This window comes from Streptomyces kanasensis (assembly GCF_043077165.1).
Lineage (GTDB): Bacteria > Actinomycetota > Actinomycetes > Streptomycetales > Streptomycetaceae > Streptomyces > Streptomyces changanensis.
This window is the reverse complement of record NZ_JBIBSF010000001.1, coordinates 877,062-990,141: the sequence shown is the minus strand read 5'-3', so window position 1 is coordinate 990,141 and position 113,080 is coordinate 877,062. Positions and strand designations below refer to the sequence as shown.

Genomic DNA, 113,080 nt, shown 5'->3' with positions numbered 1-113,080 from the left:
GAGATCACCCACGGCGAGGGCCGCCACGTCTGGGACGCCGAGGGCAACCGCTACCTCGACTTCTTCGGCGGGATCCTCACCACCATGACCGCCCACGCCCTCCCCGAGGTCACCAAGGCCGTCGCCGAGCAGGCCGGGCGGATCATCCACTCGTCCACGCTCTACCTCAACCGCCCGATGGTGGAGCTCGCCGAGCGCGTCGCCGCCCTCTCCGGCATCCCCGACGCCCGCGTCTTCTTCACGACCTCCGGCACCGAGGCGAACGACACCGCGCTCCTCCTCGCCACCGCGTACCGCCGCACCAACCAGATCCTGGCGATGCGCAACAGCTACCACGGCCGCTCCTTCTCCACCGTCTCCGTCACCGGCAACCGTGCCTGGGCCACCACCGGCCTCTCCCCGCTGCGCACGCTGTACGTGCACGGCGCCGTCCGCGGCCGCGGCCCCTTCGCCCACCTGTCCGACGCGGACTTCACCGCCGCCTGCGTCGCCGACCTGGAGGACCTGATCGGGCACACCGGCGACGTCGCCGCGCTCATCGCCGAACCCATCCAGGGCGTCGGCGGCTTCACCTCGCCCCCGGACGGGCTGTACGCCGCGTTCCGCCAGGTGCTGCGGCGCCACGGCATCCTCTGGATCAGCGACGAGGTGCAGACCGGGTGGGGCCGCACCGGCGAGCACTTCTGGGGCTGGCAGGCCCACGCCGCCGCCGGCCCGCCGGACGTCCTCACCTTCGCCAAGGGCATCGGCAACGGCATGTCCGTCGGCGGGGTCGTGGCCCGGGCCGAGGTGATGAACTGCCTGAGCGCCAACTCGATCTCCACCTTCGGCGGCTCGCCGGTCACCATGGCCGCGGGCCTCGCCAACCTCACCTACCTCCTCGAACACGACCTCCAGGGCAACGCCCGGCGCGTCGGCGGCCTCCTCGCCGAGCGGCTGCGCGCCATCGCCGCGGGAGTCGACCGGGTACGGGAGGTGCGCGGCCGGGGGCTGATGATCGGCGTCGAACTGGCCGACCCGCACACCGGCGCCGCCGACCCGGGGGCCGCCGCGGCCGTCCTGGAGGCCGCCCGGGAGCGCGGGCTGCTCATCGGCAAGGGCGGCGGCCACGACACCAGCGTCCTGCGCGTCGCGCCGCCGCTGTCGCTCACCGTCGCCGAGGCCGAGGAGGGCGCCGCCCTGCTCGAGCAGGCCCTCCACACCATCCGGTAAGCCACCCACCCGCACGCAAGGGGGCCGCCAGGCCATGAGCACCCGCACCCTCGTCCGGGGCGGCCTCGTCATCACCGCCGCCGAGGAGACCCACGCCGACGTCCTCGTCGAGGACGGCCGCGTCGCCGCGCTCGCCGCCCACGGCAGCGGCGTCGCCGACTCCTGGACCGCCGACCGCACCATCGACGCCACCGGCCGGTACGTCATCCCCGGAGGGGTCGACGCCCACACCCACATGGAGCTGCCCTTCGGCGGCACCTTCGCCTCCGACGACTTCGAGACCGGCACGCGCGCCGCCGCCTGGGGCGGCACCACCACCATCGTCGACTTCGCCGTGCAGTCCGTCGGCCACACCCTGCGCGAGGGGCTCGACGCCTGGCACGCCAAGGCCGACGGCAAGTGCGCCGTCGACTACGCCTTCCACATGATCCTCTCCGACGTCGACGAGCACGCGCTCAAGGAGATGGACCTGCTGGTCGAGGAGGGCGTCACCTCCTTCAAGCTCTTCATGGCCTACCCCGGGGTCTTCTACAGCGACGACGGCCGCATCCTGCGCGCCATGCAGCGCTCCGCCCTCAACGGCGGACTGATCATGATGCACGCGGAGAACGGCATCGCCATCGACGTCCTCGTCGAGCAGGCCCTCGCCCGCGGCGAGACCGACCCGCGCCACCACGGGGAGGTCCGCAAGGCCCTCCTGGAGGCCGAGGCCACCCACCGCGCCATCCAGCTCGCCCGCGTCGCCGGCGCGCCCCTGTACGTCGTGCACGTCTCGGCGGAGGAGGCCGTCGCCGAACTGGCCGCCGCGCGCGACCGGGGCCTGCCCGTCTTCGGCGAGACGTGCCCCCAGTACCTGTTCCTCTCCACGGACAATCTCGCCGAGCCCGACTTCGAGGGCGCCAAGTACGTGTGCAGCACCCCGCTCAGGCCCCGCGAGCACCAGGCGGCCCTCTGGCGCGGACTGCGCACCGACGACCTCCAGGTCGTCTCCACCGACCACTGCCCGTTCTGCTTCAAGGGCCAGAAGGAGCTCGGCCGCGGCGACTTCTCCCGCATCCCCAACGGCCTGCCCGGCGTCGAGAACCGCATGGACCTCCTGCACCAGGCCGTCGTCGACGGGCACATCAGCCGCCGCCGCTGGATCGAGATCGCCTGCGCCGCCCCGGCCCGCATGTTCGGCCTGTACCCGAAGAAGGGCACCATCGCCCCGGGCGCCGACGCCGACATCGTCGTCTACGACCCCGCGACGACCCAGACGATCTCCGCCCGGACCCACCACATGAACGTCGACTACTCCGCGTACGAGGGCCGCACCGTCACCGGCCGGGTGGAGACCGTCCTGTCGCGCGGCGCGGTCGTCATCGACCGCCGCACCTACACCGGCCGCGCCGGGCACGGCGTCTACACCCCGCGCGCCACCTGCCAGTACCTGACCTGAGGAGGCCCCGTATGGACTTCGGACTCGTCCTGCAGACCGACCCGCCCGCCTCCGAGGTCGTCGGGCTCATGCGGCGCGCCGAGCGCAACGGCTTCCGCTACGGCTGGACCTTCGACTCCGCCGTGCTCTGGCAGGAGCCCTTCGTCATCCACAGCCGCATCCTCGAACACACCACCAAGCTGCGCGTCGGCCCCATGGTCACCAACCCCGGGACGCGGGCCTGGGAGGTCACCGCCTCGACGTTCGCCACGCTCAACGACATGTACGGCAACCGCACCGTCTGCGGCATCGGGCGCGGGGACTCCGCGATGCGGGTCGCCGGGCGGCAGCCGAACACCCTCGCCCGGCTCGGCGAGGCCATCGACGTCATCCGGGACCTCGCCGAGGGCCGCGAGGCGCTCGTCGACGGCAAGCCCGTCCGCATCCCCTGGATCAGGGACGGCCGGCTGCCGGTGTGGATGGCGGCGTACGGGCCCAAGGCCCTCGCGCTCGCCGGACGGAAGGCGGACGGGTTCATCCTCCAGCTCGCCGACCCGTTCCTCACGGAGTGGATGGTCAGGGCGGTGCGGAAGTCCGCGGAGGACGCCGGCCGCGACCCCGCCGCCATCAGCGTCTGCGTCGCCGCGCCCGCGTACGTGGGGGACGACCTGGCGCACGCGCGCGAGCAGTGCCGCTGGTTCGGCGGCATGGTCGGCAACCACGTCGCCGACCTGGTCGGCCGGTACGGCGAGCACTCGGACCTGGTGCCGGAGGCGCTCACCGCGTACATCAAGGGACGGCAGGGGTACGACTACAGCCACCACGGCCGGGCGGGCAACCCCTCCACCTCCTTCGTCCCCGACGGGATCGTCGACCGCTTCTGCCTCCTCGGCCCCGTCTCCGCCCACGTCGAGAAGCTGCGGGCCCTGCGCGCTCTGGGCGTCGACCAGTTCGCGCTGTACGCCATGCACGACGCGAAGGAGGCCACGATCGACGCGTACGGCGCCGAGGTCATCCCGGCACTGGCCGACTGACGGCCGACGGCGGGAGAGGTCCGGCGGCGGTGTGGCGGCGGCCGGACTTTGTGCGTGTTTCGCGCGGAGCTGCGCGGCTACCCGTGTGATCGACACCCACCGTGGACAACACACCTGGGAAGGAGCAGCGGCGATGCCGAATCCGCAACAGCCCGAACTGCGGCGCAACGACAAGGGAGCCGGCACCCCGGAGGACAGCCAGGCCCGCAAGGCCGCCGAGCCCACAGGAGGCGGTGGCCGCGCCCACGGCACGGACCGCGGGAAGAAGGGCGGCGGGAAGGGTGGCGGCACGCCTCCCGAGCAGCAGCCCGACCACCCGGCCTGAACCCGCCCGCACCCGGCTCACCCGGACGGCGGACGACGTACGCGACGCCACCCTGATCCCCGGGGCCCGCGCCCCCGGCGCTCGTCGGGGAGCCGTCTCCCGCCCGTCCATCGGCCGCGCGGTGAACGCCCGCGCGGCAGCGAGGTCCGCGGGGCCGATTCGGTCACCGAATCGCCGGGAGCCGCGCCCGGGACCCTGACACGGAGGTTACGCGTCAGTAGGCTCCGGCGGTATGACCCCTCACGCGGCGGTGACGGACCTCGGGCTCGTGGAGCAGGCACGGCTGGTGCGGGAGGGCGGGGCCACCTCCGCCGCCCTCGTGCGGGCCGCGCTCGACCGGATCGAGGCGACCCGCGACACCCTCAACGCCTTCCGCTGCGTCCGCGCCGACGCGGCCCTCGCCGAGGCGGCGGACGCCGACCGGCGCCTGGCGGCGGGGGAGCGGCTGCCGCTCCTCGGCGTGCCCGTGGCCGTCAAGGACGACACCGACGTGGCCGGGCTGCCGACCCGCTTCGGCTGCGCGGGAGACGTCCCGCCGGCCGCCTCCGACGGCGAGGCCGTGCGCCGACTGCGCGCCGCGGGCGCGATCGTCGTCGGCAAGACCAACTCCTGCGAACTGGGCCAGTGGCCTTTCACCGAGGGCCCCGCCTTCGGCGCCACCCGCAACCCCTGGAACGCCGGGCACACGCCCGGTGGCTCGTCCGGGGGGGCCGCGGCGGCCGTCGCCGCCGGGCTGGTGCCGGCCGCCCTCGGCTCGGACGGCGCAGGGTCGATCCGCATCCCCGCCGCCTGGACCCACCTCGTCGGCATCAAACCGCAGCGCGGCCGGGTCTCCGTCCACCCGTACGACGACTGCTTCGAGGGCCTCACCGTCAACGGCCCCCTCGCCCGCACCGTCGCCGACGCCGCCCTCCTGCTCGACGCCGTCGCCGGGGCGCACCCCCGGGAGGGCTTCCGGCTGCCGGCCGTCGACGCGTCGGCCGCCGCCCGCCGCGACCCGGGCCGCCTGCGCGTCGCCCTCGCCTGGCGGCCGCCCTTCACCGGCACCCGCGCCCCCCTGCACCCGGGCGTGCGCCGCGCGGTGACCGCGCTCGCCGAGACCCTCGCCCGGCTCGGCCACACCGTGGAGGAGGCCCGCCCCGACTACGGCCTCGTCGGGCTCGGCTTCCTGCCCCGCGCCACCGCCGGGATAGCGGCCTACGCCGACCGCCACCCCGATCCCGCGCTCCTCGACCCGCGCACCCGCGGTGCCACCCGCACGGGCCACCGGCTCGGCGGCCGGCTCCTGCGCGCCGCACGCGCCCGCGAAGCGCGCCAGCACCGCAGGATCGGCGCGCTGTTCACCGCGTACGACGTGGTCCTCACGCCCACCACGGCCGTCCCGCCCCCACGGATCGGTGCCTTCGACGGTCTGCCGGGGTGGCGCACCGACCTCGCCATCGCGGCGGCCTGCCCCTACGCCTGGCCGTGGAACGTCCTCGGCTGGCCCGCCGTCAACGTCCCCGCCGGCTTCACCGCCGACGGCCTGCCCGTCGGTGCCCAACTGCTCGGCCCCGGCGGCGCCGAGGAACGGCTCGTCTCCCTCGCCGCCCAACTGGAGGACGACCTGCGCTGGTACGAGCTCCGCCCGCCGGGCGCACCGGCCCCCGCTGCCTGATCCGACGACAGCGGGGGTAGGGGTGCCCCTCCCGTGCCCGGAGGGCAGGGGAGGGTACTGGCGGGCGGGACTCTCCGGACGGGCCCTACGAGCGCGCCGCCCACGCCCGGGCGAACAGCTCGTGCGGGGGCGCCACGGGCAGCAGCCGCAGCCACGGCACCGACAGCCGCGGGGAGACCGAGGCCCCGTACGAGACGAGCTTCGCGGTCTCCAACGGCAGTTCGGGGGCCCTCAGCTCGGTCCACGGCCCCGGGAGGAACGCGGTGCGCCCCGCCCGCGCCCGCCGGCCGGTCTCCACCGCGCCCGCGGCCGCCAGCTCCTCCTGGGCCGCCCGGTGCCGGGCGGGCGTCCAGTCGTTCCAGCGGCGGACGTTGCGGTCGGTGGGCCGCGCCAGCGTCAGGAGCTGGAGGTACAGCGCCGCCGCGTCCGCTCCGACACCGAGGTCCGCGGCGGCGGTCGCCACCAGCCCGGGCACGCTCAGCGCGGGGTTCAGCTCGTACCCGCCGGGCGGAACCGGCGTCGCGGCCGCCCGCGCCACCATGCGGGCGACGCCGCCGTCGCGGACCTCCCGCATCCATCCGACCCGCTCCACCACCCACGTCAGGCCCAGCCCGTCGCAGCGCCGCAGCGCGTGCTCCACCCGCTCGGGGTCGCCCAGCGCGGCCGTCCGCAGGAACGCGTCGCCACCGGGGGCGGCGACCACGAACACCCCGTCGTCGTACACGCCGGTCGTCGCGACGGCGTCGTCGAGCAGCGGCTGCGCGCAGGGCAGGACGGCGCCCGCGTAGGCGGGGACGGCCGGGTCGGCGGCCATCGCCTCCGCGAACCGGCGCCACCCGTGGAGGGGAACCAGCGTGCGCGGGTCGTCCAGCAGCCGCCGCAGCCGCCCGTGGAGCGCTCTCGCCCCCGCCACGGCCGGATCGCCCACCGGCCGCTCGCACAGCGCCCACACCACCAGCGCGACGAGCCGTTCGTCCGGCAACCGCGAGGTGGTCAGCCACGTCCCCGGCGTGCCGTCGGCGGTCGCCTCGTGCACCTGGAGGCCGCCCCTCCGGCCGGACGCGAGGACGCACCCGGCACCGGAGAAGCCGGCCACCCCCTCCGGCAGCTCGCCCGTCGCCAGGCCACGCGACCACTCCGCGCCGAGGCCCAGGCCCTCCTCCAGCGCCTCCGAGAGCTCCTCGTCGACGTACTCCGTCGTCCCCAGCAGTCGGCCCCACACCTCCGCCATGCGCCCGGCGGCGGCCGCCATGCCGCCGTCGGCCCACAGCTCGGCCGGGTCCTCGGGGACGCCCGCCGCGAGCACCGCGAGACGCCCGCGCTGCCCGAGCCGGTGCCACAGCGACACGTACGCGTCGATGACGGCCTTCGTGGCCCGGTACGGCTTCCCCCGCAGCACGCGGAGGTCGTCGTCGTGCCGCTCGCGGCGCGGCAGCCCCCCGAGCACGAGCGCCGCCACCGTGCGCCGCACCCCGGTCCGCCACGCGAAGACGTCGACGGCCCCCGGCGGCACGGCCGGCGGGCCGTACCGGTCAAGCAGCTCCAGCAGTCTCGGCAGGCGCCCGGCGTCGTCCCCCTCGACGGTGAACGTCACGGTCTCCGCGGCCCCCGACGGCGCGGGCTCGTCCTCCCGCTGGAGGAACCGCGCGGTACCGCCGCGCTCCGCGCCCGAGGCCGGCACCCCGCCCGCGGCGCGGCACGCGGCCACCGCCTCCGTCGGCGCCCGACCGGTACGCCACCGGCCGCCGCGCTCCGCGAACGGCTGCCCGCTCCACACCCGCAGCAGCGCCGCGAGCGCCCGCCGCTCCGCCTCCGGCGTGGTGCCGGCCACCGCCCGCCAGGCCACGGCGTCGATCCGGCCCGCCAGCGCGGCCCACTCCACGGGCTCCGCCGGCAGGGCCAGGCGCCGCGTCTCGTCGTCGATCTCCCCGCGCAGGTGGCGGCCGTCGGCCGCCACCGCCGTCAGCGTCGCGGGCTGCGGGCGGGCCACGTGCGCCTCGAACGGCCGCAGCGCGGGCAGCAGCCCGTACAGCGCGGGCGCCAGCACCGTGTCCGGTACCGCCTCCGGCAGCTCCACCACCGGTCCGGACCGCATGACGCCCACCCGCCGCGACAGCTCCTCCCGCCGCCGCAGCACGTCGGCGGCGAGCAGCGCGGCGCGCACCGCGCCCGCCACGACGCGGGGCTCCGTCACCTCGGGCAGCACCCGCGCCACTTCCGCCCGTACGTCCTCCGCGGCACCCTCACCGGAACGGCCGCGGGCCGCGTGGAGGAGGGCGCGCACGGCCTCGTCACCGACCGCGCGCAGCGCCTTGGAGGACGTCTCGTCCCGGGGCGTGAGGAAGTGCCAGAAGGCCGGCGGGGGCAGCGGGCCGACGGCGTGCCCGGACGGCTTGCGCCAGCGGTTCCGCGCGCCGGCGGGGAAGCCGTGCGCCTCCCACAGCAGCGAGCCGTCCTCCACGGCGTACACCCGCACGTCGTCCGGCTGCACCAGGACCGCGTCCTCGCCGCCCGCCGGCATCCGCAGGACGCCCCACGGGTGGCGGCCCGGCTGCCGGGCGCGGAACCGGGCGCGGCGCCCGTCGACGCCCTCCAGCAGGAAGTCGGTCGGCGACGGTCCCGCGTACGCCGTGCGGTGCAGCACCCGGCAGCCCACCAGCCGCCCGTCCTGCCCCAGCGGCGAGGCGGGCGCACCCTCCGGCAGGGCCGCCAGGGTGAGCGCGTCCGTGTGGAGCGCGTGGTCCGGCGGGACGTCGCCGGTGCGGTGGAACGCGGGCAGGTCCCGCTTCCCGCCGCGCTCCCCGGTGACCGGGTCGACGCGCTCCCAGTCGTCCCCGTACACCCGGGCACTCCAGAACCGGGTGCCGTCGCTCATCTGCAGCTCACGGCAGTCGACGCCCTCCCGGCCGCCCGGCCGCAGCACCCGGCTGCCGTCGTGCCGGCCGCCGCCGTCCGGGGTGGCGAACTGGAAGCCGAACGCCCCGTCGATGATCCCGTCGAACGGCCGCAGACCACCGCGGCGCTCCGGCGTGAACACGTCCTGCGGCCGGTCGGCCCAGAAGGCCCGCGTGCCGTACGAGCCGCGCTCCTCGTCCGTCCAGCTGACCAGGAAGGATCCGCCCACGAAGTGCACGACGTGCAGCGTCGCCCCCTCCGGGACCCGGAACGCGCACGCGCCGCGCCGCCCCCCGTGGTCCACCGCGACGGCCCGGTCCGAGCCGTACACGGTGAGCACCGGCCACGTGCTCGTCACGCCGCGCACCCCGCCGGGCCCGAACTCCGCCACGGCCTCCTCCAGCGCGGGCCACCCCAGCTCCTCGGGGAGCCCCGCGCGCAGCGCCCGCCCCAGCGGCCCCACCAGGTCCACGGCCGCGAGCGCCTCCTCGACGCCCTCCAGCGCCGTGGCCGTGGGCCGGTCCAGCAGCGCGGCCAGTTCGTCCACCGCCTCGTCGGCGGCGGCGACGCCTCCGCCGCGCGCCTCCGCCAGCAGCGCCTCGACGCGCGCGTGCACCTCGGCGGCGATGCCCGCGTTCTCCGGCAGGCGCGTGATCGCCGTGCCGCCACCGCGCAGCCCGGCGTGGACCGTCCCCTCCAGGCGCGGCCCGAAGACCGGGTCCGCGGCGAGCGCCCGCAGGTCGCGCCGCGACCGGTCGCCCCAGAACTCCAGCCGGACCGCGTCGCCCGGGTCCTCCACGGCGATCCCCTCGGCCAGGCAGGCGTCCAGCAGGTCGGCGTCCAGCCCCGGGTACCGGTAGCGGTCCTCGTGGATCCGTACCGGCGTCCCGGCCGCGCGCAGCAGCGGCGCGAACCGCGCCACCAGCGCGAACAGCTCCTGCGGCATGGGATGCCGGAACACGCCGCCGCCCCGCCGCCCGTGCCCGTACATGCGCGTGTACCGGCCCAGCCAGGCCGCGACGCCACCCTCCGGCACCACCCGCCCGGCCGCCACGGCGTCGGCGGCGCCGGACCGCAGGAGCAACCGCAGCCAGGCCGACGCGTCGCCCCGCGACTCGGGGAACAGGTCGACCAGCGGCGCGTACGCCGCGTCCTCCAGGGGGTGCGCGGCCAGCAACCCCGCGACCGCGTCCAGCAGCACGTCCGGCACGGCCCGGCCGCGCGCCGCGCCCACGATCCGCGCCAGGACACGGGCGTCCTCCGCCGTGTCGAGGCCGGCCGCGCGCGCTGACGCGCGCACGCGCCGCGCCAGGTCGGCCGGGAGCTCGCCGGGGGAGGCCGCCCACGCCGTGAGGACCCGCAGGTACTCCTCGTGCGCGCCGGCCGGGTTCAGCGTCCGCGCCAGCCACCGCTGGTGCTCGCTCAGCTCCTTGGCGGGCAGCGCGCCCCGGGCCGCGAGCAGCAGGACGTTCCCCGTCCGCCACGCGGGGTCCACCGGCAGGGTGTGCTCCTGTTCCGCCTTGCGCGCCAGGGCGTACGCCCGGCCCGCGTAGCGGTCGCTGGTGCCGCACAGCCGGTGCGCCACCGTGTCCCAGAACCAGGGGAGGTGCGCCGGTGGCAGCCGCCGCGCCCGGGCCTCCATCGCCTCCAGGAACCGCCCGGGCTTCTCCCGCGCCCGGTTGAGACCGGCCCACACGTCCTCCAGCAGGGCGACCGCCGCCGGCTCCGCGGCCGGATCGTGCGCGCGCACCCAGTCGGTGTAGGCGTGGGACCTGTGCAGTTCCGTGGGGAGCGGGAGGGCGACGTTCGTGACCATGGCGGTGATCCTGGCAGCCACCACCGACAACCCCGGTACCCGGGCCGGGGATCCGCGTCCCCGGCCCCCGCGTCCCGGTCCCTGTCTCCGTCCCCGGTCCTTTGTGTCCCGGCCTGCTGTCCGGCCCGACCCGGCCCGGCTCGCTGTCCGGCAGGAACCCTTGCCGCCGCGCGGCCGCGCGGCGGCAAGGGATCGGCGGCCGTGCCGATGGCCGTCCTCCCACGGGGGAGTCCCCGCCGGGCTCCCGGGCCGCCGCGCCGGCCGCGACGAGGACGGGATCCGCTGTCCGTCACCGGGCGGCCCGTCCGGCCGGTGTCTCGGGGGACGGTCGGTCCCGAAGGTCCTGAAGGTCCGGTGACTCCCGTGCCTCCCCTGGGTGCGGTGGGTCCTGGGTGCGGTGGAACCCGGGTTCGCCGGGACCGGTGGGTCCCGCGGGACCGGTGGGTCCGGGCCGGGGCCCGGTGGGCCGTGGGCGAACCCCGGGGGAACGCGGGGTGACGCCGGGAGCCGTCCCCGCCCCCGCGCGTCACGTCGCCGAGGCCGGCGTGTCGGCGGGCCGTGGTGTGATGGACGCATGATCGACGACGACCTGCTGGACGACACCGCGTTCCTGTCCGCCGCCGGTGAAGCGGTCCTCGCGGCCGCGGCCGAGGAAGTGACGCCCCGTTGGCGGCGGCTCGCCGCGCACGAGGTGGACGAGAAGGCCGGCCCGCACGACCTCGTGACGGTCGCGGACCGGGCCGCCGAGGCGCGGCTGACCGAGACCCTCACGGCCTTGCTGCCCGGTTCCGTCGTGGTCGGCGAGGAAGGCGTGCACGCCGATCCGCGCCGGTACGACGCGGTGCGCGGCGACGCCCCGGTGTGGATCGTCGACCCGGTCGACGGCACCCGCCAGTTCGTCCAGGGCGATCCCGGCTTCTGCACGCTCGTCGCCCTCGCCCGGCACGGACGGCTGCTGGCGTCCTGGACGCACGCGCCGGCGCTCGGCGAGACGGCCGTGGCCGTACGCGGTCGCGGCGCCCGGCTGAACGGCGCGGAGCTGCGGGCCGGTTCGCCCACGCCCGGGGCGGCCCTGCGCGTCGCCACGGCCCACCCCGACTACGCCACGCCCGCGCAGGAACGGGCCCTCGCCGGCCTCCGGGTGGAGGGCGTCGATCCCCGCCCGTGCGGCTCGGCGGGCCTCGCGTACCTGTCGGTGGCGCGCGGCGACCGCGACGCCGTCGCGTTCACGTGGGAGTACGCCTGGGACCACGCGGCGGGGCTGCTGCTCGTCGAGGAGGCGGGCGGGGCCCACGTCACCGTCGACGGAGTCCCCTTCCGCGTCACCGGCGGCAACACCCTGCCGTTCACGGCCGCCCGCGACGAGGCGACGGCGACACGGATCAGGTCCCTCCTGCGCCCGCAGTGAAGCACGGCCGGCGGTGCGCGGTCGTCCACGGTGACGGGCCGGTCGCGCCCCGGCCGGCCGCGCCCCGCCGGCCGCGCCCCGCCGGCCGCGCCCCGGCCGGCGGGGCGACGCCCGAGGCACCGCGTTTCCGGACCCCTGGCACCGCGTCCCTCGTACCCGAGGCACCGCCGACCGCCCTCGCCGAGCGCGGGCCCCGACCGCGCCCGCAGCGGCCTCGACCGCCGGCCCCCCGGGCCGGCTTGTGCGGCCCGCGGCCTATCCTGGCGGTTCTGGCCGTCGGCAGACGAAGGAGTGCGAACGTGCCGTCGATGCTCGATGCCGTCGTCGTGGGGGCGGGCCCCAACGGGCTGACCGCCGCCGCCGAACTCGCCCGTCGCGGCTTCTCCGTAGCCGTGTTCGAGGCGAAGGACACCATCGGCGGGGGAGCGCGCACCCAGGAGCTGACCCTGCCCGGGTTCCGCCACGACCCCTGCTCGGCGGTCCACCCGCTGGGCATCGGCTCGCCCGCCTTCCGCGCCATGCCGCTGGACCGCTACGGCCTGGAGTGGCTCCACGCGCCGCTCCCCATGGCGCACCCCTTCGACGACGGCACGGCCGCCGTGCTGTCGCGGTCCGTCGCGGAGACCGCCGCGTCGTTCGGGCCGCGCGACGCCGGTGCCTACCGGCGCCTGGTCGCGCCGTTCGCCGGCCGGTGGGACACGCTCGCCCGGGACTTCATGTCCCTGCCGCTGACCGCCCTGCCCCGCGACCCGGTCACCCTCGCCCGGTTCGGCCTCGCCGGCCTGCCCCCCTCGACGTGGCTGATGCGCCGCTTCCGCGACGACCGGGCCCGCGCCCTCTTCGCCGGCCTCGTCGCGCACGTCATCGCGCCCCTCGACGGCCTGGCCACCGGGGCGATCGGCCTCGTCTTCGCCCTCGCCGCGCACGCCAACGGCTGGCCGCTGCCGCGCGGCGGCTCCCAGGCCGTCTCCGACGCCCTCGCCGGCCTCCTCCGGGACCACGGCGGCGCCATCCACACGGAGTACGAGGTCAAGCGGCTCGACGACCTGCCGCCGGCCCGCGCCTACGTCTTCGACACGTCCCCCACGGCCCTCGCCCGCATCGCCGGACTGGGCGGCTACTACGACGGCTACCGCTACGGCGCCTCCGTCTTCAAGATCGACTACGCGCTGGACGGACCCGTCCCCTGGACCGCCGAGGAGCCCCGCCGCGCCGGTACCGTCCAGATCGGACCCGGCAGCCGCGACATCGCGACCGCCCTGCGGGGGGTCTCGCGCGGCACGCCCCCCGAGGTGCCCTTCCTGATCACCGCCCAGCCGAGTGTGGCCGACCCGGGCCGCGCCCCCGCCGGCAAGCACGTGTTCTGGGCGTACGGCCACGTCCCCAACGGCTGGCGGGGCGACCTCACGGACGCGATCGAGCGGCAGATCGAACGCTTCGCACCGGGCTTCCGTGACCTCGTCCTCGCCCGCGCCGCCGCCGGCCCGCCGCAACTGGCCGCGCACAACGCCAACTACGTCGGCGGTGACATCGCCTGCGGCGCCGCCAGCGGCCTGCAACTGCTGCTGCGCCCGCGCCTGACGCCGTTCCCCTACAGCACCCCGCACCCCGCGGTGTTCCTGTGCTCCTCCGCCACCCCGCCGGGCCCCGGCGTCCACGGCATGTCCGGCCACAACGCGGCCAAGGCGGTCTGGCGACACCTGCGGCGCACCGCCCGCTGAGGGACAGGACAGGACAGGACAGGTACAGGACAGGACAGGACAGGACAGGTACAGGTACAGGTACGGGGACGGGGACGGGCGGGGGCACGGGTGACAGGATGCGGCCATGACCGAACCGTCCCTCGTCCTCGGTGACATCACCCGTCAGCGGGTCGACGCCGTCGTCAACGCCGCCAACTCCTCGCTGCTGGGCGGCGGAGGCGTCGACGGCGCGATCCACCGGGAGGGAGGCCCGGAGATCCTCGCCGAGTGCCGCCGGCTGCGTGCCTCCCACTACGGCCGGGGCCTCGCCACCGGCCAGGCGGTCGCCACCACGGCCGGGCGGCTCCCCGCCCGCTGGGTGATCCACACCGTGGGGCCCGTGTTCTCCGCCGAGGAGGACCGTTCCCCCCTTCTGGCCTCCTGCTACCGGGAGTCGCTGCGCGTCGCGGACGAACTGGGCGCCCGCACGGTGGCGTTCCCCGCCATCTCGACGGGCGTCTACCGCTGGCCGATGGACGACGCGGCCCGCATCGCCGTGGCGGCGGTGCGGGCCGCGAGGACCGCCGTCGAGGAGGTCGTCCTCGTCCTCCACGACGAAGCGGCGTACGAGGCGTTCGCCGCGCGGATGCGCTGACCTCGCCTCCCGTCTCGGCCGCGCCTCCGGCCACCCGGCGTGCCCGGTGGGCGGCGTGGCCGGCGTGCGGGAGTGGACCCGCACGGCCGGCGCCCCTCAGGGGTCAGAGCGAGGTGTGGGTGGCCCACAGGGCCTTGCCGTCCGGGCCGTAGAGGACCAGGTTGGCGTCGTCCTGGAGCAGCAGGTGGGAGCCGGCCGAGAAGGTGCCGGTGTTCCACAGCGCCCCGCCCTGGGTCGGGCCGCCGTCCTTCGCGTACAGCACGAAGTTGCCGTCGGTCTGCATGAGGGCGTAGGCGCCGGGGTGGTGGCCGCCGACCGTCCACAGCTCCTTGCCGGTGGTGCGGTCACGCAGGGAGAGCCGCCCCAGCGCGTCCATGAGCAGGACGGCGCGCGCGCTCTGCGCCCACGCGCCGGGCATCAGCCGCTTGCCGGCCACGACCTTGCTGTCGCGCATCCAGGTGTCCGAGTGCCACAGGGCCGAGCCGGCGCCGCCGGTGGTGGGACGCGCGTACACGACGAGGTTGCCGTCGCTCTGCAGGGCGGCGAAGGCGCCCTCGTTGCCGTGGGTGCGGGTGCTCCACAGGCCGCCGCCGGTGCTGGGGCTGCCGTCCTTGCCGTAGACGACGAGGTTGCCGTCGTGCTGCATCACCGCGTACGCGCCGGGGTTGCCGTACGTGCCGCTGGCCCACAGGGCGCCGCCGCCGGCGTTGTGGTACGCCACCAGGTTGCCGTCGGTCTGCATGACGAACTTGACGTGGTTGGAGGCGAGCATCTGGCCGGGAAGCAGCCTCTGACCGGGCGCCAGGTGCACGGCGCGGTTGGTCGTGGCGGTCACCCAGGCGGCCAGGCCGTCCGTACGGGACTCGAAGGCGCCGGTGCGCGTGGCGGTGCTGCCGAAGCAACCGCCCTGCCAGGAGCGGCTCGTGACGGCGGCGAGGGTGGGCACGCCGTTCTCGGTGCGCAGCGCGGGGCCGCCGGTGTCGCCCTGGCAGACGGACGCGTCGGCGGGGGACTTCGCGGCGATCTCGAACTCGGTCGCGGTGGTGGCGCCGACGGTGAAGACGGCGGAGTGGAGGCGGTCCGGGACCCAGGCGGTCTTCGTGCGGCCGAAGCCGGCGACCGTCAGCTCCTCGCCCGCGGTGGGCGCCTGCCCGCTGGGCTTGACCGGGGTGATCCCGGTGGCGGGCCGGTCCAGCCGGGCCATGACGAGGTCGCGGTCGGCGCGCGGCACCAGCTCGACGATGTTCGCGGTGTGTCCGCCCGCGGCGTTCAGGTCGGTCTTGCCCACGGTGACCGTGGTCCTGGCGGCGGGTGCGCCGGTGGGGATGTCGATGCTCTGGGCGGGGTTCGCCGCGAAGCAGCTCTTCGCGGTGAGCACCCAGCGCGGGTCGACGAGGACGCCGGAGCAGGCCCGGGTGCTCGGTTCGTCACCGATGACGAGGCGGGCGGTGAACCCGTACTGGCCGGTCGGGACCGGTTGGCCCACGGCGCCCTGCGCCGCGCCGGGCGCGAGGAGGGTGGCGCCGAGGGCGGCACAGGCGGTCAGGGCGCCGCCGAGCCGGCGGGCGCGGGGACGGGTACGGGGCATGGTCTTCCTCGGGGAACAGGGGCCGGCGTGGCCGGCGTCGGCGGCTGGGACGGAGCGGCCCGGTCCGTACGGGACCGGTGCGGGTGCCGGCGCGCGGCCGCGGCCGTGCGCGCAGGGCGAAGGAGCCCCTCGATGCGGTGGGCACCCGTGGACCGGGCGGGGGGAGGGATCAGGGGTCCGAGGGCCACGCGGTGCGCCGCGAAGAGCGTGCGGAGCCGCAGGAGAACGGCGCGGGACGGTGCGGATGCCGCGCGGGGCGGCTCGGATGCCGCGCAGGACGGACCATGCGATGCGTCAACTCCCCCCGGATCACGACGCGCCGGTCCCCCCCGGGCCGGCTGTCGATCATTCTTGTCCTCCGGGTTCCAGTCGCGCAAGCGTTCGGAGGGCGTGTCGTTCGAACGTGTGAGGGCGGTTCGTCGTCGGCGGCTGGGCGGGCCACGGTCCGACCGGTGACGGCCGCGGGTGTCGACGCTCCCGGCGGCCCGATGCAGGGGGGACGCGGGGTTCGGGCCGCCGGGACCCCGGGGGAGGGGGGATACGGGAGGCCCGGCCCCCCGGCGGTCAGTCGTCTGCCGGGGGCGGCAGCAGCCGTGACACCAGGTCGTGCCAGCCGGCCTCCAGGCGCTCCAGCGGCATGCCGCGCCGGGTGAGGAGGTGGTGCACGAGGCTCGTGTCGAGGCTGCCGAGGAGGGTGTGCGCGGCCAGCTCCACGTCGGCGCCCGTGCCGGACTGCCGCAGCAGCAGCGTGAGGTGCGTGAGGCGTACGACGCGGGCGGGTACGAGGTGGCGGCGCTCGGCGGTGGGCTGGGCGGCCAGGTACAGGTCGAGGTGATCCTGCTCGTGGCGCAGGACGGCGGGGCCGAAGGCGTGCAGCCGGTCGCGGGGCGGGGAACCCGGGCCGAGCGGTGCGGGGCCCGACATGAACGCGGCCTGGAACCGTTCCTCCTGGTGGTCGAGGAGTGCCAGCAGCAGTCCGGCCCGGTCGCCGAAGCGGCGGAAGACGGTCCCCTTGCCGACGTCGGCGGCGCAGGCGATGGCGTCCATGGTCACGTTGGCCGCGCCGTGCTCGGCGGCCAGGCGGGCGGCTGCCTCCAGCAGGCGTGCGCGGTTGCGGGCGGCGTCCGCGCGCAGCGGCGGCGGCGCGTCGGAGGGAGTGAGGGACAGCTCCGTACGTCCGTGCGGGGGCGGAGTGGTCATGGCAGCAGCCTAACGCCGTCGGAAGAAAGTGGACCGTGGTCCGGTTAACTGGTACAACTGTAAACGGACCCCGGTCCGGTTAACTTGGAAGCCTCCCCTCGTCCCCTCCAGGAGTCACCATGTCCGCTCGCATCGTCGCCCTCGTCGGCAGCCTCCGCGCCGGCTCGCACAACCGCCAGCTCGCCGAGGCGGCCGTCGGCCTCGCCCCGGAGGGCGTCACCGTCGAGGTGTACGAGGGTCTCGCCGACGTCCCCTTCTACAACGAGGACATCGACACCGGGGCGGACCTCCCGCAGGCCGCCGCCCGGCTGCGTGCCGCCGTCGCCGACGCAGACGCCCTGCTGCTCTTCACCCCGGAGTACAACGGCACCATGCCGGCCGTCCTCAAGAACGCGATCGACTGGCTGTCCCGCCCCTACGGCGCCGGCGCGCTCCAGGGCAAGCCGGTCGCCGTGATCGGCACCGCCTTCGGCCAGTACGGCGGCGTGTGGGCGCAGACCGAGGCCCGCAAGGCCGTGGGCGTGGCCGGCGGCACCGTGGTGGAGGGCGTCGAGCTCGCCATCCCGGGCTCCGTGACGCGGTTCGCCGAGACCCACCCGTCGGAGGACGCCGAGGTCATCACCGGCCTCTCCGCGGTGCTGACCGGGCTGGTCACCGCGACGGCCGCCCCCGCCGAGGCCACCGCCTGACCCGTCCCCACCACGGGCAGCCCCTCGCCCGGCCGCCCGCCCGTCGCCCGGCCGTCCGGCATCTCCCGGACGGCCCCCGGCACGTACGCCCCGACGGCGGCCGCCCGCGCTCCCCGGCGCCGGGCGGCCGCCGTCACCGCATCCCGCACTTCCGCGCCCGCAGGGTGCTGCCCGCCCGCCACGGGGTGGCGCCCCGGGCGACGCCCCAGGTATCCGTCCAGGGGTCCGGGCCCGTCAGGACGATCCCCTCGACCGTCCTCCGGGCCCTGCGTACGGCGAGGCGCCGACGGGCGACGCCCCGGGAAGCCGGCCCCACAGGCCGCCGGGGCCAGCTCCACGTCGCTCCGGCTCCGCCCCCACCCGCGCTCCCCCCCCACCCGCGCTCCGCCCCCTCCACCGCGCCCCGCCCGCACCGGGGCGCCCGGGCCGCGCCCGCACCTCGGCCCAGCCCGGGCGCGCCGCGCACCGGGGCCGGCCGCTGCCGCCCGCCGGCCGCCCCTCGGCCGCCCGCACACATACGCGCCCCCGCCCGCGCTCCGCGCCCCGCCCGCGCAGGTCCGCGCCCCCGCCGAGGCCACCGCCCCCGCCCCTCCGCGCAGGCCACCGCCCCGCGCCCCGCCCCGGCCGCCCAGGTCCACGCCCCAGCCCCACGCGCAGGTCAGCGCCCCGCCCCCGCCCGCCCAGATCCGCGCACCGCACCGCACCCGCCGCCCGCGCTCCCGGCCCGGCCCTGCCACGCCCCCCAGCGGCCTGCCCCGCCACGCAGGCGGGTAACGCCCCACCCTCCCACAGCCGGTCGACCCCGCCCCACAGGCCCGCCCGCCGGGGCAACCGGCCCCACCCCAGGCCGGCGGACGCTCATGTCGGAAAACCGCCAGCGACCCGCCGTCCGGCTGCCCGATGCTGGAACCATGCACACCGACACCGAGCGCTGCGTACGGGCGGTCCGGTCGAAGGACGCCCGCTTCGACGGCTGGTTCTTCACCGCCGTCCTCACCACCCGCATCTACTGCCGCCCCAGCTGCCCGGTGGTGCCCCCCAAGCCGCGGAACATGGTGTTCTACCCGAGCGCCGCCGCCTGCCAGCAGGCCGGGTTCCGCGCCTGCAAGCGCTGCCGGCCCGACACCAGCCCCGGCTCCCCGGAGTGGGACGTACGGGCCGACGCCGTCGCCCGCGCCATGCGCCTCATCCGCGACGGCGTCGTCGACCGCGAGGGCGTCCCCGGTCTCGCCGCCCGCCTCGGGTACTCCACCCGCCAGATCGAGCGGCAGCTCCGCGCCGAACTGGGCGCCGGGCCGCTCGCCCTCGCCCGCGCCCAGCGCGCGCAGACCGCCCGCGTCCTCATCGAGACCACCGCCATGCCCATGGCGGACATCGCCTTCGCCGCCGGGTTCTCCTCCGTCCGCACCTTCAACGAGACGGTCCGCGAGGTGTTCGCCCTCGCCCCCGGCGAGCTGCGCGCCCGCGCCACCGGCCCCCGCGCCGCCCCCTCACCCACCCCCGGCGTCATCGCCCTGCGGCTGCCCTACCGCACGCCCCTCGACCCGTCCAACCTCTTCGGGCACCTCGCCGCCACCGCCGTCCCCGGCGTCGAGGAGTGGCGCGACGGCGCCTACCGGCGCACGCTCGCCCTCCCGAACGGACCCGGCATCGTCTCCCTCGCCCCGGCCGCCGGCCACATCGCCTGCCGGCTGCTCCTCACCGACCCGCGCGACCTCTCCCACGCCATCAGCCGGTGCCGCTGGCTCCTCGACCTCGACGCCGACCCCGTCGCCGTCGACGAGCAGCTGCGCGCCGACCCGCTGCTCGCGCCGCTCGTCGACGCGGCGCCCGGCCGCCGTGTCCCCCGTACCGTCGACGCCGCCGAGTTCGCCGTCCGCGCCGTCCTCGGCCAGCAGATCTCCACCGCCGCGGCCCGCACCCACGCCGGGCGCCTGGTCACCGCGCACGGCACCCCCGTCGAGGACCCCGAGGGGGGACTCACCCACCTGTTCCCCGCACCCGGGGCGCTCGCCGCGCTGGACCCCGAGGCCCTCGCCCTGCCGCGCACCCGCCGTACGACGCTCACCACCCTCGTCGGTGCCCTCGCCGACGGCACCCTCCGCCTCGGTCTGGACACCGACTGGGAGGAGGCCCGCGCCCACCTCCTCGCCCTGCCCGGCCTGGGCCCCTGGACCGTCGAGGCCATCGCCATGCGGGCCCTCGGCGACCCCGACGCCTTCCTCCCCACCGACCTCGGCGTCCGCCGGGCCGCCGCCGGGCTCGGCCTGCCGTCCACCCCCGCCGCCCTCACGGCCCGCGCCGCCGCCTGGCGCCCCTGGCGCGCCTACGCCGTCCAGTACCTCTGGGCGACCGACAGCCACCCGATCAACCACCTCCCCTCCTGAGGAAGCCCGCATGAACCGGCAGCACACCGTCGTCGACAGCCCCTACGGCCCGCTCACGCTCGTCGCCACCGACGGCGTCCTCAGCGGGTTGTACATGACCGACCAGCGCCACCGCCCCGCCGAGGAGACCTTCGGCGAGCCCGACCCGCGGCCCTTCACCGAGGCCGTCCGCCAGCTGGACGCCTACCACGCCGGCGAGCTGACCGCGTTCGACCTGCCCCTGCACCTGGCCGGCACACCGTTCCAGCGCCGCGTCTGGGACGAGCTGCGCAGGATCCCCTACGGCGAGACCCGTACGTACGGCGACCTCGCCCGGGCCCTCGGCGCGCCCCAGGCGTCCCGCGCGGTCGGCCTCGCCAACGGCCGCAACCCCGTCGGCATCATCGTCCCCTGCCACCGGGTGATCGGCGCGAGCGGCGGCCTGACCGGCTACGGCGGCGGCCTCGACCGCAAGCGCCGACTGCTCGCCTTCGAGAGCGGCAACCGGGCCGGCGCCCTGTTCTAAGGGGACCGCCCCGGCGGGCGGGCCCGTGCCACGGGCGGTCAGAGCCGCCCGAGCAGCGCCGGCAGCGCCGTACCGATCGGCTCGCGGACCACCTCGTCGGCCAGCGCGTCGTACGGGGTCGGCTCGGCGTTCACGACGACCAGCCGCGCCCCGTGCTCGGCGGCGACCCGCACCAACGACGCGGCCGGCTGGACCCGGAGCGACGAACCGACCGCGAGGAACACGTCGCACGCCGCGGCGACCGCCACCGCCTCGTCCAGCACCACCGGGTCCAGCCGCTCGCCGAACATCACGGTCGCCGACTTCAGGATCCCCCCGCACGCCCCGCACCCCGGATCGTCCTCGCCCGCCGCCACCCGCTCCAGCGCGGCGGCCATCGGCGACCGGGCACCGCAGCCGGTGCACACCACGGCGCGCGCCGAACCGTGCAGCTCCACCACCTTGCGTCCCGGTACGCCGGCCAGCTGGTGCAGCCCGTCGACGTTCTGCGTGAGCACCCGCACCGCGAAGCCCGGCGTGCGGTCCAACGCGGCCACGGCCAGGTGCGCGGCGTTCGGCCGCGCCCGCAGCACGGGACCGTCCAGGCGCATCCGCCAGGCGCGGCGCCGGATCTCCGGATCGGCCATGTAGTACGCGTACGTGACCAGCTTCCGGGCGCCCGGGTCGCGCCGCCACAGCCCGTCGGGACCCCGGTAGTCGGCGATCCCCGAGTCGGTGGAGATCCCGGCGCCGGTGAGCAACGCGACCCTCGTCATACGCCGAGCGTACGCAGCGGATCCGCCGTCCGGCGAACGGATGACCGGACCGGCCGGTAGGGTCCCGCCCATGGCCAAGGTGACAGTCAGTCTGGATGCCGAACTCGTCGTGGAAGTCATGGTCCTTGCGGGCGTCGGCAGCCCGCAGGACGCCGTGGAGCTCGTCGTCCGCGACTACATCCAGCGCGGGCACCGCACGGAGGAGCGGGTGGCGAGCGAGGACGCCCCCCGCGCCCCGGAGCCCGGCCCGCAGGACCACCACGGCTGACCGGCCGGCCCCCGCCCGCGGTCAGCGCGCGGGGCGGCCGTTCTCCAGCTCGACCGGCCCCCGGCCCGCCTCCAGGGCGTCCAGCGCCGCCGCGACCCGCGAGGCGAGCGGGCCGAGCAGGTGGGTCCCGATCTCCTCGCGCGGCACCAGCCGCCAGGAGAGCAACTCGGCCTCCTGGAGGCGGATGCGCCCGAACGCCTCCGCGTCGAGGACGCCGCCGTCGTACACGTACCCCACGACCGGCGGGCGGCCCGGTCCCAGCACCCAGTCGACGGCCAGGAGGGGGCCGGGCGGCACGTCCAGCCCGATCTCCTCCAGGGTCTCGCGGCGGGCCGCCTGGCGGGGTGTCTCGTCCGCGTCGGACTCGATCGTCCCGCCGGGCAGCGCCCACCCCTCGCGGTAGTTGGGCTCGACGAGCAGGACGCGTCCCTCCGGGTCGCGCAGCAGCGTGGCGGCGCCCGCGAGCACCTTGGGCAGCCCGGCGATGTACGTGGCGTAATCGGTCGTGGTCATGCGGCCAGCCTAGGGGGGTGTCCTGCCGCCCGGGGCGGGCTCGCCCCGATCGACGGGGCGCCCCGGAGCGCCTCTCGACCGGCCCCGTCCCGCGGACCGGCCGAGCCGCTCACCTCCTACGGCGTCCCCGAGCCGCCGCCCGTGTCCCCGGTGTCCGCGTCCGTGTCCGTGTCCGTGCGCGAGCGCGCCGCCCGCCGCAGCCGGTGGTGGCGGGTCGCGCCCTGCTCCGTGACCGCGTCGCCGACCATCGCCCGCACGACGTCCCGCAGCCCGTGCAGGGCCTGGTGGCGGACGGACCCGGCGCCCGGATCCTCGCGCAGCTCCCGCACCAGCGCCCAGCACAGGCACAGCATCACCACGACGAACGGCAGCGCCACCAGGATCGTCGCCGTCTGCAGCGAGTTCAGCCCCCCGACCACCAGCAGGACCGCCGCGACGGACGCCATCAGCACCCCCCACCCGACCACCAGCCAGGTCGGCGGGTGCAGCGCGCCCCGGCTGCTGAGCGAACCCATCACCAGGGACGCGGAGTCGGCGCTCGTCACGAAGTACGTCATGACCAGCACCATCGCCACGACCGCCGTGATCGCGCCGCCCGGCAGCGCGTCGAGCGTCGCGAAGAGCGACGCCTCGGCGCCGTCCTTGACCGCGTCCGCCAGGTCGGCCGCGCCGGTCGACTGCAGCCGCAGCGCCGAGCCGCCCATCACGCAGAACCAGAACACCGTGGCGCCGCTCGGCACGAGCAGCACCCCGACGAGGAACTCGCGGATCGTCCGGCCGTGCGAGATGCGGGCGATGAAGGTGCCCACGAACGGCGCCCACGACAGCCACCAGGCCCAGTAGAAGATCGTCCAGGAGCCGAGCCACGTGTGGTCCGAGAACGCGCCCGTACGGCTCGCCATCGGCAGCAGGTTGTCGAGGAAGCCGCCGACCGAGGCCGGGATCGTGTCCAGGATGTAGACCGTGGGCCCGACGAGGAAGACGAACGCCATCAGCGCGGCCGCCAGCACGATGTTGAGCGTGGACAGCCACTTGATGCCCCGGTGCAGCCCGGAGAAGGCCGACAGGACGAACGCCGTCGACAGCACCAGGATCACGAGGAGCTGCGTCGAGCGGTCCGCCGTGACGCCCGCCGTCAGGTCAAGCCCCTCCGCGACCTGCAGCGCGCCCAGGCCCAGGCTGGTCGCGGTGCCGAACACCGTCGCGAACACGGCGAGCAGGTCGATCAGCCGGCCCGGCCACCCGTTCGCGCGGCGCGTCCCGATCAGCGGGACGAAGGCCGCGCTCAGCCGGGTGCCGCGGGCCTTGCGGAAGCCCGCGTACGCCAGGGCGAGGCCGGCGATGCCGTAGATCGCCCACGGGGTCAGCGTCCAGTGGAAGAACGAGTACTCCATCGCCGTGCGGGCCGCTTCGGCCGACTCGGCGCGCACCCCGCTCGCCGGCGGCGGGGTCAGGTAGTGCGTGAGCGGCTCCCCGACGCCGTAGAACATCAGCCCGATGCCCATGCCGGCGCTGAACATCATCGCGATCCACGCGAGGTTGCCGAACTCCGGCTCCGAGTCGTCCGCGCCCAGCCGGATCCGGCCGAACCTGCTGAACGCGATCACGAGGCAGAGGACCAGGAAGACGTCGGCGGCGACCACGAACAGCCACCCGAAGTCGTCCAGCACCCAGGACAGGGCGGCGGCGGACGCGCTGTCGAAGGAGTCCCCCCACAACCAGGCCCACACCACCACGCACAGGACCACGGTGAAGCCGATGCCCACGAGCGTGACGTCCGGCGCGCTCTTCACCGGGCTGCCCGGGGGAGCGCCGGACGGGGAACGATCGATCGGTTCCGTGCTCATGATCCCAGACTATGGGCCCCCGACCCCGGCCACGGAGGGGTGGCACGCCGTCCGGAGCTCCGGATAGGGTCGGCACCGGCGCGACTGCCTGTTCGATAGCAAGGGATGCAAGGTGACGGACGGAGCAGTTACTGAGGTCGCACACGTGCTCGTGGCGGCCGACAAGTTCAAGGGGTCGCTCACGGCCGTACAGGTCGCCGAGCGCGTGACCGCGGGGATCCGGCGCGTCGTGCCGGACGTCCGGGTCGAAGCGCTGCCCGTCGCGGACGGCGGCGACGGCACGGTCGCGGCGGCGGTGGCCGCCGGGTTCGAGCGGCGCGAGCTGCGCGTGACCGGCCCACTCGGCGAGCCCGTGACCGCGGCCTTCGCGCTGCGCGGCACCACCGCGGTCGTGGAGATGGCGGAGGCGTCGGGCCTCCAGCTGCTGCCCGAGGGCGTCTTCGCCCCGCTCACGGCCACCACCCACGGCTCCGGCGAGCTGCTGCGCGCGGCGCTCGACGCGGGTGCCCGCACCATCGTCTTCGGCGTGGGCGGCAGCGCCACCACCGACGGCGGCGCCGGCATGCTCGCCGCGCTCGGCGCGCGCTTCCTCGACGGCGACGGCGAGCCCGTCGGTCCGGGCGGCGGCGGCCTGCGCGACCTGGTGACCGCCGACCTGTCCGGGCTGGACCCGCGCTTCGCGGACGTGGACCTGGTGCTCGCGAGCGACGTGGACAACCCGCTCACCGGCCCGAAGGGCGCGCCCGCGGTCTTCGGCCCGCAGAAGGGGGCCACCGAACGGGACGTGGAGGTCCTCGACGCCGCCCTCACGCACTTCGTGACGGTCCTGGAGGAGGCGATCGGCCCGCGCGCCGCGGAGGCGGCCGCCTCGCCGGGCGCGGGTGGCGCGGGCGGCATCGGCTACGGGGCCCTCGTCGGCCTCGGGGCGAGCTTCCGCCCCGGCATCGAGCTGATGCTGGACATCCTCGGTTTCACCGAGGCCCTGGGCCGCGCCACGCTCGTCATCACCGGTGAGGGGTCCCTCGACGAGCAGACCCTGCACGGCAAGGCCCCTGCGGGCGTCGCCGCGGCGGCCCGCGCGGCCGACGTCGACGTCGTCGCCGTCTGCGGCCGGCTGGCCCTCCCGCCCGAGGCTCTCGGCCGGGCCGGCATCCGCCGGGCCTACGCGCTGACCGACCTGGAGCCGGACACGGCCCGGTGCATCGCCGAAGCGGGCCCCCTCCTGGAACGCCTGGCGTCCCGCCTCGCCGAGGACTTCCTCCGCTGACCGCCCGGCCCTGACCACCCGGCCCCGACCGCCGGCCCGCCCGCCCCGCCGGCCGCGCACCCCCGCGCGGCTCACCGCCGTGCGGCGGCCCCGGGGAACACCACGTCACCCGGACGCAACACCGGCATGCCACGATCCGATCATGGACACGCGCGGGGACACGGGCACGGGTGGGGGCGCCGGTGCGGGCACGGCTGCCGGTGGGAACGCCGGTGCGGGCGGCCCGGACGGGGTCCGCATCGCGCTCTTCCCCGGCGACCGCGTGCGCGCGGAGGCCGGTGGCGCGCTGGCCGCCCTGCTGCGGGACGCCGTGCACGACGGGGCGTCCGTCGGCTTCCTCGCGCCGCTGGACACCGCCGAGGCGGCCGCCTGGTGGCACGGTGCGGCGGCGGAGGTGGAAAGCGGCGCCAGGACGGTCTGGGCGGCCCTCGGCTCCGGCGGGGAGCTGCTGGGGGTGGTGTCCCTGGTGCGGCCCGCCCTCCCGAACCAGCGGCACCGCGGGGACGTCTCGAAGCTGCTCGTGCACACCTCGGCGCGCGGCCGGGGCCTCGGGCGGCGGCTGCTGGCGGCCGCCGAGGCCGGGGCGGCCGACGCGGGGCTCACGCTGCTCGTCCTGGACACCGAGACGGGAAGCCCCGCGGAGGGGCTCTACCGCTCCGCGGGCTGGACCCGCGTGGGAACCGTCCCCGGGTACGCGGCCGATCCGGCGGGGGTACCGCGCGGCACCACGTACTACTTCAAGGCACTCGGCTGAGCCGGCACGGCCGGGGCCGGGAACGGCCGCCGAGGCCGGGGCAGCGGCGGAGAAGCCCGCCACACGGCGTGAAGGCGGGGAGGCGGCAGGAGGCCCCGCCCGGTACGGCGAGGGGCGCAGGAGGCCCGCCCGGTACGCCGGGGCCGGTAAGGCGAGGGCTCAGAAGGCCCGCCCGGTACGGCGAGGGGCCCGGGTGCGTTTACCGCACCCGGGCCCCTCGGCCGATCTCGTCCGCTACGGCAGCTGCGCCGTCCGCGCCTCCCGGCTCTCGCGCCGGTTGTCGCGGAAGGTGTTCACCCGCCGCGCCGTCGCGAAGAGCGGGATCACCGCGCCCAGAACGACCTGGAGGGCGCAGCCGGTCTGGAGCAGCAGCTGCCCGCCCGGGGCCTCGAAGGCCCACGCGGCCAGCAGGCCCATCGCGCCGACGATCCAGCTGAGCATCGCCACCGCGAGGATGCCCCGCGGCTTCGGGTACTCGACCCGGCTGACCATGAGCCACGCCGTACCGATGATCGCCAGCAGCGTCGGGATGAACGGCAGCTCCAGCAGCACGATCGACACGACCGTCAGCGCCCCGAAGGGGCTCGGCATGCCCTGGAACATGCCGTCCTTCATGGTCACGCAGGAGAATCTGGCGAGCCGCAGCACCACCGCGAGCAGGACCACGATCGCCGCCACCGCGGAGACCCGCTGGTGGGCGTCGTCCGCCACCATCCCGTAGACGAGCACGAAGTACGCCGGGGCCAGACCGAAGCTGATCAGGTCCGACAGGTTGTCGAGCTCGGCGCCCATCGGGGACGAGCGGAGCTTGCGCGCCACGAGCCCGTCGAAGAGGTCGAAGACGGCCGCGCAGAGCATGAGGATCACGGCGGTCGCGGCGGAGTGCCGCGCCATGCCGGTCTCCTCGCTGCCCACGAGGTGCGGGATGAGGATCCCGGTGGTGGTGAAGTACACCGCCATGAAACCGCAGGTGGCGTTACCCAGCGTGAGCGTGTCCGCTATCGACAGGCGGAGCGACAGCGGCATCTCCTCCTGGTCCTCGGCGGAGGTCTGCACCTCGCCGTCGGAGACCCAGCCGGCCGGCCTTTCGGGGTCAATCACGGTCAATGCGAGTCACCCCCGCAGTCGTGGTCTGTCCGACCTCGACGGCGACGTCCACACCTTCCGGGAGGTAGATGTCGACCCGCGAGCCGAAGCGGATCAGACCGATCCGGTCGCCCTGCTCCACCTTGGCGCCCTGCGACAGGTAGGGGACGATGCGCCGCGCCACGGCGCCGGCGATCTGCACCATCTCGATGTCGCCGAGCTCGGTGTCGAAGTGCCAGACGACGCGCTCGTTGTTCTCGCTCTCCTTGTTGAACGCCGGCACGAACCCGCCCGGGATGTGCTCCACGGAGGTGACCGTGCCCGCGAGGGGGGCGCGGTTGACGTGCACGTTCAGGGGGCTCATGAAGATGGCGACCCGGGTGCGCCCGTCCTTCCACGGCATGATGCTCTGCACCACCCCGTCGGCGGGCGAGATGACCCTGCCCTGAGCGATCTCGCGCTCGGGGTCGCGGAAGAACCACAGCATGCCCGCCGCGAGCGCGGTGGTGGGCACAGCGATGGCCGCGGCGCGCTTGGAACGGCGCGAGCGGGCAAGACTGAGTGCAGCGGTGGCGACGGTCGGCAGGAGCCACGGCGATGCTCCGCGCGCGAGGCGTACGCCGGTGCGGCTGTCGCGAGGTGCAGAGGTTTGGCTGTGGGGCATGGATGACCTTCGTAGCGGATGAGGCCGCGCTCGGGAACGGGGGGACGGCGGCTTTCTGGCGATGCTATCGGTTGCGGGCCGCAACTGGGCAAGCCAGAAGCCGAGTCGACGACCGGAAGAAGATGACTGGGTGTGATCTTCTTCGCGGTCCATTACCGTCGAAAAGCCCCTGAAGCCCGACAATCAGCCCTGGACCCGGTACTCCTCCAGCAGCCGGCGACCGATGATCATCTTCTGGATCTCGGCCGTGCCTTCACCGATGAGGAGCATCGGCGCCTCGCGGTAGAGGCGCTCGATCTCGTACTCCTTGGAGAACCCGTATCCACCGTGGATACGGAAGGCGTCCTCCACGACCTCCTTGCAGTACTCGGAGGCCAGGTACTTGGCCATGCCCGCTTCGAGGTCGTTTCGCTCCCCGGAGTCCTTTTTGCGAGCTGCGTTCACCATCATGGCATGAGCGGCCTCGACCTTGGTAGCCATTTCGGCCAGCTTGAACTGAATGGCCTGGTGCTGGGCGATCGGCTTGCCGAAGGTGTGGCGCTGCTGGGCGTACCCGACACCCAGCTCGAAGGCGCGTTGTGCCACGCCACAGCCGCGCGCGGCCACGTTCACGCGACCGACCTCGACGCCGTCCATCATGTGATAGAACCCTCGGCCGGTGACCCCGCCCAGGACCCGATTGGCCGGAATGCGCAGTCCGTCCATGATCAACTCGGTGGTGTCGACCCCCTTGTACCCCATCTTGTCGATCTTCCCGGGGATGGTGAGGCCGGGTCGGACCTCGCCGAAGCCGGGCTCCTTCTCGACGAGGAAGGTCGTCATCGACTTGTGGGGGGCGGTGCCCTCGGGGTGTCCTTCGTCACTTCGGACCAGAACGGCGACCAGCGTGGACGTTCCGCCGTTCGTCAGCCACATCTTCTGACCGTTCAGGACGTACTCGTCGCCGTCCTTGACCGCCTTCGACGTGATGGCCGACACGTCCGAGCCGAGCGCCGGCTCCGACATCGAGAACGCGCCGCGCACCTCGCCGGCCGCCATCCGGGGCAGGAAGGTGTCCTTCTGCTCCTGCGTACCGTGTTGCTTGAGCATGTACGCGACGATGAAGTGCGTGTTGATGATGCCGGACACCGACATCCAGCCGCGCGCGATCTCCTCCACGCACAGCGCGTACGTGAGCAGGGACTCGCCCAGACCCCCGTACTCCTCCGGGATCATCAGGCCGAAGACACCCAGCTCCTTGAGCCCGTCGACGATGTCCTGCGGGTACTCGTCGCGGTGCTCCAGCTCCGTCGCGACCGGGATGATCTCCTTGTCGACGAAGTCCCGGACCGTGGACAGGATCTCCTGCTGGACGTCCGTCAGACCGTGGGTCTGCGCGAGTCGGGCCATGGCTACTTCTCCTGCGCCTTCAGTTCCGGGCGGCCGGGCTGCTCGCCGCCGCGCTCCTTGGTGTACGTCTCGGTCGGCACCATCACCTTGCGGCGGAACACGCACACGAGCGTGCCGTCCTGCTTGTAGCCCTTGGTCTCGACGTACACGATCCCGCGGTCGTTCTTCGACTTCGACGGGGTCTTGTCGAGGACGGTGGTCTCGCCGTAGATGGTGTCGCCGTGGAACGTCGGCGCCACGTGGCGCAGCGACTCGATCTCCAGGTTGGCGATCGCCTTGCCGGAGACGTCCGGCACGGACATCCCCAGCAGCAGGGAGTAGATGTAGTTACCCACGACGACGTTCCTGCCGAAGTCCGTCGTCTTCTCCGCATAGTTGGTGTCCATGTGGAGGGGGTGGTGGTTCATGGTGAGCAGACAGAAGAGGTGGTCGTCGTACTCCGTGACCGTCTTCCCGGGCCAGTGCTTGTAGACCGCGCCGACCTCGAACTCCTCGTAGGTGCGTCCGAACTGCATGGTGCTACGCCTCCGGGGCTTCGAACGTGCTGGTGCGCCGCATGCCGGCGGCCCGTCCCTTGCCGGCGATGACCAGTGCCATCTTCCGGCTGGCCTCGTCGATCATCTCGTCGCCGAGCATCGCCGAGCCCTTCTTGCCGCCCGCCTCGGACGTGTAGTAGTCGTACGCGTCGAGGATCAGCTCGGCGTGGTCGTAGTCCTCCTGCGACGGGGAGAACACCTCGTTGGCGGCCTCGACCTGGCCCGGGTGCAGCACCCACTTGCCGTCGAAGCCCAGCGCGGCGGCGCGGCCGGCGACGGCGCGGAAGCCGTCCACGTTCTTGATCTGCAGGTAGGGGCCGTCGATCGCCTGGAGGTCGTTGGCGCGGGCCGCCATCAGGATCTTCATCAGGATGTAGTGGTAGGCGTCCGCCGGGTAGCCGGGCGGCTGCTCGCCGACCACCAGCGACTTCATGTTGATCGACGCCATGAAGTCGGCCGGGCCGAAGATGATCGTCTCGATGCGCGGGGACGCCTGCGCGATCTCGTTGACGTTGTTCAGGCCCCGGGCGTTCTCGATCTGCGCCTCGATGCCGATCCGGCCGACCTCGAAGCCCATCGTCTTCTCGATCTGCGTCAGCAGCAGGTCCAGCGCGACGACCTGGGAGGCGTCCTGCACCTTCGGCAGCATGATGCAGTCCAGGTTGGGACCCGCGCCCTCGACGACCGTGACGACGTCCCGGTACGTCCACTGGGTCGTCCAGTCGTTCACCCGTACGACCCTGGTCTTGCCCGTCCAGTCGCCCTCGTTGAGGAACTTCACGATCGTGTGCCGGGCGTCGGGCTTGGCGAGCGGCGCGCAGGCGTCCTCCAGGTCCAGGAACACCTGGTCGGCCGGGAGGCCCTGGGCCTTCTCCAGGAACCGCGGGTTCGAGCCGGGCACCGCCAGGCAGGAGCGGCGGGGGCGCAGCCGGTTCACGGAGCCGGCGGGGGTGGTCGCGGTCATGCGGAGACCTCCGTGCTTGCAGGGATTGCGGGGTTGTCGAGTGGGTCGAGCTTGTTGGCCTTGCGGATCTCGTCGACGATACGGCCGATGATCTCCGTGATGCCGAAGTCCTTCGGCGTGAAGACGGCGGCCACGCCCGCACGCCGCAGCTCGGCGGCGTCGGCGCCCGGGATGATCCCGCCGACGACGACGGGGATGTCGGCGGCGCCGGCCTCCCGGAGCCTCACCAGCACGTCGGGCACCAGCTCGGCGTGCGAGCCGGACAGGATGGAGAGTCCCACGCAGTGCACGTCCTCCGCGAGCGCGGCGTCGACGATCTGCTCGGGAGTGAGCCGGATGCCCTGGTAGACCACCTCGAACCCGGCGTCGCGGGCCCGTACGGCGATCTGCTCGGCACCGTTCGAGTGCCCGTCCAGGCCGGGCTTGCCGACCAACAGCCGCAGCCGTCCCGAGCCCAGCTCGGCGGCCGTCCGGGCGACCTTCTCCCGGACGGCCGCGAGCGGGGTGCCCTCCTCGGCCGCCACCGCGAGCGGGGCGGACGAGACGCCGGTCGGCGCGCGGAACTCGCCGAACACGTCGCGCAGCGCCCAGGCCCACTCCCCGGTCGTGACCCCCGCACGGGCGCACTCCAGGGTGGCGGCGAAGAGGTTCCCGTCCCCGGCGGCCGTCGCCTTGAGGGTGGCGAGGGCCTCCTGCGCGCGGGCCTCGTCGCGGTTGTCGCGCCACTCGTGCAGCGCCGCGACGACCCGCGCCTCGTTCGCCGGGTCCACGGTCTGGATGGCGGTGTCCAGGTCCGCGGTGAGCGGGTTCGGCTCGGTCGACTCGAAGCAGTTCACGCCGACGATCTTCTCCTCGCCGGCCTCGATCCGGGCCCGCCGCTCGGCGTGCGAGGAGACGAGCTGCGACTTGAGGTAGCCGGACTCGACGGCGGCCATGGCGCCGCCCATCCCCTGGATCCGGTCGATCTCCGCCAGGCACTCGTCGACCAGGGAGCTCACCTTCGCCTCGACGACGTGCGAGCCCTCGAAGATGTCCTCGTACTCCAGCAGGTCGCTCTCGTGCGCCAGGACCTGCTGGATGCGCAGCGACCACTGCTGGTCCCAGGGGCGGGGCAGGCCCAGCGCCTCGTTCCACGCCGGCAGCTGGACGGCCCGCGCGCGGGCGTCCTTCGAGAGCGTCACGGCGAGCATCTCCAGGACGATCCGCTGGACGTTGTTCTCCGGCTGCGCCTCGGTCAGGCCGAGCGAGTTGACCTGCACCCCGTAGCGGAAGCGCCGCTGCTTGGGGTCCTCGATGCCGTACCGCTCGCGCGTGACCTTGTCCCAGATGCGACCGAAGGCGCGCATCTTGCACATCTCCTCGACGAAGCGGACGCCCGCGTTCACGAAGAAGGAGATGCGCGCCACCACGTCGCCCCGCCGCTCCTCGGGGACCTGCCCGGAGGCGAACACCGCGTCGAGGACGGCGATCGCCGTCGACATCGCGTACGAGATCTCCTGGACCGGTGTGGCGCCCGCCTCCTGCAGGTGGTAGCTGCAGATGTTGATCGGGTTCCACTTGGGGATGTGGTTCACCGTGTAGGTGATCATGTCGGTGGTCAGTCGCAGTGACGGACCGGGCGGGAAGACGTGCGTCCCGCGCGACAGGTACTCCTTCACGATGTCGTTCTGCGTCGTCCCCTGGAGCCGGGAGATGTCGGCGCCCTGCTCCTCGGCCACCACCTGGTAGAGCGCCAGCAGCCACATGGCCGTGGCGTTGATGGTCATGGACGTGTTCATCTGCTCCAGGGGGATGTCCTGGAACAGCCGCCGCATGTCCCCGAGGTGGGAGACCGGGACCCCGACCCGGCCGACCTCGCCGCGGGCGAGGACGTGGTCGGGGTCGTAACCGGTCTGCGTGGGCAGGTCGAACGCGACCGAGAGACCGGTCTGCCCCTTGGCGAGGTTGCGCCGGTACAGCTCGTTGGACGCCTCGGCGGTCGAGTGACCGGCGTACGTCCGCATGAGCCAGGGCCGGTCTTTCTGACGCTCTGTCATGACGGTGGTGTCGCCTCTCGGACGTTCCGGTCAGATGTTCCGGAAGCGGTTGATGGCGTCGAGGTGCTCGGCGCGCATCTCCGGATCGCGCACGCCCATGCCCTCCTCGGGGGCCAGGCAGAGCACGCCGACCTTGCCCTGGTGGAGGTTGCGGTGGACGTCGTACGCGGCCTGGCCGGTGTCCTCCAGCGAGTACACCTTCGACAGGGTGGGGTGGATCTTGCCCTTGGCGATCAGGCGGTTGGCCTCCCACGCCTCGCGGTAGTTCGCGAAGTGCGAGCCGATGATCCGCTTCAGGGACATCCACAGGTAGCGGTTGTCGTACTCGTGCATGTAGCCCGAGGTCGAGGCGCAGGTGGTGATCGTGCCGCCCTTGCGGGTGACGTACACGGACGCGCCGAAGGTCTCGCGGCCGGGGTGCTCGAAGACGATGTCGATGTCCTCGCCGCCGGTGAGCTCGCGGATGCGCTTGCCGAAGCGCTTCCACTCCTTGGGGTCCTGGGTGTGCTCGTCCTTCCAGAACCTGTAGCCCTCGGCGTTGCGGTCGATGATCGCCTCGGCGCCCATCGAGCGGCAGATGTCCGCCTTCTGGTCGCTGGAGACGACGCAGATCGGGTTGGCGCCGCCGGCCAGTGCGAACTGGGTGGCGTAGGAGCCGAGGCCGCCGCTGGCGCCCCAGATCAGGACGTTGTCGCCCTGCTTCATGCCGGCGCCGTTGCGGGAGACCAGCTGGCGGTACGCGGTGGAGTTGACCAGGCCGGGGGCCGCGGCCTCCTCCCAGCTGAGGTGGCCCGGCTTGGGCATCAGCTGGTTCGACTTGACCAGGGCGATCTCGGCGAGGCCGCCGAAGTTCGTCTCGAAGCCCCAGATGCGCTGCTCGGGGTCGAGCATCGTGTCGTTGTGGCCGTCCGAGGACTCCAGCTCGACCGACAGGCAGTGCGCGACGACCTGGTCGCCGGGCTGCCAGGCGTTGACGCCCGGGCCGGTGCGCAGCACGACGCCGGCCAGGTCGGAGCCGATGACGTGGTACGGCAGGTCGTGGCGCTTGGTGAGCTCGGAGAGCCGCCCGTAGCGCTCCAGGAAGCTGAAGGTGGACACCGGCTCGAAGATCGAGGTCCAGACCGAGTTGTAGTTGACCGAGCTGGCCATGACGGCGACGAGCGCCTCGCCCGGGCCCAGCTCCGGCAGCGGCACCCGGTCCAGGTGGAGGGACTTGCGGGGGTCCTTCTCCCGGGTGGTGAGGCCCTCGAACATCTCGGTCTCGTCCTTGTGGACCGTGATGGCGCGGTACGACTCGGGCAGGGGGAGGGCGGCGAAGTCGGCGGACGTGGTGTCCGGCGACTGGATCGCGTCCAGGATTTCCTTCACGGTGGTGCCTCCGGCGATGCATGCGTCTCGGGGACGCTTCAGGGGTACGTCGGGGTGCTGCTGTGGAGGTGTGCCGTCGGTTCGGCCGGTGGTGCTCGGCGGCGCGGGGTGGTGCGCGGAAGTGCCTGTGACGCAGGCGTCCGGGCGCGCGGCCCCGGGAAGGGCCGCGGGGACAGCCGGCGTACGAGAAGGTCTCTGCACGCCGGCCGCCCGGACGACATCAACGTATGGCACCGCGTGCCAGCTGACAAGACACTGCGTGCCAACAATTTCTCTCACTTGTCATCCGCCCGACACGGATGAGCGGCAACGGCCGCCCCTTGAGGAGCGGCCGTCACAGCGTGTGTTCGATTATGTGCGGATGTGTCAGCGAGGGTCGCGGGCCTCCGGAGCGGCGGCGCGGCGCCGGACGACCAGCAGCACGCCCGCGGCCGTCAGCGCGGCGGCGACGCCGAGCAGGACCGGGGCGTTCCCCGTGCCGGTGGTGGCGAGCGCACCCGAGGACGGCACGGCCGGGGCCGTGGTGGGCGCCGCGGTGGGCGTCGCGACGGGGGAGGGGGCCGCGGTCGGGCTCGACGAGGGGGTCGCGCTCGGAGGCGGGCTCGCGGTCGCGGCCGCCGTGGCGGTCACCGAGAGGAAGGCCACCTTCGCGCGCTGGGAGCTGTCGTACGGGCTGGGCGTCGGGTGGAACACGATGCCCTTCGCCCCGTCGAGGACCTGGGTCGGCCGCAGCACGAACGAGAACAGCCGCCGTCCGCCCGGGGCCAGGCCGGCCGGATCCGTGCAGCGGTGGACCGACCCCGTCGGCACCGGGGCGGCGTCGCCGGGACCGTCGCCGAACGTGGGCCGGACGTCCGTGGTGGGCCAGGGCAGCGCCTCCTCCGGACGGCACCGGGCATCGGGCCGGACGACCTCCACGCCGCGCGGCACCTCGACCAGCACGGACGGAGCGGCGAGCGGCGCCCGCCCGCGGTTCTTCACGCCGACCCGCGCCGTGACCTCCCGGCCGACCTCCGTACGGACGGAGGCCCCCACCGCCGCGCCGTCCGCGGCGGGCCCGCTGCGCACCGAGATCACCGGCGGCACGTCCGCGGTGTACGCGTCGACCGGCACCGGGACGCGCGGCGGCAGGGGCGAGGTGACGGGGGCGAGGGCGAGGGGGGCGGAACGGCCGGCCACGCCGCTCCCCGCGGGCGTGCCCACCGACGCGGTCAACCGGACGCGGCCGTGCTCGGCGAGCCCCGCCATGGCCACCGAGAGGCCGGGCGCGGTGCGGTACGTGGCGCCGGGCTCGACGGCTGTGGCGAACTGGCAGCTCATGCCGGTCCGCGCGGACGCCGGGTCCTTGGGGTCCTTCGTGGTGTAGCGGCAGTTGCGGTGGTCACCGGGGAAGGCGACCGTCTCGTCGCCGTCGAAGCCGTCGGCGGTGAGCGTGACCCGGTCCAGCGGCCGGGCGCCGGTGTTGGTGAGGACGAAGGGAAGCGCGGCCCGGCCGCCCGGCGGGACGGTGAGCGACGGCGGGTCGGGGAAGCCGCCGAGGACCAGCCGGTCGCGGTCGGCGACGGTGACGGGCAGCTCGGTGGGGGTCGTGAGCGCCGGGCGGGCGTTGTCCGCGCGGACGGTCGCCCGGACGACGCCGCGGGCACCAGCCGCGGTCCCGAGCTTCGGCCGGACGAGGAACGGGACGTACGCCTCGGGGTCGCCGGAGCCGTCCGGCATCGTGACGGGGCAGGTCGCGAGCGTGCCGGCGACCCGGCACTCCGGACGGAACCGGAACTCCGCCACGTCCGCCGCGCCGCCGAAGTCGACGGTGATCTCGGCGCCCGTGACGCGCGCGCCGTCCGGCCGCTGGCCCGACAGCGAGAACTGGTGGGTCAGGAAGTGCGCCTCGGTGAGCGCCCCGGCGGGCCGCGGCAACGTGCCGGGGGAGAGGAAGCCGACCTCGATGACGGCCGGAGGCGCCTCCTCGGCCAGGGCGGGCGCGGCGGTGGCGCTCGCGCCGGCCGCGAGGAGCACGGCCAGCGCCGCGCCGCCACCGGCGGCGCGGCGTAGGGGGAGGGGCGGGAGAGGGGTCATCCGGGCACGGGTCCTTTCGGGAACTGACGGCCGGCGGGGGTCGCTCGTCACCCTCCGGCCCCCGACGTACCGGTCGTTGGACCTCCGCCCGGCCCGAAGGGTTGTACGGACCGGGCCCGCGGCCCGCCACCACGAGAACGAACCCGGTCCCGACCTCGGCCACGACCACGACCGCGACACCGGCCGGGCCGTCGGCCTTCGGACTTCAGCCGCCCGGCCGCCGGCCGTCGACCGCTCGGACCGCCGGACCGCCGACCACCGGCCGTCCACCGCCGGCCCCCGCCCGCCGAGCCGCCGACCGCCCGGCCGGCCCCCGTGTCCGGTGGCCGGGCCCCGTGCCCGGTGCCGGCCCGTCGCGGCCTGCCCGGGGGCCCGGGTACGAGGACGCCGCGGTCGACGCCTTCGGGACCGGCGGGATCAACGCGCGCGTCATCCCCCGGCAGGCGCCGCGCGGGGCGGGCACCGTACCGGTCGGATCACCGGCGCCGCCCGCCGCCTCGGCGGGACCGGGACGGCGGGGCGGGCGGCCGGTGCCGGGTCAGGACCCCTCGTGGCCGAGCGCCCGGGCGATCGTCCGCATGACCTGCTCCAGCGGAGCGTCGGTGCGCGCCACCGCCACCAGGACGTCACCCTCTCGCGACGCGGTGACCGGGGCCGGCTCCGTGCCGGTCCTCGCCGCCGTGGACCGGCCGGCGCCGATCCCGCTGCCGAACGTCCTGCGGACGATCGCGAACGCGTGGTCCAGCTGGGTCTCCACGTCGCCCTTGCCACCCGCCCGCAGCCAGCGGCGCAGCACGTGGTTGTGCGCGGTGACGACGGCGGAGGCGGCCACCTCGGCCAGCAGCGGGTCGTCGTTGCCGTCGTGGTGGTCGCGCTCGTCGAAGTGGCCCAGGAGGTAGCGGGTGAAGAGCCGCTCGTACCGCGCGACCGAGGCGATCTCCCGCTCCCGCAGGGTGGGCACCTCACGGGTCAGCCGGTAGCGCGCGACGGAGACCGCGGGGGAGGCCGCGTACATCTTCATGACCTCCTTGATGCCGCGGCACACCGTGTCCAGCGGGTGCTCGTGCGCCGGCGCCGCGTTGAGGACAGCCTCCGCCCGGACCAGGGTGTCGTCGTGGTCCGGGAAGATCGCCTCCTCCTTGGAGCGGAAGTGGCGGAAGAAGGTCCGGCGGGCGACCCCGGCGGCCGCGGCGATCTCGTCGACCGTCGTGGCCTCGTACCCCTTCGTCGCGAAGAGCTCCATGGCGGCGGCGGCCAGCTCCCGGCGCATCTTGAGCCGCTGGGCGGCGGCGCGGCCGCCGGCGGGGCTCTCCGGGGTCTCCGGCGCGGTGCCGGCACGGGGTGTCTTCGCGGGCTGGGACATGCCCCGAACGTACTGCATCGGTGCAGGAGAGCGCGCCCGAGGGGGAGAGCCGCCCGAGGGTCCGAGCAGCCCGCCCCACTCGTCGCACGACCCGTGTGGCCCCGGACCGTACGTCTCCTCGGGCTCAGCGCCGCGCATACTCGCGGAAGCCGCGCCCCGTCTTGCGGCCCAGGCAGCCGGCGGCGACCAGGTGCTCCAGCAGCGGCGCCGGCGCGAGGCCCGGCTCGCGGAACTCGCGGTGCAGGACCCGCTCGATCGCGAGGGAGACGTCGAGGCCGACGACGTCGAGCAGTTCGAACGGCCCCATCGGGTAGCCGCCGCCCAGCTTCATCGCGGCGTCGATGTCGTCGAGCGACGCGTAGTGGTCCTGCACCATCTTGATCGCGTTGTTGAGGTAGGGGAAGAGCAGCGCGTTCACGATGAACCCGGCGCGGTCGCCGCAGTCCACCGGGTGCTTGCGGATCCGCGCGGTGACCGCCCGGACCGTGGCGTGGACGTCGTCGGCGGTGAGGACCGTGCGGACGACCTCCACCAGCTTCATCGCCGGGGCCGGGTTGAAGAAGTGCATCCCGACGACGTCCTGCGGGCGCGAGGTGGCGCGGGCGCAGGCGACGACCGGCAGCGAGGAGGTGGTGGTGGCCAGGACCGCGCCCGGCTTGCAGACCTTGTCGAGCGCCGCGAACAGCTGCCGCTTGACGTCGAGGTCCTCGGCGACCGCCTCCACCGCGAGGTCCACGTCGGCGAAGGCGTCGAGCGAGCCGGCGGGGGTGATGCGGGCGAGCGTCTCGTCGCGGGCTTCGGCGGTCATGCGGCCCTTGTCGACCGAGCGGGCCAGGGACTTGGCGACAAGGGCCCGGGCGGTGTCCGCCTTCTCCTGCGAGCGGGCGGCGAGGACCACGTCGTACCCGGCCTTCGCGAAGACCTCGGCGATGCCGGAGGCCATCGTGCCGGACCCGGCGACACCGACGGAGCGGACCGTGCGCGGCGCGGCGCCGCCGGCGGCCTCCTCCCGCGGGGTGAGCGCGTCGGGCACGACGGTGGCGCTGTCGGGCCCGTCGTACGTGTAGAAGCCGCGCCCGGCCTTCCGCCCGGTCAGGCCCGCCTCGCTCAGCTGCTTCAGGATCGGCGCGGGGGCGTGCAGCCGGTCGTGCGACTCGGCGTACATGGCCTCCAGGACCGTGCGGGCGGTGTCGACGCCGATGAGGTCCAGCAGCGCCAGCGGGCCCATCGGCAGGCCGCAGCCGAGCCGCATCGCCGCGTCGATGTCCTCGCGGGAGGCGTACTTCGACTCGTACATGGCGGCGGCCTGGTTGAGGTAGCCGAAGAGCAGCCCGTCCGCGACGAAACCCGGCCGGTCGCCGACGGAGACGGGCTCCTTGCCGAGGGCGTGCGCGAGGTCGGTGACGGCCGCGACGGCCTGCGGCGCGGTCAGCACCGACGACACGACCTCCACCAGCTTCATCGCCGGGGCCGGGTTGAAGAAGTGCAGGCCGAGGACCCGCTCGGGGTGGGCGGAGTCGGCGGCGAGCCGGGTCACGGAGAGCGCGTTGGTACCGGTCGCGACGATCGCGTCGGGCCGGACGACGGAGTCCAGGGCGCGCAGCACCCGCTGCTTCACCTCGTAGGACTCCGGGACCACCTCGATGACGAGGTCGGCGTCGGCCGCGGCCTGGAGGTCGGAGAACGTGCGGAAGCGGGAGAGGATGTCGCGCCGCTCCTCCTCGGTGATCCGCTCGCGGGCCACGGACCGGGCGGTGGCGGTCTCCAGCGCGGCGACCGCGCGCCGGGCGGCGGCCTGGTCGGTGTCGATGCCGACGACCTCGCGGCCCGCGCGGGCCAGGACCTCGGCGATACCGGCGCCCATGGTGCCGAGACCGACGACGGCGATGGTGGAGAGAGGGGTGTCCATCACGGGACTCCAGGGATGAGTGACGACTGGTGAGGGTGCCGGGGCGCGGCGGCCGGGCGCACGCGGGGCGTGGCGTCAGGGGCGTACCGCGCGCTGGGCGCGCCGGGCGGGCGCGTCCTGCGCGCCGCGCGGTGGGAGCCGACGGACCCTGTCCCGGAGTCACGTCGTGAAAGGTGCTGAACCGACGGGCACTCGGGCGGCTGCGTCACCAGGCCGCCCGGAGGAGTGCGGGGGGTTGACCCCGCTCACATGAGGTTAACCGGTGGGTAATGAGCGCGCCAGCCCCTGGGGGTGAGCCGGGCGGTGTGATCTGGATCGCAGCCCGCCCCCGTCGCTACCCTGACCGCCATGGACCCCGAGTTCGGCTCGCTCACCGACCGGCTGGAGGACGAGGCCGGGGACACCGCCGCCTTCCGACGGCTGGCGTCCACCCCCGACCACGAGGAGCTCGTCGCGGTCCTCACCGCGCCCGGCCAGGAGCTGTGGGCGCGCGAACTCGCCGCGTTCCGGCTGGGGCTCGCCGGCGACCGGCGGGCCTTCGAGGCGCTGGTCCTCCTCCTCAACCACCGCGACCCCGAGCGCTGCGTCTCCGCCGCGCACGCGCTGCGCCGCCTCGGCGACCCGCGCACCGCGCGCGCCGCCGCCGCGCTCGCCACCAACGAGCTGCGCGTCGCCTACGCGCTGGTACCGGTACGGCTGCTGGCGGCGCTGCGCGCCCCCGACTCCGTACCGGCCCTGGTCACCGTCCTCGGCCGGCGGCTAGCCCCGGACGACCCGCACTGGCGCGTGGGGCTCGCCTGCGCCGAGGGGCTGGGCGCCCTCGCCGACCCCCGCGCGCGCCCCGTCCTGGAGGCCGCCCGCCACCACCCGCGCCTCGGCGCGGCGGCGGCCGCCGCGCTGGCCCGGCTACCGGCCGACGGCTGACCCGGACGCACCGCGCGGGACCCCCGGCCGACCGCCGGCGGGTCACGCCGCCGTCCGCCGTTGGCCGTCCGCCTCCCGTCGCGCGCCCGTCCGCCGCCCGTCGTGCGGTCAGGTGGATGCCGGCGCCAGTGGGCGGGTGTACCGCAGCTCCATCAGGGTGGTGCCGCCGACCTCCCACGGCTCGCGCGTGCCGTCCGGTGTGAACCCCGCCTTCGCGTAGAAGCGCCGCCCCAGCGCGTTGTCCTCCAGCACCCACAGGGACAGCGACGTGTACCCGCGGGCCGGGGCCCGCGCGGTCACCTCCTCCATCAGGGCCCGCCCCACCCCGGTCCCGACGACCGCGGGGAGCGCGTACAGGGCGTACAGCTCGGCGTCGGCGGGCCCGGCCTCCGGTCGGCGGTCGGGGCCGAAGGCCGCCCAGCCGACCACGTCCCCGTCGCGCTCCGCCACCAGGTGCACCACCCGCCCCCCGGCGCGTGCCAGGTGCTCGCGGCGGACCGCCGCGTCGTCCTCGACGTCCAGCGCGGCGAGGTACGCCACCGGCAGCAGCCCCCGGTAGGCCGAGCGCCAGCCAGCCACGCGCACCCGGGCCACCGCCGCGCAGTCGGCCTCCACCATCTCCCGCACGCGGGCGCTCACGACCGCCGCCCCTCGGGGAGGACCGCCAGCGCCTCGACCTCCAGGAGCAGTTCGGGACGGAAGAGCGCGACCACCTGGACGGCCGTGCTCGCCGGCGGGCTCGCCGTGTCGATCACCGCGTCCCGGGCCTCCCGCACCGCGGGCAGGTGCCCCACGTCCGTCACGTAGTACGTCAGCTTCACCACGTCGGCGAAGGTCGCGCCCGCGGCGGCGAGGCAGCGGCCCAGGTTCGCGAAGACCTGCCGCGCCTGGGCGGCCGGGTCGCCCTCGCCGACGACCCGGCCCGCCGCGTCCAGGGCGCACTGCCCCGACACGGCCACGAACCGGCCCGTCCCCCACACGACATGGCTGTATCCGGAACCGGGCGCGACCCCGTCGGGGGCCGCCACGTGCGTCAGATGTGTCGTCATGCGGCCATGGTGATGGACGCCCCGGCTCCGGCGCGCGTCAGTTTCCGCGGGGGAACGCCCACCGCACCCCGTGCACCGGGGCGGGCGCGGGCGCCCTGCGGGCGGTGGCCGTCGGCTCCGGTTCGGGCCGGGTCGGGCACCACACGTCCACCCCGACGCCCCCGTCCCCGCGCGGGACCTCGCCGGTCGCCAGGTACCGGGCGAGGATCCGGTCCGCGCAGGCGTTGCCGCGCAGGGTCACCCCGTGGTTGCCGCCGCCCCGCTCGACCACCAGCCGGGAGTCGCGCAGCAGCCGGTGGGTGGCGACGGCGCCCTCGTACGGCGTGGCGGCGTCCTGGTCGGCCTGGAAGAGCAGGACCGGCGGGACCGCGTCGTTCGCCACGTCGAGCGGGGTCAGGGGCGGCACGGGCCAGAAGGCGCACGGGGCGTTGTACCAGGCGTTGTTCCAGGTGGAGAACGGCGCCTTGGCGTGGGCGGCCCAGTGGTCGCGGTGCCACACGCCCCAGGACGTGGGCCAGCGGGCGTCGCGGCACTCCACGGCCGTGTACACCGAGTAGCCGTTGTCGCTCGCGGCGTCCGGCCGGGCGATCGACTCGTACGCGTCGACCAGCGGGCGGGTGTCCCCGTCGACCGCGTACGCGGCGAACGCCGAGGCCAGCACCGGCCAGTGGCCGTCGTGGTAGGCGCCCGGCAGGTAGGTGTCCTCCAGCTCGGCCGGCCCCACCGTGCCGCCGGCCGGCTCCGCGCGCAGCGCCGAGCGCATCGCGTACCAGCGTGCCTCGACCCGCGCCGGGTCGGTGCCCAGCCGGTACACGGCGTCGTGCCGGGCCACCCAGGCGAGGAACGCCTTGTGGCGGGCGTCGAAAGCGTAATCCTGCGCCAGGTTCGCGTCGTACCAGACCCCGCCCGGGTGCACCACCGAATCCAGGACCGCCCGCCGCACGCGGTGCGGGTAGAGCTTGGCGTAGACCGCGCCGAGGTAGGTGCCGTACGAGTAGCCGAGGTAGCTGATGCGGGGCGCGCCGAGCGCCGCGCGGACCGCGTCCACGTCCCGCGCGGCGCTCACGGTGTCCATGAACGGCAGCAACCGGCCGTGCTTCTCGCCGCACGCCCGGGCGAACGACGCCGCCCGTGCCAGCCCGGCCCGCTCCTCGCGCTGGTCGCGCGGGACGGAGTCGGGGCGCACGGGCGCGAAGTGGCCGGGCCGGCAGTCCAGGGCGGGCCGGCTGGCGCCCACGCCCCGCGGGTCGAGCCCGATCACGTCGTACTGCGCGGCGACGGAGGCCGGGAGCGACGACGCCACGAATCCGGCCAGCGTGCGGCCGCTCCCGCCGGGTCCTCCGGGGTTGACCAGCAGCGGGCCCTGCGAGGTCCGGGCGGTGTGCCGGACCCGGGAGAGCGCGAGCGTGATCTGCTCGCCCCGCGGCGCGGAGTGGTCGAGCGGCACCCGGAGGGTCGCGCACTCCAGCTTCGGGTACTGCCGCGTGGCGCACGCCGACCACTGCAACGGCGTACCGGGCTTCGGCGCGGACGGTTCGGCGGCCGACGGCGCGGCGGTGACGGCCCCCGCGACCAGCGCGCCGGCGGCGATGAGTACTCCTGCGCGTTTCTGCATCCGGTCAGTCTCGGGGGCGTCGCCCCCCGATCCGGGGCGGACCGCCCCGATCCACCCGGACGTGACCCGTTCGGGGGGCGCGGCCCGGGCACCGGGCGCGCGGAGCGGGTCCGTGGGGCGCGGGGTGGGCGCCGTCGGCTGCGCGGGACGGGCCGCCTGTGCCGGTGGGCGGGTGCCGGTGGGTGGCCCGGGGCGGCCGGTGTCGGTGGTCTGAGGTGCGGGCGGACCCCACGGGATGGACCCCGATTCGGTGGGTCGGAGTCGCCCGTCGGCGCGGCGCGGGTCAGAGGAGGGTGAGCTGCGTGGGCTCCGTCGCCGGCGCCTCCCGCGCCTCCCCGGTCCGCGCCCGCGCCGGGGCGCCGGGCCGCTCGGTGGCGCGCCCCGGCAGGGTGATCCGGCGCGCCTCGCCGCGCCCCGCCGGTCCGATGCCGAACTCCGCGGCGAACTCGTGCACCTGACGCGTGATCCGGCGCTGGTACCACGTCGGCGCGTAGGCGCCCCCGGCGTACATCCGCTCGTAGCGCGGTACGAGGTGCGGGTGGTGGCGCTGCAGCCACTCCGTGTACCACTCGCGGGCACCCGGGCGCAGGTGCAGCGCGAGCGGTGTGACCGAGGTGGCGCCCGCCTCGGCGATGGCCCGGACGGTGGCGCGCAGCTGCTCGGGGCGGTCGCCGAGGAAGGGGATGACGGGCGCCATCAGTACCCCGCAGCCGATGCCGGCGTCGGTGAGCGTCCGCACCACGTCGAGGCGGCGCTCGGGGGCGGGTGTGCCCGGCTCGACCGTCCGCCACAGCTCCTGGTCGGTGAAGCCGACCGACACCGACACCCCGACGTCGGTCACCTCGGCGGCCTGGCGCAGGAGGTCCAGGTCGCGCAGGACCAGGGTGCCCTTGGTGAGGATCGAGAAGGGGTTGGCGCGGTCGCGCAGCGCCTCGATGATCCCGGGCATGAGCCGGTAGCGGCCCTCCGCCCGCTGGTAGCAGTCGACGTTCGTGCCCATCGCGACGTGCGCGCCCTGCCAGCGGGGCGAGGCGAGCTGGCGGCGCAGCAGCTCGGCGGCGTTGACCTTCACCACGATCTGGGTGTCGAACCCGACGCCCGTGTCCAGGTCGAGGTAGGCGTGCGTGCGGCGGGCGAAGCAGTACACGCAGGCGTGGGTGCAACCGCGGTAGGGGTTGACGGTCCACTCGAACGGCATGCGGGAGGCGCCGGGCACCCGGTTGAGGATCGAGCGGGCCCTGACCTCGTGGAAGGTGATGCCGCGGAACTCCGGCGTGTCGAACGTCCGCGTGGTCACCGCGTCCGTCCCGAAGAGTGCCGCCTCGCCCGTCACGGCCGCCCCGGCCGCGCCTTCGGGGCGGTCCCCCAGGTTGTCCCAGCGCATGGCGGCCTCCTCGGTCGGGCGTGACGTACGCGCCCAGAATAGAACATGTGTTCCCGTGATCGCTGGGTGGCCGGATTTGGGTCCCCCGGCCGCAGGTGGTTGGGTGGAGCCCCCGAAGAACGATTGCTGGAGGTCAAAGCGATGGCGCAGGTCGAGGCCACGACGGAGCGGGTCATCGCGGCGGACGCGGAGACCGTGTTCGACGCGCTGGCCGACTACCGGGACACCCGTGCGAAGCTCCTCCCCGAGCACTTCAGCGAGTACGAGGTGCGCGAGGGCGGCGACGGCGAGGGCACCCTCGTCCACTGGAGGCTCCAGGCCACCAGCAAGCGCGTCCGCGACTGCCTGCTGGAGGTCACCGAGCCCACGGACGGGCAGCTCGTGGAGAAGGACCGCAACTCCTCCATGGTCACCACCTGGACGGTCACCCCCGCCGGTGAGGGCCGTGCCCGGGCCGTGGTCACCACGGTGTGGGACGGCGCCGGCGGCGTCGGCGGCTTCTTCGAGCGCACCTTCGCCCCCAAGGGCCTCGGCCGGATCCACGACGCCGTCCTGGCCAACCTCGCCGCCGAGGTCGAGAAGTAGCCACCGTGGCGTGACCGGCGCTGGCCGCCGTCTCCGGGGCCCGTCCGGACGGCCCCGCCCGGCCGGCCGCGCGGCGCCTGGCGCGGTACGCCCGGCCCGCGGCACGGCGCCCGGTACGGCCCGGCCCCGTCCCCCGTCCGTCACCGGTTCGAGTGGACTTCCCCCGCCCTTCCCCGGCGCCCGGCGCGCGCCGGGGAAGGGTCCACCGGGGCCCGGTACGCGCGAAACCGCAGGACCGACGGGGCGCCGCCCGCGCGCCACCCGGCCGCGGCCGGGCCCGTACCCACCCTCCCGCCTGCAATGCCCCGCTTGATCACCCTCCGCGTCTGATGCGAACAATGGCGCCCCGGACGCGAGCGGCGAGACGAGGGGAGCGGTTTCGTGGGTGGGATCACGCTGGCGCAGGACGAGCAGACCGTACGGACCGCGGCACCCGGCGCCACCGCGCCGCCGCCGTCCCCCGACGGTCCACCGCACCACCCCGACCCGGCGCTCCCGCCCGTGCCCGGACCCCGCCGCGCGGGGCTCGCCCTGACCGGGCTCGCCCTCGCGGTCCTCCTCGCCGCGCTCCAGCAGCTCGCCCTCGCCGCCGTCCTCCCGGCGGTCACCGCGGACCTGCCCGGCCGCCCCGACCGCGCGACGTGGGCCGTCACCGCCTTCCTCCTCACCGCCACCGCCTCCCTGTCGCTCCACGGGAAGCTCGGCGACCTCTACGGTCGCAAGGCCGTCTTCCAGGGGGCCCTCACGCTCTTCGTCGCCGCCTCCGCCCTGGCCGGCTGGGCCCGCACCCCGGACGAACTGGTCGCCCTGCGCGCCGTGCAGGGCCTCGGCGCCGGGGGAGTCCTCACCGGCGCGCAGGCCCTCGCCGCCGACCTCGCGCCCGCCCGCCGGCGCGGCCGCCACCTCGGCGTCCTGGCCGCCGTGTTCACCGTCGCCACCGTCACCGGTCCCCTCCTCGGCGGGTACGTCACCGAGACGGCCTCCTGGCGCTGGACGTTCCACCTCGCCGTACCCGGCGGCCTCGCCGCACTCGCCGTCGTCGGCGCCGCCCTGCGCCCCTCCACCCCCGCCGGCCGGGGCCGCGGCTCGGCCGCCGCGCACCGCCGGGCGCGCCCCGACGTGCTCGGCGCCCTGCTCCTCACCGCCGCCACCGCCTGCCTGGTCCTGCTGCTCACCTGGGGCGGCACCGCGCACGCCTGGACCTCCCGGACCATCCTCGGTCTGGCGTGCGCCGCCGCCGGCAGCGCCCTGCTCCACCTCGTCGTCGCCCACCGCGCGCCCGAACCCGTCATCCCGCTGCGGCTGCTGCGCGACCCCGTCTTCCTCGTGTGCGCGGTCGTCGGCGCGGTCGTCGGCGTCGCCCTCCTGGGGGTGGCCGTGTGCCTCCCCGCGCTGCTCCGGCAGGACGGTGCCCGCGGCGCCCTCGACACCTGGCTGCTGATCCTCCCGCTCCTCGGGGCGCTGGCCGCCGCGTCCCTCGTCTCCGGACACCTCGTCAGCCGGACCGGCCACTACGCCGTCCACGCGGTCATCGGCACGGCGGTCGCCGCCGTCGGCATGTGGCTGCTCTCCCAGCTCGACGCCGACACCCCCCGGCTCGACCACAGCGTCTGGCAGGCCGTCCTCGGCACCGGCATCGGCCTCGTCCTGCCCGTCCTGGTGCTGGCCGTGCAGAACGCCGCGCGCCCCGGCGACGTCGGCGCCGCGACCGGCGCCCTCACCCTCTGCCAGCAGATCGGGGCCAGCGCGGGCGTCACCCTCCTCGGCACGCTCTTCGCCGGGCCGCGCCCCCTGCCGCCCGTCCTGCGCCACGGCTACGCCCACGTGTACGCCGACGCCGCGCCGCGGATCCTGCTCCACTTGGTGCCGGTGCTCGCCGTCGGCCTCTTCGTCGCCTTCTTCCTCAAGGAGAGACCGCTGGTGTCCGACCCCCGCCCCGCCGCGGGCGCCGTCCCCGCGGCGCGCGGCCCCCGACCCGTACCGCCCCCGGGCCCCACGCCCGCGTACGCCGGCCCGGAGCCGACCGGCGCCACCCCGGCCGACGCCGTCCCCACCGGCGTTGCCACCCCGGCCGACGCCGTCCCGCCCCACGCCATGCCCGTCGCCGCCGCGCCCGTCGACGCCGGGCCCGCCGCGTCACGGGCCGCCGTGCCGCTCGCCGGGGCGGCGGCCCCGCCGCCGCCCGAGGCGGCGTACGGCCCGGCGTCCCTCCCCGCGCCCGGCGCCCCCGTCTGCGGTACGGTGCGCCACCACGACGGCTCGCCCGTGCCCGGCGCCGCCCTCACCCTGATCGACGTCCGCGGCCGCCAGACCGGCCGCGGCGCGAGCGGCGCCGACGGGCGGTACGCGCTCAGCACCCCCGCCCCCGGCGCGTACGTGCTGATCGCCTCGGCCGCCGGCCACCAGCCCCGGGCCGTCACCCTCACCGCCTGCGACCGCCCCGACGGCGCCGTCGAACTGGACGTCGTCCTCGGCGGCGCCGGCCGCCTCTCCGGGGTCGTCACCACCCCCGACGGCTCACCCGTCCAGGACGCCGGGGTCACCCTCACCGACGTCCGCGGCGACGTCGTCGCCACCGCCCGCACCGCGTCCGACGGCGGCTACCTGCTGACGGAGCTGATCGCCGGCGAGTACACCCTCGCCTCGGGCGCGCCCGGCCTGCGGCCCACCGCCGTCCCGGTCACCGTCCAGGCGGCCCGCGAGACCCGCCAGGACGTGGAGCTGGCGGGCGGCGCCGTCCTGTGCGGCACCGTCCGCGCCCCCGGCGGCCGTCCCGTGGAGGACGCGCGCGTGACGCTGCTCGACGCCGCGGGCAACGTCGTCGACACCCTCACCACCGGACCGGACGGCATCTTCCGCTTCGTCGACGTGCCCTCGGGCGCCCACACGGTCATCGCCACCGGCTACCCGCCCGTCGCCACCGCCCTCAGCGTGACGGGGGGCGGGCGGACCGAACGGGACGTGCTCCTCGGCCACGACGCCTGACGTCTCCTCCGACCGCGGCCCGCACGGCGATCGGCCCGCACGGCGATCGGCCCGCACGGCGATCGGTCCGCACGGCGATCGGGGCGCACGACGATCGGGGCGGGCGACGGATCCGTGGTCCGTCGCCCGCCCCGAGTCCATGTCGCCCCCGCGCCGCCGCGCGGGGGCGGGAGCGGCCCGTCAGCCGTGCTTGCCGCGCCCCGTGACCGCGTCGCGCAGCCGGTCGACGATGCCCGCGCCCGGGTCGAGGAGCTTGTTGGCCGGCGGCTTGTCCGGCGCGGCCGGGTGCGGCCGGGTCGGCGCCACCTTCTTCGCCTTGCGGACCTTGTCGCCCAGCTCCTCCAGCGCCTCCGGCGGGCAGGACGCGCGCAGACGCGGGAAGAGGTTCGCCTCCTCGTCGTCCACGTGCCCGCGGATCTCCGCCATCAGCTGCGTGACGAGCGCGTCGAACCGGACGTCGCCCGCCTCGCACGCCTCCAGCTCCTTCATCGTGCGCTCGGCGGACGCGTGGTCCGCCAGTTCCCGGTCGGCGATGGCGTCCCCGCCCGGCACGTGCTCGCGCACCGCCGGGTACAGGTACTCCTCCTCGGCGACCGCGTGCCGTACCAGCTCGATCGTGACCTGGTCGGCCAGCTCCTTGCGCTCCGCGGCACCCGAGGGCAGCCGCTCGATGCGCTTGAACAGCTCCTCCACCTCGCGGTGGTCGGTGACCAGCTCGTTGATCACGTCGCCGCCGTGTCCCATGGCCTCTCCTCCGGTTCGGATGATCGTGCACGGTGCGGATACCACCGGACGCGGGTGATATGCGTCATTACGCCGGAAGGGCGCATCGGGGTACCGTGCTGGCCACCATCCCGACGGCCCCCCGGACCGGCAGTGCACACCGAACTCCCCTCGATCGTCGCGGCCACCGCGCAGTGGCTGACCCGCGCCTACCCCTCCGGGGGCGGCGCCGTCGACCGCGCCCTCGCCGAGACGCAGGCACGGCAGGCCGCGGGCGTGGCCGCCGCCCTGCGCTACCCGACGGAACTGGACGCGGCGCTCGTCTCGATGACCGGCGCGGGCGGCGCGGACCGGCTCGACTGGCTCACCGGTGCCGACGGCGGAGACGAGCCGTGGCGCACGTGGGTGGACGAGGTCGTCGCCAGCTGGGCGGCCTGCCTCCTCGGCGAGCCGGAGCTGGCGGCCGCGGCGGTCGCCGCCCTCCGCGGCCCGGCGCCGGCGGGCAGCCGCCGCCTGCTGTCGCCCGGCGACGCCGACCGGCGCGCGGCGGCGCTGTTGCGCCACCCCGATCTGCTGGCGCCGGTCGCCGACCTCCACCGCGCCGAACTGTCCCGCCTGCTGGCCGTTCCGGGCCCCAGGAGCCCGGTCCTGCCGGCCTGACGGGCGGCTTCCGCCCGGGCGGCCGGGGCGCACACCGCGCCGGCCGGGCGCGGGGCGGGGGGTGGCCCGGACTCGGACGCTCGGTCCCGGGGCGGGGGCGACCGGGACCCGCAGTCCGGGCTCGGACGGCGACGGCCGGCCCGCGTGCGGCGGGGCTCAGACCGGGACGGCCTGGCTCGGCACCGACGGGCCGGGGCCCGGCCCGGACGCGAAGGCCGGGACGCCGCTGACGACCGCGGCGAGGGCACCGGCCAGCTGGTCCACCCGGTCGGCCGGCAGCCCCGCGATGTTGAGGCGCCCCGACGTCGTGCCGTAGACGGCGTGGTCCCGGCGCAGCGCCCGCATCCCGTCCGGCGACAGCGGCAGCCCCGCGAACATGCCCTTCTGCCGGGCCAGCGGCTCCGCCCAGGCGCCGCAGCCCAGCTCCGCCAGCCGGGCGACGAGCGCGGCGCGGTTCGCGGCGACCCGGCGCCGCATGACGTTCAGTTCGGCGTGCCAGCAGCTCCGCAGCGCGTCGTCCTCCAGGACCGTCGCGACGATCGCCGCCCCGTGCTCCGGCGGCATCGAGTACAGCGTGCGGGCGGCGTTCTGCAGGGCCGTCTCGGCGTGGGCCAGCGCCCGCGGCGACGAGCCGACGACGATCGCGCAGCCGGTGCGGTCCGCGTACAGGCCGAAGTTCTTCGAGCAGCTCACCGCGACCAGGACCTCCGGCAGCCGCTCCGCCAGCATGCGCGTCGCCCACAGGTCGGCCTCCAGGCCGTCGCCGAGACCGTGGTACGCGAGGTCGACGAACGGCACCCAGCCGGCGCGGTCCGCCATCGCCGCCAGGGCCCCCCACGTCGCGCGGTCGGGGTCGACGCCCGTCGGGTTGTGGCAGCAGCCCTGCACCAGGACGACGTCGTCGCGGCCGGCGCCGCGCAGGTCCTCCAGCAACCCCTGCGGGTCGGTCCAGCGGTACGCGCGCACCGCGAGGCCCGCCGCCTCCAGGATGGGCCGGTGGTTGACGTAGGCGGGGTCGCTGATCCAGACCGTCGTGCCGGGCCGGGTCCGCCGGACCAGGTCCGCCAGGAGGCGCAGGGCGCCGGTGCCAGCGACGGTCTGCACGGCGGTGGCCCGCGCGGCCGCCGCGCCGTCGCCGAGGACCTGCGCCACCATGGCGCGGTTGAAGGCGGTGTTGCCGGACAGCCCCCGGTACTCCTTCGACGCCGAGCGCTCGGCGAGGCGCAGTTCGGCGTCCCGCACCGCCCGCATCACCGGCGTCACGCCGGTGTGGTCGCGGTAGACGCCCAGCACGAGGTTCAGCCGCTCGGGGCGCGGGTCGGCGCCGAACTCGGCGGCCAGGTCCCACAGCGGGTCGGCCGGCGGGGGAGGGAGCAGCTCAAGCATCGGGGGAGACCTCCGGGTCGCGGTCGGTACGGGCGGGACGGGGCCGGCGGTTGGCCAGGACCACGCCCGCGGTGATGAGGGGGACGCCGACGAGCACGGCCGCCGTCGGCCGCTCGTCGAGGAGGGGGACCGCCAGCAGCACCACGGCCACCGGGCTCAGACTGCCGACGACGGAGCTGCGCTCGGCGCCGAGCCGCCGTATCGCGAACGCGTACAGCAGCCCCGCGCACAGGCCCACCCCGAGGCCCTGGACGACGAGGAAGAGGACGACGTCGCCGGCGGCCGCGCGCGCCAGCCCGCTCGGCAGCACGCCCAGCGCCACCAGCGCCGCGACGACGGCGAAGGACGGCACGCACAGCAGTCCGATGGAGCCGACCGGGTCGAGGTTCACCTCCCGCAGGCCCACCGTGTACAGGGCCCACAGCCCGCTCGCCACGAGCAGCGTCCCGGAACCGACCATCACGTCGGAGTCGAACGGCACCGCGTACCGCCAGACGAGGGCGACGACGCCCAGCGCGATCAGTGCCAGCCCGGCGGCCTGCGCGCCGCGCGGGAGGCGCCCGCCGCGCGCGACGACCAGCGCGGAGACGAACAGCGGGACCATGCCCGGCACGATCGCCCCGACGAAGGAGGCCGAGGTGAGCGAGCCCCCGTACATGGCGGCCAGGAAGAACGGCACCCCCGCCCCGCACACGATCTTCACCGCGGGTCCGGGCCGCACCGCGGCCAGCGCCCGCCGGCGCCGCCACAGCGCCACCGCCAGGAGCGCCGGCGGGACGCCGAACCGCAGCAGCGCCGCGTCGGCGGGCAGCAGCGTCGAGGCGCCCAGCGCCCGGGCGCTCAGGGCGAACGCCGCCCAGATCGACACCGTCAGCAGGAGCGCGGTCATGCCCACCGCCCCCGGGGACAGGACGGGAAGCCGCCGTCCCCGGCCGACCGCGGGCGCGCCCACGGTGCTCGTCGCGACCACCCGACCTCCACCCGTACGAAAACCATCCCTGTGCGCCGCAACAGTAGGACCAACGCCGGGGCAGCCGATTGCCAGTTCTGCCGCTCGGACCTATGTTTGGGGCAGGATCTGCCAAGAACGGCCGTCGTGGCCGGTCAACGGGCCGCGCGGGCGGCCGGGAGGGGGTGGGTGGAGGCGTGGACGCCACCGATCTGCGGATCATCCGCGAGCTGCAGGCGGACGGGCGCCTGTCCAACCAGGACCTGGCCGACCGGGTCCGGCTCTCCCCGTCCCCCTGTCTACGGCGGGTCCGCCGCCTGGAGGAGTCCGGGCTCATCCGCGGTTACACCGCGATGGTCGACCAGGTCGCCTACGGGCTGCCGATCACCGTCTTCGTCCGCATCCGCCTCGAACGCCACACGGCGGAGGCCGTCGCCGTCTTCGAGGAGCGGATCGGCCGCATCGAGCACGTGCAGGACTGCTACCTGATGGCCGGCAGCAGCGACTACCTGCTGCGCGTCGTCATCGAGAGCCTGGAGGCGTACGAACTCCTCGTCCGCAACCGGATCCACGCCATCCCCGGCATCGCCTCCATCGAGTCGAGCTTCGCCTTCGGCAGCGTCAAGCAGTCCCGCACCTACCCCCGCCCCGCACCGCCCCGGTGACGGACGCGCACCCGGGACCGGCCCGCGCGCACCCGGGACTGGCCCGCGCGCACCCGGGACCGGCCCGCGCGCACCCGGGACCGGCCCGCGCGCACCTGGTACCGGTCCGCACCGCCGCGTAACGTGTGGGCATGAAGATCCTCATCAGCGCCGACATGGAGGGCGCCACCGGGGTCACCTGGCCCGCCGACGTCCTGCCCGGCACCCCCCAGTGGGAGCGCTGCCGGGCGATGTTCACCTCCGACGTCGACGCGGCCGTCCTCGGCTTCCTCGACGGCGGCGCGGACGAGGTCCTCGTCAACGAGGCGCACTGGACCATGCGCAACCTCCTCCTCGAACGGCTCGACCCCCGCGCCCAGATGCTGACGGGCCGGCACAAGTCGCTCTCCATGGTCGAGGGCGTCCAGCACGGCGACGTCGACGGCATCGCCTTCGTCGGCTACCACACCGGGGCCGGCACGGAGGGCGTCCTCGCCCACACCTACCTCGCCAACTCCATCACCGGCGTCTGGCTCAACGGCGTCCGCGCCTCCGAGGGGTACCTCAACGCCCACGTCGTCGCCGAGTACGGTGTCCCCGTCGTCCTCGTCACCGGCGACGACCGCACCTGCGAGGACGCCCTCGCCTACGCCCCCGAGGCGCGCAAGGTCGCCGTCAAGGACCACGTGTCGCGGTACGCGGCGGTCTGCCGCACGCCCGCGCGGACGGCCGCCGAGATCCGCGCCGCGGCGAAGGACGCGGCCTCCCTGGCCGTACGGTGTGAACCGGTGCGCGGCGGACCGTTCACCGTGGAGCTGGAGTTCGACGCGGAGCACCTGGCCGCGGCCGCCACCGTCGTCCCGGGCGTGGTGGTCTGCGGCGAGCGCCGCGTCGCCCACACCGGCGCCACGATGTACGAGACGATCCGGACCTTCAAGGCGGTCACCACGATCGTCTCGGCCGCAGTGGAGGAGCAGTATGGCTGACCCGACCCGCCCGGACCGGGGGCACGAGCAGGACCCGTCCGACGGACCGGCTTTCGACGAGGTGGTGACGTTCACGTCCGACCTCATCCGCATGGACACCACCAACCGCGGCGGCGGCGACTGCCGGGAGCGCCCCGCCGCCGAGTACGTCGCCGAACGGCTCGCCGACGCGGGCCTGGCACCGCTCCTGCTGGAGCGGACCCCGGGACGCACCAACGTCGTCGCCCGCATCGAGGGCACCGACCCGTCGGCCGACGCGCTCCTCGTCCACGGCCACCTCGACGTGGTCCCCGCCGAGCCCGCCGACTGGACCGTCCACCCCTTCTCCGGCGAGGTCCGCGACGGCGTCGTGTGGGGCCGCGGCGCCGTCGACATGAAGAACATGGACGCGATGGTGCTCGCCGTCGTCCGTGACTGGGCCCGCCGCGGCGTCCGGCCGCGCCGCGACATCGTCCTCGCCTACACCGCCGACGAGGAGGCGAGCGCCGAGGACGGCGCGGGCTTCCTCGCCGACCGGCACGCCGACCTGTTCGAGGGGTGCACCGAGGCCGTCGGCGAGTCCGGCGGGTACACCTTCCACGCCGGCCCCGGCATGACGCTCTACCCGGTCGCCGCGGGCGAGCGCGGCACCGCCTGGCTCAAGCTCACCGCGCGGGGCAGGGCCGGGCACGGCTCCAAGGTGAACCGGGAGAACGCGGTCAGCCGGCTCGCCGCCGCCGTGGCCCGCATCGGCGAGCACCAGTGGCCCGTCCGGCTCACGCCCACGGTCCGCGCCGCCCTCACCGAACTCGCCGTCCTGCACGGCTTGGACGCCCCCGACCTGGACCGTCCGGACTTCGACGTGGACGGCCTCCTCGGCAAGCTCGGACCGGCCGCCACGCTCGTCGAGGCGACCCTCCGCAACAGCGCCAACCCCACGATGCTCGACGCCGGCTACAAGGTGAACGTCATCCCCGGCACCGCCACCGCCCACGTCGACGGGCGGACCGTGCCCGGCGGCGACGAGGAGTTCGCCGCGACCCTGGACGAGCTGACCGGCCCCGGTGTCGACTGGGAGTTCGTGCACCGGGAGGTCGCCCTGCAGGCGCCGGTCGACTCCCCGACGTACGCCGCCCTGCGCGCCTCCGTCGAGCGCTTCGACCCGGACGCGCGGGTCGTGCCGTTCTGCATGTCGGGCGGCACCGACGCCAAGCAGTTCTCCCGGCTCGGCATCGTCGGCTACGGTTTCGCCCCGATGCGGCTGCCCGTCGGCTACGACTACCAGGCCATGTTCCACGGCGTCGACGAGCGCGTCCCGGTCGACGCGCTGCACTTCGGCGTCCGCGTCCTCGACCACTGTCTGCGTACCGCATAGCCCACAGGGGGGAGTCGTCCATGGTGCCCACGGGCCCCTACGGAACCTGGCCGTCACCGATCGACGCGCGGCTGGCCGCCGCGCACGACGGACACCCCGAGTACGTCGGGACGGTGGGCGAAGAGGTGTGGTGGACCGAGCCGCGGCCGGCCGAGGACGGCCGCCGCGCCCTGGTCCGCCGCACCGCCGACGGCGCCGAGGAGACGGTGCTGCCGGCCCCCTGGAACGTCCGCAGCCGCGTCGTCGAGTACGGCGGCCGGCCGTGGGCGGGCACGGCGCGGCCCGACGGCACCGGGTCCCTCGTCGTCTTCTGCCACTTCCCCGACCAACGGCTGTACGCCCACGAGCCCGGGGGCACGGCCGCGCCGCGCCCCCTCACCCCCGTGTCGGGGACCGGGGCCGGCCTGCGCTGGGCCGACCCGGTGCTCCACCCGGACGGCCGCGAGGTGTGGTGCGTCCTGGAGGAGTTCACCGGCGAGGGCCCCGGTGACGTGCGGCGGGTCATCGCCGCCGTACCGCTCGACGGGTCGGCCGCCGACGACCGCTCCGCGATCCGCGAACTCACCCACGACCGGCACCGGTTCGTCACCGGACCCCGGCTCTCCCCGGACGGGCGGCGTGCGGCCTGGCTCGCCTGGGACCACCCCCTCATGCCGTGGGACGGCACGCTCGTCATGACCGGCGACGTCGTGGACGGCGGCCCCTTCGCGTCGGTCGCGCCCGTCGCCGGAGCCGTCGACGAGTCGGTGTGCCAGGTCGAATGGGCCCCCGACGGCTCCCTCCTGTACGCCTCCGACCGGGGCGGCTGGTGGGAGCTGTACCGGTCCAAGCCCGGCGGGGCGGCCGCGACACCTCTGTGCCCGGGCCGCGAGGAGGAGTTCGGCGGGCCCCTGTGGAAGATCGGGCTCAGCTGGTTCCGGCCGCTGGACAGCGGGCTCGTGGCGGTCGTCCACGGCCGCGGCGCCACCGCGCTCGGCATACTCGACCCCGAGACGGGCGAACTGGTCGACGCCGCCGGGCCCTGGACGGAGTGGGAGCCGACGCTCGCCACCCACGGCACCCGCGTCTTCGGCGTCGCCGCCAGCCCGCGCAGCGGTCACGAGGTCGTGGAGCTCGACACCGGCACGGGCCGCGCCCGCGTCGTCGGCGCCGCCCACCGCGACCCCGTCGACCCGGCCTACTACCCGGAGCCGCAGCTGCGGACCTTCACGGGCCCCGACAACCGCGAGGTCCACGCCCACGTCTACCCGCCGCACAACCCCGACCGGGTCGCCCCCGACGACGAGCTGCCGCCCTACGTGGTGTGGGCGCACGGCGGCCCCACCGGCCGCGCCCCCCTCGTCCTCGACCTGGAGATCGCCTACTTCACGTCGCGCGGCATCGGCGTCGCCGAGGTGAACTACGGCGGCTCGACCGGCTACGGGCGGGCCTACCGCGAGCAGCTGCGGGAGCAGTGGGGCGTCGTCGACGTCGAGGACTGCGCCGCCGTCGCCGAGGCCCTCGCCGCCGAGGGCACCGCCGACCCGGCACGGCTCGCCATCCGCGGCGGCAGCGCCGGCGGCTGGACCGCCGCCGTCTCGCTCGCCGCCACGGACGCCTACGCCTGCGCCACCATCCGCTACCCGGTGCTCGACCTGGAGGGCTGGGCGACCGGCGGCACCCACGACTTCGAGTCCCACTACCTGGAGTCCCTCGTCGGGTCGCGCGCCGAGGTCCCGGGCCGGTACCGCGAGCGCTCGCCGCTCGGCCACGTCGACCGCATCCGCACGCCGTTCCTGCTCCTCCAGGGGCTGGACGACGTGATCTGCCCGCCCGCGCAGTGCGAACGGTTCCTCGCGCGGATGGCGGGACGCGGCGTCCCCCACACGTACCTCGCCTTCGAGGGCGAGGAGCACGGCTTCCGCCGCGCCGACACCCTCGTCCGCGCCCTGGAGGCGGAACTGTCCCTGTACGCGCGGACCTTCGGCATCGCCCGCCCGGACGTGCCGGCCCTGGAGCCGCGGACGTGACGACCCGCACCGCCCTGACCCCGCTCATCCGCCCGCCGCGCCTGCGGCCGGGCGCGCGGGTCGCCGTCGTCGCGCCGAGCGGGCCGGTCGCCGAGGAGCGGCTGCAGGTGGGCCTCGACGTGCTGCGCGGCTGGGACCTCGACGCCGAGGCGCTGCCGCACGCCGTGGACCGCCACCCCACCGCCCGCTACCTCGCAGGCACCGACGCCGACCGCGCCCGCGACCTCCAGGCCGCCTGGTGCGACCCGGGAGTCGACGCGGTCGTCTGCGCCCGCGGCGGGTACGGCGCCCAGCGGGTCGTGGACCTGCTGGACTGGGACGCCATGCGGGCGGCCGGGCCGAAGGTGTTCGTCGGGTTCAGCGACGCGACGGCGCTGCACGAGGCGTTCGCGCTGCGGCTCGGCCTGGTGACGCTGCACGGCCCGATGGCCGGGGCCGCCGCCTTCCTGAAGGACACCGCCACGCAGGACGCCCTGCGGACGGCGCTGTTCGCGCCGGAGTCGGCGCGCGTGCTGGGAGCGGGCACCGCCCGCCCGCTGGTCGCGGGCCGGGCCCGCGGCGTCACCGTGGGCGGCTGTCTGAGCCTGCTCACCGCCGGGCTCGGCACGCCGGACGGGCGGACGTCGCTGCGCGGCGGGCTGCTGCTCCTGGAGGACGTGGGGGAGGAGCCGTACCGCATCGACCGCATGCTGACCCAGCTGCTGCGGGCCGGGCTGTTCGACGGCGTGGCGGGCGTGGCGCTCGGCTCCTGGGAGGAGTGCGGCCCCTACGACGCGGTGCGCGCGGTGCTGCGGGACCGGCTCGGCGGGCTGGGCGTGCCCGTCGTGGAGGAGCTGGGCTTCGGCCACGGCACGCCCGCGCTGACCGTGCCGCTCGGCGTACCGGCCGAACTCGACGCCGACGCCGGGGTGCTGCGGCTGGCGGAGCCGGCGCTGCGCTGAGCCGCGGTCACCGTGGCGCCCGCCGGCCGCGCGTGCCGGCGGCGAGGCCGGGGCGACGGGGGCGGGGGCGGCCGCGACCCGTGGGCCGCCGCGCCCCCGCCCCCCGTCGTCAGCGGGAGGACGCGGCCAGGGCGGCGTAGCCCGGCCGGATCACCTCGTCGATGAGGCGGCGGCGCTCCGGCAGCGGCAGGAAGGCGGCCTCGACGGCGGCGACGGTGAACTCCTCGAAGACCTCCGGGCCGTAGCCGAAGGCGTCCACCATGTGCTGGAACTCCTCGCTCATGGTGGTGCCGGACACCAGGCGGTTGTCGGTGTTCAGCGTGACGCGGAAGCCGAGGCGGCGCAGCCGGTCGACGGGGTGCGTCGCGTAGTCCTTCGCCGCGCCCGTCTGGAGGTTGGAGGTGGGGCAGACCTCCAGCGTGATCCGGTTGTCGCGGACGTACGCGGCGAGGTGGCCCAGCGTGCCGTCCTCGGCGATGTCGTCGGTGATGCGCACGCCGTGGCCGATCCGCTCGGCACCGCACACCTGGACGGCCTCGTGGATCGACTCGGCGCCCACGGCCTCGCCGGCGTGGATCGTGAAGTGGCAGTTGTGCCGCTTCAGGTGCTGGAAGGCGGGCAGGTGGCGGGCCGGCGGGTTGCCGATCTCGCCGCCCGCGATGTCGAACCCGGCCACGCCGCGCTCGCGGTGGGCGACGGTCAGCTCGGCTATCTCCAGGGAACGGTCCGTGTGGCGCATCCCGGTGAGCAGGGTGCCCACGGCGATGCGGCCGCCGGCGCGGCGCTCGCCCTCGCGGAAGCCCTCGTTGACGGCTTCGACGACCTCGTCCAGGGTCAGCCCGGCCGCGAGGTGCTGCTCGGGCGCGTACCGCACCTCCGCGTAGACGACGCCGTCGGCCGCCAGGTCCTCGGCGCACTCGGCGGCCACCCGGAAGAGCGCCTCGCGGGTCTGCATCACCGCGCAGGTGTGGGCGAACGTCTCCAGGTAGCGCTCCAGGGACCCGGAGTCCGCCGCGTCCCGGAACCAGACGGCCAGCTCGGCCGGGTCCTCGGTCGGCAGTCCGGTGTAGCCGCAGGCGCGGGCCAGCTCGATGATCGTGGCGGGGCGCAGGCCGCCGTCCAGGTGGTCGTGGAGGACCGCCTTCGGGGCCTGGCGGATCCAGTCGGCGACGGCACGGGACGAGGCGAGGTTGTCAGACAAGTGCATGACCGGAGTGTAGGGCACCCCGGCGGCGGCCGCCGTGACCCGCGCGACACCTCCGCGCGGGGGAGCGGCGGGGGCTCAGTTCGACTGGAGCAGCGGCAGGGCGGGGGCGCCGGTCGGCAGCATGTGCTTGGCCGCCAGCACCGGTGTCTCGCCTACCCGCACGACCTGCGTCACCAGCACCGCCGGGGTGTCCGCCGGCCGGTCCAGCTGCTCCCCGCGCCGCTGGCCCACCAGGGTCGCCGTCACGGCGCTGTGCCCGGCGAGTCCCACCCCCCGCGACGCCCCGACCAGCACCGACAGCATCGAGGTGCGCTCGGGGGCCGCCGCCTCCCGCAGGGCCGCGGCGAAGGCGGGGTGGACGCGCTCCAGCGTCTCGTCGGGCGCCGCCCACTCCTGGCTGAGCGCGGCGGCCGTGCCCTCCGCGGCGAGCAGGGACTCCCAGAACCGCAGCGCGGCCCGGACCGGCGCCAGCAGGTGCTGGGTGGTGAAGTCGGTCGGCTCCTCCACGGTCCGCAGCAGCGCCCGCACCCGGACGGGCGCCCCGGCGCCGAGCAGCTCCTCCAGGGGCCGGACGTACTCGAAGCCGCGCCGTGGCGGCCGGTCGTTGACCGTGCGCCCCACGCCCCGGCGCACCGACAGCAGCCCGTCCTCCTGGAGCAGCAGCAGCGCCTCGCGCAGCGCCGGCCGGCTCACGCCCAGCTCCCCGGCGAGGCGCGGCTCGGACGGCAGGGTGGACCCCGGCGGGTAGGTGCCCGCGTGGATGGCGTCGACGATCCGCTCGTACAGCACCACGACCGGGCGCCGCCGCTCCGCACTGACCACCGCTGTACCTCCCGGGCTCACCTGTCAGCAGGTCATGGCGCACGGTATGCCGCGCCGCCGTCACCCGGCAATCCCGTGCCGCACCGGCGTGGCCGTGCGGCGGCGGGTCGCCGGGGGCCGGTACGGCACACATCACACTCCGGTGACCCTTGACGTTTTACGCGCGTAGACCACAGGGTGTCACCTGGCACTTGTCTGACAACTGACGGGCGGGTGGCCATGACCCTGCACGAGATGACATCCCAGGCAAAGGGGCCGACATGTCAACCACGCCCGGCCGGACGCGTTCCGGAGCCGAATCCGACCTCGCGGGCCGCGGCCCCATGCTGCTGGCGATGGTCCTGGCCGTCCTCGGCTACCAGATCAACGCCACCATGCTCAGCCCCGCGCTCCCGGACGTCATCGAGCGGCTCGGCACCACCACGGCCGCCGCCGGCCTCTCCCAGACGCTGTTCTTCCTCATGGCGGCCATCGGCCAGGTCACCCTCGCCCGCCTGAGCGACCAGCGCGGCCGCAAGCCCATGATGCTCGTGTGCGCCGCCGTCCTGATCGTCGGCAACGTGCTCTGCGTGATCGCGCCGAACATCGAGGTCTTCATCGCGGGCCGCATCCTCCAGGGTGTCTCGGCCGCGATGTTCACCCTCGCCTTCCTCACGCTGAACCAGCTGCTCACCCCGGCCGGCTTCGGCAAGGCGGCCGGCATCATCACCGCCGTCAACGGCGGCCTCGCCGGCGTCGACGCCATCGCCGGCGGCCAGATCGCCGACACCATCGGCTTCCGCGGGATCTTCGTCTGCTCCACCCTCATCGCCGTCGCCGGCCTGATCGGCGTGCGCCGCTACGTGCCCGACGTACCGCCCACCACGGAGCCCGGCGCCCGGTTCGACGCGCGCGGCATCACCGCCCTCGCCCTCGGCCTCACCGGCATCCTCGTCGGCCTCGCCCAGGGTGCCGCCTGGGGCTGGACCTCGGCGCTCACCCTCGCCTTCCTCGTCGGCGGCCTCGCCTCCCTCGCCTTCTTCGTCCTCTCGCAGAAGACCGCCCCCAACCCGGTCATCGACCTGGACGTCCTCGCCTCCCGGCGCGCCTGGCCGCTGCTCCTCACCACGATCTGCACCCTCGGCGGCGCGTTCGGCGCCATCGCCCTGACCATCCCGCTGTTCTCCCAGGACGGGCGGGTCGGCCTCGGCCTCACGGCCGTCACCTCGGCGATCCTCTTCCTCACGCCGATCCAGCTCATCGGGGTGGTCTCCGCCCCGCTCACCGGGCGGCTCGGCCCGCGGATCGGCTGGCGCAAGATCGTCGTCACGGGCGCCGTCGCCAACTTCGCGATCTTCCTCGTGGCCACGCTCTTCCTGCACAACGAGTGGATCCTCGTCGCCGCGCTGGCCGCGCTCGGCGTCACCTACGGCGGCTTCATGCTCACCGGCCTCAACGGGCTCGCCGTGACCACCGCCCCGGCGGACAAGCCCGGCTCCCTCTCCGGCCTCAACGGCGCCTGCTTCGGCATCGGCGCCTCCCTCGGCATCGCCCTGGCCTCCGCCATGATCACCGCGGGCAGCGACGCCGGCGGCGTCACCGAGGCCGGGTACCAGAACGCCATGTACACCGCGCTCGCCCTGCTCGCCGTCGGCGTGGTGACCTCGCTGCTCATCCAGCGCCCGCCGGCCGAGGAGGCCGCGGGGGCCTCGGACGAACGCCCCGTGGTCGTCGCCCACCACTGAGCGGGACACCGCCTAGGCTGGCCGGATGCCCGACGACAAGAGCATCCGGCCGGCCGCGTACCTGGCCGTGGGACCCCGCGTGGGGCTGCGGCCCTTCCGGTACGAGGACGCCGACGAGTTCACCGCACGGGCGCGGGAGAGCCGGGACCTGCACCGGCCCTGGCTCTTCCCGCCCGACGACGCCGACGCCTACGCCGCCTACGCGCGGCGCCTGATCGAGGCTCCCGACCGCCTCGGCCACCTGGTCTGCGAGCGCGACGGCGGCGCCATCGCCGGCTTCGTCAACGTCAACAACATCGTCCTGGGCGCCTTCCGCAACGGCGCCCTCGGCTACGGGGCCTTCGCGCACGCCGCCGGGCGCGGACTGATGGGGGAGGCGCTCGGCCTCGTCGTGCGCCACGCGTTCGGCCCCCTCGGGCTGCACCGCCTGGAGGCCAACATCCAGCCCGGCAACGCCGCCTCGATCGCCCTCGTCCGCCGCGCCGGGTTCCGCAAGGAGGGCTTCTCCCCGGCGATGCTCCTCGTCGACGGGGAGTGGCGGGACCACGAGCGGTGGGCGCTCACCGCGGACGAGCCGGCCGCGCGGGGCGCCGGCCCCGGTCGTTGACCTTCATGGTGTCCATGTCCGTGGCCGTGGAGGTCAGCGCCCGGTGGCCGAGACCCAGCGCGGCGAGCGCCGCCTCCGCCCGCTCCTCGGCGAGCAGCGCGGCCATCTCCTCCCCGTCGTCCGCGTCGGACACCACCGTGAAGCGGTAGCTGAAGCGCTTCAGCGCGGCGTCGTAGGTGAGCGAGCCCTCCTCCGTGAACCGCATCGAGGACAGGCCGTGCCGGTCCGCGTCGGCGAGGAGGCGCTCCCGGTCCTGCTCCGTCAGACCGTCCCATACGCCCCGCACGATCACCCGGTAGGTGTGACGCGCCCCCATGCCGTACCGCCTTCCGCCCCGCTCCGACCGAACCCGCGCCGGGGGGCGCAGGCGCCCTCCACCCTAGGGAGGCCGGGCGGGGACGCCCAGCGAATATCCGGCGCGCACCCGGCGCCCGATGGACGGAGCCCGGGGCCGGGTGTCCGCGCCCGGTCGCGGGGGCGGCGGACGCCGGACGGGCCGGCCGCGACCGGCGGCTAGCCGGCCCGGCGGTCCGCGTATTCGAAGACGGAGCCGTCCGGGTGGACCGCGATGAGGTTGCGGCCCACCGGCGTCGGGACCGGGCCGGCCAGCACCTTCGCGCCGACCGCCGTCAGCGCCGCGTGCGCCGCGTCCACGTCGGCGACCGCGATCGTCGCCGACACCTTGCGCAGCACCTCCAGCTCCGGCTCCGGGCCGCTCATCAACAGGAAGCAGCCGACGGCGGCGACGCGGACGCCGCCGCGCTCGAACCGCAGCGCCGGACCGCCGGTGAGCCGCTCGTAGAACGCCACCGAGGCGTCCAAGTCGTCGACGCAGATGCGCAGTGTGGTGCCGAGGATCTCCATACCGGACCAGGGTAGTTGGGACGCCTCACACCCGGCAGAGGATCTCCCCGTGCGGCACGGTGAACCACGCGTCAGCGCTCGCGCCCCACTCCCGCCACGCCCCCGCGGCGGCCGCCAGCCCCTCCGGCGTCGTATGGCCTCCCTCCACCGCCAGCCGTGCGTATCCGGACTCCGTCGTGCGGTCCGCCCACAGGGCGCTCCACCACGCGCGCTCCTCCGGTGTGGCGAAGCACCACACGGCGGCGCTGGGGGTGATGTCGGTGAACCCCGCCTGCCGCGCCCACGACAGCAGCCTGCGGCCGGCGTCCGGCTCACCGCCGTTGGCCCGCGCCACCCGCCGGTACAGGCCCCGCCACTCCTCCAGTGCCGGCGGTTCGGGGTACCAGGCGAACGCCGCGTAGTCGCTGTCCCGCGCGGCGACGACCCCGCCCGGACGGCACACCCGCCGCATCTCGCGCAGCGCGGCCACCGGATCGCCGACGTGCTGGAGCACCTGGTGGGCGTGGACGACGTCGAAGGAGTCGTCGGGGAAGTCCAACGCGTGGACGTCGGCGACCGCGCACACCACGTTGTCGAGGCCGCGCTCCGCGGCGACCGCGCGCGCCTGCGCCAGGACGCCGTCGGCGGCGTCGACCGCCGTCACGCGTCCCGGCGCGACCAGCGCGGCCAGGTCCGCCGTGATGGTGCCGGGACCGCACCCGACGTCCAGCACGTCGAGCCCCGGCCGCAGGGAAGCCAGCAGGTACGCCGCCGAGTTGTCGGCTGTGCGCCACCGGTGCGACCGCAGCACCGACTCGTGGTGGCCATGGGTGTAGACGGCATCCGCCATCGCCCTACTCCGTCTCTCTCGGGACCGGGACAGGACCGCCACGCTACGCCGGCCAACCGCATCCCGAGACGGGTTTCCCACCATGCGGACAAGGGTGGTGGGGGCGTTATCCAGGGGGAGGCCCGGGTACCCGCCGCGCATGACGACCAAGACCCCGCGGTCCCGGAAGCCGGTACGGGCGACCACCGCGGCGCTGGGCGCTGCCCTGCTGGCCGCGGTGGTCGTGAAGGCGCGCCGCCGCGACGCCCGCACGGCCGAGGACCGCCCGTACCGCACCGAGGACCCCACCACCACGCCCGTGGACGACTCCGCACCCGACTCCCCGGCCGCCCGCGAACCGGACGGCGTACGCGTCGTCGCCCCCGGCACCCCGCCCTCACCGGTGGTCCCCCCGCCGGTAGCGGCGCCGCCGCACCCTCCTTCGACGCCTGAGCCGCCGGAGCCGCCCGGCGCCCGGGGCGCCCAGGAGCCGCCGGAGCCGCTGGGGCCGCTCGGCGCCGAGGAGCCGCCCGCAGACCCCGGCCCCGCACCGCCGGAGCCTCCCGCCGCCCCGGAACCGCCGGGGCCGCCCGCTGACCCCGAGGCGCCCCACCACCGCGCCTGACCGCACGCCATCCACGGGAGGCCCAGTGACCACCGCGACGAGGCGCCGTCCGCGCGTCCTGATCGTCGGGGCCGGCTTCGCCGGCTACCGGACCGCACGCGAACTGTCCCGCACGCTGCGCGGCCGCGCCGAGATCGTCCTGCTCAACCCGACCGACTACTTCCTCTACCTGCCGCTGCTGCCCCAGGTCGCCGCCGGCATCCTCGAACCCCGCCGCGTCACCGTGTCCCTGCCGGGCACCCTGCGGGGCGTCCGGCTCGTCCTCGGCACGGCGGAGCGCATCGACCTCGACGCGCGCACCGTGCACTGCACCGACCCCGAGGGCACGCCGGGCCGGATCGACTACGACCGGCTCGTCCTCGCCGTCGGCAGCGTCAGCAAGCTCCTCCCCATCCCGGGCATCGCCGAGCACGCCACCGGCTTCCGCGGCCTGCCCGAGGCGCTCTACCTGCGCGACCACGTCACCCGGCAGATCGAGCTCATGGCCGCGGGCGCCGACGACCCCGCGACCGCCGAGGCCCGCCGCACCTTCGTGGTGGTCGGCGCCGGCTACACCGGCACCGAGGTCGCCGCCCACGGCAAGATGTTCACCGACGCCCTCGTGCGCAAGCAGCCCCACTGGCCGCGCGACCGCGCGCCCCGCTGGCTGCTCGTCGACGTCGCGGACCGCGTCCTGCCCGGTCTCGACGAGCGCCTCGCCGCCACCGCCGACCGGGTCCTGCGCGACCGGGGCGTCGAGGTGCGCACCCGCACCTCCGTCAAGGAGTCCACCGCCGACGGCGTCCTGCTCGACGACGGCGAGTTCGTCCCGACGCGCTCGCTGATCTGGTGCGTCGGCGTCCGGCCCGACCCGTTCGTCTCCCAGGTCGGCGTCCCCCTCCAGCAGGGCCGGATCGTCGTCACCCCGGAACTCGCCGTCCCCGGCCACCCGGAGGTCTTCGCGTGCGGCGACGCCGCCGCCGTGCCCGACCTCGCCCGCCCGGGTGAGATCACCCCCATGACGGCGCAGCACGCCTCGCGCCAGGGGAAGACCGCCGCCCGGAACGTCGCCGCGTCCCTCGGCCTCGGCACCGCCGTCCCGTACCGGCACGACGCGCTCGGCTTCGCCGTGGACCTCGGCGGGGTCAAGGCCGCGGCCAACCCGTTCGGCGTCCCGCTCTCCGGTCCGGTCGCCGGCGCCGTCACCCGCGGCTACCACCTGGCCGCCATGCCCGGCAACCGCGTCCGGGTGGCCGCCGACTGGCTGCTCGACGCCGCCCTGCCCCGGCAGGCCGTCCAGCTGGGCCTCGTCCGTTCCTGGCAGGTCCCCCTCGACACCGACGCACCCGAGCTCGCCCACACCCGCGGCGCGCCCGGGAAGGAGTGAACGACGCATGCAGTACGAGGAACTCGCCGAACTGGCCCAGCAGTTGCGCGTGGACGCGGTCCGTGCCGCCGACGCGGCCGGCTCCGGCCACCCCACCTCCTCCATGTCCGCCGCCGACCTCGCGGCCGTCCTCCTCGCCCACCACCTGCGCTTCGACTTCGACCACCCCGAACACCCCGGCAACGACCGGCTCGTCCTCTCCAAGGGCCACGCCTCGCCCCTGCTGTACGCCCTGTACCGCGCGGCCGGCGCCGTCGACGAGGAGGAGCTGCTCGGCTACCGCACGCTCGGCAGCCGCCTCGAAGGGCACCCCACACCGCGGCTGCCCTGGGTGGACACCGCCACGGGCTCCCTCGGCCAGGGGCTGCCCGTGGCCGTCGGCATGGCGCTCGCCGGGCAGCGCCTGGACCGGCTCCCGTACCGGGTGTACGTCCTGTCCGGGGACAGCGAGATGGCGGAGGGATCCGTCTGGGAGGCCGTCGAGCACGCCGCGTACAACCACCTCGACAACCTCACCCTCGTCGTCGACGTCAACCGGCTCGGCCAGCGCGGCCCCACCCGCCACGAGCACGACCTCGACGCGTACGCGCGGCGCCTGCACGCCTTCGGCTGGCACACCGTCGAGGTCGACGGCCACGACGTCCAGGCGGTCGACGCCGCCTTCGCCGAGGCCCGCTCCACCACCCGGAAGCCCACCGCCATCCTCGCCCGCACCCGCAAGGGCCGCGGAGTCGAGGCCGTGGAGGACCGCGAGGGCCTGCACGGCAAGCCGCTGCCCGACGCCGACGAGGCGATCGCCGAACTCGGCGGCGTACGCCACACCCGCGTCACCGTCCAGGCACCGCCCGACGGCAAGGTGACGACCGCCGTCGGCGACACCACGCCCGCGCCGCCGCGCTGGGACCCGGGCGACAAGGTCGCCACCCGCGACGCCTTCGGGCAGGCCCTCGCGGCGGTCGGCGCCGCGCGCGGCCGGGTCGTCGTCCTCGACGCGGAGGTCGGTGACTCGACCCGCGCCGAGGTCTTCGCCAAGGAGCACCCGGAGCGGTACTTCGAGTGCTACATCGCCGAGCAGCAACTCGTCGCCGGAGCCGTCGGCCTCGCGGCGCGGGGGTACGTCCCGTACGCCGCGACGTTCGCCGCGTTCCTCACCCGCGCGCACGACTTCGTCCGCATGGCCGCGGTCAGCCGCGCCGGCATCAACCTCGTCGGCTCCCACGCGGGCGTCGCCATCGGCCCCGACGGCCCGTCCCAGATGGGCCTGGAGGACATCGCGATGCTCCGGTCCGTCCACGGCAGCACCGTCCTCTACCCGTGCGACGCCAACCAGACGGCCCGGCTCACCACCGCCATGGCCGACCTGGACGGCATCCGCTACCTGCGGACCAGCCGCGGCGGGACGCCCGTCATCTACGGCCCCGACGAGGAGTTCCCCGTCGGGGGCAGCAAGGTGCTGCGCCGCCACGACGACGACAAGGTGACCATCGTCGCCGCGGGCGTCACCGTCCACGAGGCCCTCCGAGCGGCCGACCGGCTCGCGGAGAGCGGCATCCGGGCGCGCGTGATCGACCTGTACTCGGTCAAACCGGTGGACGCCGAAACGCTGAACGAGGCCGCCGGGCAGACCGGCTGCCTCCTCACCGTGGAGGACCACCACCCGGAGGGGGGCATCGGCGACGCGGTGGCCGAGGTGTTCGCCGACGGCCGGCCCGCCCCCCGCATGGCCCGCCTCGCCGTGCGGAACATGCCCGGCTCGGCGACGCCGGAGGAGCAGCTGCACGCGGCGGGCATCGACGCCGACTCCATCGCCGCGGCCGTGACGCTGCTGGTGGAGCGGGTCGTGACCTGACCACCCGCCCGGCCCGGCGCCGGGTCGCGAGCCCTCCCCGCCCGGCCCGGCGGGGAGGGCTCGCGGGCGCCGGCGGCCGGCGACCGGGAAGGCCGCCGGCGCGGCGCGGGCCCACCGACACCCCCGCCGGTCCCCCCGCGGTCGACGTCTCCCTCGTCCGCGTTCCGGCGTGACCACCCCGGCGCGGCGCGGGTCCGCCGACACCCCCGCCGGTCCGCCCGCCGACGCGCCCCGGTGGACATCTCCACCGTCGAAGCCCGCCGTCAAAACCCACCGGCACCGCCCGGCGCGGCGCGCGTCCGCCGACAGCCCCCGGCCGCCCACCCGCCGACACCTCCGCCGTCACCGCCCGGCGCGACCGCCCCGGACACGAGCCCCGGGCCGCCCGGTATGACGGCGTCCACGGACCGGGCGGGCACACCCGCACTCGCCGCCGCCACCGTCGAAGCCCTCGCCGTCGACGGGGGTAGGTGCGAAGGCGCCCGCCGGTCCCGTGCGGGCCGGCGGGCGCGGGGCGTTCCCGTCGCGGTCACCTGGTCGACGCCTCGGTCTCCTTCTCGTCGTACGGCCACCGCAGCAGCGCTCCGAGACCGCCGACCGGCAGCTGGTCGTCGACCTCCGGCCGGACGCGCAGGACCTCCGCCCCCGTCGCCAGCGCCGATCGCAGCAACGCGTCGTCCGCGCGGGCCGGCAGCGGCTCGGTCTCGCCCAGGTACTGGGTCTCCGTGCGCCGCACGGCCACCTGGTCCGGCGCGGCCCCCACCCACACCTGGCGGTGCGCGTCGGGCCCCTCCGGACGGATCAGCAGCTCGGCGATGCGGTGCTCGCGGGCGGCCTCGACCAGCGCGGACACCCCCTCACAGGCGGCCGCCCCCGCGGGGCTCCCGCCCTCCGGTGCCCGGGCCGCCCGGAACCGGTCGAGCTCCTGCTCCGCGGTACGCCGCAGGAACGCCTCCTTCGCGGCCCGCACGTCCTCGTCGAGCCGCTCCCGGGAGGGTCCGGCGGCCCGGCCCCCGTGCTCGCTCTCCACCACGTCCGCCTTCAGGCCGACGGGCAGTCGCTCGTGCACGGAGCGCCGCTCGCGCGGATCACCGGCGAGCACCACGAGGTCCGCGCCCAGGTCCTCGGCCGTGTCGGCGACGGCGTCGGCGATCTCGGCCGCGTTCTCCTCCCAGGTGTTCTCCACGCCCAGCTGGAAGTGCCGCTGGGACCAGGCGCCGCCCGAGGTGCGGTGCACCGGCCAGTCCCGGCCCTCCACCTGCCCGGCGGGCAGCGCCCCGACCGGGCTGCGCAGCTCCAGGTCGGCGCCGACGTGGTCGATGTACGCGACGAGGCACACGGGGTCCCCCGCGGCCAGGTCCAGCAGCGGCCCCAGACGCGGCAGCGCCGACCAGGAGACCCGGGTGGGCGCGAGCGGGCGGGCGGCCAGCGGCAGGTCGAGGGCGACCTCGCCGTGCGCGGCGAACACCGCGCGTCCGGCCTCGCCCGGTGGTCGGGGCCACCGGTTCAGCGCTTCGTGCACGGCGCGCTCGGTCGCCTCGTCGCACCCCTGCGCGGCGAGCTCCTCGCAGGCGTTGCGCGCCGTGAGCTCCTGCCGCCACTCGGCGGACTCGTCCCGCCGCGACGTGTCGAGGTACACGCTCGCCCACGGTCCGGGGTGGTCGTAGAGGCCGGTCAGAAAGGCGAGTCGCATGGCTCCCTCCCGGAGGCCGGTTCGTCGGTCCGCGACGGGTACCCGTGAGGTCGGCCGGCACACGGCCGCCCTCCTGTCGCGCGGAGCCCTGCCCGCGGCCAGAGTGGAACCCCACACACGCGGAGGTGATCCATGTCCGGCAGCCCGCTTCTCGACCGGCACGCGGAGGCGCTCGCCCTCTTCTCGTCGCGCGTCCACGCGGTCCGGGACGACCAGTGGGACGCGCCCACACCCTGCTCCGAGTGGTCCGTGCGGGACCTGGTCGGCCACCTGGCCGGCGAGCAGCTGTGGGTCGTGGACCTGGTGCGCGACGGCCGGACCGTCGCCGAGGTCGGCGGGAAGTACGACGGGGACGTGCTCGGCGACGACCCGGTCGCCACCTGGGACCGCGCCGCGGCGGGCGCACGCGACGCCTTCCGCGAGGACGGCGCGCTGGACCGGACGGTCAGCCTGTCGTCCGGCGACACCCCGGCCACCGCCTACTGCTCGCAGATGACGGCGGACGCGGTGGTCCACGCGTGGGACCTGTCGCGGGCGATCGGCGCGGACGAGCGCCTGCCGCGGCGGCTCGTCGACTTCGCACTCGGGGAGTTCACGCCCTACGCGGACTCGCTGCCGTCCACCGGTCTCTTCGACCGGCCGCTGGACGTACCCGCGGACGCCGACGCCCAGACGAGGCTCCTCGCCCTGCTGGGCCGCCGCGCGTAGGCGAGGCCGCCGCGTGCGGGGCGAGGAGCCTCGGTGACCGGTGCCGGTCACACGGCACCGGTCACCCGGAGTCAACGGTCACCCGGAGTCAGGCCCGCGCGCACGCGCCCGCCCGGGTCGGTGGACCGGGGCGGGCGCGCGCGTACGGAGCCGGGGGAGGGGCCGTGGGCCGTCAGGCGGCCCGGCTGCCCTGTCCGGCCTTGCGGAACTCGGCGGTGAACGTCTCGCAGAACGCCTTCAGGTCGTCCGGCTTGCGGCTCGTGACGAGCGTCGTGCCGGAGCCGTCGCCCGAGACGACGACCTCCTCGTCCACCCAGTCGCCGCCCGCGTTGCGGATGTCGGTCCGCAGGCTGGGCCAGGAGGTCAGCCTCCGGCCGCGCACGACGTCGGCCTCCACCAGCGTCCACGGGGCGTGGCAGATCGCCGCGACCGGCTTGCCCGCGTCGAAGAAGCTCCGCACGAGCGCGACGGCCCCCTCGTCCATCCGCAGGGCGTCCGGGTTGGCCACGCCGCCGGGCAGGACCAGCGCGTCGTAGTCGTCCACCGACACCTCCTCCACGGTCCGGTCGACCGGGAAGGTGTCGGCCTTGTCCAGGTGGTTGAACGCCTGGACGTGCCCGGACGACGTCGAAACCAGCTCCGGGGTGTCGCCGGCGTCGGCGACCGCCTGCCACGGCTCGGTCAGTTCCACCTGTTCGACGCCCTCGGGCGCCACCAGAAACGCGATGCGCACGGTCTCAGATCCTTTCGTCCATCGCTGTGTCGTTCTCGGGTGCGGCCCTGCTGATGTCGGCCAGGACCGAGCGGGGCTCCTCGGCGACCGCGAGGTCGCCCAGGCTGACCACGCCCACGGGGCGCCCGGCCTCCACGACCGGCAGCCGCCGCACGGCGTGCCGCCGCATCAGGCCCACGGCCGTCGCGACGTCGTCGTCGGGCCCGACGACGACCGGGTCGGGGGTGCACACGGTCTCGGCGCTCACGGTCGACGGGTCGGCGCCCTCGGCGACCGCCCGGACGGTGATGTCCCGGTCCGTCAGCACCCCCACGATCAGGTCCCCGTCGGCGACGAGCACGTCACCGACGTCCTGGGCCCGCATCAGCTGGGCGGCCTCGACGAGTGAGGCGTCGGGGCGGACGGCGGCCACTCCCGCGGTCATGACCTCGCGGACGAGCCGCGCCGTACCGCCCGCCGCCTCCGCCGCCGTCCCCGTCATCGCCCGTGCAGGGCGACTGCGACGTCCTGCACGCTGCGGTAGGTCCGGTCGCCGGGCAGTTCCTCCACCCGTTCCGTCAGCGGGTCGGGGGCGTGCCGTTCCCGCATGACGCGCAGCAGGTCAATCCGGTGGGCCGGGAACGGCGTCCGGGCGAGGTGCCGGGCCAGTTCGAGGCGCAGTGCCTCGAAGGCGTCGGACGGGCCGCGACCGGTGGCCAGCGCCGGGTCGTCGTCGGCCACCGGCTCGGGGTCGTGCCACTCCTCCGTACGGGTGGGGTGGCCGGACCGGAGCAGCCCTTGGAGCTCGTGTTTCATCGCGTCGTCCTGCCGCCGGCTGAGCCGATCGCTGCCTCGCTGCATGAAGTCCTCCACGGTGCCGCGTGTGTCGGTCGCCGGGCGGGTACCCGGCCGCGCCGCCGCAAACCACCACTTCACGGGCGCTTCGCCGGACCGCCGGTGGACCCGCGGGCCGGCCGTCGCGCGGCCCGCCGGTCGGCCCGCCGGTCGGCCCGCCGGTTTGGCGGGGGGCGTCGCGGGGACTCGCCGAGGCGGCCGGGTGGCTGAGCGGCCGGACGGCCGAGGGGTGAAGGGCGGGGAGCGGACCGGGACGCGCGGACGGCGGTCCGCCCCGGGCCGCTCCCCGCGTCCGTGGACGGAAGGGACGAGGCGATGGACGTCACGACCGCACTGCTCGCCCTGCTGCTGCCGCCCGCCCTGCTGGGCGTCGTCCTCGCCATGGCCCACTACGAGGACCGGATGCTGCCCGCGCCCCCCGAGGAGGCCGACGGCGCGGCCGGGGCGGCGGTCCCGGTCGAGCCGCTCGTCGCGCCGGTCGTCGACCCGACCGCCGTCGTGGCGCCCCTCGCCGAACAGCCCGACGCCGCCTGACAGCCCCACACCTCCGTACCGGCGCACGGCGCCCCGCGCCCATCCGTCCCGGGTACCGGGCCGGAGCGTCCCCGCCCGGCCCGATACCGCCACCGCACAGCGGGTTTGCCGGCGGCCGGCTTCCCGGTCACCGGCTCCCGACCGCCCTCCGGCCCGTGCCGGCCGGGGGCGCCGGGCGCGCTCCGGCGACGGAGCGGAGCCGCTCCCGGCCCCGCTCCGCCCCGTGCGCCGCTCCCGTCCCCCGCGCCGCCCCGGGCGGTGTGCCGCGCCGGCGCCCGCGACGCCCCAGGCCCCGTGCGCGGTCACCCGGACAGCCGAACTCCCGGGAGGCGCCGCACGGCCCCCGAAACGCCCCGCCCGGGCCCGCCACACCCGCTCCCGCCTGGGCGGACACCCCCGCGCGCGATCCGTGGCGGTGCGCCGCCACCGCCCCGGACGGACCGGCCGGGGGGCCCTCGGGAAGCCGAACGGCGCAATCAGGCGGACAGTGGGATCAAGGCGTTTGCCATCAAGGCCCCCGGGCAGGCGCATCTCGTGCTTCGGACCGGAGGCACGTCCGTGGGAGCGGCTCGCCGCTCCGGGCGTGTCCGCGCCCGGTTCCGGCGTCGGCGCTTCCCGGGGTGACAGCCAACCATCAGCGCCGCTCAGGGAGCTGAACACGATCATGCCTACCCTCGCTCACTCGAAGCATCCGCACGACGACGCGCCCGACACCGCCGAGGCGTTCCGGCGGCTGGCGTCACTGCCGCCCGGAGAGGAACGGGACCGTCTGCGCCAGGACATCGTCAGCGCGTGGCTGCCCATGGCCGACCGGCTGGCCGGCCGGTTCCGCAATCGGGGCGAGGCGCTGGAGGACCTCAAGCAGGTCGCCGCCCTCGGCCTGGTCAAGGCCGTCGACCGGTACGACCCGTCACGGGGCGCGGCCTTCGAGAGCTTCGCCGTGCCCACCATCACCGGGGAGATAAAGCGGCACTTCCGCGACCACATGTGGACCCTGCACGTGCCGCGCCGCGTGCAGGACCTCCGGGGCCGCGTCCGCGTCGCCTACCAGGAGCTCTCGCACTCCGTCGGCGGCCGCGCCCCGACGGTCGCGGAGATAGCCGAGAAGGCGGGGATGACGGAGGAGGAGGCCGTCGCCGGCCTCGAAGCCCTCGACAGCTTCACCGCCTTGTCGCTGGACGCCGAACTGCCCGGCACGGAGGACGGCTACACCCTCGTCGACGCGCTCGGCGGGCCCGACCCGGCCCTCGACGTCGTCGTCGACCGGGAGGCCGTCAAGCCGAGGCTGCGCACCCTCCCGGAGCGCGAGCAGAAAATCCTGTACATGCGGTTCTTCCGCGACATGACGCAGAGCAGCATCGCCGAGGACCTCGGCATCTCGCAGATGCACGTGAGCCGCCTCATCAGCCGCTGCTGCTCCCGGCTGCGCGAGGACATCATGCGGGATGCCGCGTAACCGCCGGTGTCACCCCGGACGGACCATCGCGAGACCCGTGTGGCGGGCGGCCGCGTCGGCCGCCTGCGCCTCCGCCATCGAGAACGGCCGCCGCGCGTCGACGCGCAGCAGTGTCAGCACGCCGAGGACCCGCGGCGTCCGCGGCCCGCCCTCCGGGTCGCCACCACGGTCGAGGACGGGCAGGCACAGCAGCGAACCGACCCCGGCGCGCACCAGCACGGCCGTCCCGGCGGCGTCCGTGCCCAGTGCCAGCGGGTCCTCCGGCCGTACCTGGAGGGTGGCCGAGGCGCTCCGCGCGGCCTCGGCGACGAGGGGACAGCGCGTCGGCTCCTGTGCGGCGAGCTCGCCCGTGAGCGCCTCCTCGCCGGGCGGTCCCAGCACCACCGCCCGGCGCGGGCCCGGCGCCGCGCGGTCCGCCGCGCCGGCGGGCGTCAGATCCGCGAGGACCCAGTCGGCGAACCGGCCGTGGAGGACCCGCGCCACCGCCTCCAGCGTCCCCGGGGCGTCCCCGGGCGGGCGGCGCAGCAGAGCGCTCGCGACCGCGTCGACCACGTCCAGGGCCGACGCCCGGGCGGTGGCCCCGGCCAGGTCGCCGGCCGCCGCCCCACCGGCCCCGGCCCCCGCCCCACCGGCCAGGACTTCCGCGTGTCCGCCCGGTACCGCACCCGCCGGTACCCCCGGTACCGCCGCGCCCGGCGCCTCCACGGCGCCGGTACCCGGCTGGAACACCACCAGCACCACCGGCACCGGCTCACCGGGCAGCGGCAGCACCGCCAGCGTCACCCGGACGGGCTCCTCCGAACGCGACCGCACCCGCACGGACAGGCTCCGACCGCCCTCGCCACGGGCCGCCGCGGCCACCTGAGAGCGGAACGCCGCCCCGTCGCCCGGCGCCAGCAGCGCCGCCAGCGGCCGCCCCGTCGCGTACCCGGCCGGGACCCCGGTCAGGACCGTCGCCGCCTGGTTCATCCGCCGGACGGCCGTGTCCCCGTCGACGAGGGCGACCGGCAGCGGAAGCCGCTGGAAGACGGCTTTCAGCAGCTGCGACTCCTGCCGCTCCGCCGGCCTCCCCGCCGGGGCGCGCGCCGCGAGGCGTTCGTACTGCGGCCACAGCGTCTCCGCCACGTGCTGCAGCTCGAACAGGGCCGTGTCCAGGGCGTCCCGCCGCTCCTCCGGGGGCAGCGCGCGGGCGGCGCGCAGCTCGCCCACCCGCCGGACGAAGTCCGCGAGGTCGCGGCCGAAAGCGTCGGTCCCGCTCATCCGGAGGCCCTCCCGCCGCCCGGGCCCGCGCACCGCGTCCCGGGCCTCCGCCCGCCACTCCACGGCGCCCCCGGATCCCGCCGGCGCCCGCCACCCCACCCCGCTCCCGGTCCCCGGGAGCGCCCGTCACCACGCCGCGCTCCCGGCTCCGACCGCCGCCCGTCACCCCACCGCGCCGCGCACGCCCGCGCGCGTTCTTGGGTCGCCCGCACCGTCGTCCGCATGTAGGCACGGTAACCGGGTGCACGCCGCACACGCCCGGCCGTTTCGGGCCGCTGCGGGCGGGCAGCCGCACGTCGAGAGGAGCACCCCCCGATGCCGATCCAGCACGAGGACGACGGACCGGTCCCGGTGTCCGCGGCGCGCCGGCTCCGGCGGCTCGCCGAGGAGTGCGTCCGCTCCGTACCGGCCTGCTGCGGCGCCGCCGCGACCCTCGGCGACGACGCACGGGAGGTGGACCACGGCCCGCCGCGCGGACCCCGGCAGGAGCGGCGGCACGGACCCGAGCCGCACCCACCCGAGCCGCACCGGCCCGAGGTGCACGGGCCCGAGGCCGACGGGTGCCGCACGGCGGCCACCCATCCGGACCTGGCCGCCCTCGTGACCGTCCAGCTCGACGCGGGCGAGGGGCCCGTACGGGCGGCGCTCGACGGAGGCCGGCCCGTCGAGGTCCCGGACCTCCTCCACGACACCCGGTGGCCCGCCCATCGGGCCGCCGCGCTCCGCGCCGGGCTGCGCACCAGCGTGACCCTGCCGTTCCGCCGTCCGGGCACCGACGTCACCCTCACGCTGTACGGCTTCCGCCCCGGCTCCCTCGCCGGCGCCGCGCACGGTCCCGCGGCCGCCCTCGGCGAGGCGGCCACCGCCGCACTCGTCCGCGACGACCTCCATCGCGCCGCCCTCGCCGAGGTCGGCCAGCTGGAGACGGCGCTGCGCTCCCGGCCGGTCATCGACCAGGCGGTCGGCATCGTCGTGCACGCCCTCGGCTGCGGCGCCGAGGACGCCCACGCCGTGCTCCGCCGCGTCTCGCAGCTCACCAACCGCAAACTGGCCGACGTCGCCGCCGCCGTCGTCCGCGCCCGCGGCCACGGCCTGGAGAAGGAGCTGGCACGCCTGGCCGCCCGCCCCCCGACCGCCCGCCCCCGAACGGCGAACCCCCGGGAATCTTCGTATAAAGACAGTGCGCACAGGAACCGGAGCGAAGCTTGACGAAGCGGTACGAGAGGTCCCGGGAGGTCGAGGCGATGCACAGCTCCGCCCCCGAGGGGCACGGCCAGGTGCGCCATGCCCCGCCCGCCCCCGACACCGGCCTGCCCGTCCTCCCGGAGCTCTCCGGCCTCCTCGCCGCCGCCGCGGGCCGCACCGACGCCGAACCACCCGGCGGCGGACCGGTGCTGCGGGAGGCCGCCTGCGGCTACTGGTCCCGACGCGGCCTGGACTGCCACCCCGAGGACCTCGTCGCCGCCCCGGGCGCCGGCCCGCTGTTCCTGGCGCTGCTCGCCGCGCACGGTGGCGACGTCCTGATGCCGCGGCCCTGCCCGCTCGCGTGGACGCCGCAGGCCCGCCTCCTCGGCCGCCCCGCCTACCACGTGCCCACGCCCGCCGAGTGCGGCGGCGTCCCCGACCCCTACGCCCTCCTGGAGACCGTCCGCCGGGTGCGGGCCGAGGGCGGCCGGCCGGCCGTGCTGCTGCTGTCCGTCGCCGACGACCCCACCGGCACGGTCGCGTCCCCCGAACTGGTCCGCGAGGCGTGCGAGGCGGCCGTCGGGGAAGGGCTCCACATCGTCAGCGACGAGACGTGGCGCGACACCGTCCACCACCCCCGGGACACCGTGTTCGTCAGTCCCGCCGAGATGTGCCCCGACGACGTCACCGTCGTGTGCGACCTGGCGGGCTCGGTGGCCCCCGCCGCCTGGCCCGCGGCCGTGGCCCGCTTCCCCACCCGGCCCGGTGCCACCGCCCACCGCGCCCGCGTCCTCGACGTGCTCACCGCGCTCGGCGCCGACCTGCCCGGCCCCCTGGCGACCGCCCTCGCCCACGCCCTCGACGAGCCGCAGACCCTCACCGCGCGCACCGCCGCCGCGAACGCCCTGCACGCGCGCGTCGCCGCCGCGGCCCACCGGGTGGTGCTCGCCGCCGGCGCCCTCGCCCTCCCGCCCGAGGCGGGCCGCCACCTCTACGCCGACCTCGGCCCGCTCCGCGGGCACCTCGCCGAGCGGGGGGTCACCGACTCCATCGAGCTGGAGGAGTACCTGACCGCGCGCCTGGGCACCCCCGTCCCCGGCGGCCACCGCTTCGGCGACGAACTCGGCGCGCTGCGGGTACGTCTGGCCACCACGCCGCTGCTGGGCCCCACCCCCGCCGAGCGGCTGGAGGCCCTGGCCGCGGCCGACCCGCTGGACCGGCCCCGCGTGACGCAGGCGCTGGGCGCCCTGTCGGCCGCCCTCGGCGGCGGCGCACCGCGCACGGACCGCGCCGACACCGGTGAAGGAGCCCGCACATGACGGACCCGACCCACGCCGACCCACCGCTCCCCGCGGGTCCCGCCGCCGCGCCCCGCCACGGAGCCCCGGCGGCCCCCGCCCCCCGGCCGCTCGGTGAGGTGCGCCGCTGGCCGCGCTCCTTCGCCGACCGCCTCACCGCACCGCTGCCCGGCGTCCGCGCCTTCGCCCGCCTGGCCCGGGAGGGCGCGGCCGCGGTGCGCCCCGGCGCCGACGGGCTGCGGGACGTGCCGAAGCTGCCGTTCGCCCCCGGTCCGCTGCCGCCCGCCGACCCCGACACGGTGGCCGTCACCTGGGCCGGGCACGCCAGTTGGATCGTGCGCGTCGGCGGCCTCACCGTCCTCACCGACCCCGTCTGGTCCCGGCGCATCCTCGGCACCCCGGCCCGCGTCACACCCGTCGGCGTCCGCTGGGAGGACGTGCCCCCGGTCGACGCGGTCGTCATCAGCCACAACCACTACGACCACGTGGACGCGCCGACGCTCCGCCGGCTCCCGCGCAGCACCCCCGTCTTCGTCCCCGCCGGGCTCGGCCGCTGGTTCCGCCACCGCCGCTTCTCCACGGTCACCGAGCTCGACTGGTGGGAGGGGGCCGAACTCCACGGCGTCCGCTTCGACTTCGTACCGGCCCACCACTGGTCCAAGCGCGGCCTCACCGACACCTGCCGCACGCTGTGGGGCGGCTGGGTCCTCACCGACCGGCGGGACAGGAGCGTGTACTTCGCCGGTGACACCGGGTACGGCCACTGGTTCCGCCGGATCGCCGACCGCCACCCGGGGATCGACCTGGCGTTGCTGCCCATCGGCGCGTACGCGCCCCGCTGGTGGCTCGGCGACGTCCACACCGACCCGGAGGAGGCCGTCCGCGCCTTCCGCGACCTGGGGGCCCGCGCGATGGCCCCCATGCACTGGGCGACGTTCGTCCTGTCCTCCGAGCCGGTCATGGAGCCCCTGACCCGGCTCCTGGCCGCCTGGGAGGCGGCCGGCCTGCCCCGCGAACGGCTCTGGGACCTGGCGGTGGGCGAGTCCCGCGTCCTGTGACCGCCGACCACCCCACCGCACGCGCCGTCAGGCACGCGTCGCCCGCCGTGGCCCGCCCGCCGCCGCGCGCCCGTCAGCCGTGCCGGCCCGCCCGCCGAGCCGGCCCGCCGCCGCGCGCCCGTCCGCCGTACGAGCCCGCCGCCGTACGCGTCCGCGCGCCCGGCACCGTCCGCCGTGCGCGCCTAACCGCCCCGCGCCCGGCGCCACAGCGGCGGCACCGCGCCGACCAGCAGCGTCAGTCCCACCACCGCCGCCACCCCCTGCCACGGGTGCGGGAAGAGCGAGCCGCCCGCCACGCCCACCAGCTGGTAGGCCACCGCCCAGGCCAGCACCGCCGGAACGTCCGCCCGCACGAAACGTCCCAGCGGCATCCGCGCCAGCAGGCACGCCAGCATCACCGGGATCCGCCCCGCAGGCACCAGCCGCGACAGCACCAGCACCGGCACCCGGTGCTGCCGCAGCCGCTCCTGCGCCCGCTCCAGGCGGTCCGGCGCCGCCCGGGACCGCAGCGAGGCCAGCCACCGCGACCCGTTGCGCGACCCGGCGCCGCGCCGGCCCAGCCAGTACAGCGCGGCGTCGCCGGTGAGCGCCCCGGCCGACGCCACCAGGAAGACCCACAGCAAGGAGAGCGGCGCCGTCTGGTGGAAGGCGACGACCGCCGCCGAACCGACGATCGGCCCCGTGGGCACGACCGGCACCAGCGCGCCCAGGGCCACCAGCAGGAACAGCGCCGGGTACCCGACGGCCCGCTGGGTGTGCTCGTCGGGCAGCTGGCCGACCAGGTCGGCGATCACCGCGCCGCCCAGGGCCGCACCCGCTCCCCGTGCCGCGGCACGTGGACCTCCACCCCCGGCGCCAGCCGCGCCGCGAACCGGGCGAACTCGCCACCCGGGGCGTGGAACTCGTGCGGCCGCACGGCGCCCATCCCGATCGGCCAGAACGTGCCGTAGTGCACCGGCACCGCGGCCCGCGGGGCCAACACGGCGAGGGCCTCGGCGGCGCGCCGCGCGTCGAGGTGCCCGTGGCCCAGGTACGGGCCCCAGCCGCCCACCGGCAGCAGCGCGAGGTCCACCCCGCCGACCGCCTCCGCCATCCCCTCGAACGGGCCGGTGTCACCGGCGAAGTACGTCCGCGCCGCGCCCCGGACCACGTACCCGAGGGCGGGGGAGCGGTGCGGCCCCACCGGCAGCCGCCGCCCGTCGTGGGCGGCCGGCACGGCCCGCACCACCACGGCGCCGACCTTCACCTCGTCGCCGGCGCCGACCTCCGTCACGCGCAGCCCGCGCAGCCGCCGCAGCCCCGGCACCGACCGTGCCGCGCCGCGCGGCACCACCAGCCGCGTGCCCGGCGCGAGCCGGGCCAGCGACGGCACGTGCAGGTGGTCGGCGTGCAGGTGCGACACGAGCACCACGTCGGCCCGGGCCGCCTCGGGCGGCGGCGGAGCGCCGCGGCGCCGCCGCAGGTGCGCGACGCGGCGCGCGAACAGCGGGTCGGTCAGCACCCGCACACCGGAGTCCTCGACCGTGCAGGTGGCGTGACCCCACCAAGTGACCTCCATGCCCAAGAGCCTAGGGGCTGCCCCGCCGGTCGGGTCGGGCCTCCGGCGCCCCGGCCTCCGGCGCCCCGGCCGCCCGGCCTCCGGCCTCCGGACGCCGCGCCGATGGCCGGCACGGCACCGTGTGCCACGCTGGAGCGGGACGGCACGGGCGAAAGGCGGAGGTCGTGAGCGTCGGGTGGTGGAGGAAGGCGGGCGCGGGCCTCCTGCGGGTGGTCGTCGTGTGGGCCGTGTCGACGCTCACCCTCCTCGCCCTCGCCGGGGCGCTGCCCGACGTGCAGCTCCAGTCCGACGACGGCGACAGCATCACCCGCACGGCGGTCACCGCGGCCTGGGCCGCCGGCGCCTTCGGCCTGCTGGGCGCGCTGGTGTGGCCGCTGGTCGTCCGGGCGCTGCTCCTGGTCCCCGCGCTCGTCCTCGGCGTGCTGGTGTTCGCCCTGAACGGCTCACTGCTGCTGGTCGTCCTGTGGATGATCCCCGACGGGCGCGGCGAGGCCGACCCCGAGAACGCCGTCGTCGTGGCCGCCGTCATGTCCGCCGTCGCGTCGGCGACGTCCACCGCGCTCGCCGTCCGCGACGACGACGCCTACCGGCGCCGCCTGTACCGCCTGGCCGGGCGGCGCCGCACCGCCGCGGCGCCGGGCCCCGGCAGCCCGCCGGGCACGGTCTTCCTGCAACTGGACGGCGTGGGCCACCGGGTCCTGCGGGACGCCGTCGACGCCGGCCTCATGCCCACCGTCGCCGCCTGGGAGCGCACCACGCACCGGCTCACCCCGTGGCGCACCGACTGGTCCAGCCAGACGGGCGCCAGCCAGCTCGCCCTGCTGCACGGCACCAACCACGACGTGCCCGCGTTCCGCTGGTACGAGAAGGACACCGGTCGGCTCATGGTGAGCAACCGCCCCTCCAGCGCCGTGGAGCTCCAGCGCCGCGCCGCCGAACGCACCGGCGACCCGGGGCTCCTCGCCGAGGACGGGGCGAGCCGGGGCAACCTCTTCGGCGGCGGCGCCGACCAGCTCGCCCTGGTGCTGTCGGTCTCCGCCCGCCGCGGCCCCGGAACACGCTCCCGCGCCGGATACTTCGCGTACTTCCGCGATCCCGCCAACGCCACGCGCACCGCGATCTCCTTCGTCGCCGAGGTCTGCCGCGAGCTGGTCCAGTCGCTGCGCGCCCGGCTCCGGGGCGACTCCCCGCGCGTGCCCCGCGGCGGCCTGTACCCGTTCGTGCGGGCCTTCGCCACGGTGGTGGAGCGCGACGTCGTCGTCGCCGCGGTCATGGGCGACGTCCTGGCGGGCCGGACGGCCGTGTACGCCGACCTCGTGGCGTACGACGAGGTCGCGCACCACTCCGGGCCGCGCGGCGCGGACGCCGTGCAGGTCCTCCGGCGCCTCGACCGCTGCGTCGCGGCGATCGCCGAGGCCACCGAGCACGCCCCCCGCCCGTACCGCATCGTGCTCCTCTCCGACCACGGGCAGAGCTTCGGCGAGACCTTCGAGAGCGCCTACGGCCTCACCCTGCGCGACCTCGTGCGGGCGGGCTGCGGCCTGCCGGTGTCCCGCAGCGCCCGGCACAGCGCGAGCGGGGCGGAGGCCCGCAACGCGCTGCGCAGCGCCCTGCACCGGCCGGTGGAGGGGGAGGGACGCGACGAGCGCCCGCCGGGCGGCGCCGGTCCCGTGGTGCTGGCCTCGGGGAACCTGGGGCTGGTGTACTTCCCCGACGTACCGCACCGGCTGACGCGCGAGGAGATGGACGCCCGTCACCCGGGGCTGCTGCGGACGCTCGCCGGGCACCCCGGCATCGGCTTCCTGCTGGTCCGCAGCGAGCGGCACGGGTCGGTGGTGCTCGGCGCGGGCGGGTTCGAGGCGCCCGTCCGCGACCTCACCGACGCGTCCGGCCCGCTCGCGGTGTTCGGCCGGGGCGCCGCGGACGCGATCCGGCGCACCGACACCTTCCCGCACGTCGCCGACATCATGGTCAACTCCATGTACGACCCGCGCACCGACCGGGTGCACGCCTTCGAGGAGCAGATCGGCTCCCACGGCGGCCTCGGCGGCGGCCAGTCGGACGCCTTCCTGCTGTGGCCCCGTGACTTCTCCGCGCCGACCCCCGACGGTGCGCCGCCGGTCGGCGCGGAGGCCGTGCACCGGGTGCTGCGGCGGTGGCTGGCGGAGGGCCGCGGCCCTCAGGTGCCGATCGGCCACGTGCAGGAATCACCGTCGGAGCCGCTGGTGGGCGAAGCATTTCCGGTACCGGGCCGACTCGCGCCGGACAAAGACGGGTGATTTGGAGCGCTGTTTCGCCGTACGTGAGCATGTTCGACGTTTGTACGGAGAAAGGCGCACCACCCCTCATGACCACGGTCAGTACCCCGGACGCCGGGCAGGACACAGCGGGCACCGGGCAGGACACCCCCGCCGGAGCGGACGCCCCCACCCGCGGGACCCCCACCGGAGCGGGTTCCGCGACCGCACCGGATTCCGCGGCCGGGCGGGGCGCCCCGGGGGCCGCGGCCGCCGGCGAGGGCGGCCCGCACGCGCGGCGCTTCGGCCTCCCCGTCGCGACCGCGCTGGTCATGGGCAACATCATCGGCGGCGGCATCTTCCTGCTTCCCGCGTCCGTCGCCCCCTACGGCACCATCAGCCTCGTCGCGTTCGCCGTCCTCACGGCCGGCGCCATCGCCCTCGCGCTGGTCTTCGGGCGGCTCGCCGAGCGCCACCCCCGCACCGGCGGCCCGTACGTCTACGCCCGGGAGGCGTTCGGCGACTTCGCCGGGTTCCTGTCGGCCTGGTCGTACTGGATCACCACCTGGGTCTCCAACGCCGCCCTCGCCGTCGCCGCGGTCGGCTACCTCGACGTGCTGCTGCCGCTGCACGGCTCCGTGGCCGCGACCGTCACCGCCGCCCTCCTCGTCCAGTGGCTGCCGGCCCTCGCCAACCTCGCCGGCACCCGCTACGTCGGCGCCGTGCAGCTGGTCGCCACCGTACTGAAGTTCGTCCCGCTGCTCCTCGTCGCGGTCTGCGGCCTGTTCTTCTTCGACGCCGACAACCTCGGCCCCTTCCGGGCGGGCGACTCCGGCGCGCTCGGCGCCGTGTCGGCGTCCGCCGCGATCCTGCTCTTCAGCTACCTCGGCGTCGAGTCCGCCGCCGTCAGCGCGGGCGAGGTGCGCGACCCCCGCCGCAACGTCGGCCGTGCCACCGTCCTCGGCACGCTGGGCGCCGCCGTCCTCTACCTGCTGGGCACGGTCGCGGTCTTCGGCACGGTCGCCCACGACCGGCTCGTCGACTCCTCCGCGCCCTTCTCCGACGCCGTCGACGCGATGTTCGGCGGCACCTGGGGCGGTACGGCCGTCGCCTGCATGGCCCTCGTGTCCATGGTCGGCGCGCTGAACGGCTGGACCCTGTTGAGCGCCCAGACCCCGTACGCGGCCGCCCGGGACGGGTTGTTCCCGCGGGTCTTCGCCCACCGCAGGCGCGGCGTCCCGACCGCGGGCGTCCTCGTCACGGTCGTCCTCGCCTCCCTGCTGACCGTCTACAACTACACGGCGGGCTCCGACGGCGTCTTCGAGACGCTCGTCCTCGTCACCACCTTCACCGCGACCGTGCCCTACCTGCTGTCGACCGCCGCACAGATCCACTTCCTGCTCTCCGGCCGGGGCGACCGCGTCCACGGCCCCCGCCTCGTGCGTGACGGCGTGCTCGCCGCCCTCGCGTTCGGCTTCTCCATGTGGCTGGTCGCCGGGTCCGGGTACGCCGCGGTCTACCAGGGCGTCCTGTTCCTCTTCGCCGGTGTGCTCGTCCACGCCTGGATGTCCGCCCGCCGCACCCGCACACCCTGACCCCGGTACGGCCACGGCGTGACCCCGGCCTGACCCCGGCCTGGCCCTGACCCCGGCCCGGCCCCGGTACGGCCCCGGCCTGACTCCGGCCCGGCCACGCTGGGCGCCGTAGGGCGACGAGGTGGCGCCCGCCGTGGCGTGCCGCCGGCCCCGCGCCACGACCGCGCCGGACGCGCGCCGGGGAACCGCGCCGCCACGCCCCGGCGCGCCCGTGCCCGCGCCAGGGGGTGGCCCCGGCCGCGGTCCGGAGCCGGCACCGTGGCCGCCGCGGGCGCCCTCGCCGTCGCCGGAACGGCGCAACGCCGTACTCCGGCCGGGCGGTTCCCGCCCGCCGAGCGCGCCGAGGCGGGGGTGGGGGCAAAGGATCGGGTCCAGGAGGTCCCGCCATGCCCCGCACCAGCCCCGCGACCGCCGTCCGCGCGTCGGTGCTCGCGGCGCTGCTGCTCCTGGTCACCTTCCTCGGCGCCACCGCCGCCGCCGCGTCCGGCTCCGCCGCCGAGTTCCGCCCCGCCGCCTCGGCGGCCCCGGCACCGGCACCGGCCGGTGAAGGCGCCTGCGACCCGGGCGAGACGGACCTGACTCCGCCGTCCCGCGCACCGCGCGGCAAGGGCCGTACGTCCGCTGCCTCCGCCCGGTCGACCCCGCCCGCCCGCTCGGTACCCGTCGACCTGCCGCCACGGGGCGCTCCCGCGGCGGCGCCGGCCCCCGACCCGGCGGTACGCACCGTGCGCTGCGTGGTGCTGCGCCGCTGACCGGCCCGCGGCCCCCGGACGGGGGCCCAGCGACGTCAGCAGCCGACCGCACGAGGAGCACAGCCATGCCCGTCGACCCGTTCGCCGCCCTGACCGCCCTGGTACGGGCGGAAGCCGCCCGCAGCCGCCCGGCGGAGACCGACCCGGACCGGCGCCCCGCCCCGGAGCCCCCGCCCGCCCCCACCGCCGGCAGCAGCCAGGACCCCGGCGTGACCCCCGGGACCCGCTGACACCGCCCATGGCGCTCCGCCCCGCCCGCCGCGGTACGGTGGGCCGGGCGCCGCCCAGGAACGGGGTTCGTGCCGATCAGCTCCGGGTCGCGGTGCCCGGCACCAGCTGTCGCCGCGGTGCCGTCGGTCGCCGACGCCCCGCGTCGACTCCCTCCTCCGCCGTGCGGGCGCACGCACCGGACGCCGCTCCCCGATCCGGCCTGATCGACACGACGCCCGCTAGCGCGGGGCCGCGACCGGGCGGGTGTCCGTCCGCCCGGCGTCCGTGCGCCCCGCGTCCGCCCCCCGGCCGTCCGCCGCCGCCATGGTGGACGCCGACTCCCCCAGCGCGTCCAGGACCGGGCGGATCAGGGGGTGGTCCTCGGCGCCCCGGCGTACCGCCGCGAAGACCCGGCGGAACGCGGCGGGGCCCGTCACGGGCCGCACCACCACGTCCTTCAGCTCGATGCCGCGCAGCGCCGAACGCGGGACGAGCGCGACCCCGGCGCCCGCCCCGACGAGGGCCGTCACCGCGCGGAAGTCGTCCGAAACGTGCACGATCCTCGGCTGGAAACCGGCCAGCTCACAGGCGAACAGCACCATGTCCTGGCACGGGTTGCCCGGGGACTGGCCGATCCAGTCGCTGTCGGCCAGCGCGGCGAGCGCCACCTCCCGCTCCGGCACCAGCGGGTGCCCCGCGCGGAGCACCGCGTCGAACGGCTCCGCGTACAGCGCCACGCGCGCCAGCCGGCGGTCGCCCTCGCGCGGGGCGCCCCGGTACTCCACCGCCACCGCCACGTCGGCGCCACCGTCCAGTACCAGCGGCAGCGACTCGTCGCCCTCGGCGTCCCGCACCCGCACCCGGATCCCGGGGTGCCGCCGGGCCAGCCGCCCGATGGCCGGGGCCAGCACCTCGGCGATGCCCGTGGCGAACGCGGCGACCGTCACCTCGCCCGCCGTGCCGTCCGCGTACGCCGCGAGCTCGGCCTCGGCCCGCTCCAACTGCGCCAGCACCTCGTTCGCGTGCTCCAGGAGGATCTCCCCGGCCGGGGTGAGCCGCACGCCCCGGCCGCTGCGGGTCAGCAGGGTGTGCCCGGTCTCCTGCTCCAGCGCGGCCAGCTGCTGGGACACGGCGGACGGCGTCAGGTACAGCGCTGCGGCCGCGGCGGTCACCGTACGGTGGTCCGCCGCGGCCCGCAGGATGCGCAGCCGGCGGGGGTCGATCACCCTGCCATTGTCACCCGCCGGCCGGGTCCGGCGTCACGCGTCCAGCACGGCCCGCGCGTCCACGAACGCCGCCACGGCGCGCTCCACGTCCGCCGTCGAGTGGGCCGCCGACAACTGCACCCGGATCCGGGCCTGGCCCATCGGCACGACCGGGTACGAGAAGCCGATCACGTACACGCCGCGCTCCAGCAGCAGCTCCGCCAGGCGGCCCGCCCGCGCCGCGTCGCCGATCATCACCGGCGCGATGGCGTGGTCGCCGGGGAGGATCTCGAAGCCCTCCTCCGCCATGCGGGTGCGGAACAGCTTCGTGTTGGCGTCGAGCCGCTCGCGCAGGTCGCCCGCCGACTCCAGCAGGTCGAGGACCTTCAGCGACGCGGCGGCGATCACCGGCGCGAGGGAGTTCGAGAAGAGGTACGGGCGGGAGCGCTGGCGCAGCAGCTCCACGATCTCGGCGCGCGCCGCGACATAGCCGCCGGACGCGCCGCCCAGCGCCTTGCCGAGGGTGCCGGTGACGATGTCGACGCGGTCCATGACCCCGTGCAGCTCGGGGGTGCCGCGGCCGCCCGCGCCGACGAAGCCGACGGCGTGGGAGTCGTCGACCATGACCATCGCGTCGTACCGGTCGGCCAGGTCGCAGATCTCCTTGAGCGGGGCCACGTAGCCGTCCATGGAGAACACGCCGTCGGTGACGATCAGCCGGCGCCGGGCGCCCGCCGCCTCCTTCAGCCGGGCCTCCAGCTCGCCCAGGTCACGGTTGGCGTACCGGTACCGCGCCGCCTTCGACAGGCGGATGCCGTCGATGATCGACGCGTGGTTGAGGGCGTCGGAGATCACCGCGTCCTCGGCACCGAGGAGGGTCTCGAAGACGCCGCCGTTCGCGTCGAAGCAGGAGGAGTACAGGATCGTGTCCTCCTGCCCGAGGAACGCCGACAGCCGGCCCTCCAGCTCCTTGTGGATCTCCTGCGTGCCGCAGATGAAGCGGACGGACGCCATGCCGTAGCCCCACCGGTCCAGCGCCTCCTTGGCCGCCGCGACGACCTCCGGGTGGTCGGCCAGGCCGAGGTAGTTGTTGGCGCAGAAGTTCAGCACGTCGCCGGCCGCGCCGCCCGCCGTGACGGCGACGGACGCCGACTGCGGCGTGCCGATGACCCGCTCGGGCTTGTACAGTCCCGCGGCGCGGATCTCGTCGAGGCTGGCGCGGAGGTCGTCACGGACGGACGCGAACATGAGGGGTGCTCCTAGGGATGCTGGTCGGGCGGGGAGGTGCGGGGGCGGCGGGACGGGCGCGGCGGGACGGGCGCGGACGGCCGGCGGGCGTGCGGACCGGGGCCGTCCGGGTGGACCGTCAGGCCGTCCAGTCGAGGATGATCTTGCCGCTGCGCGCGGTCGCGGCCTCGTCGAACGCGGCGTCGAAGTCCTTGGCCGCGTACCGGCCGGTGACCACGGGGCTCAGGTCGAGACCGCCCTCCAGGAGCACCGTCATCGCGTACCAGGTCTCGTACATCTCGCGGCCGTAGATGCCCTTGATGGTGATCATCGAGGTGACGATCTTCGACCAGTCGACCGGGAACTCGTCCGCGGGCAGGCCCAGCATCGCGATCCGGCCGCCGTGCGTCATGTTCGCGACCATGTCGCGCATCGCCTCGGGCCGGCCGGACATCTCCAGGCCGATGTCGAAGCCCTCGCGGAGCCCCAGCTGCCGCTGCGCGTCGGCGATGCCGCTCTCGGCGACGTTCACCGCGAGCGTCGCGCCGACCTTGCGGGCCAGCTCCAGGCGCGGCTCGCTCACGTCGGTGATGACGACGTTGCGGGCGCCGGCGTGCCGGGCGACGGCCGCCGCCATGATGCCGATCGGCCCGGCGCCGGTGATCAGCACGTCCTCACCGACGAGCGGGAAGGACAGCGCCGTGTGCACGGCGTTGCCGAACGGGTCGAAGATCGCGGCGATGTCCAGGTCCACCTTCGTGCGGTGCACCCAGACGTTCGACTCGGGCAGCGCGACGTACTCGGCGAACGCGCCGTCCCGGCCCACGCCCAGACCGACGGTGGCCCGGCACAGGTGCCGGCGTCCCGCCAGGCAGTTGCGGCACCTGCCGCACACCAGGTGGCCCTCGCCGCTCACGAGGTCGCCGACCGCGACGTCCCGGACGTCGGAGCCGACCGCGGCGACCTCGCCGACGAACTCGTGCCCGAGCACGAGCGGCGTCGACACGGTCTGGCGCGCCCAGTTGTCCCACGAGCGGATGTGGAGGTCCGTCCCGCAGATGCCGGTGCGCAGCACCCTGATGAGCACGTCCCCGGGGCCCGTCTCGGGCTCGGGGACGTCCATCAGCCACAGACCGGGCTCGGCCTTCTGCTTGACAAGGGCCTTCATCGCGGCGACTCCAGGCGGGAAGAGTGGTCAACGCGACCAATGTGCCGAGAGCGGCCCGCCGCGTCCATCGAGGTTTTCTTAAGCGGCCCCACAGCGCAGCTTCACGCGCCGCGCCGACCGGGTGAAGCCCACTCCTCCAGGCACCCCCGCCACCACATGGCTGGACGACACCAACCGGGGGATCGCACCAGTCGGACTACGCCGCTTCACCGACCGGCGAGCTCACCTGGACGCGCTCAACCTGGGGCGTTGCGTCGCGGTCGTGGCGGGGATGGCCAGCTCCCTTCTCGACGGCGGGCCGCAGGCAGGCACCCTGAGCTCGCGGCCACCCGGCGTTACGGCATGCCCGCACCGTGACGTCCGTGGCTGCGTACTGCGGACGGGCTACGTCATCAACTCGATGTGCGGATGCTCGGGCTCCGCCGGGCAGACGAACAGGTGCTGCCGATAGCCGCTGCCTATCTGGACCCCGGTCGCGTTGTAGCCGCGGTGGCCGGGGTACGGTCCAGCACCTGGGTGGGGGTGCGGAGACCAGCTGTTCCCGGCGTCGTCCCCTTCCTCGAACGTGGCGACGGTCATCAGGACCTCCATGTCGGTGCCGCACTCGGAGCAGTGCTGCGCGCTGGGGTCGGTGGAGTTCCAAGCGGGCCAGCCGCCGACCTTCCAGCCGGGTGCGTTGGACAGCACACAGTCGTAGTACGTCTCCGGGTCCATGTCTTCCGCTGCCGCCTGCGGCACACTCCACTGCTTGAGCTGCTCCCGCAGTTCTTCGCTCAGCTCCAGATGGTCGGGGTACTCGGTGATCTGCTCCGGTTCGAGCACGCACGGTTCCGGTAGATAGCCGTCGAACTGCACTGCGGGCGGCTCGGGGGGCATGTCGAGGATGTCGGTGACGGCGGCTGCCGAACGCCAGAAGAGCAGGGTCCTGGGCATGATCGGATGATCGAAGGGGCACCACAGGACCTGCAGCAGGTCCTTGCCCTCCGGCGGGCTCAGATCGGGCACATCCCGTACGTACAGCTGCGCGACGGGCAGCATCGCCACGGGGCCGTCGTACGCCTGGACCGCCAGCCTCACCGGATACGTCCGAGGGGGCCGGATCCGCTCGAGAGTCTCCCGTTCCTCCGGAGTCAGGTCCCGGCTGTGCGAGGCGGCGAAGATCCTTCGTTCCAGCCGCAGATCCGCCGGGGACCGGGCTGGGTTGATGCCATCCACTACATGCGGTTCCTCGCAGTGCGGCCACGGCTCCTCGGCGGGCCACAGCAGCGGCCCGCCGATCGAGCTGTCGTGCCATGTCGGCGCCCCAGGGCGCGGGTGCAGGCGGGTCGCCGTGCGGGCCAGCGGAGCCAGTTGGGGAAAGATCGCGGCAACGTCGATCGGCCGTGGCGGAGTGACAGGAGTGGCATTCATGGCCGCAATCCTGCCTGTCGCCTCTGACATCGACCCTCGTGGCCGCCCCACGAAGAGCTCCGCCACGGGCGCCACCCGGGAGAGCGCTACCGCCGGTCCGTTGCCGGCAGACGGCCCGCGAGCGGGTCCACGATCGCCGCGTGGATGTCCGTCAGGACATGGGCCCCGGCGCGGTTCGCCGAGGCCCCCGCAGGACCCGCATTACCTCGGATGTAATCGACCCGCGCCTCCCCGCCCGGCAGGCTTCTGCACACCGGGGCCCGCTCCGGGCCCCCGGGGCGCACTACCCGGGGTGCTCGGCGGTGGGCCGCGGCCCCGCAGCACCGCCCCTTTCCCGCACCACCTCGACGGAGGGTGATCCGCCATGTCCCAGGCCCTGCTCGCCGGCCTTTCCCGCACCACCGAGCCGCGCACCGCGCTGCGCCGGTTCCTCGCCCTCGACGCCGTCGTCACCGGGGCGAACGGCCTCGCCTACGTCGCGGCCTCCGGGCCGCTCGGCCGGCTGCTCGGCGTCGACCCGGCGCTGGTGCTCGGCCTCGGCGCGTTCCTCACCGCGTTCGCCGCCGGCGTCGGCGCGCTCGCCGCCCGGGCACGGCCCTCCGGGGCCGCCGTGAAGCTGGTCGTCGACGCCAACGCGGTGTGGGCCGTGCTCAGCGTCGTGGCGCTCGCGGCCTGGCTGGAGCCGACCACCGCGGGGGCCGTGTGGATCCCGATGCAGGCCGCCACCGTCGCCGGCTTCGCCGCGCTGCAGTGGTCCGCCCTGCGCGCCACCGCCGGCACCACGGCCCGCTGAGCCCGTCCCGCCCCCGTCGGGTCACCGGGCCGGCCCCGGAGCCCGCCCCGGTGGCAAGGCCCCTGGAGTCCCGCCCCCGAAGCCCCGCCCCGGTGGCAGGGTCCATGGAGCCCCCGGCTTCCGGAGCCACTCTCGGGCGGCTGGGCCGCCGGACCCCGGCTTCCGGAGTCCCGGCCTCGGCGGCCCGGCCCACGGCCCGGACGTGCTCCGAAGGTGGGGCCCGGTGGCCGGTGGCTGCGCCCCGGGACCGGACCGATTCGATCCGAGGCCGGGCGCGGTCGGGCCCGGGGGTCGGGCGCCGAGGGCCGGTCCGGTCAGTCGGGCAGGGCGCGCAGGAAGTCGGCGGTCGCCGCGTCGGCCGGGAGGAACGTCTCGATGGCCAGCTCGGCGACCGTCACGTCCATCGGCGTGTTGAACGTCGAGATCGACGACACGAACGACAGCACCCGCCCCCGCACCTCGATCCGCAGCGGCAGCGCGAAGTACGGGTACGGCGCGGCCCCCTCCCCGCCGTCGCCGTCCTGCCCTCCCCGCGCGTCGGCGTCCGGCACCGGGTACGCGGCGACCTCGTCGTACAGCGCGCGCAGCCGCTCGGAGCGGTCCAGGGCGATCTGCCGCTCCATCTGCGCCAGCAGGTGGCCGCGCCACTCCGGCAGGTTGCGGATCCGCGGCGCCAGGCCCTCCGGGTGCAGCGTGACCCGCATGGCGTTCGGCGGCGGACCCAGCAGGTGGCCTGGGAGCCCCTCCAGCAGCAGCCCGGCGCCCCGGTTCGCCGCCAGCACCGCGTACGAGCCGTCCACGACGATCGCCGGGTACGGGTCGTACCCGGCGAGCAGCCGCTCGACGCCCTCGCGGAGCGGGCCCAGCTCCGGGCCGTCCAGCGCCGACTCCGTGTACCGCGGCGCGTAACCGGCCGCCAGCAGCAGCGCGTTGCGCTCCCGGACGGGCACGTCCAGGTGCTCCGCCAGGCGCAGGACCATCTCCTCGCTCGGCCGGGACCGGCCCGTCTCGACGAACGAGACGTGCCGCGCCGACGAGTTCGCCCTCAGTGCCAACTCCAACTGGCTCAGCCGGCGCCGCTCCCGCCACTCCCGTAGCAGAGCCCCCACGCCCGTGACCGTCGCGACCGTCGTCATACCGCAGACGGTAGCCGAGACCGCCGTGTTGACCACCGGCGCGGGTGCCCGGGACCGTAGGGTCGGCACCGCCACCACCCCACCGGCGCCGAACCGAGAAGGAGCACCGGCCATGCCCACCGAACCGCTGTCGCAGAAGGAGATCGAGGACCGGCTGAGCGAACTGCCCGGCTGGAGCCTGGCGGGCGACCGGATCACCCGCACCTACCGCCTGGCCACCCACTTCGCGGCCACCGCGATGGTCGTCCACGTCGCCCGCGTCCAGGACGAGCTGAACCACCACTCCGACCTGACCCTCGGCTACGACACCGTGGCCCTGTCGGTGCACACCCACGACGCGGGCGGGGCCGTGACGGACCGCGACTTCGACCTCGCGACCCGGGTGGAGGCCATCGCCGCCGCCCACGGCGCCGACTGACCCTCCCCGCCGGTGGTGTTGCCGGACCGGCACGGTTCCTCGCCCGGCCCGGCAGCACACCGCACGCTGTCCCCATGACCCACCACCACTCCACCCACATCGACTGGACCGAGATGCTGCCGCTGCTGGAGCGCGGCGCAGAGATCCGCCTCCCGATGTACCGGCAGGCCGCGTCCTGGCTCACCGAGCTGCTGTCGCCGGGCTCCGTGCAGCGGGTCCTCGACGTCGGCAGCGGCCCCGGCGTGCTGTCGTGCCTCCTCGCCGAGACCTTCCCGTACGCGGAGGTCGTCGCCGTCGACCCGACGCCGGAACTGCTGGAGCGCGCCCGCGAGCGGGCCGCCGGGCGGGGCGCCCGCGTGACCACGCTCACCGCCGAACTCCCCGACGGCGTCGAGGCGCTGGGCGAGGCCGACCTGATCTGGGCGGGGGAGTCCGTGCACCACGTCGGCGACCAGCTCGGCGCCCTGACCGACCTGGGCCGCCGGCTGCGCCCCGGCGGGCTGCTCGCCCTCGTCGAGGGCGGCCTGCCGCCCCGGTACCTGCCCCGCGACATCGGCATCGGCCGGCCCGGGCTGGAGGCCCGCCTGGAGGCGGTGGCGGCCGACTGGTTCACCACGATGCGGGCAGAACTCCCCGGCTCCCGGCAGGAGACCGAGGACTGGCGGGCCCTCCTCGCCGCCGCCGGCCTCGCCCCCGCCGGTACGCGCACGTTCCTGCTCGACGTCCCCGCGCCGGTGCCCGCCACCGTGCGGGAGCACGTCGTCACGGCGATGGAGCGCCACCGCAGGGTCGCCGACGACCTCACGGAGGAGGACGCGGCCACCCTCGACCGCCTCCTGGACCCGGCCGACCCGGCGAGCCTCCACCACCGCGCGGACGTCCACTTCCTCACCGCCCGCACCGTCCACACGGCCCGACGCGTCTCCTGACCCCGCCCCGGCCCACGGCCCCCGCCCCGCCGGCCGCCCTCCTGCCCCGCCCCCGCCGGCCATGCCCCGCGGCCTCCGCCCCGCGGCTTCCGCCCCGCCGGCCGCGCCCTGCCCCGACCCTGCCCCGGCGCGGGCGCGGGGGCGGGGGCGGGGGCGGGAGGCCGAGGGGCGGTGCCTGCCAGCCGGGGAGTTGGGGGTGGCGCGGGCCCCTCCATATGATCCGGCGATGATCACACGAAAGCGACTGGCGGCCGCGGTGTGCGGCCTGCTGGTCACGTTGACGGCCGGGCTCGCCCCGACCGCCGCCCTCGCCGACACCGGGGAGCCCGCGGGCGAGGCGCCCAAGGTCGAACTGGTCCTCGACGTCAGCGGGTCCATGCGCGCCCGCGACATCGACGGCCAGTCCCGCATGGCCGCCGCGAAGCAGGCGTTCAACGAGGTGCTCGACGCCGTCCCGGCGGACGTGCGGCTCGGCATCCGCACCCTCGGCGCCGACTACCCCGGCAAGGACCGCAAGCGCGGATGCCGGGACACGCGGCAGCTGTACCCGGTCGGCCCCCTCGACCGGACCGAGGCCAAGGCGGCCGTGGCGACGCTCGTCCCGACCGGCTGGACGCCCATCGGCCCCGCGCTCCTCGGCGCGGCGGACGACCTCGAAGGCGGCGACGCCACCCGCAGGATCGTCCTCATCACCGACGGCGAGGACACCTGCGCTCCGCTCGACCCGTGCGAGGTGGCCCGGGAGATCGCCGCCAAGGGCATCCACCTCACCATCGACACGCTCGGCCTCGTCCCCGACGCCAAGACGCGCGCCCAGCTCGTCTGCATCGCCGAGGCCACCGGAGGCACGTACACCTCCGTCCGGCACACCGCCGAACTCTCCGAGCGGGTCAGCCAACTCGTCGAGCGCGCCGCCGAGCCGGTCCTCACGCCGGTCGCGACGAGCGGCGGCGACCGGTGCGCCGCGGCGCCGGTGCTCCGCCCCGGCCTGTACACCGACCGCGAGGTGTTCGGCAGCCACCGCTGGTACCGCGTGGAGGTCCCGCCCGGCCAGGAGCTGCGCGCGGCCGTCAGCGTCGGAGCCGACCGGGCCGTGAACCGCGACTACGGCGTCCTGCTGCGGGCGTCCACCCCGGCCGGGCGGGAGATCGTACGGGGCGAGGCGGCCGGGGACGGCCGCACCGACGTCATCTCCACGGGCCTGCGCCACCCGAAGCCCGACGTCGACGACGCCGACACCGACAGCGGCTCGGGCAAACCCGTCTCCGAGACCGTCTGCCTGCGCGTCAGCAACTCCTTCTCGGCGCCCGTCGGCGTCAAGACCACCCCGGGCCTGCCGGTCGAGCTGAGCATCGCCCTCGTCGACGGCCCGGACGCGGCGGACGACTCCGCCTTCCTCGGCCTCGCCCGCGGTTGGTGGGCGCTCGGCGTCCTCGTGCTCGCCGGCTTCCTCGCAGGGCTCCTGTGGGGCTGGCTCTCGCGCTGGCGCGTCACCGTCTGGAGGACCAACTGATGCGTACCGTACGCACCCCGCTGACCCGACGGGCCACCCCGGCCCCGTCCGCCACCCTGGCCACCCCGGCCCTGCGGGCCCCGAGGTCCGCGGCGCGCCGGTCCGCCGCCGCCGTGCTCGCCGCGGCCGCGCTGCTCGGCCTCGCCGCGCCGTCCGCCGTCGCCGCGAGCCCCTCGCCCGCCCCGTCGGCACGGGACGGCGAAGCGGCCGCCCCGACCGAGGCGGGCACCTCCTTCCGGGCCGCCACCGCCGTGCGCCCCGGACAGCGCGCCACCGCCCAGGCGTCGACCGGCGACTACCTGTACTGGCAGTTCCCCGCGGACGCCGGCGACCGGGCGACCGTACGGGCCACGGTCACGCTGCCCGAGACGTCCGCCCGCCGTTCGGGCACCACCTGGCGGATCGACGTGTACGACGGGCTGCGCCGGCGTCAGGCGTGCCGGTACGGAAGCGACACCCGGACGCTCGCCGCGGACGCCCGCACGGCCGACCTCACCTGCCACCTGCGCACGGTCCGCGCCTGGGCCGAGCCGTGGTCCGGCGACCCGTTGCCCGGCGCGTACTACGTCCGGCTCACCGCCGTGGGGGTCGCCGCCACCGATGCCGGCCTGCCCTTCGACGCGGCGCTGGACGTCACCATCGAGGACGCGGGCGGCGCGGCGGCGGTCGACGGCCGCCTGGCCGCACCGCTCGTCCAGGGCTCGTCGGCCACCGTCGAGCCCGAGGGCGGCTGGTCCTCCGGATGGTGGTCGACGCGCTGGCTGTGGACGGCGGGCGGCGCGGCACTGGCGGCGCTGGCGGGCGTGTGGGGCCACACCCTGACGCGCGGTCCGGGCCGTCCCGGTGGCACCCAGGGCCGACCCTGACCGACCCGACCGCCCGGCGGCCGGCTCCACGCGCGACGGGCCCGGCCGCCCGGCGGCGGGCCCCGCCGCCGGCGTCCGGCCGTCGGTCAGCGGTACAGCGCGTCGACCTCCGCCGCGTACACCGTCTCGATCGCGCGCCGCTTCAGCTTCAGCGACGGGGTGAGCAGTCCGTGCTCCTCGCTGAACGGGTGCGCCAGGATCCGGAAGGTACGGATCGATTCGGCGTGCGAGACCAGGGTGTTGGCGGCCACGACCGCCCGCCGGATCTCCTTCTCCAGGGCCGGGTCGCGGACCAGCTCGACCGCCGGCAGGACCGTCCTGCCCTGCATCGCCAGCCAGTGCTCGACCGCCTCCTGGTCCAGGGTCACGAGCGCCGCGACGTACGGCCGGTCGTTGCCGACGACGACGCACTGCGCGACGAGCGGGTGCGACCGCACGCGGTCCTCCAGCGCGAGCGGCGACACGCTCTTGCCGCTCGTCGTCACCAGGATCTCCTTCTTCCGCCCGGTGATCGTCAGGTACCCGTCCTCGTCGAGCGCGCCCAGGTCCCCCGTGGCCAGCCAGCCGTCGCGCAGGACGGCGTCGGTGGCGGCCGGGGCGTTGAGGTAGCCGGAGAAGACGTTCCGGCCCCGCACCCACACCTCCCCGTCGTCCCCGATGCGCACCGACGTCCCCGGTACGGGCTGCCCGACGGTGCCGTACCTGATCCGCTCCGGCGGGTTCGCGGTCGCCGCCGACGCGGTCTCCGTCAGCCCGTACCCCTCGTACACGGTCACCCCCGCGCCCGCGAAGAACAGCCCCATCCGCCGGTCCATCGCCGAACCGCCGGACATCGCGTGCCGCACCCGCCCGCCCAGCGCCTCGCGGACCCTCCCGTACACGACCTTCTCGAAGAACTGGTGCTGCACCCGCAGCGCCGCGGAAGGCCCCGGCCCGAGCCCGAAGTCACGCTGCTCCAGCGCCTCCGCGTACCGCACGGCCACCTCCACCGCCCGGTCGAAGGCCCCGCCCCTGCCCTCGGCCTCCGCCCGCCGGCGCGCCGCGTGGAAGACCTTCTCGAAGACGTACGGGACGGCCAGCACGAACGACGGGCGGAACGCCGCGAGGTCCGGCAGCAACGCGCCCGCCGACATCAGCGGCTGGTGGCCGAGCTTCACCCGGCCGCGCACCGCCGCGATCTGCACCATGCGGCCGAAGACGTGGGCGAGGGGCAGGAAGAGCAGCGTCGAGACGTCCTCGCCGGGCCGGGGGCGGAACACCGGCTCCCAGCGTTCGACGAGCGTGTCCGCCTCGAACATGAAGTTGCCGTGGGTCAGGACGCACCCCTTGGGGCGGCCGGTCGTCCCCGACGTGTAGATCACCGTCGCGACGGACTCGGGCGTCACCGCGCGCCGGTGACGGTGCACCACCTCGTCGTCGATCCGGGCGCCCGCCGCGACCAACTCGGCGACGGCCCCCGTGTCCAGCTGCCACAGCCGCTTCAGCAGCGGCAGCCGGTCCACGACGGAGCCGACGGTCATGGCGTGGTCCTCGTGTTCCACGACGCAGGCGGTGACGCCGGCGTCGTGGAGCATCCAGTGCACCTGGTCGGCGGAGGAGGTGGGGTACACCGGCACCGGCTGGGCGCCCACGGTCCACAGCGCGAAGTCGAACAGGGTCCACTCGTAGCGCGTGCGCGACATGACGGCGACCCGGTCCCCGAACCGCACGCCCTCCGCGAGCAGCCCCTTGGCGAGCGCCAGCACCTCGTCGCGGAACTCCTGGGAGGTGACCTCGCCCCACCGGCCGGACGCGTCCTTGCGGCCCAGCGCGACCCGGCCCGGGTCGCTCGCGGCGTGGTCGAACACGGCGTCGGCCAAGCCGCCGACCAGCGGAGCGGTCGCCAGGGGTGGCACGGTCATCTCGCGCAATGGCCTGCTCCTTGTGGCGCTCAGCACAGCGGAGGGTGACGGTACCCCACGGAGAGTGGGTGCGGGAGAGGGTCATTAAAGTCTGGACAAACGGCGTCGCCACTGGTCAGACCGGCAAGCGCGTGGTCACGGGGGCGCGGTCCCATCCGCTACTGACTCGCGGGTAAGGAGCGGCCGCCGGAATCTCCACCGAATCTGTACGCGCCGATCACAGCCGTCCTGGCCGAGACCGGATCCGCCCGTTCCCGCCGGTGCCCGCCACCCCGGGTGGCGGGCAGCCGCCCCTCCGCCCCGCGACCATGATCACGGCCGTTACCGTGAGGGCATGCCCGCACCCGCACCCCGCGCCTCCGCCCCGCGCACGCGACCACGCCGCCCGCCCCGGCACCGCACGCCGGCGCCACCCCGTACGCCCCGGCAGCGCGGGTCGGCGCCGTACCGCCCGGCCCCGCACCCCTCGCCTTCGACCGCCCGCCCCGGCACGCCGGCCGCGGGCGGCGCGGTCCTGACCCGTACGGTCCCGAACCGCGCGGTCCTGACCCGACCGGCGCCGGGTCGCGCGCTGACGGGCCGTGCGGTGCCGGGTCGCGCGTTCCCGGCCGGCGTGGTTCCGACCCGTCCGGTGCCGGGTCCCACGCTGCCGGGGCACCCGGCCCCGGCCGGTGAGGCCCGGACCCACCCGGCCCCGCGCCGGAACGCGCCCGGCCGCGCCGCAGTGCCCCACGTCGCGGGCGGTGCCCGGTGACCCGCTGGATACGGCCCGGGGCCGACCGGCCGTGCTCGCTCGTCGTCTGCCGCGGCTGCTGCTGCGGGGACGCGCGCAAGCACCCGGGCACCGACCACGCGGGTCAGCTGGCGCGGCTGCGGCAGGCGGCGGCCGCGTCCGGCGGCCGGCTCACCGTCCGCACCAGCGACTGCCTCGGCCCCTGCGGCCAGGCCAACGTCGTGGTCGTCCAGCCCTCCGGAGAGGCGCGCCGGCGAGGAGCCCGTGCCGCCTGGATCGGCTGGACGCTGGACGACGACTGCCTCGACGACATCCTCGCCTGGGTCGACGCGGGCGGTCCCGGTGTCGCCGAGCCCCCGCCGACCCTCACCCTCCAGATGATCGACCCACCGGTGGAGGCCCGCCGCCGCGCCCGCTGACCCCGGCGCCCCGGCGCCCCGGCGCCCCGGCGGGACCCGCGGGACCCGCGGGACGCCCCGACCTGGCCCGCGCAGGGACCGGCGGGCAGGGAACGCGCCGCGCACGGGATCCGCCGGGTACGGGACCAGGGGTACGGGACCTGCCGGGTACCGGGCGCGGGGTCTGCCGGATACCGCACCCGGTGCGGGCCCTGCCGGGTACGGGACCCGCCGCGCAGGGGACCCCGGGTACGGGACCCGCCGCGCGGGACCCCGGGCGCGCGACCCGCCGCGCAGGGGACCCCGGCGTGGGCCCCGCGGGGCGCGGGCCGGGCGACCGTGGTTCAGGCCCGCAGGGGCGTGCCGTCCGCCCCGACGAGCCGGTGCTCGCCCGCGTACACGTTCATCGACCCGCCCCGCAGGAATCCCACCAGGGTGAGCCCGGTCTCGGTGGCCAGGTCGACCGCCAGCGACGACGGCGCCGACACCGCCGCCAGCACCGGCACGCCCGCCATGACGGCCTTCTGCGCCAGCTCGAACGACGCCCGCCCGGACACCAGCAGCACCGCCCCGGCCAGCGGCAGGCGCCCCTCCCGCAGGGCGCGGCCCACCACCTTGTCGACCGCGTTGTGCCGGCCCACGTCCTCCCGCACGTCCAGCAACTCGCCCGACGGCGAGAACAGCGCCGCCGCGTGCAGCCCCCCGGTCCGTTCGAACACCCGCTGCTCCGTCCGCAGCCGGTCCGGCAGCCCGGCCAGCGTGTCCACCCCGACCGTCAGCGCCGGACCGTCCCCCAGCGAGAACCGGGTCGTCGTGCGCACCGCGTCGAGGCTCGCCTTCCCGCACAGGCCGCACGACGAGGTGGTGTAGACGTTCCGCTCCAGCGTGATGTCCGGCACGGGCACGCCAGCCGCCAGCCGCACGTCGACCACGTTGTAGGTGTTGACGCCGTCCTCGCGCGCCCCGGCGCAGTACACGATGCTCCGCACCTCGTCCGCCGACGCCAGCACCCCCTCGCTCACCAGGAACCCGGCCGCCAGCGCGAAGTCGTCACCGGGGGTGCGCATCGTGACGGCGAGCGGCTTGCCGTTCAGCCGGATCTCCAGCGGCTCCTCGGCGACGAGCGTGTCCGGCCGGGTGGCCACCGCGCCGTCCCGGATGCGGATGACACGCCGCCGTTCCGTGACCCGTCCCATATGCCCGTCCCCTCCGTCGCCCCGCGGTACCGTCCCGGTGGGCATTCTCCCGCACGCCCGTCCCTCAGGCCCCGGCCGACCCCCGGACCCCGTCACGCAGGGTCATCCCCGGTCACTCCCGTGATGTGGCGGACTCTCCAAGTGGCGCGCGGGAATCCTGTCGGATCACGCGACGGGTTACCGGTGAGTCGCTGACCAGACTTGGGGACTCCTGACCATTCGAAAACCGACAGCAGAGGGGGTTCCCGGGCATGACGGGCACTCGTATCGCCGCGCTCGGGCACCACCAGCCCGCCAAGGTGCTCACCAACGACGACCTGACCGCGCTGGTCGACACCAGCGACGAGTGGATCCGCAGCCGCGTCGGCATCCGCACCCGGCACGTCGCCGGCCCCGACGAACCGGTCGACGAGATGGCCGCCCACGCCGCCGCCAAGGCCCTGGCGTCGGCGGGCCTCACCCCGGCCGACATCGACCTCGTCATGGTCGCCACGTCCACCGCGATCGACCGCTCCCCGAACATGGCCGCCCGCGTGGCCGCCCGCCTCGGCATGGCCTCCCCGGCGACCCTCGACCTGAACGTGGTCTGCGCCGGCTTCACCCACGCCCTGGCCACCGCCGACCACGCCGTACGGGCCGGCTCCTCGCGCCGCGCCCTGGTGATCGGTGCCGACAAGATGACCGAGGTCGCCGACTGGACCGACCGGACGACGTGCGTCCTCGTCGGCGACGGGGCCGGCGCGGCGATCGTCGAAGCGGCCCCGGACGGCACCCCGGGCATCGGCCCGGTCCTGTGGGGCTCCGTCCCCGAGCTCGGCCACGCCGTCCGCATCGAGGGCACGCCGCCCCGCTTCGCCCAGGAGGGCCAGGCCGTCTACCGGTGGGCCACCACCCGGCTGCCGCCCATCGCCCGCGAGGTCTGCGAGCGGGCGGGCATCGCCCCCGAGGACCTGGCCGCGATCGTCCTCCACCAGGCCAACCTGCGCATCATCGAACCCCTCGCCCGCCGCATCGGCGCCGTCAACGCCGTCGTCGCCCGCGACGTCGTCGAGTCCGGCAACACCTCCGCCGCGTCCATCCCGATGGCCCTGTCCAAGCTCGTCGAACGCGGCGACGTCCCCTCCGGCGCCCCGACGCTCCTCTTCGGCTTCGGCGGCAACCTCTCGTACGCGGGCCAGATCGTCCACACCCCCTGAGCCCCGGCGCCCCGGACGGGGCCGTCGGCGCACCCTCCGTGACGTCGCGGGGACGCACCGCACGCACGAGCCGGAGTCCTCGCCCGCACCTCCCTGACCACGGGATATGCGGGTGAAGGGCACCCGGAACCCCTGGTAGAGTTATCCATGTCGCCGCGGGGAACACCCCGGGGCGGCGAGACACCTGGTCCGGGTGGCGGAATGGCAGACGCGCTAGCTTGAGGTGCTAGTGCCCTTTATCGGGCGTGGGGGTTCAAGTCCCCCCTCGGACACCAGACGAAAGACCCCACGTGATGTGGGGTCTTTTCGCGTTTCCCGGGCCCCGGTCCCGCCCCCGCGGTGACCGCGGGCCGCATCGCCGTCCTCCCCGGCCCTCCCCGTCCGTAGACTCCGGGCAGGCGGGCACCGCGGTCCGTCGTGCGGGACGGGGGCGGGGCCATGGGTGAGGACGGCGGCGGGTTCCGGGACGTGTGGAGGGCGCCCGTCGCGGAGCGCTGGGCGGGGCGGCGGCCGCTGTGGTGGACCGTCGGCCCGGCGGGTGAACTCGCGGTCCTGCTCGTGCGCCGGCGACAGCTCCGCCGCCACCGCCAGGTCAGGGGCTGGGTCGGGTGGAGCCCCCGGACGCCGTTCGACGGGCTGCTGCTGATCCGCCGCGCCGACGGGTCGGGCGAGCGCCGGTCGCTCGACGGCATCCCGCTCGTACCCAGCCACATCGCCCTCCTGCCCGACGGGCGCCTGCTGCTCGTCGCCGGCCGGGCGCTGCGGGACGACACCACGGGGGAGTGGCGGCCGAACGCCGTCGTGTGGTCCACCGACGGCGCACATGAGAGCGCCGGCTGCCTCGGCGACGACATCCCCGTCCTCGTCACCGACCGCGGCGGGCTCGTCTGGACGGCCCACGGCGACGAGGGCATCCATGGCGGGCACCCGGAGTCCGCTGCCGGCCTCGCCGGGTGGAGCACCGAGGGGCGCGCGGTGTGGGGGCCGCGCGGCCGGCTCCCCGACGTACCGCTGCAGGGGTGCGCCGCCGCCACGGAGGGGGAGCACGTGTGGCTCGTCTGGTACTCCGGCGGCAGCGCCTCGGGGACGTACCTGACGCGCGTCACGCCCGCCACGGGCGAGGTGATCAACCGGCCCAGCCCCGTACCCGAGCCGGACGGGTTCGCCGTACGGGGCGACCGCGCGGTGTTCACGCGGCGCGAGCACGGCCGGCGCGCCGTCGAGGTGGTACGCGCCCGGCTGGTGGACGGCGCGTGGACCGTGACCGCGCGCAGCCGTGTGCGCGTGCCCGGACGCGTCGTCCTGCGCTGCGGCCAGGGCCGCGACGGCGCGCTGTGGCTGCGCGCCGGGGACGCCTGGCTCACCGCCGACGCCTGAAGCCGCCGCGGGGCGGGGACGGCGGCGGGTGGCGCCTCGGCCGCTCGGCGCGCCTGCCCGGGTGACAGGATCGCGGCATGAGGGAGACGGGGGACGTACGGATCGTGCCGGTACTGCTCGGCGCGACGGAGACGCCCGGCAGGGTGCACCGCGCCCCCGGGGGCCGGTTGTCCCTTCGGACGCCGAACCGCCTGGAAGTGCACGACCGTGCGGCGTTCCTCGCGGGGGTCCGCGCACCCGTCGACGCCCTCGACCTGCCACCCGGCGCGCACGCCGGACCCGCACCGGGCGGTGGCTTCGTCGTCGCGGAGGCCGCCCGCGTCCGGGCCGTGGCGCCCGACGGGACGACCCGCTGGGAGCTGCCGCACGACACCTGGCACGGCGGGCACCGCCCGCCCCGGGCACCCGGCGCGCCCGCGCCCGACCCGTCCGGGCGCCTCGTCGCGGTGGCCGTCCCGACCCTGCTGCCGGAGGAGGAGGTCGCCGCACGCGCCGTCGCCGTGCAGGACGGTCCGCCCCGGCGCGGCCACGGCCACGACCGCCTGCTGCTCCTCGACGCCGGGACCGGCACCGTCCGCGCCGAGCAGCCCGTCGCGGCCGTGGCGGGCGCGCTCGCCCTGGAGTGGCACGCGGGCGGCGCCCTCCTCGCGGCGTCCTTCTGGACCGCCTGGTACGGCTGGGCCGGGTACTGGGCGGAACCGTCCGACGGCGGGTTGCGGACCCTCGGCGTCGCCGCGGACCGTCACGAGGTGGTCGGGTTCGTCCCCGGCTCCTCCCGGGTGGTGACCCTGCGCCGCGCCGAGTGGATGGCCGTCGACGACGACCGGTACGAGCTGGCCCTCCACGACGCCCGTGCCACGGCCGGCGCGGTCGCGTCCCCGGTCGCGTCCCTCGACCTCAACGACCTGTCCTGGGACGCCGAGAACGACGACTTCGGGTCGGCGCACGTCCTGGACGGCTCGCACCTGCTGGTCACCGCCGACTGGGTACCCCGCGAAGGCCCCCTGGAGCACACGCACTGGCTGCTGTCGGCGGACACGCTGCGCCCGCTCGGGCGGCTGCGCTACCCCTGCCCGGTCGACGACACCGTCACCCCCCTCGGCGACGGCACCTGGCTCACCCGCGACGGCGACCGGCTGCGGCACTGGCGCCTCGGCGAGGGGTCCCCTCGCTCGTGGTCAGGTCACGGGGCCGCGGCGGCCGGAGGCGCCGCCGGGCGGGCGGCGGAACTGCTCGGCGCGGCCCACGCGGCCCGCGCCGGGGCGGGCGCACCGCTGCCGGCGGCGGAGCGGTACGACGTCGACCGGGTGTGGGCCCGGTGCCTGGCCGCGCTCGGCCCCGGGGCGGCGGCCACGGCGTTCGCCCGCGGCGAGGCGCACGACCCGAAGCGCCTCCCGGCCGCCCTGCCCGCGGACGCCTGACCCGGTACTCGACCGCCGTACGCCCGAAGCGGCCAGGGCCGCGCGCCACCCCGAGGGCCGCGCCCGCCGGCGCCGAGGACGCGGGGGCCGGCGGAAGGGCGACGGGGCCGGGGGAGGGGCCCGGCCATGGGGCTCGGGGAAGGGCGAGGGAGCCTGGTGGAGGGCCGGCCATGGGGCCCGCGGGAAGGGCGGGGGCGGCCGGCGGAAGCCTCAGGCGGCCGGTGGGCGGGTGGCCGTGACGAGGTAGTAGTCGAGGAGCCCGTCCCGGTACGCGCCGAGGAAGTTGCGCGGCCAGGACACGGGCAGGTCCACCCCGGCGAGGAAGCGGTCGAAACCGGGCCACACCGACTCCCCGAGCGACTCGGCCCGGACCTCCACGAGCCCCGCCTCGGCCAGCGCACCGGTCAGCTCGGGCAGCGGGTGCGCCACGTCCAGCCCCGAGGCGAAACTGTCCAGGCGCCGGGCCAGTTCTTCTGCGGCGTCCTCCCGGTCGTCCGGGACGAAGAAGCTCGCGACGGCGACCCGTCCTTTCGGGCGGAGCACGCGAGCGCCCTCCCGGGCGAAGGCGCGCAGGTCGCGGAAGTGCTGGGCGGCCTCCACCGAGTAGAGGTGGTCGAAGGCGGCGTCGGGGAGCGGCAACCGCTCGGCGGCGCCGCGCGCGAAGCACAACCGGTCGGGGGACGCGGCCAGCAGCCCGGCGTTGGCGCGGCGGGCCCGGGCCAGCTGGTCCGGGTGGATGTCGACGCCCGTCACCGCGTCGAAGGCGTACTCCTCCAGGGCGAGGGCGCAGCCGAGGCCCAGCCCGCAGCCGACCTCCACGGCCCGGCCCCGCGGCCGGCCGCCGGCCAGCGCGCCGAGCACCCGCCGGTACAGGTCCCGCTCGCTGCGGACCCGGTCGTCCACCGTGGGGGGCCGCTCCGGGTCGGGCGGGACACCGTCCCAGAGGCCGAAGTTGATGAAGCCGCCACCGAAGGAGGGCACGGAACTCAGGTCCTCGGGCCCGTAGACCGCCCGCACCCTGGACGGCACGCCGTCCACGACCGCCGCCTCGTCGTCACCAGTCATGCGCGTACGGTAACCCGGTGGGCGGCGGGACGGACCGGCGCGGGCACGGATCCGGCCGACGGCGATCGACGGCCGAGGGATCGTCAGCCCGGCGGTCAGTTCCCCCAGTTGGCGATGGACGCGGCGCGGTCGCCCCACCCGAACCGGTTCAGGTCCGGGGTGGTGCAGCCCTTGCGGGCGAAGAACTCGTTGCCCTGCCAGTCGAAGGCGTCGAACAGCGAGACGTCGAAGCGGCACCAGCTGAGCGAGGAGATGACGTCGTTCCAGTTCTGGGTGGAGAGGAAGCCGCGGTGCACCCGGCTCAGGTTCGGGTAGCCCAGGCCGGCGCCCAGGCACTTGACGTCCCCCTGCTCGCCCGCGTCCTCGAAGAAGCACACCCGGTCGGGGAGGGAGTCCGGATTCGACGTGCACACGCGCTCGAACGAGTCGCGCGCGCCGTCCACCCCTTCCCGGGGCGACCCGTCCGCGGTGGCGCGGCGCGCCTCGGCGAGCATCGCCGCGCGGTCGGTGAAGCCCGCGAGCACCACCCCGTCCCCGCTGCCGAGCGGGGTCAGGTGCAGGGGCCCGGCGAGGTCGGCGTGCATGCGCTCCTCGTCCTCGACGGTCTCCCCGTCCAGGACGAGCGGCACGGACGCCGAGAAGACCCGCACCAGCCCGAGCGGGGCGCGCTCGGCGAACAGCTCGCGGGCCGCGGACTCCGTCAGGGGTCGCGGCTCGGGGTCGTCCAGGGCGACGGCCCCGGGCCTCTGCTCCGGGCCGTGGCCCGGGTCGTCGGTCTGGTGTGCCATGGCGCCACCTCCGTCCGTCCCGTCCAGGCTATGCCCGCCGGCGCGGGAGCGCCCGCGCGCGGGCGGGCCCCCGCGACCGCCCCCGTCGGGGGCCGTCGCGCGCGGTGGCCGCAGGGGTGGCGGGGCGAGATGGCGGGTGGCTCGGCGGCCGCAGGGGAGCCCTGGCCGCGATCGCCGACCCTGTCGGGCTCGCCGCGGACCACGGGGCGGGCGGCGCGGCCGGGCGAGGTGGCGCGGGCGGCCGGAAAGGCGCTGGCGGGTGCCATCGGCTCTCATTACCGTGAACGATCATGAAGGAGAACAAGAGCGGCACGCACCGCTCCACGGGTACGCAGCGCATGGTGGCGGCGGGGGGACTCCGCCTGTGGACGGAGGAGTTCGGCGACCCGGGCGATCCGGCCGTACTGCTGCTGATGGGAGCGGGCGCCCAAGGGGTCCAGTGGAACGACGGCTTCGTCGAGCGGCTGGTGGCGGGGGGCCGCCGCGTCATCCGGTACGACCACCGCGACACGGGACTCTCCTCCACGGTCGACTTCGCCACCCACCCCTACACGGTCGCGGACATGGCGGACGACGCGCTCGCGGTCCTCGGCGCGCTCGGCGTCGAGCGGGCGCACCTGGTGGGAGCCTCCCTCGGCGGGGTGATCGCCCAGCGGATCGCCGTCACGGACCCGCACCGCGTGCTCACCCTCACCGCCCTCTCCTCCTCGCCCCTGGGGGCCGACGCCCCCGGCGCCATCCAGCGCGCCCTGGCCGGTGCCCCGCCCCTCCCCGGCGACCTCCCCGCACCCAGCCCGGAGCTGCTCGCGGCCCTCGCCACGACGCTGCCCCGCGAGGGCGCGGACCTGGAGGAGTACCTCACCACCCGGATGCCGCTGTGGCGCCTGCTCCACGGCGGCACCCTCCCGTACGACGAGGACGAGTACCGCGCGATGGAGTCGCTCGTGTACGCGCGCGCCCGCAGCCTCCCGGCCGCGCTCCACCACAGCCTCGCCGGGAGCGCCGGCAGCGGCGGCACCGCCGGCCCGGCCGCCGTGAAGGCGCCGACGCTGGTGCTGCACGGCACGGACGACCCGATGTTCCCGCTCGCGCACGGCGAGGCCGTCGCCGCCGCCGTGCCGGACGCCCGGCTGGTCGTCGTGGCGGGCATGGGGCACACCCTGCCGTCCGTCCTCGACGCCCGGCTGGCGGAGGAGGTGCTGCGGCACACGGCCCCGTGACCGCGCCCGGGCCGAGGGGGGTCACCGGGTCCACCGGATCCACCGGCTGCTCGGGGCCGGGCGGCCGGGGCGGGGCGGTGTCACCGCCGGTGTGTCACCGCCCGGGGTGGTGGGCCGGGAGCGTCGCCCCGGTACCGGGCGGCTGCCGTCCCGGAGCGAAGGAGACCCGCCGTGCCGAACGACGACCCGGCCGAGACCGACGGCCTGCCGGCCGCCGCCCCGGTCGTCGTCCTCGGCGTCGTACCCGCCGACCCGCCGTACCGCGTGGTCGAGATCCGGGGCGACGTCGTCGGGACCGCGCGCGACGTGCCGGACGTCATCCGCCTCGCCCACCACGCGGGCCTGACCCACGTGGACCTCGACGACCCGGCCGTCGTGCGGTGGGCGGGCGGCGGCACGTACCGGCGGCCCCCCGGCGACCGGCTCCGCCGCCGGGCCCACGGCCGGATGCCGCCGGGCGGGCCGCCCACCGTCCGGCCGGACGGGGCCGTGCGCCGGGCGGGCGGGTGGCCCGTCCGGCGGCCGGTCAGGCGGCGGCGCGGGCGGCTCGTGGCCTGCGGCGCAGCCCCGGGTCGGTCAGCGACGGCGGGCTCCAGACGCCGTCGGCGCGGTAGAGGTCGGTCCCGGGCGGGACGATCGCGTCGATCCGGTCGAGGACGTCGTCGTCCAGGACGAGGTCGGCGCCCTTCAACGTGGCGTCCAGCTGCTCCCGCGTACGCGGCCCGACGATCACCGACGTGACCGCCGGGTGTGCCTGCGGGAAGGCGACCGCCAGCTCCGGCAGCGTACGGCCCAGGCCGTCGGCCACCGCGACCAGCTCCTCCACGGCGTCGAGCTTGGCGGCGTTCCCCGGCAGCGCCGGGTCGAAGCGCGCCGGCGTCAGCGCGGCCCGCCCGCTGCCGAGGTCGATCGGGCGGCCCTTGCGGTACGCGCCGGTCAGGAACCCCGACGCGAGCGGCGACCAGGTCAGCGCCCCCATGCCCAGCCGCTCCACGACGGGCAGCACGTGCGCCTCGGCGCCCCGGGCCAGCAGCGAGTACGGCGGCTGCTCGGTGCGGAACCGCATCAGGCCCCGGCGCTCCGCGACGTGGTGCGCCTCGACGATCTCCTCCGCGGGGAACGTCGAGCAGCCGAACGCTCGCACCTTCCCCTGCCGCACCAGGTCGCCGAGGACCGACAGCGTCTCCTCGACGTCGGTGGTGTGGTCGGGCCGGTGCACCTGGTACAGGTCGATCCAGTCCGTGTCCAGCCGCCGGAGGCTCTCCTCCACCGCCCGCACGATCCAGCGGCGCGAGTTGCCGCTCCGGTTGCGCCCCTCGCCCATCGGGAAGTGCACCTTCGTGGCGAGCACGACGTCGTCCCGCCGGCCCCGCAGGGCCTTGCCGACGATGGTCTCCGACTCGCCGGCCGAGTACATGTCGGCGGTGTCGACGAAGTTGATCCCCCGGTCGAGCGCGGCGTGGACGATCCGTACGCAGTCGTCGTGGTCGGGGTTGCCGACGGCGCCGAACATCATGGTGCCGAGGCAGTAGGCGCTCACCTCCATGCCGGTGCGGCCGAGGGTGCGGTAGCGCATGGTCATCTCCCAGTCTGGGCGGGCGGGTTGACGCGGCGGGCCGGAGGCGCGGAGCGGGGCCGCGGGGGTGCGACGTCGGCGACCCTACGAGCTGGAGCGCACTCCAGCGCAACACCCGCCACCGTCCCCGTACCCCCGCCCTGTGCCGCCCCGCCCCGCGCCGCCCGCCCGCCCGTCCGCGGCTGGCCCTGTGCCGCCAACGCCCTGCGCCGGCCCGCCCCGCGCCCCCCCCCCCCCCCGGCGGGCGCGCCCGCCGCCCCCCGGCGGGGCCCCGCCGCCCCCCCCCCCCCCCCCCCCCGCCCCGGCGGGCCGCCCCCCCCCCCCCGGGGGGGGGGGGGTGGGGCGCGGGGGCGTCCAGTGGCGGGCGGGGGAGGGCCGCGTTCCCGAAGTCCTTCTCCGAGGTGCTCGGGGACGGCGCAGCGCGTCACCTGCCCGCGCGGTCGGGGAGTTCGGCTCGAAGAGCGGGGAGAGACGGCCCCCAGGCGGTCGCGCCGCCCAGCCGGCGCAGGGCGGGCGGTCCTCGACGGTCGCCGGCACGCCCGGCAGCTCCGGCGTACCGTCCCTCCGGCGCACGGGACCGCCGTCGCCACGCCGTCCCACGCGCTGCCCGGCACGTCCAGCCGGTCGGCCGCACGTGTGCCGCACGAGGTGGACGGTGGACTGCCCCGTCTCCGCCATCGGTCTGGCGGGTACGCCGGGCTGCAAGGTCGCCGCCCCCGCCCGGGCGGGGGCGTGTCCCGGCCGGACGGCCATCCCGCGCCCGTGGGCGGTGCCGGTCCTCGCTGCCCCGGCCCACCCCGTCGGGGCGGCGTGCGCCGGGGGAGGGGCGCGGAGGTGTGCGTCCGCACGCGGTGCGCGTCCGCACGCGCGGGAGCCGCCAGGGGCCGGTGGCGGCCCCTGACGGCTCCCGGTGCGGCGGGCGCCGCCGGACGGCGGAATTACTCGACCGTCATGTACGCGCCCTCGACCGCGCTGCCGCTGGCGATGATGGCGCCGCCCTGGGACTGCAGGTAGTGCCCCTCCATGGCGCTGAACTCCGCCGCGTGGAAGCGGCCGCCGTGGTCGTCGTCGTACTCACCGGCGGCGGCGGGTGCTGCTCCGACCGCCATCGCGGCAGCGGCCAGCGCGGCGCAGGCAAGGGCCTTCTTGATCATGTGTTCCTCCGGGTCGCGGGGGCGCGCCGCCCGGTCGTTCCGGGCGGTGGGTATTCGGAGTCAGGGGTTCCCTCCCGGTCGCGCGGGGCAGCGCACACCGAGGCGAGCCCACCCTTTCGAGCGGCAGCCGCCTGGCCGGTACCACGGCGGCGGGACCGCGGGGGCGCCGCCGCGCCCGCCGTCGTCCCGCCGCCCCGTCAGGCGCCGTCCCGGTTGGCCCGTCCGGCCGCCCGGGTGCGCCGGGCGGGTGACCGGAGGGGGCGCCGGGCGGGTGACCCGGCGGGGAGGCGGTGGGTGGCCGTCCCGCGGTCAGGACGCGGCCGTGATGTACGCCTCCGCGGCCTGTTTGTCGATGCCGAGGCCGCTGAGCGGCCCGGCGCCGTTCTCGAACTCCAGCTGCGCCAGGAGCAGGTGTCCGGGTCCGACGTACTGGTGGCCGAGGCGCAGGGCCTCGCGGAACGTCAGCTCCAGGACCTTCTTGGCGGTCTGGTCGTACGGGACGAGGGACGGCGGTTCCTCGACCGCCGGGGGCAGCACCGCCGTCGCCGCCCGCCGCACGTCCTCCACCGACACGCCCTGGGCGGTGATGGCGCGTGCGGCCACGGTGTCCGGCTCGCCGACCAGCCCGAGGGTGAGGTGGGCGAGGCCGATCTCGGCGCTGCCCGCGTCCTGTGCGGCCGAGTGCCCGGCCATCACCATCCTGCGGGCCTCCTCGTCGAACCGGCCGAACCCCTGGCTGGGGTCCAGCTCCGTGGGCTCGCCCGGGTCCTTCGGGACGAACCGCTTCTGCGCGGCCTGCCGCGTGACGCCCATGCTCCTGCCGATGTCGGTCCAGGACGCGCCCGAACGCCGCGCCTGGTCCACGAAGTGGCCGATGAGGTGGTCGGCGACCTCGTCCAGGTGGTCGGCGGCGATGACGGCGCTGGACAGCTGGTCGAGGGTGTCGGGGTGGGTCTTCTTGATGGCGCTGATGAGGTCGTCCAGGCGGATGGACGAGGTGGCGCCGTCTGATTGCGTCATGTGTCAACGGTAGGTTGACAGGCGAGGGGTGTCAACCATCGGTTGACGGTGGGTGGATGTGTGGAGTGGCGCCTGATCCGTTGCCGAGAAGGCGCTGCGTCCCATGGAGAACGCCCGAGCCGTCGGGGCGCCTGGGCTCTGGAGACGCCCGACGCCCCGAGGGTCCGAGCGCTGGGAGCGCCCGACGTCCGAGGGCTCGATCCTTGGGGACGCCCGGCCCCAGGGACGCCCGCTCCCTGGGGATGCCTGACGTCTCCGGGAGGCCCGGCGTCCCGGGGCCGGCGCGGGGGCGCGGCGCGCGGTGGGGTGCGGGCGGGGCGGCCGAGTGGGTCGGCCGCCCCGCCCCGAGCGGGTCCGGTCATCACCCGCGGTGGCCCGTCCCGTGGGGGCGGTGGCGCGTAAACGCCGTTGACGGGGTGATCAGCCGCGACATTTGATGCCGTGTCAGCGACTTCCCACCGTACGGACCCGACACATGCGACCTCCCACACCACGCGGGCCGCGCCGCCGCCCGCTCCTCGTCCTGCTCGCGACCCTGCTCGCACTCCTGGCCCCCGCCGGGCCGGCCGGGGCCGCCCAGGCTGCCGAGGCCTGTGCCGACCCCTGGGTGGAGACCTTCGACAGGGCCTCCCTGACCGGGGCGATAGTCGGCGCCACGGTGCACGAGGGACGGGCCTACGTCGTCACGCGCGGCCTCAAGCCCCCGGTGCTCGCCGAGTTCGACCTCGCCACCCGCCGGGTCGTGCGCGAGACGCCGATCCCGGACGGCCCCGCCGCCGGTTCCCCCGAGGGCGCCTGGGCCACCGTGGTCTCGGGCGGCAAGGTGTACATCGGCACCTATCCCGTGCCCGACCTCTACCGCTTCGATCCGGCCACCGGCAGGATCGAACGGCTCGCCTCCTTCGGCGTCAACGGTGGCTTCGTCTGGAGCCTGGCGGCCGCCCCCGACGGCAGGATCTACGCGGGCACGTACCCGCACGGCCGGGTCTGGGAGTACGACCCCGCCGCACGGACCTCCCGGGACCTCGGTGTCCTCGCCGAGGGCGAGCGCTCCGTGCGGGCGCTCGCCGTCGACGCGACCCACGTCTACGCGGGCCTCCTCGACAAGGGCAAGCTGGTGTCGGTCAACCGCTCCACCGGCGCGGTCCGCGTCCTCGCCCAGGGCGCCACCGGCTTCACCGCCGTGTCCGTCGGCCGGACCCGGGTGCGCGCCGCCAGCGGCGACACCCTGTACGACCTGCGGACCGACGGCACCGACGTCCGCAAGGTGTCCCTCGGCGGCGACACCGTCGACGCCTTCGGCACGGCCCCCGACCACACCGCGTACGTCTCCACCCGGCCGAACGGTACCGTCTACCGCTACCGCACCGGCGAGCAGCCGGTGGTGGTGGGCCGCCCCAGGGACCGCGAGGAGACCCGCGGCCTGTTCCTCGACGGCACCGCGCTCACCGGCTTCGCCGGCAGCGGCGGGGTGTGGACCATGGACGTCACGACGGGGAAGGCCGACTACACGGATCTGCTGGAGGCCGGGCTCACCCCCGGCGCCGAGCGGCCCCAGTCGATCCTGCGGACCCCGGACGGCAAGGTCTGGGTCGGCGGCCACTTCTCCGTGACCGTGCACGACCCGGCGCGGCGCACCCGGCACCGCTTCGGGGTGGCCGGTGAGCCCAAGGTGATGGTCCACCGCGGCGGCAAGGTGTACGCGGCGATGTACCCGAGCGGCGAGATCGCCCGCATCGACTCGGCGAAGGGCCACGCCGTCGAGTACCTCGGGCCCCTCGGCCACGGCCAGCAGCGCCCGTGGGACATGGAGTACGACCCGGCGACCGACCGGCTGCTGGTGGCGAGCGCGCCGCTCGGCGCGAACCTCCGGGGTGCCCTGTCGGTCGTCGACCCCGACACCGGGGAGAAGCAGGTGTACGTGGACGTGATCCGCGACCAGAGCCTCATGAGCCTCAGTCTCGGCCCCGACGGGGTGGTCTACCTCGGCGGTGACGTCCTGGGCGGCGGCGGCACCACGCCGACCCGGACCACCGCCGCCGTCGCGGCGTTCGACCTGGCCTCGCGCCGGGTGCTGTGGGAGAGCCCCGTGCCCGACACCCACACCGAGCCCGGCCGCCACAACGAGACCGTCCAGGACGTGAAGTACCACGACGGCATCCTCTACGGCGTGCTCAAGCGCGACCCCGGATGGTTCGCGATGGACGTGCGGACCCGGCAGGTCCTCGGCAAGGGGACGTTGACCGGCTACGGCGAGATCGAGGTGCACCGGGGCGAGGTGTTCACCTCCACCTACCGAGCCGGCGGCAACGTCCACCTGCTGGGCCCCGGCGGCGCGCAGCCCCGGCCGATCGCGACCGGACTCGGCGACGACTGGTACACCAACCCCCAGCTCGCCTTCGAACCCGAGGGCTGGTACGCCTGGGGGCTCGTCGGCCGCGACCTCGCGCGCCTGCGCCTGGACCCGGCCTGCGCGCCGCTCGAGGTCGGTCCCTGAACCGGGCGGGGGCCCGCCGCCGTGCCGGGCCCCCGTCGCGCCGGGCCTCCGCCTCCGCCTCTGCCGCGTCGGGCCTCCGCCTCTGCCGCGTCGGGCCTCGGCCCGCGTCGGGCCCTGCCCGGGCGCGGCGTACCGGCCTCCGTCCGGGGGTGGGTCGCCCGCGCGGGTCTGCCGACGCTGACGAACGGCTCGCCCGTCGCCCCGCCCGTCTCCCCCCGGCCCCCGCCCGTGCGCCTCCGCGGCCTCTGCCGGCACCCCACCCGCCAGAGGCGCCTCCCCGGCTCGCCCACCGCGACACCGCCGGGGCCCCCCCCCGGGGCCCCGGGGGGGGGCCCCCCCCCCCGCCGGGGGGGGGGGGGGGGGGGGGCGGGGCCCGGGGGGGGGGGGGTGGGGGGGGGGGGGGGCGGGGGGAGGGGGGGGGCAGGAGAGCC

At 76.0% G+C, this 113,080-nt stretch carries 96 protein-coding genes and 1 tRNA gene (1 of these 97 running past the window's edge); 50 read left to right on the top strand and 47 right to left on the bottom strand.

All coding sequences use genetic code 11. From position 1 onward, the window contains the following. The 5 genes from ACF053_RS04335 to ACF053_RS04315 form a co-directional block, all read left to right on the top strand. Nucleotides 1-1,212, top strand: the 3' portion of a protein-coding gene (locus ACF053_RS04335) for an aspartate aminotransferase family protein (protein WP_391952408.1). Its footprint begins 90 nt before the window's first position; only the last 1,212 of its 1,302 coding nucleotides appear in the window; its start codon lies off the left edge, out of view; the stop codon is at nt 1,210-1,212. 34 nt (nt 1,213-1,246) lie between these two features. Beyond that, nucleotides 1,247-2,650, top strand: coding sequence for a dihydropyrimidinase (gene hydA, locus ACF053_RS04330; RefSeq protein WP_391952407.1), 1,404 nt, complete (start codon nt 1,247-1,249; stop codon nt 2,648-2,650). Nucleotides 2,651-2,661: 11 nt separating this feature from the next. Further along, nucleotides 2,662-3,663 carry a TIGR03842 family LLM class F420-dependent oxidoreductase gene (locus tag ACF053_RS04325; protein ID WP_391952406.1) on the top strand — a complete coding sequence of 334 codons (1,002 nt, stop codon included), beginning with the start codon at nt 2,662-2,664 and terminating at the stop codon, nt 3,661-3,663. A 133-nt stretch (nt 3,664-3,796) separates the two neighbouring features. After that, nucleotides 3,797-3,988, top strand: a complete 192-nt coding sequence (locus tag ACF053_RS04320; protein WP_391952405.1) for a hypothetical protein — start codon at nt 3,797-3,799, stop codon at nt 3,986-3,988. A gap of 232 nt (nt 3,989-4,220) precedes the next feature. Further along, a complete protein-coding gene (locus ACF053_RS04315; RefSeq protein WP_391952404.1) occupies nt 4,221-5,645 on the top strand; it encodes an amidase in 1,425 nt (474 codons plus the stop codon). A gap of 85 nt (nt 5,646-5,730) precedes the next feature. On the opposite strand, the gene ACF053_RS04310 is transcribed toward ACF053_RS04315, so the two are convergent. Further along, nucleotides 5,731-10,356 (bottom strand): hypothetical protein, encoded by a 4,626-nt coding sequence (locus ACF053_RS04310; protein WP_391952403.1) that lies wholly within the window; start codon nt 10,354-10,356, stop codon nt 5,731-5,733. 574 nt (nt 10,357-10,930) lie between these two features. Between ACF053_RS04310 and ACF053_RS04305 the strand changes: the two genes are divergently transcribed. From ACF053_RS04305 to ACF053_RS04295, 3 genes are all read left to right on the top strand, one after another. Beyond that, nucleotides 10,931-11,764, top strand: coding sequence for an inositol monophosphatase family protein (locus ACF053_RS04305; RefSeq protein WP_391952402.1), 834 nt, complete (start codon nt 10,931-10,933; stop codon nt 11,762-11,764). A gap of 299 nt (nt 11,765-12,063) precedes the next feature. Then, complete coding sequence (locus ACF053_RS04300) at nt 12,064-13,485, top strand: phytoene desaturase family protein (RefSeq protein ID WP_391952401.1); 1,422 nt, start codon at nt 12,064-12,066, stop codon at nt 13,483-13,485. A 106-nt stretch (nt 13,486-13,591) separates the two neighbouring features. Next, nucleotides 13,592-14,101: an O-acetyl-ADP-ribose deacetylase gene (locus ACF053_RS04295; RefSeq protein ID WP_391952400.1), complete on the top strand. Its 510-nt coding sequence runs from the start codon at nt 13,592-13,594 to the stop codon at nt 14,099-14,101. A 103-nt stretch (nt 14,102-14,204) separates the two neighbouring features. On the opposite strand, the gene ACF053_RS04290 is transcribed toward ACF053_RS04295, so the two are convergent. Both ACF053_RS04290 and ACF053_RS04285 read right to left on the bottom strand, forming a co-directional pair. Next, complete coding sequence (locus tag ACF053_RS04290) at nt 14,205-15,689, bottom strand: trypsin-like serine protease (RefSeq protein ID WP_391952399.1); 1,485 nt, start codon at nt 15,687-15,689, stop codon at nt 14,205-14,207. A gap of 564 nt (nt 15,690-16,253) precedes the next feature. Further along, nucleotides 16,254-16,889: a TetR/AcrR family transcriptional regulator gene (locus ACF053_RS04285; RefSeq protein ID WP_391952398.1), complete on the bottom strand. Its 636-nt coding sequence runs from the start codon at nt 16,887-16,889 to the stop codon at nt 16,254-16,256. Between the two features lie 119 nt (nt 16,890-17,008). Between ACF053_RS04285 and ACF053_RS04280 the strand changes: the two genes are divergently transcribed. The 3 genes from ACF053_RS04280 (at nt 17,009) to ACF053_RS04270 (ending at nt 20,470) form a co-directional block, all read left to right on the top strand. Further along, nucleotides 17,009-17,578, top strand: coding sequence for an NAD(P)H-dependent oxidoreductase (locus tag ACF053_RS04280; protein WP_391952397.1), 570 nt, complete (start codon nt 17,009-17,011; stop codon nt 17,576-17,578). Between the two features lie 911 nt (nt 17,579-18,489). Beyond that, complete coding sequence (locus ACF053_RS04275; protein WP_391952396.1) at nt 18,490-19,965, top strand: AlkA N-terminal domain-containing protein; 1,476 nt, start codon at nt 18,490-18,492, stop codon at nt 19,963-19,965. A 10-nt stretch (nt 19,966-19,975) separates the two neighbouring features. Further along, nucleotides 19,976-20,470, top strand: a complete 495-nt coding sequence (locus ACF053_RS04270) for a methylated-DNA--[protein]-cysteine S-methyltransferase (protein WP_391952395.1) — start codon at nt 19,976-19,978, stop codon at nt 20,468-20,470. A 38-nt stretch (nt 20,471-20,508) separates the two neighbouring features. Here ACF053_RS04270 and ACF053_RS04265 read toward each other — a convergent pair whose 3' ends face one another. Next, nucleotides 20,509-21,225: an SIR2 family NAD-dependent protein deacylase gene (locus ACF053_RS04265; protein WP_391952394.1), complete on the bottom strand. Its 717-nt coding sequence runs from the start codon at nt 21,223-21,225 to the stop codon at nt 20,509-20,511. Nucleotides 21,226-21,295: 70 nt separating this feature from the next. On the opposite strand from ACF053_RS04265, the gene ACF053_RS04260 reads away from it, so the two are divergent. Beyond that, nucleotides 21,296-21,493, top strand: coding sequence for a type II toxin-antitoxin system VapB family antitoxin (locus ACF053_RS04260; RefSeq protein WP_391952393.1), 198 nt, complete (start codon nt 21,296-21,298; stop codon nt 21,491-21,493). A 21-nt stretch (nt 21,494-21,514) separates the two neighbouring features. Here the strand turns inward: ACF053_RS04260 and ACF053_RS04255 are convergent, their stop codons facing one another. Both ACF053_RS04255 and ACF053_RS04250 read right to left on the bottom strand, forming a co-directional pair. Beyond that, nucleotides 21,515-22,006: an NUDIX domain-containing protein gene (locus tag ACF053_RS04255; RefSeq protein WP_391952392.1), complete on the bottom strand. Its 492-nt coding sequence runs from the start codon at nt 22,004-22,006 to the stop codon at nt 21,515-21,517. Between the two features lie 116 nt (nt 22,007-22,122). Further along, nucleotides 22,123-23,853 (bottom strand): BCCT family transporter, encoded by a 1,731-nt coding sequence (locus ACF053_RS04250; protein WP_391952391.1) that lies wholly within the window; start codon nt 23,851-23,853, stop codon nt 22,123-22,125. 112 nt (nt 23,854-23,965) lie between these two features. Between ACF053_RS04250 and ACF053_RS04245 the strand changes: the two genes are divergently transcribed. Beyond that, nucleotides 23,966-25,120 carry a glycerate kinase gene (locus ACF053_RS04245; RefSeq protein WP_391952390.1) on the top strand — a complete coding sequence of 385 codons (1,155 nt, stop codon included), beginning with the start codon at nt 23,966-23,968 and terminating at the stop codon, nt 25,118-25,120. Nucleotides 25,121-25,262: 142 nt separating this feature from the next. Continuing rightward, complete coding sequence (locus tag ACF053_RS04240; RefSeq protein WP_391952389.1) at nt 25,263-25,874, top strand: GNAT family N-acetyltransferase; 612 nt, start codon at nt 25,263-25,265, stop codon at nt 25,872-25,874. Nucleotides 25,875-26,108: 234 nt separating this feature from the next. Here ACF053_RS04240 and pssA read toward each other — a convergent pair whose 3' ends face one another. From pssA to ACF053_RS04190, 10 genes are all read right to left on the bottom strand, one after another. Further along, nucleotides 26,109-26,981 carry a CDP-diacylglycerol--serine O-phosphatidyltransferase gene (pssA, locus tag ACF053_RS04235; RefSeq protein ID WP_391952388.1) on the bottom strand — a complete coding sequence of 291 codons (873 nt, stop codon included), beginning with the start codon at nt 26,979-26,981 and terminating at the stop codon, nt 26,109-26,111. Next, entirely contained in the window at nt 26,968-27,624 is a 657-nt protein-coding gene (locus ACF053_RS04230; RefSeq protein WP_058940172.1) for a phosphatidylserine decarboxylase, read from the bottom strand. The genes pssA and ACF053_RS04230 overlap by 14 nt, the downstream gene beginning before the upstream one ends. Before the next feature lie 183 nt (nt 27,625-27,807). After that, the gene (locus ACF053_RS04225) at nt 27,808-29,013 is read right to left on the bottom strand and encodes an acyl-CoA dehydrogenase family protein (RefSeq protein WP_391952387.1); all 1,206 of its coding nucleotides are present in this window, start codon (nt 29,011-29,013) and stop codon (nt 27,808-27,810) included. A gap of 2 nt (nt 29,014-29,015) precedes the next feature. After that, on the bottom strand, nt 29,016-29,528 hold the full coding sequence (locus ACF053_RS04220; RefSeq protein WP_391952386.1) for a MaoC family dehydratase: 513 nt from the start codon (nt 29,526-29,528) through the stop codon (nt 29,016-29,018). 4 nt (nt 29,529-29,532) lie between these two features. After that, complete coding sequence (locus ACF053_RS04215) at nt 29,533-30,513, bottom strand: HpcH/HpaI aldolase/citrate lyase family protein (protein WP_058940169.1); 981 nt, start codon at nt 30,511-30,513, stop codon at nt 29,533-29,535. Then, the gene (locus ACF053_RS04210) at nt 30,510-32,549 is read right to left on the bottom strand and encodes a protein meaA (protein WP_391952385.1); all 2,040 of its coding nucleotides are present in this window, start codon (nt 32,547-32,549) and stop codon (nt 30,510-30,512) included. The genes ACF053_RS04215 and ACF053_RS04210 overlap by 4 nt, the downstream gene beginning before the upstream one ends. Nucleotides 32,550-32,579: 30 nt before the next feature. Further along, the gene (gene ccrA / locus ACF053_RS04205; protein ID WP_391952384.1) at nt 32,580-33,917 is read right to left on the bottom strand and encodes a crotonyl-CoA carboxylase/reductase; all 1,338 of its coding nucleotides are present in this window, start codon (nt 33,915-33,917) and stop codon (nt 32,580-32,582) included. A 366-nt stretch (nt 33,918-34,283) separates the two neighbouring features. Further along, complete coding sequence (locus ACF053_RS04200; protein WP_391952383.1) at nt 34,284-35,993, bottom strand: hypothetical protein; 1,710 nt, start codon at nt 35,991-35,993, stop codon at nt 34,284-34,286. Between the two features lie 538 nt (nt 35,994-36,531). Then, nucleotides 36,532-37,356 (bottom strand): TetR family transcriptional regulator, encoded by an 825-nt coding sequence (locus ACF053_RS04195; RefSeq protein WP_058940165.1) that lies wholly within the window; start codon nt 37,354-37,356, stop codon nt 36,532-36,534. 124 nt (nt 37,357-37,480) lie between these two features. Further along, complete coding sequence (locus ACF053_RS04190) at nt 37,481-39,265, bottom strand: 3-hydroxyacyl-CoA dehydrogenase family protein (RefSeq protein ID WP_391952382.1); 1,785 nt, start codon at nt 39,263-39,265, stop codon at nt 37,481-37,483. 348 nt (nt 39,266-39,613) lie between these two features. Between ACF053_RS04190 and ACF053_RS04185 the strand changes: the two genes are divergently transcribed. Next, complete coding sequence (locus tag ACF053_RS04185; RefSeq protein ID WP_391952381.1) at nt 39,614-40,189, top strand: HEAT repeat domain-containing protein; 576 nt, start codon at nt 39,614-39,616, stop codon at nt 40,187-40,189. A gap of 108 nt (nt 40,190-40,297) precedes the next feature. Here ACF053_RS04185 and ACF053_RS04180 read toward each other — a convergent pair whose 3' ends face one another. The 4 genes from ACF053_RS04180 to ACF053_RS04165 form a co-directional block, all read right to left on the bottom strand. Continuing rightward, nucleotides 40,298-40,828, bottom strand: coding sequence for a GNAT family N-acetyltransferase (locus tag ACF053_RS04180; protein WP_391952380.1), 531 nt, complete (start codon nt 40,826-40,828; stop codon nt 40,298-40,300). Continuing rightward, nucleotides 40,825-41,238 (bottom strand): RidA family protein, encoded by a 414-nt coding sequence (locus ACF053_RS04175; RefSeq protein WP_391952379.1) that lies wholly within the window; start codon nt 41,236-41,238, stop codon nt 40,825-40,827. Before ACF053_RS04175 ends, ACF053_RS04180 begins: the two co-directional genes overlap by 4 nt. A 37-nt stretch (nt 41,239-41,275) precedes the next feature. Beyond that, complete coding sequence (locus ACF053_RS04170; protein WP_391952378.1) at nt 41,276-42,853, bottom strand: alpha/beta hydrolase; 1,578 nt, start codon at nt 42,851-42,853, stop codon at nt 41,276-41,278. A gap of 283 nt (nt 42,854-43,136) precedes the next feature. Then, a complete protein-coding gene (locus ACF053_RS04165) occupies nt 43,137-44,237 on the bottom strand; it encodes an Rv2578c family radical SAM protein (RefSeq protein WP_391952377.1) in 1,101 nt (366 codons plus the stop codon). A gap of 141 nt (nt 44,238-44,378) precedes the next feature. On the opposite strand from ACF053_RS04165, the gene ACF053_RS04160 reads away from it, so the two are divergent. After that, nucleotides 44,379-44,822 (top strand): SRPBCC family protein, encoded by a 444-nt coding sequence (locus ACF053_RS04160; protein ID WP_391952376.1) that lies wholly within the window; start codon nt 44,379-44,381, stop codon nt 44,820-44,822. Nucleotides 44,823-45,203: 381 nt separating this feature from the next. Next, entirely contained in the window at nt 45,204-47,807 is a 2,604-nt protein-coding gene (locus ACF053_RS04155) for an MFS transporter (protein WP_391952375.1), read from the top strand. Between the two features lie 180 nt (nt 47,808-47,987). On the opposite strand, the gene ACF053_RS04150 is transcribed toward ACF053_RS04155, so the two are convergent. Beyond that, entirely contained in the window at nt 47,988-48,551 is a 564-nt protein-coding gene (locus ACF053_RS04150; protein WP_058940157.1) for a hemerythrin domain-containing protein, read from the bottom strand. A 132-nt stretch (nt 48,552-48,683) separates the two neighbouring features. Between ACF053_RS04150 and ACF053_RS04145 the strand changes: the two genes are divergently transcribed. Next, nucleotides 48,684-49,190, top strand: coding sequence for a hypothetical protein (locus ACF053_RS04145; RefSeq protein ID WP_391952374.1), 507 nt, complete (start codon nt 48,684-48,686; stop codon nt 49,188-49,190). Nucleotides 49,191-49,346: 156 nt separating this feature from the next. Here the strand turns inward: ACF053_RS04145 and ACF053_RS04140 are convergent, their stop codons facing one another. After that, nucleotides 49,347-50,576, bottom strand: coding sequence for an amino acid aminotransferase (locus ACF053_RS04140; protein ID WP_391952373.1), 1,230 nt, complete (start codon nt 50,574-50,576; stop codon nt 49,347-49,349). Continuing rightward, nucleotides 50,569-51,465, bottom strand: a complete 897-nt coding sequence (locus ACF053_RS04135; protein WP_391952372.1) for a DMT family transporter — start codon at nt 51,463-51,465, stop codon at nt 50,569-50,571. The genes ACF053_RS04140 and ACF053_RS04135 overlap by 8 nt, the downstream gene beginning before the upstream one ends. Before the next feature lie 257 nt (nt 51,466-51,722). On the opposite strand from ACF053_RS04135, the gene ACF053_RS04130 reads away from it, so the two are divergent. The 5 genes from ACF053_RS04130 (at nt 51,723) to ACF053_RS04110 (ending at nt 57,459) form a co-directional block, all read left to right on the top strand. Next, nucleotides 51,723-52,190, top strand: a complete 468-nt coding sequence (locus ACF053_RS04130; RefSeq protein WP_391952371.1) for an Lrp/AsnC family transcriptional regulator — start codon at nt 51,723-51,725, stop codon at nt 52,188-52,190. Between the two features lie 131 nt (nt 52,191-52,321). After that, entirely contained in the window at nt 52,322-53,155 is an 834-nt protein-coding gene (locus ACF053_RS04125) for a M55 family metallopeptidase (protein ID WP_391952370.1), read from the top strand. Next, nucleotides 53,148-54,509 carry a M20/M25/M40 family metallo-hydrolase gene (locus ACF053_RS04120; RefSeq protein WP_391952369.1) on the top strand — a complete coding sequence of 454 codons (1,362 nt, stop codon included), beginning with the start codon at nt 53,148-53,150 and terminating at the stop codon, nt 54,507-54,509. Before ACF053_RS04125 ends, ACF053_RS04120 begins: the two co-directional genes overlap by 8 nt. Nucleotides 54,510-54,529: 20 nt before the next feature. After that, complete coding sequence (locus ACF053_RS04115; protein ID WP_391952368.1) at nt 54,530-56,518, top strand: prolyl oligopeptidase family serine peptidase; 1,989 nt, start codon at nt 54,530-54,532, stop codon at nt 56,516-56,518. Then, nucleotides 56,515-57,459, top strand: coding sequence for a S66 peptidase family protein (locus ACF053_RS04110; protein ID WP_391952367.1), 945 nt, complete (start codon nt 56,515-56,517; stop codon nt 57,457-57,459). Before ACF053_RS04115 ends, ACF053_RS04110 begins: the two co-directional genes overlap by 4 nt. 109 nt (nt 57,460-57,568) lie before the next feature. Here ACF053_RS04110 and ACF053_RS04105 read toward each other — a convergent pair whose 3' ends face one another. Both ACF053_RS04105 and ACF053_RS04100 read right to left on the bottom strand, forming a co-directional pair. Beyond that, a complete protein-coding gene (locus tag ACF053_RS04105; protein WP_391952366.1) occupies nt 57,569-58,666 on the bottom strand; it encodes an adenosine deaminase in 1,098 nt (365 codons plus the stop codon). A gap of 75 nt (nt 58,667-58,741) precedes the next feature. Then, on the bottom strand, nt 58,742-59,488 hold the full coding sequence (locus tag ACF053_RS04100; protein ID WP_391952365.1) for a GntR family transcriptional regulator: 747 nt from the start codon (nt 59,486-59,488) through the stop codon (nt 58,742-58,744). Nucleotides 59,489-59,748: 260 nt separating this feature from the next. Between ACF053_RS04100 and ACF053_RS04095 the strand changes: the two genes are divergently transcribed. Further along, nucleotides 59,749-61,212: an MFS transporter gene (locus ACF053_RS04095; RefSeq protein ID WP_391952364.1), complete on the top strand. Its 1,464-nt coding sequence runs from the start codon at nt 59,749-59,751 to the stop codon at nt 61,210-61,212. Between the two features lie 25 nt (nt 61,213-61,237). After that, entirely contained in the window at nt 61,238-61,819 is a 582-nt protein-coding gene (locus ACF053_RS04090) for a GNAT family N-acetyltransferase (RefSeq protein ID WP_391952363.1), read from the top strand. Here the strand turns inward: ACF053_RS04090 and ACF053_RS04085 are convergent. The 3 genes from ACF053_RS04085 to ACF053_RS04075 all read right to left on the bottom strand — a co-directional run bounded on the left by ACF053_RS04085 (nt 61,773) and on the right by ACF053_RS04075 (nt 63,512). Then, nucleotides 61,773-62,135 carry a DUF6204 family protein gene (locus ACF053_RS04085; RefSeq protein WP_391952362.1) on the bottom strand — a complete coding sequence of 121 codons (363 nt, stop codon included), beginning with the start codon at nt 62,133-62,135 and terminating at the stop codon, nt 61,773-61,775. The genes ACF053_RS04090 and ACF053_RS04085 overlap by 47 nt on opposite strands. A gap of 197 nt (nt 62,136-62,332) precedes the next feature. Further along, a complete protein-coding gene (locus ACF053_RS04080) occupies nt 62,333-62,683 on the bottom strand; it encodes a VOC family protein (RefSeq protein ID WP_391952361.1) in 351 nt (116 codons plus the stop codon). A 25-nt stretch (nt 62,684-62,708) separates the two neighbouring features. Continuing rightward, on the bottom strand, nt 62,709-63,512 hold the full coding sequence (locus ACF053_RS04075) for a methyltransferase domain-containing protein (RefSeq protein WP_391952360.1): 804 nt from the start codon (nt 63,510-63,512) through the stop codon (nt 62,709-62,711). A gap of 139 nt (nt 63,513-63,651) precedes the next feature. On the opposite strand from ACF053_RS04075, the gene ACF053_RS04070 reads away from it, so the two are divergent. Genes ACF053_RS04070 through ACF053_RS04060 form a run of 3 tightly spaced genes read left to right on the top strand, consistent with a single transcriptional unit; the run spans nt 63,652 to nt 67,331 of the window. Continuing rightward, nucleotides 63,652-64,116, top strand: coding sequence for a hypothetical protein (locus tag ACF053_RS04070; RefSeq protein ID WP_391952359.1), 465 nt, complete (start codon nt 63,652-63,654; stop codon nt 64,114-64,116). A gap of 25 nt (nt 64,117-64,141) precedes the next feature. Continuing rightward, entirely contained in the window at nt 64,142-65,482 is a 1,341-nt protein-coding gene (locus ACF053_RS04065) for an NAD(P)/FAD-dependent oxidoreductase (protein WP_391952358.1), read from the top strand. A 7-nt stretch (nt 65,483-65,489) separates the two neighbouring features. Beyond that, nucleotides 65,490-67,331, top strand: coding sequence for a transketolase (locus tag ACF053_RS04060; protein WP_391952357.1), 1,842 nt, complete (start codon nt 65,490-65,492; stop codon nt 67,329-67,331). A 529-nt stretch (nt 67,332-67,860) separates the two neighbouring features. On the opposite strand, the gene ACF053_RS04055 is transcribed toward ACF053_RS04060, so the two are convergent. Continuing rightward, entirely contained in the window at nt 67,861-69,024 is a 1,164-nt protein-coding gene (locus ACF053_RS04055) for a baeRF2 domain-containing protein (protein ID WP_391952356.1), read from the bottom strand. A gap of 132 nt (nt 69,025-69,156) precedes the next feature. Here ACF053_RS04055 and ACF053_RS04050 point away from each other — a divergent pair, with 132 nt between their 5' ends. Next, nucleotides 69,157-69,732 (top strand): TIGR03086 family metal-binding protein, encoded by a 576-nt coding sequence (locus tag ACF053_RS04050; protein ID WP_391952355.1) that lies wholly within the window; start codon nt 69,157-69,159, stop codon nt 69,730-69,732. Between the two features lie 172 nt (nt 69,733-69,904). Here the strand turns inward: ACF053_RS04050 and ACF053_RS04045 are convergent, their stop codons facing one another. Genes ACF053_RS04045 through ACF053_RS04035 form a run of 3 tightly spaced genes read right to left on the bottom strand, consistent with a single transcriptional unit; the run spans nt 69,905 to nt 71,305 of the window. Continuing rightward, nucleotides 69,905-70,465, bottom strand: coding sequence for a type 1 glutamine amidotransferase domain-containing protein (locus ACF053_RS04045; protein WP_391952354.1), 561 nt, complete (start codon nt 70,463-70,465; stop codon nt 69,905-69,907). Nucleotides 70,466-70,469: 4 nt separating this feature from the next. Continuing rightward, a complete protein-coding gene (locus ACF053_RS04040) occupies nt 70,470-70,946 on the bottom strand; it encodes a CBS domain-containing protein (protein ID WP_391952353.1) in 477 nt (158 codons plus the stop codon). Then, nucleotides 70,943-71,305, bottom strand: coding sequence for a DUF2795 domain-containing protein (locus ACF053_RS04035; protein ID WP_391952352.1), 363 nt, complete (start codon nt 71,303-71,305; stop codon nt 70,943-70,945). Before ACF053_RS04035 ends, ACF053_RS04040 begins: the two co-directional genes overlap by 4 nt. A gap of 309 nt (nt 71,306-71,614) precedes the next feature. Here ACF053_RS04035 and ACF053_RS04030 point away from each other — a divergent pair, with 309 nt between their 5' ends. Further along, the gene (locus ACF053_RS04030; protein ID WP_391952351.1) at nt 71,615-71,833 is read left to right on the top strand and encodes a hypothetical protein; all 219 of its coding nucleotides are present in this window, start codon (nt 71,615-71,617) and stop codon (nt 71,831-71,833) included. 664 nt (nt 71,834-72,497) lie between these two features. Then, a complete protein-coding gene (locus tag ACF053_RS04025) occupies nt 72,498-73,289 on the top strand; it encodes an RNA polymerase sigma factor SigF (protein WP_391952350.1) in 792 nt (263 codons plus the stop codon). Between the two features lie 9 nt (nt 73,290-73,298). Here the strand turns inward: ACF053_RS04025 and ACF053_RS04020 are convergent, their stop codons facing one another. Next, complete coding sequence (locus ACF053_RS04020; RefSeq protein ID WP_391952349.1) at nt 73,299-74,549, bottom strand: PAS domain-containing protein; 1,251 nt, start codon at nt 74,547-74,549, stop codon at nt 73,299-73,301. A gap of 315 nt (nt 74,550-74,864) precedes the next feature. Between ACF053_RS04020 and ACF053_RS04015 the strand changes: the two genes are divergently transcribed. Genes ACF053_RS04015 through ACF053_RS04005 form a run of 3 tightly spaced genes read left to right on the top strand, consistent with a single transcriptional unit; the run spans nt 74,865 to nt 78,090 of the window. Further along, entirely contained in the window at nt 74,865-75,758 is an 894-nt protein-coding gene (locus tag ACF053_RS04015; RefSeq protein WP_391952348.1) for a GAF and ANTAR domain-containing protein, read from the top strand. 35 nt (nt 75,759-75,793) lie between these two features. Then, complete coding sequence (locus ACF053_RS04010) at nt 75,794-77,053, top strand: aminotransferase class I/II-fold pyridoxal phosphate-dependent enzyme (protein WP_391952636.1); 1,260 nt, start codon at nt 75,794-75,796, stop codon at nt 77,051-77,053. Beyond that, a complete protein-coding gene (locus ACF053_RS04005) occupies nt 77,050-78,090 on the top strand; it encodes an MBL fold metallo-hydrolase (protein ID WP_391952347.1) in 1,041 nt (346 codons plus the stop codon). Before ACF053_RS04010 ends, ACF053_RS04005 begins: the two co-directional genes overlap by 4 nt. Before the next feature lie 182 nt (nt 78,091-78,272). On the opposite strand, the gene ACF053_RS04000 is transcribed toward ACF053_RS04005, so the two are convergent. Beyond that, the gene (locus tag ACF053_RS04000; protein WP_391952346.1) at nt 78,273-78,884 is read right to left on the bottom strand and encodes a DedA family protein; all 612 of its coding nucleotides are present in this window, start codon (nt 78,882-78,884) and stop codon (nt 78,273-78,275) included. Beyond that, complete coding sequence (locus ACF053_RS03995; RefSeq protein WP_391952345.1) at nt 78,881-79,654, bottom strand: MBL fold metallo-hydrolase; 774 nt, start codon at nt 79,652-79,654, stop codon at nt 78,881-78,883. The genes ACF053_RS04000 and ACF053_RS03995 overlap by 4 nt, the downstream gene beginning before the upstream one ends. Before the next feature lie 158 nt (nt 79,655-79,812). On the opposite strand from ACF053_RS03995, the gene ACF053_RS03990 reads away from it, so the two are divergent. The 4 genes from ACF053_RS03990 to ACF053_RS03975 all read left to right on the top strand — a co-directional run bounded on the left by ACF053_RS03990 (nt 79,813) and on the right by ACF053_RS03975 (nt 84,462). Further along, nucleotides 79,813-81,927 carry a phage holin family protein gene (locus ACF053_RS03990; protein ID WP_391952344.1) on the top strand — a complete coding sequence of 705 codons (2,115 nt, stop codon included), beginning with the start codon at nt 79,813-79,815 and terminating at the stop codon, nt 81,925-81,927. 68 nt (nt 81,928-81,995) lie between these two features. Beyond that, entirely contained in the window at nt 81,996-83,480 is a 1,485-nt protein-coding gene (locus ACF053_RS03985; RefSeq protein WP_391952343.1) for an amino acid permease, read from the top strand. Nucleotides 83,481-83,866: 386 nt separating this feature from the next. Then, nucleotides 83,867-84,232, top strand: a complete 366-nt coding sequence (locus ACF053_RS03980) for a hypothetical protein (protein ID WP_391952342.1) — start codon at nt 83,867-83,869, stop codon at nt 84,230-84,232. A 65-nt stretch (nt 84,233-84,297) separates the two neighbouring features. Continuing rightward, nucleotides 84,298-84,462, top strand: coding sequence for a hypothetical protein (locus tag ACF053_RS03975; RefSeq protein WP_391952341.1), 165 nt, complete (start codon nt 84,298-84,300; stop codon nt 84,460-84,462). Nucleotides 84,463-84,681: 219 nt separating this feature from the next. On the opposite strand, the gene ACF053_RS03970 is transcribed toward ACF053_RS03975, so the two are convergent. From ACF053_RS03970 to ACF053_RS03955, 4 genes are all read right to left on the bottom strand, one after another. After that, the gene (locus ACF053_RS03970; RefSeq protein ID WP_391952340.1) at nt 84,682-85,668 is read right to left on the bottom strand and encodes a LysR family transcriptional regulator; all 987 of its coding nucleotides are present in this window, start codon (nt 85,666-85,668) and stop codon (nt 84,682-84,684) included. 33 nt (nt 85,669-85,701) lie between these two features. Beyond that, on the bottom strand, nt 85,702-86,895 hold the full coding sequence (locus ACF053_RS03965) for a glycine C-acetyltransferase (protein WP_391952339.1): 1,194 nt from the start codon (nt 86,893-86,895) through the stop codon (nt 85,702-85,704). 118 nt (nt 86,896-87,013) lie between these two features. Beyond that, nucleotides 87,014-88,042, bottom strand: coding sequence for an L-threonine 3-dehydrogenase (gene tdh / locus ACF053_RS03960; protein WP_058941593.1), 1,029 nt, complete (start codon nt 88,040-88,042; stop codon nt 87,014-87,016). 384 nt (nt 88,043-88,426) lie between these two features. Beyond that, nucleotides 88,427-89,452, bottom strand: coding sequence for a hypothetical protein (locus ACF053_RS03955; RefSeq protein ID WP_391952338.1), 1,026 nt, complete (start codon nt 89,450-89,452; stop codon nt 88,427-88,429). 364 nt (nt 89,453-89,816) lie between these two features. Between ACF053_RS03955 and ACF053_RS03950 the strand changes: the two genes are divergently transcribed. Further along, nucleotides 89,817-90,245 (top strand): hypothetical protein, encoded by a 429-nt coding sequence (locus ACF053_RS03950; protein WP_391952337.1) that lies wholly within the window; start codon nt 89,817-89,819, stop codon nt 90,243-90,245. 314 nt (nt 90,246-90,559) lie between these two features. On the opposite strand, the gene ACF053_RS03945 is transcribed toward ACF053_RS03950, so the two are convergent. Further along, entirely contained in the window at nt 90,560-91,381 is an 822-nt protein-coding gene (locus ACF053_RS03945; RefSeq protein WP_391952336.1) for a helix-turn-helix domain-containing protein, read from the bottom strand. Between the two features lie 112 nt (nt 91,382-91,493). Here ACF053_RS03945 and ACF053_RS03940 point away from each other — a divergent pair, with 112 nt between their 5' ends. From ACF053_RS03940 to ACF053_RS03925, 4 genes are all read left to right on the top strand, one after another. Then, nucleotides 91,494-91,799 (top strand): 4a-hydroxytetrahydrobiopterin dehydratase, encoded by a 306-nt coding sequence (locus ACF053_RS03940; RefSeq protein ID WP_391952335.1) that lies wholly within the window; start codon nt 91,494-91,496, stop codon nt 91,797-91,799. A gap of 74 nt (nt 91,800-91,873) precedes the next feature. After that, nucleotides 91,874-92,728, top strand: a complete 855-nt coding sequence (locus tag ACF053_RS03935) for a class I SAM-dependent methyltransferase (RefSeq protein WP_391952334.1) — start codon at nt 91,874-91,876, stop codon at nt 92,726-92,728. A 226-nt stretch (nt 92,729-92,954) separates the two neighbouring features. Next, a complete protein-coding gene (locus ACF053_RS03930) occupies nt 92,955-94,241 on the top strand; it encodes a VWA domain-containing protein (protein WP_391952333.1) in 1,287 nt (428 codons plus the stop codon). Further along, nucleotides 94,241-95,107, top strand: a complete 867-nt coding sequence (locus ACF053_RS03925; protein ID WP_391952332.1) for a hypothetical protein — start codon at nt 94,241-94,243, stop codon at nt 95,105-95,107. The genes ACF053_RS03930 and ACF053_RS03925 overlap by 1 nt, the downstream gene beginning before the upstream one ends. 86 nt (nt 95,108-95,193) lie before the next feature. Here the strand turns inward: ACF053_RS03925 and ACF053_RS03920 are convergent, their stop codons facing one another. Further along, on the bottom strand, nt 95,194-97,008 hold the full coding sequence (locus ACF053_RS03920; RefSeq protein WP_391952635.1) for an AMP-dependent synthetase/ligase: 1,815 nt from the start codon (nt 97,006-97,008) through the stop codon (nt 95,194-95,196). A 750-nt stretch (nt 97,009-97,758) separates the two neighbouring features. On the opposite strand from ACF053_RS03920, the gene ACF053_RS03915 reads away from it, so the two are divergent. After that, entirely contained in the window at nt 97,759-98,160 is a 402-nt protein-coding gene (locus tag ACF053_RS03915) for a (2Fe-2S) ferredoxin domain-containing protein (protein WP_391952331.1), read from the top strand. 323 nt (nt 98,161-98,483) lie between these two features. On the opposite strand, the gene fdhD is transcribed toward ACF053_RS03915, so the two are convergent. Beyond that, nucleotides 98,484-99,335, bottom strand: a complete 852-nt coding sequence (gene fdhD / locus ACF053_RS03910; protein WP_391952330.1) for a formate dehydrogenase accessory sulfurtransferase FdhD — start codon at nt 99,333-99,335, stop codon at nt 98,484-98,486. Between the two features lie 251 nt (nt 99,336-99,586). On the opposite strand from fdhD, the gene ACF053_RS03905 reads away from it, so the two are divergent. The 4 genes from ACF053_RS03905 to ACF053_RS03890 all read left to right on the top strand — a co-directional run bounded on the left by ACF053_RS03905 (nt 99,587) and on the right by ACF053_RS03890 (nt 103,329). Next, a complete protein-coding gene (locus tag ACF053_RS03905) occupies nt 99,587-100,531 on the top strand; it encodes a beta-ketoacyl-ACP synthase III (protein WP_391952329.1) in 945 nt (314 codons plus the stop codon). A gap of 187 nt (nt 100,532-100,718) precedes the next feature. Then, nucleotides 100,719-100,806, top strand: a tRNA-Leu gene (locus ACF053_RS03900). Between the two features lie 163 nt (nt 100,807-100,969). After that, complete coding sequence (locus ACF053_RS03895) at nt 100,970-101,908, top strand: hypothetical protein (protein WP_391952328.1); 939 nt, start codon at nt 100,970-100,972, stop codon at nt 101,906-101,908. Nucleotides 101,909-101,985: 77 nt separating this feature from the next. Further along, complete coding sequence (locus ACF053_RS03890; RefSeq protein WP_391952327.1) at nt 101,986-103,329, top strand: hypothetical protein; 1,344 nt, start codon at nt 101,986-101,988, stop codon at nt 103,327-103,329. Nucleotides 103,330-103,539: 210 nt separating this feature from the next. Here ACF053_RS03890 and ACF053_RS03885 read toward each other — a convergent pair whose 3' ends face one another. After that, nucleotides 103,540-104,394 (bottom strand): class I SAM-dependent methyltransferase, encoded by an 855-nt coding sequence (locus tag ACF053_RS03885; protein WP_391952326.1) that lies wholly within the window; start codon nt 104,392-104,394, stop codon nt 103,540-103,542. Between the two features lie 95 nt (nt 104,395-104,489). After that, nucleotides 104,490-105,182 (bottom strand): hypothetical protein, encoded by a 693-nt coding sequence (locus ACF053_RS03880; RefSeq protein WP_391952325.1) that lies wholly within the window; start codon nt 105,180-105,182, stop codon nt 104,490-104,492. Between the two features lie 290 nt (nt 105,183-105,472). Between ACF053_RS03880 and ACF053_RS03875 the strand changes: the two genes are divergently transcribed. After that, nucleotides 105,473-106,402: an alpha/beta fold hydrolase gene (locus ACF053_RS03875; protein ID WP_391952324.1), complete on the top strand. Its 930-nt coding sequence runs from the start codon at nt 105,473-105,475 to the stop codon at nt 106,400-106,402. Between the two features lie 526 nt (nt 106,403-106,928). Here the strand turns inward: ACF053_RS03875 and ACF053_RS03870 are convergent. The 3 genes from ACF053_RS03870 to ACF053_RS03860 all read right to left on the bottom strand — a co-directional run bounded on the left by ACF053_RS03870 (nt 106,929) and on the right by ACF053_RS03860 (nt 110,152). Next, nucleotides 106,929-107,978, bottom strand: coding sequence for an aldo/keto reductase (locus ACF053_RS03870; RefSeq protein ID WP_391952323.1), 1,050 nt, complete (start codon nt 107,976-107,978; stop codon nt 106,929-106,931). Between the two features lie 938 nt (nt 107,979-108,916). Further along, nucleotides 108,917-109,132, bottom strand: a complete 216-nt coding sequence (locus ACF053_RS03865; RefSeq protein ID WP_391952322.1) for a hypothetical protein — start codon at nt 109,130-109,132, stop codon at nt 108,917-108,919. Between the two features lie 309 nt (nt 109,133-109,441). After that, nucleotides 109,442-110,152, bottom strand: coding sequence for a Clp protease N-terminal domain-containing protein (locus ACF053_RS03860; RefSeq protein ID WP_391952321.1), 711 nt, complete (start codon nt 110,150-110,152; stop codon nt 109,442-109,444). 475 nt (nt 110,153-110,627) lie between these two features. Between ACF053_RS03860 and ACF053_RS03855 the strand changes: the two genes are divergently transcribed. Further along, on the top strand, nt 110,628-112,649 hold the full coding sequence (locus ACF053_RS03855) for a hypothetical protein (protein ID WP_391952320.1): 2,022 nt from the start codon (nt 110,628-110,630) through the stop codon (nt 112,647-112,649). Nucleotides 112,650-113,080: the final 431 nt, after the last annotated feature.

Excerpts from the sequence above, each read along its gene's own strand:
- ACF053_RS04090 (WP_391952363.1), top strand. The coding sequence starts at position 61,238 with ATGCCCGACGACAAGAGCATCCGGCCGGCCGCGTACCTGGCCGTGGGA.
- ACF053_RS03870 (WP_391952323.1), bottom strand. The coding sequence starts at position 107,978 with ATGCGCTACCGCACCCTCGGCCGCACCGGCATGGAGGTGAGCGCCTAC.
- ACF053_RS03945 (WP_391952336.1), bottom strand. The coding sequence starts at position 91,381 with ATGACGACGGTCGCGACGGTCACGGGCGTGGGGGCTCTGCTACGGGAG.
- ACF053_RS03905 (WP_391952329.1), top strand. The coding sequence starts at position 99,587 with ATGACGGGCACTCGTATCGCCGCGCTCGGGCACCACCAGCCCGCCAAG.
- ACF053_RS04085 (WP_391952362.1), bottom strand. The coding sequence starts at position 62,135 with ATGGGGGCGCGTCACACCTACCGGGTGATCGTGCGGGGCGTATGGGAC.
- ACF053_RS04140 (WP_391952373.1), bottom strand. The coding sequence starts at position 50,576 with ATGCTTGAGCTGCTCCCTCCCCCGCCGGCCGACCCGCTGTGGGACCTG.
- ACF053_RS04325 (WP_391952406.1), top strand. The coding sequence starts at position 2,662 with ATGGACTTCGGACTCGTCCTGCAGACCGACCCGCCCGCCTCCGAGGTC.
- ACF053_RS04030 (WP_391952351.1), top strand. The coding sequence starts at position 71,615 with ATGGACGTCACGACCGCACTGCTCGCCCTGCTGCTGCCGCCCGCCCTG.
- ACF053_RS04170 (WP_391952378.1), bottom strand. The coding sequence starts at position 42,853 with ATGCAGAAACGCGCAGGAGTACTCATCGCCGCCGGCGCGCTGGTCGCG.
- ACF053_RS04185 (WP_391952381.1), top strand. The coding sequence starts at position 39,614 with ATGGACCCCGAGTTCGGCTCGCTCACCGACCGGCTGGAGGACGAGGCC.
- ACF053_RS03930 (WP_391952333.1), top strand. The coding sequence starts at position 92,955 with ATGATCACACGAAAGCGACTGGCGGCCGCGGTGTGCGGCCTGCTGGTC.
- ACF053_RS03875 (WP_391952324.1), top strand. The coding sequence starts at position 105,473 with ATGAAGGAGAACAAGAGCGGCACGCACCGCTCCACGGGTACGCAGCGC.
- ACF053_RS04160 (WP_391952376.1), top strand. The coding sequence starts at position 44,379 with ATGGCGCAGGTCGAGGCCACGACGGAGCGGGTCATCGCGGCGGACGCG.
- ACF053_RS04295 (WP_391952400.1), top strand. The coding sequence starts at position 13,592 with ATGACCGAACCGTCCCTCGTCCTCGGTGACATCACCCGTCAGCGGGTC.
- ACF053_RS03935 (WP_391952334.1), top strand. The coding sequence starts at position 91,874 with ATGACCCACCACCACTCCACCCACATCGACTGGACCGAGATGCTGCCG.
- ACF053_RS04070 (WP_391952359.1), top strand. The coding sequence starts at position 63,652 with ATGACGACCAAGACCCCGCGGTCCCGGAAGCCGGTACGGGCGACCACC.
- ACF053_RS03895 (WP_391952328.1), top strand. The coding sequence starts at position 100,970 with ATGGGTGAGGACGGCGGCGGGTTCCGGGACGTGTGGAGGGCGCCCGTC.
- ACF053_RS04265 (WP_391952394.1), bottom strand. The coding sequence starts at position 21,225 with ATGACGAGGGTCGCGTTGCTCACCGGCGCCGGGATCTCCACCGACTCG.
- ACF053_RS04270 (WP_391952395.1), top strand. The coding sequence starts at position 19,976 with ATGAACCGGCAGCACACCGTCGTCGACAGCCCCTACGGCCCGCTCACG.
- fdhD (WP_391952330.1), bottom strand. The coding sequence starts at position 99,335 with ATGGGACGGGTCACGGAACGGCGGCGTGTCATCCGCATCCGGGACGGC.
- ACF053_RS03880 (WP_391952325.1), bottom strand. The coding sequence starts at position 105,182 with ATGGCACACCAGACCGACGACCCGGGCCACGGCCCGGAGCAGAGGCCC.
- ACF053_RS04210 (WP_391952385.1), bottom strand. The coding sequence starts at position 32,549 with ATGACAGAGCGTCAGAAAGACCGGCCCTGGCTCATGCGGACGTACGCC.
- hydA (WP_391952407.1), top strand. The coding sequence starts at position 1,247 with ATGAGCACCCGCACCCTCGTCCGGGGCGGCCTCGTCATCACCGCCGCC.
- ACF053_RS03855 (WP_391952320.1), top strand. The coding sequence starts at position 110,628 with ATGCGACCTCCCACACCACGCGGGCCGCGCCGCCGCCCGCTCCTCGTC.
- ACF053_RS04060 (WP_391952357.1), top strand. The coding sequence starts at position 65,490 with ATGCAGTACGAGGAACTCGCCGAACTGGCCCAGCAGTTGCGCGTGGAC.
- ACF053_RS04165 (WP_391952377.1), bottom strand. The coding sequence starts at position 44,237 with ATGCGCTGGGACAACCTGGGGGACCGCCCCGAAGGCGCGGCCGGGGCG.
- ACF053_RS04320 (WP_391952405.1), top strand. The coding sequence starts at position 3,797 with ATGCCGAATCCGCAACAGCCCGAACTGCGGCGCAACGACAAGGGAGCC.
- ACF053_RS04200 (WP_391952383.1), bottom strand. The coding sequence starts at position 35,993 with ATGACCCCTCTCCCGCCCCTCCCCCTACGCCGCGCCGCCGGTGGCGGC.
- ACF053_RS04025 (WP_391952350.1), top strand. The coding sequence starts at position 72,498 with ATGCCTACCCTCGCTCACTCGAAGCATCCGCACGACGACGCGCCCGAC.
- ACF053_RS04280 (WP_391952397.1), top strand. The coding sequence starts at position 17,009 with ATGTCCGCTCGCATCGTCGCCCTCGTCGGCAGCCTCCGCGCCGGCTCG.
- ACF053_RS04195 (WP_058940165.1), bottom strand. The coding sequence starts at position 37,356 with ATGTCCCAGCCCGCGAAGACACCCCGTGCCGGCACCGCGCCGGAGACC.
- ACF053_RS04290 (WP_391952399.1), bottom strand. The coding sequence starts at position 15,689 with ATGCCCCGTACCCGTCCCCGCGCCCGCCGGCTCGGCGGCGCCCTGACC.
- ACF053_RS03890 (WP_391952327.1), top strand. The coding sequence starts at position 101,986 with ATGAGGGAGACGGGGGACGTACGGATCGTGCCGGTACTGCTCGGCGCG.
- ACF053_RS03975 (WP_391952341.1), top strand. The coding sequence starts at position 84,298 with ATGCCCGTCGACCCGTTCGCCGCCCTGACCGCCCTGGTACGGGCGGAA.
- ACF053_RS04105 (WP_391952366.1), bottom strand. The coding sequence starts at position 58,666 with ATGCACTTGTCTGACAACCTCGCCTCGTCCCGTGCCGTCGCCGACTGG.
- ACF053_RS04175 (WP_391952379.1), bottom strand. The coding sequence starts at position 41,238 with ATGACGACACATCTGACGCACGTGGCGGCCCCCGACGGGGTCGCGCCC.
- ACF053_RS03860 (WP_391952321.1), bottom strand. The coding sequence starts at position 110,152 with ATGACGCAATCAGACGGCGCCACCTCGTCCATCCGCCTGGACGACCTC.
- ACF053_RS04305 (WP_391952402.1), top strand. The coding sequence starts at position 10,931 with ATGATCGACGACGACCTGCTGGACGACACCGCGTTCCTGTCCGCCGCC.
- ACF053_RS03885 (WP_391952326.1), bottom strand. The coding sequence starts at position 104,394 with ATGACTGGTGACGACGAGGCGGCGGTCGTGGACGGCGTGCCGTCCAGG.
- ACF053_RS04080 (WP_391952361.1), bottom strand. The coding sequence starts at position 62,683 with ATGGAGATCCTCGGCACCACACTGCGCATCTGCGTCGACGACTTGGAC.
- ACF053_RS04150 (WP_058940157.1), bottom strand. The coding sequence starts at position 48,551 with ATGGGACACGGCGGCGACGTGATCAACGAGCTGGTCACCGACCACCGC.
- ACF053_RS03940 (WP_391952335.1), top strand. The coding sequence starts at position 91,494 with ATGCCCACCGAACCGCTGTCGCAGAAGGAGATCGAGGACCGGCTGAGC.
- ACF053_RS04115 (WP_391952368.1), top strand. The coding sequence starts at position 54,530 with ATGGTGCCCACGGGCCCCTACGGAACCTGGCCGTCACCGATCGACGCG.
- ACF053_RS04260 (WP_391952393.1), top strand. The coding sequence starts at position 21,296 with ATGGCCAAGGTGACAGTCAGTCTGGATGCCGAACTCGTCGTGGAAGTC.
- ACF053_RS04135 (WP_391952372.1), bottom strand. The coding sequence starts at position 51,465 with ATGACCGCGCTCCTGCTGACGGTGTCGATCTGGGCGGCGTTCGCCCTG.
- ACF053_RS03980 (WP_391952342.1), top strand. The coding sequence starts at position 83,867 with ATGCCCCGCACCAGCCCCGCGACCGCCGTCCGCGCGTCGGTGCTCGCG.
- ACF053_RS03920 (WP_391952635.1), bottom strand. The coding sequence starts at position 97,008 with ATGACCGTGCCACCCCTGGCGACCGCTCCGCTGGTCGGCGGCTTGGCC.
- ACF053_RS04285 (WP_391952398.1), bottom strand. The coding sequence starts at position 16,889 with ATGACCACTCCGCCCCCGCACGGACGTACGGAGCTGTCCCTCACTCCC.
- ACF053_RS04005 (WP_391952347.1), top strand. The coding sequence starts at position 77,050 with ATGACGGACCCGACCCACGCCGACCCACCGCTCCCCGCGGGTCCCGCC.
- ACF053_RS04055 (WP_391952356.1), bottom strand. The coding sequence starts at position 69,024 with ATGCGACTCGCCTTTCTGACCGGCCTCTACGACCACCCCGGACCGTGG.
- ACF053_RS04075 (WP_391952360.1), bottom strand. The coding sequence starts at position 63,512 with ATGGCGGATGCCGTCTACACCCATGGCCACCACGAGTCGGTGCTGCGG.
- ACF053_RS04095 (WP_391952364.1), top strand. The coding sequence starts at position 59,749 with ATGTCAACCACGCCCGGCCGGACGCGTTCCGGAGCCGAATCCGACCTC.
- ACF053_RS04315 (WP_391952404.1), top strand. The coding sequence starts at position 4,221 with ATGACCCCTCACGCGGCGGTGACGGACCTCGGGCTCGTGGAGCAGGCA.
- ACF053_RS04250 (WP_391952391.1), bottom strand. The coding sequence starts at position 23,853 with ATGAGCACGGAACCGATCGATCGTTCCCCGTCCGGCGCTCCCCCGGGC.
- ACF053_RS04010 (WP_391952636.1), top strand. The coding sequence starts at position 75,794 with ATGCACAGCTCCGCCCCCGAGGGGCACGGCCAGGTGCGCCATGCCCCG.
- ACF053_RS03985 (WP_391952343.1), top strand. The coding sequence starts at position 81,996 with ATGACCACGGTCAGTACCCCGGACGCCGGGCAGGACACAGCGGGCACC.
- ACF053_RS03955 (WP_391952338.1), bottom strand. The coding sequence starts at position 89,452 with ATGAATGCCACTCCTGTCACTCCGCCACGGCCGATCGACGTTGCCGCG.
- ACF053_RS04020 (WP_391952349.1), bottom strand. The coding sequence starts at position 74,549 with ATGAGCGGGACCGACGCTTTCGGCCGCGACCTCGCGGACTTCGTCCGG.
- ACF053_RS04035 (WP_391952352.1), bottom strand. The coding sequence starts at position 71,305 with ATGCAGCGAGGCAGCGATCGGCTCAGCCGGCGGCAGGACGACGCGATG.
- tdh (WP_058941593.1), bottom strand. The coding sequence starts at position 88,042 with ATGAAGGCCCTTGTCAAGCAGAAGGCCGAGCCCGGTCTGTGGCTGATG.
- ACF053_RS04230 (WP_058940172.1), bottom strand. The coding sequence starts at position 27,624 with ATGCCCCACAGCCAAACCTCTGCACCTCGCGACAGCCGCACCGGCGTA.
- ACF053_RS04220 (WP_391952386.1), bottom strand. The coding sequence starts at position 29,528 with ATGCAGTTCGGACGCACCTACGAGGAGTTCGAGGTCGGCGCGGTCTAC.
- ACF053_RS03965 (WP_391952339.1), bottom strand. The coding sequence starts at position 86,895 with ATGTTCGCGTCCGTCCGTGACGACCTCCGCGCCAGCCTCGACGAGATC.
- ACF053_RS03865 (WP_391952322.1), bottom strand. The coding sequence starts at position 109,132 with ATGATCAAGAAGGCCCTTGCCTGCGCCGCGCTGGCCGCTGCCGCGATG.
- ACF053_RS04125 (WP_391952370.1), top strand. The coding sequence starts at position 52,322 with ATGAAGATCCTCATCAGCGCCGACATGGAGGGCGCCACCGGGGTCACC.
- ACF053_RS03950 (WP_391952337.1), top strand. The coding sequence starts at position 89,817 with ATGTCCCAGGCCCTGCTCGCCGGCCTTTCCCGCACCACCGAGCCGCGC.
- ACF053_RS04310 (WP_391952403.1), bottom strand. The coding sequence starts at position 10,356 with ATGGTCACGAACGTCGCCCTCCCGCTCCCCACGGAACTGCACAGGTCC.
- ACF053_RS04190 (WP_391952382.1), bottom strand. The coding sequence starts at position 39,265 with ATGGACACCCCTCTCTCCACCATCGCCGTCGTCGGTCTCGGCACCATG.
- ACF053_RS04120 (WP_391952369.1), top strand. The coding sequence starts at position 53,148 with ATGGCTGACCCGACCCGCCCGGACCGGGGGCACGAGCAGGACCCGTCC.
- ACF053_RS04015 (WP_391952348.1), top strand. The coding sequence starts at position 74,865 with ATGCCGATCCAGCACGAGGACGACGGACCGGTCCCGGTGTCCGCGGCG.
- ACF053_RS04215 (WP_058940169.1), bottom strand. The coding sequence starts at position 30,513 with ATGACCGCGACCACCCCCGCCGGCTCCGTGAACCGGCTGCGCCCCCGC.
- ACF053_RS04275 (WP_391952396.1), top strand. The coding sequence starts at position 18,490 with ATGCACACCGACACCGAGCGCTGCGTACGGGCGGTCCGGTCGAAGGAC.
- ACF053_RS04255 (WP_391952392.1), bottom strand. The coding sequence starts at position 22,006 with ATGACCACGACCGATTACGCCACGTACATCGCCGGGCTGCCCAAGGTG.
- ACF053_RS04225 (WP_391952387.1), bottom strand. The coding sequence starts at position 29,013 with ATGGCCCGACTCGCGCAGACCCACGGTCTGACGGACGTCCAGCAGGAG.
- ACF053_RS03925 (WP_391952332.1), top strand. The coding sequence starts at position 94,241 with ATGCGTACCGTACGCACCCCGCTGACCCGACGGGCCACCCCGGCCCCG.
- ACF053_RS04240 (WP_391952389.1), top strand. The coding sequence starts at position 25,263 with ATGGACACGCGCGGGGACACGGGCACGGGTGGGGGCGCCGGTGCGGGC.
- ACF053_RS04050 (WP_391952355.1), top strand. The coding sequence starts at position 69,157 with ATGTCCGGCAGCCCGCTTCTCGACCGGCACGCGGAGGCGCTCGCCCTC.
- ACF053_RS04040 (WP_391952353.1), bottom strand. The coding sequence starts at position 70,946 with ATGACGGGGACGGCGGCGGAGGCGGCGGGCGGTACGGCGCGGCTCGTC.